A 91,426-nucleotide genomic window follows, 5' to 3' on the forward strand; every position below is an offset into this window, starting at 1 on the left:
CTCCTCGCCCTCGCCCGACGCCGCGTCGACGTCCTCTGGGCACTCCTGCGCGACAACCGAACCTTCACGATCGACAGCCCAACGAAGACCGCAATCGCGGCTTGACAACTTCATTGAGACTCCTTCGGAGGGGCGGCGGATGCTGTGCGCGATCAGACGCCGGCGAATCGGGTGCCGGGGACCGCGTCGAGCAGGGTGCGCGTGTACTCGTGCTGCGGTGAGCGGAAGACCTCATCGACCGTGCCGTGCTCGACGATCGCGCCGTCCTTCATGACGGTGACGTCGTCGGCGATGAGGCGCACCACGCCGAGGTCGTGGGTGACGAAGACGTAGCTGAGGCCGAGCTCGTTCTGCAGGTCGACGAGCAGTTGCAGGATCTGCGCCTGCACCGACACGTCGAGGGCGCTGACCGCCTCGTCGAGCACGAGCACTCGGGGGTTCAGCGCGAGCGCACGCGCGATGGCGATGCGTTGCCGCTGACCCCCGGAGAGCTGGGCTGGTAGACGGTTCAGGTAGCTGTCGTCGAGCGCGACGGCCCGCAGCAATTCGCTGACCCTGGCGCCGAGCTCGGCCGTGGTCGCGGTGACCCGGAACGCGCGCAGCGGTTCCGCGATGAGCTTCGCGACCGTGAAACGCGGATCGAGCGAGGTGTACGGGTTCTGGAAGACGAACTGGAGGTCCCGGCGCATCTCGCGCCTCGCCCTGCGATCGAGCGACGTGGTCTCGCGCTCGCCGATCCACACCCGGCCCGAGTCCGCGACGGCGAACCCGGCGATGATGCTCGCGAGCGTCGACTTGCCCGCGCCGGACTCCCCCACGAGCGCGTGCGTCGTCCCTTCGCGCACGGTGATGCCGACGCCGTCGAGCGCGTCGATCGCCGTGCTCTTGCCTGCGACGCGGATCGTGTACCGCTTGCGCAGGTCCTCGGCGCGGATGGCCACGGCATCCCCCGGCTCCCGGCGCTCACCCGAAGTGGGCGCCAGCCGCCCGGCGTGCCTGGCGGGGGCGGCATCGAGCAGACGCCGGGTGTAGGCGCTGGACGGATGCCGGATCAGCTGATCGACCGGTCCGTGCTCGACGATCTCCCCGCGCTGCATCACCGCGATCCGATCGGCCCGATCCAGCGCGACCCCGAGGTCGTGCGTGATCAGCAGGATGCCGATGCCGAGTTCCTCACGCAGCCGCTCGAGATGATCGAGGATGACCCGCTGCACCGTGACGTCGAGTGCGCTGGTGGGTTCGTCGGCGACGATGATCTTCGGCCTGCCGGCCAGCGCGATCGCGATCAGCACGCGCTGCTTCATGCCGCCGGAGAGCTCGTACGGATACTGGTGGAAGACCCGCTCGGCGTTCGCGAGGCCGGCCGTGCGCAGGCTGTCGAGCGCCGCGTGCACGTGTTCGGCGGCCGTCGCGGCCCGCTCCTCGTTGAACTTCACGGCCTCGATCACCTGCTGACCGATCTTCTTCACGGGGTTCAGCGACGTGCCGGGGTCCTGCGGGATGAAGCCGACGTAGTTCCCCCGCACCCGCGCCATCCGCTTGTCCGGCCATCCGGTGACGTCGACGCCCGAATAGGAGATCGACCCGCCGCTGATGCGCGCCGTGGCGGGAAGCAGTCCCAGCGCTCCCTGGATGAGCGTGGTCTTCCCCGATCCGGATTCGCCGACCAGGGCGACCGTCTCACCGGGGTGCACCTGCAGGCTCACGCCGCGGACGGCGGACGTCCACGAGCGGTTCTCACCGCGGTAATCGACGCGCAGGTCGTCGATCGCGAGCAGCGGCTCTGCGTCAGGGGCGATGTCGGCGCTCATCGGCGGCGGTCCTTCCGGAAGGAGGTGCTGATGCGGTGGGTGGCGATCACGACGAGGGCGAGCGCGATCCCCGGCAGGATCGAGATCCACGGGTAGACGGCGAGGTAGTCGCGGCCCTCCGCCACCAGCAGCCCCCACTCCGGCTCCGGGGGCGGTGCGCCGTAGCCGAGGAAGCCGAGCGACGCGACCGCGAGGATCGAGGTGCCGACCTCGAGCGCGGCGAGCGCCAGGACCGAGCTCAAGGAGTTGGGCAGGATGTGCCGCCGCACCACGGCGAACCGGCCGACGCCGAGACCGTAGGCCGCGCGCACGTAGTCGCGATTGACGATGACGATGACCTCGGAGCGCATCACCCTGGCGAACGATGCGATCGCCGACAGGCCGACGGCGATGGCGATGTTGTGAGTCGAATAGCCGAGGACCGAGACGATGACCATCGCCAGCAGCAGACTGGGCACCGACAGGAACACGTCGATGATCCGCATGAAGACCGTGTCGACACCGCGGCCGTAGTATCCGGCGGCGAGCCCGATGACGGCGCCGACCCCGAACGCGATGAGCACGGCGAGAAGCGTGGCCGTCAAGGTGGTGCCGGCGCCGTACACGGATCGGGCGAACAGGTCGCGCCCCAGACGGTCGGCTCCGAAGGGGTGGGCAAGACTCGGCGGCGCGAAGCTCAGCGCAGGGTCGCCGGCGTACGGACTGTACGGCGTGAACAGCGAGGGGAACAGCGCCCAGCCGATCACGACCAGCACGATGATCCAGGCGAGCACCAGGACCGGCTGTCTGAGGAACTCGCGCAGCCGTACTCGGATGGCCGAGGTGCGCGGTTCCGGCGGGACGACGACGGGGGCCGGCGCCTCGGCGACGCGGGTCAGTTCGATGGTCATGGTGCTCCTCAGACGGTCTGGGCGGCGAGCGACGCACGCAGGCGCGGGTCGAGCAACGGATAGATGAGGTCGACGATGAGATTGATGAGGGCGAAGCTGGCGGCGACGAACACGACGATGCCCTGCACGAGGGGGATGTCGAGCGTGTTGATCGCCCCCTGGGTGAGCCTGCCGACACCGGGTCTGGCGAAGACGGTCTCGGTGATCACGGAGCCGGCGATGAGATTGCCGAAGGTGATCGCGGCGATCGTGAGGGCCGGAAGGCTCGCATTGCGGAACACGTCGCCGATGATGACCTGACCGCGTGTCGCCCCCTTCGCGAAGCTCGTCGTGACGTACCCGGCACCCATCTCACCGGTGAAGCTGCGCACGAGCAGCTGCGCGATCGGACCCGACACCGGGATGGCGAGCGTCACCAGCGGCAGCACCAGACTCTGCCAGCCGTTGTCGCCGAAGGAGGGGAACCAGCCGAGGGTGAACGAGAAGATCTGCAGCAGCACGATGCCGAACATGAACACCGGCACCGAGACGGCGGCCGACGGCAGCGACTCGAGCAGGTTGCGCAGCCAGGGCCTGCGGGTCGACGTCGCGATCAGCGCGATCACGAAGCCGATCAGCACCGCGAGCACCAGCGCGCCCACCGACAGGATGAGGGTGCTCGGCAGCACCTCCAGTAGAGACTGCGTCACGGGCCTGCCGGACTGCACGGAGTTGCCGAAATCGCCGATCAGGGCGTGTCCGAGCCGTCCGAGGTACTGCAGAAGCATCGGCTGGTCGAAGCCGTAGGTCGCAGCGACCTGGGCGCGCACCTCTTCCGGGATGCTGTTGAGCTCGGCCGGATCGAAGAGCAGGTCGACCGGATCGGCCGGCAGCACGAACAGCAGGAGGAAGGTCACGGTGAACGCAGCCCAGACGACGAACAGTGCGCGTCCGATCTTGAGCGCGGCGTAACGGAGCACGGTGGTCCTTTTCAGTCGATACGAGTGGCAGGTCGGTGGCGGACGATCAGGATGCCGCGCGGCGCACCTCGGGGAACGGAAGGCCGAAGTTCTCCCGCAACGTGTCCCCCTGGTACTCGGTGCGGAAGGAACCCCGGCGCTGGAGGATCGGCACGACCTCGTCGAGGAACGCCGGGGCGTCGACGGCGTTGTCCGCCGACATCACGGTGAAGCCGTCTGCGGTGCCGGCGTCGAACCAGGAGTCGAGGTCATCGGCGATCTGCTCCGGTGTGCCGAGCACGAGCCGATGACCGTTCCCCGCCGCTGAGCGCAGCAGCAGCTCCCTGGTCGTGAAGGACTGCTCATCGAGAAGGGCGAGAGTGCTCGCGTTGAAGCCGTCCGATCCCTTGCCCAGCGCCTGGGCGTCGACCAGGTCGCGGGTGATGAGATCGTCGGGTCCGATGCTTCCGACGGGGATCCCCAGCTGAGCGAGGAGGCGATCTCCCGCCTGGTCACCAAGCGTGTCGAGCAGCTCGTCTCCGCGCCTCCTGGCCTCCTCCTCGGTCGATCCGATCAGCAGCACGACGCCGAGCGATGTCTGCGGGGGCGTCGCCCGGCCGACGGCGAGCGCCGCCTGGGCGAGCTCGCGGCGGAACTCGCGCGCCCGCGTCTTCGTCTGCGCAACGGTGAAGACGATGTCGGCGAAGCGCGCACCGAGTCGGATGCCGCCGGCCGATCCTCCTGCCTGCACGATCAGCGGCCTGCCCTGCGGCGACTCGGGAAGCGAGAGGTTGCCCCGCACCCTGAAGTGGCGACCCTCGAAGTCGATGGGATGGATGCGGGAGACGTCCGCGAAGACGCCGGATTCAGCATCCGCGACGATCGCGCCGTCCTCCCATGCCCCCCAGAGCGCTGTGACGATCTCGAAGAACTCCTCCGCGCGCTCGTAGCGCTCGGCCTTGGGGATCTCGCGGTCGTATCCGAACGCCGCAGCCGCCGTGGGGTTGAGCGTCGTCACGGCGTTGAAGGCCGTGCGCCCGCCGGACACGTGGTCCAGTGCCGAATAGCGCCGCGCCAGGTTGTACGGCTCGTTGTAGGTGGTGCTGCTCGTGGCGATCGCGCCGATCCGGCTCGTGCGGGCGAACAGGTTCGCGAACAGGATCGTCGGATCGATACCCGCCTCTGGCGCCCCGGCGATCGCCGGCGTCGCCCCTGGTCCGTCGCCGAGGAACACCGTGTGCAGCTTCGCCCGCTCGGCATGCTCGGTGATGCGCGCGAAGTACTCGATGTCGAGCACCGCGAGCGGGTCATGCCCCGGCAGGCGCCAGGCGGTGCGGAAGTGCCCCGGCTGCATCAGCGAGAGGTTGAGATGGTAGCGTCCTTCGGTCGTGGCCTGCGCACTCATGAGTCCTCCTGGTGATGGCCGATACCCGGCTGCGGAACCCATCCGAGCAGCGGCGCGACCTGCTGCGCCGTGGCTGCCAGCAGGCGCTTGTGCTCCTCGAGTGCCGGCGATGCGGGCGGGAAGCTGACGAGCAGCTCGGTCGCCGCGGCGACGCCGACGTCGTGCGAGAGGCCTTCGGCGATCGCAGCCGGCTCGCCGAAACGGGTGTGGTCGCGTTCGAGGTACTCCTCCGCAGACACCCTCGCCGCCTCTTCGCGCCCGAGCGCTCCGAACCAGCTCTGCCAGCGGCGGGCACCGTCGACGAGGTTCGCGAGCGCCTGTGCGCGGCTGGCATCCGGATACACCGCCCGCGAGACGAGCACCCGCGGCGGGGTGCCGACGGGGAGCGCTGCCCGGTACGCGTCGATCAGCGCGGCCTGGGCCTCGGGACTCTGATGCCGGTTCCAGTCGGTCGCCCGCGAGAGCTGCAGCCCGTCCCCCGCGGCACCGGCCGCCCTGGCCTGCGCCTCGGCCACCGCTGGCGCGCTCGACGTCGCCTGCCACAGGCGCCGGCGCACCCCCGCTCCGTCCGGATGCAGACGCTCTCCGATGCTGTTCACCGGCTCCCCGTCGAGGACTCGATGCAGTCGCGCGATGCTGGACTCCCACACCGCGGCACGATCGTCGAGGTCGCGATCGAACGCCTCCCACGCACCGGGGAACGGCCCTGATCCGACGCCCAGTTCGAGACGCCCACCAGACAGGGCGTCGAGCGTTGACGCATCCTCGGCCACTCTCAGCGGATCCTCCAGCGGCAGGACGAGCACCCCGGTACCGAGGCGGATGCGTGTGGTGTGCTGCGCGATGGCGGCGAGCAGCACGAGCGGCGCCGAGACGTGCTCGTTGCCCTGCCGGAAGTGGCGCTGGATGACCCACCCCGAGTCGTACCCGAGTGCTTCGGCGTGCTGGAAGATCTCGATCGCCTGGGCGTAGGACGACGCGGGGTCGAGATCGCCGTCGAGGTGCAGCAGGAATCCGAGTCGCTTGCCGGCGAGCACCGCGGACCCGGTCACAGCGGTGTCCTCAGCGCCGGTGAGGGTCGCCGCGCTCATGCGATCCGCAACCCGGTGCCGTGCACGCCGTGCTGGTCGATGATCGCGAGCTCCTCATCCGTGAGCGGCGCGAAGCTCGGTGCCTGCAGGTTGTGATGCAGCTGCGCGACGGAGCTCGCGCCGATGAGCGCGCTGGTGACCTCCGGGCGGCGCAGCACCCACTGCAGGGCGAGCTGGGCGAGCGACTGCCCTCGTTGCACGGCCAGGTCGTTGAGCGCTCGCGCCCGCTCCCGGTACTCGTCGGTGATGTCATCGGTCGACAGGAAGGCGCTGTCCAGAGCCCGTGCACCCTCCGGCACGCCGTTGAGGTACTTGTCGGTGAGCAGTCCCTGCGCGAGCGGCGAATAGGTGACGAGCCCCACGCCGTCCTCGGCGGACTGCCCCAGCACGTCGCCGATCTCGAGCCGGCGATCGAAGACCGAGTAACGGGACTGATGCAGCGCGAGCGGCACGCCGGCCTCCTTCAGCAGGACGGCCGCCCTGTGCGCTTCCGCGCGGTCGTAGAAGTTCGAGATGCCCACGTACAGGGCCTTGCCGGACTGCACGGCGGTGGCGAGCGCGCCGACCGTCTCCTCGAGCGGCACGGAGGCGTCGGGGTGGTGGAAGTAGAACACGTCGACGTAATCGGTGCCGAGGTCGCGCAGGCTGTGATCCAGGCTCTGCAGCAGATTCTTGCGCGATCCGCCGCGGTGATAGGGGCTCGGCCCGATGGGGTTGCCCGCCTTCGTGGTGAGCACGAGTTCTTCGCGCCATGCGGCGAGATCTTCGCGCAGGACGCGGCCGAAGTTCTTCTCCGCCGCGCGGTGCGGAGGGCCGTAGCGATTCGCGTTGTCGAAGTGCACGACGCCGGCATCGAAGGCGGCGAGCAGGATCTCGCGCTGCGTCTCGAACGGGGTGCGGTCGCCGAACTTCTGCCACAGGCCGAACGCGAACTCGGGCAGGACGAGGCCGGTGGTGCCGGCCTGACGCCAGTTCAGATTCTCGTAGCGGTCATCGGAGGGCTGGTAGCTCACAGCGGGGCCTTTCGCGGTCGTGGTCAGTGGGAGGCGCGCGGACGGCGCAGCCCGGCGGGGGTCAGTTCGTCGGGGATGCGCCCGTTGTCGCGTTCGAGGAACGTGGTCCCCGGCGCGACGATGCGGTCGATCTCATCGAGGACGGCGTCATCGAGGACGACGGATGCTGCGGCGAGGTACGCATCGAGATGCGCGCGGGTGCGGGGGCCGATGATCACGGAGGACACGGCCGGGTGCGAGAGCGCGAAACCGACGGCGAGCTCCGGCACGCTGAGCCCTGCGCTCTCCGCGAGCCGCGCCAGCCGCTCCGCTGCGTCGAGCTTGTGCGCATTGCGCGGATCCGACACGTCGAAACGTCCGGCCCACACCCGTGCGGCTCTGACGGATTCCGGCTGCGGGGCATCCGCCCGGTACGCGCCGCTCAGCCATCCGGCGGCGAGCGGCCCGAACGTGAGCACCCCGAGGCCGTGCTTGCGCGCGACCGGCAGGGTCGTGCGTTCGACCAGCCGGATCAGCGCCGAATAGGGGACCTGCTCGGTGGCCGGCGGGATGAGACCGTGCTGGCGCGCGATGAACTGCGCCTCGACGACCTCGTCGACCCCGAACACGCTGGTGCCGTAGTAGCAGATCTTGCCCTGATGGATGAGGTCGTTGAGGGCCTCGATGGTCTCCAGGAGCGGCGTGTGCGGGTCGGGCCGGTGGGCCTGGTACAGGTCGATGTGATCCGTGCCCAGCCGGCGCAGGCTCTCCTCGACGGCCCGATGGATCCAACGGCGGGAGTTCCCGGCGTGCAGCGGGTTGTCGCCGATCTGCCCGTGGAACTTCGTCGCGATGATGAGGTCATCGCGCCTCCCGGCGATCGCCGCGCCGACGATCTCCTCGCTGACGCCCTGGTTGTAGACATCCGCCGTGTCGATCACCGTGATGCCGGCGTCGATGGCCGCGTGGATGATGTCGATCGACTCCGCGCGGTCGGTCGGGCCGCCGAAGTTCATGGCACCGAGGGTCAGGCTGCTCACCGGCACCCCGGTGCGGCCGAGCCGGTTCTGCCCGATCGTGGCCTTGTCGTCGCTCACTGCGTCTCCTTGTTGTTCTCGTGGGGTCAGAAGAGGCCGTTGGCCGGGGGGATCTCGCCGGCGAGGAACCAGGCGCCGATCGCGGCCGCCTTCCAGCCGCGCGGGTTGTGGTTGGCGACCGTGCGGGCGTTGCGCCAATGCCGGTCCAGACCGAGCTCACGATCCGTGAGCGTTCCGCCGCCGACGTCGAAGAGCAGCTCGCCGGCGAGCAGCGCCTGCTCACCCGCGCCGATGTACGCCTGCGCGACCGCGACGACGGCAGCAGCGGCGGTGGCGTCATCGCCGGCAGCCCAATGACGATCCAGCGCTTCGGCCGCGGCGACCACCTGAGCACGGGCCGTGAACGCCGCGGTGGCGATCCGGCCGGTGACCTGACGCACGTAGGGGTCCTCCACCGACGTGGCAGCGGTGGAGTGCTTGATCGGCCTGGCGACCCGCTGCACGACGTGGACCGCGTCATCCGCCGCGGCCTGCGCGATCCCCGCGAGGGTCGCGGCGAGCACGAGGTGCGCGAGCGAGCCGTGCGGATGCCGCTTGGGGGCATCCGGTTCGCCGAGCTCGGCGGCATCCACCCGCACGCCCTGCAGCAGCGTGCTGCCGCTGGCGGTGAGCCGCTGACCGATCGCGTCGAAGTCGTCCAGTCGGACGACGCCTTCGCGGTCGGTCGGCACGGTGAACGCGACGGTGCGTCCCTGCTCGTCGCGGGCGACTCCGGAGAACCACTGCGCGTGCAGGCCGCCGGTGCTGTAGTACTTCGCACCGTCGATCCGAAGGCCGTGCTCATCGCGGGTGAGCGTCGTCTGCACTCCGCCCGCCGCGCCGCCGCGCTCGTTCACAGTCCCGGAGAACAGGTCGCCGCGCAGCACCCTGGCGAGGAGCGCGTCGCGCGCCGGCCCCGTCACCGCTCCGGTGACGAGCGATTCGACGACGAGCACTCCGGGGCGCAGCGCCTGCGCGACGTTCGAATCCGCGGCGGCGATGTCGACGACCAGCTCCGCGAGCTCGCGCACCGTGGCGCCTGCGCCGTCGTCCTGCACCGGTAGCCGGTAACGCAGCAGCCCGGCGTCGGCGAGCGCACGGACCTCTGCATAGGGGTGCTCTCGTTCGACATCGCGGCGCGCCGCGCGCTCCCTCAGCGCGTCGAGCGTGGGGGCGATGGCCTCGCGGATCTGCGCGGTCGTGACCGCAGCCGCCACCGACGCGCTCACAGCCCGTCCGCCGGAGTGAATCCGCCATCGGTCACCGCGGCGCGCAGCGCCGGCGGGTTCTCACCGCGGAGCACGCGGAACGCGCGGTCCAGATCGGCGATGAGGTCGTCGACATCCTCGATGCCGACCGACAGGCGGATGAGTCCGGGGTGGATGCCCGCCTTGTCGCGCTCGGCCTGCGACAGCTTGGAGTGCGTGGTCGTCGGCGGATGCAGGATCAACGAGCGCACATCGCCGATGTGCGTCATGCGGGTGAACACCTCGACGGCGTCGTAGAGGATCTTCGCGGCATCCTGCCCTCCGGCCAGGGTGAACGCGAAGACGGAGCCGGCCCCGCGTGGGTAGTACTTCCGCGCCAACTGGTGATAGGCGTTCGAGGCCAGACCGGGATAGTCGACGCTGGACACCTCCGGCTGCTGCTCGAGCCAGCTCGCGACGGCCAGAGCGTTGGAGGCGTGCTGACGCACCCGCAGCGAGAGCGTCTCGATGCCCTGCTGCACGAGGAAGGCGTTGAACGGCGAGAGGCTGGTGCCGAAGCGTCCTGCGACGACGGCGCGGGCGAAGGCGAAGTTCGCCTTCGCGCCGAACTTCTCCACCCACGTCGTCTTCTCGGCGCCGTCCTCGAAGATCGGCTGGTGCAGGTGCGGGAACTTGTCGGGGTGCGCCGCCCAGTCGAAGCGTCCTGCGTCAATCACGACACCGCCGATCGAGTTGCCGTGCCCGGCGAGGAACTTGCTCGTCGAGTGGAACACGATGTCCGCCCCGTAGTCGATCGGACGCAGCAGGTACGGCGTCGGCACCGTCGAGTCGATCGCGAACGGCACACCGTTCTCGTGCGCCGCCGTGGCGATCGCCTCGATGTCGATGAGGTCGTTCTTCGGGTTCGGGATCGCCTCGCCGAAGAACAGTCGGGTGTTCTCCCGCACGCGACGGTGCCAGTCCGCAGGATCGTTCGGGTTCTCGACGAACTCCACCTCGATGCCGAAGCGGGCGAAGTTGCCGCGAAACAGCGCCCTGGTGCCCTCGTAGATGCTCGGGGCGCTCAGGAAGTGGTCACCGGCCTTCAGCACGCTGAGCAGTGCGACGGTGGCAGCGGCCTGACCGCTGCCGACGAGGGTCGCACCGACGCCGTGCTCGAGCTCTGCCAGTGCCTTCTCGACGGCGGCGTTCGTTGGGTTGTTGATGCGCGAGTACACGTACCCGAGATCGGTCCCGGCGAAGCGCGCCCTGGCGTGCTCGAAGTCGTCGAAGATGAACCCGGCGCTGAGGTACAGGGGGGTGATGCGGGCGCCGTGACCGGCCTCGCCGAGATAGCCGGCGTGCACCTGCTCGGTGCTGAAGCCGAATTCGTGCGGCGGGGCGAGAGTGGAGATGTCAGTCATTCGAGGTGGTCTTCTCTGTGAGGATGCGGGTGATCACGCGGGGACGGCGGCGCTCTCGCGTGCCTGCCAGAGCGTCGGTCCCGCGGCGTCGGAGCGCGGCGTGGTGGTCAGAGCGGCGTCGAGCTCGACGGCGAACGCCTCGAGCGGGACGTCGATGGACAGCAGCACGCCATCGGCGTCGAGCGAGGTCCCTCTGGTCCAGATCACCGGACGGTACGTGCGGATGCCGGCGGAGGAGGGCTCCGACGAGACGAGGGCGTCGATGTCATCGCTCTCCTCATCGGCGAGCAGCACCGGACGGCGATCGGGGGCGATCGGCACGTTCAACGCACCAGCGACGCCGTACACCTCGCCCTGGTGACCGGCGGGGGTGATCCGGCTGACGTCGGCGAACAGTCCCGCCTCGCGATCGCCGATCAGCGCGGACTCGGGGAAGCTGTCCCAGAGCCGGCGCAGCACCCGCGCGTATTCTCCGACGACCCCGGTCGTCACCGCGGAGCGGGAGGATTCGGTGACGGCATCCGTCCCGGTGTCACGCAGGTAGACACCCGCTCTGCCCCCGGTGATGCGCGCGAGCGTCTGCACGCGGCGGGCGAGGTTGAAGGGCGCATGCCGTCCGGTGTGCGCCTCGATGAGGATGGGCACGTCGGCCGTGCTGCTGACGAGGCCCGCGAGCACGCTCGGATCGATGTCACCGGCATCGGCGTGCGTGATCAGCACCGCATCGACGCCGTGCGACGACGCCACCGCGAGCATCTCACGGACCGCGGCCAGGGCCGATGCGGGATCGGATGCCGCCGCGATGCGCGGCAGCCGGACGATGACGGGAACGGAGGAGGTCATGATCGGATGCCCTTCTTCACCAGGTGGCGGCGAGTGCAGCGGTGCTGCGCCGCAACGGTGCCTGCACGGGAAGACCCAGATGGTCACGGAGAGTGCTGCCGGTGTACTCGGTGCGGAACAGCCCCCGGCGCTGCAGCTCGGGGATGACCTGCTCCGCGAAGTGGTCGAACCCGCTCGGCAGCGCATCCGGCATGACGTTGAATCCGTCGGCGGCGCCTGCGCGGAACCACCGCTCGATGTCGTCAGCGATCTGCTCGGGGGTGCCGACCACGATGCGGTGCCCTGCGCCGCCGCCGAGAGTGCGCAGCAGGCGGCGATAGGTCGGACGCTCCCGCTCGATGATGCCGAGCACCAGTCGGTAGAAGGTCTGCGAACCCCCGGCGGACTCCGGCGCCGGAAGAGCGTCCAGCGGCACGGTCTCGTCGAGATCGACGCCGCTCAGATCGAGCCCGAGCTGGGCGCTGAGGCGGTTCACCGCGTACGGCTCCGGCACCAGCTCGGCCAGCAGCTCTCGCCGCTCCTGCGCCTCGGCCTCGGTGCTGCCGACCACCGTCGACAGGCCGGGGAGGATCGCGACGTGCTCCGGCCTGCGGCCGAAGCCGATCGCATGCTCATCGACGGCACGGCGGAACGCGAGCGCCTCGTCGAGCGTCTGCGCGGCGGTGAAGATCACTTCGGCGTGCTCGCCGGCGAGTCTCGTACCGTCCTTCGATGCCCCTGCCTGCACGAGCACCGGGCGTCCCTGCGGCGAGGGCGCGACCGCCGGCGCGCCCTCCTGGCCCGCCCACGCCGCGATCACCCGGGCGGTGACGTCGCTCGCCCTCGTGTACCGCGCGGTGTGGTCCGGTTCGCCGTCGCGTCCGAAGTTGGCTGCGGCAGCAGATCCGGCCGTGGTGACGACGTTCCATCCGAATCGGCCGCCCGAGAGCGCATCGATCGAGGCGAGGCGAGCGGCGAGCTCGTCGGCATCGTTGTAGCTGGAGGAGAACGTGCCGATCAGCCCGATACGGTCGGTCTCGGCCGCGATCCGTCCGAGAAGGACACTCGGTTCGAAGCTGTTCCCCGACCGGTGGGCGAGATCGGGTTCGAGCCCCGGACCGTCCGCGAGGAAGATGGCGTCGAGCTTCGCCGCCTCCGCCTTCTTCGCGATCTCCACATAGTGCTCGAGCTGATACGCCGAGAGCGGATCGTTCTCCGGCACCCGCCATGATCCGCCGAAGACACCGGCGTTGAGGATGTTGACGTTGATGTGCAGCTCGCGCCGCGTCGACGGGCTCATCCCTTGCTCTTCCACGTGTCGACGAAGTGGTTGCGTGCCTGCGCATCGAAGATGATGCCGTGCACGGAGGGCGACTGCGCGATGACCTGCGACGGGTTGTAGATCGGGCTGGTGAGCGCGTACTCCTCGAGGATCAGGTCCTGCGCGTCCGCCGCGTACTCCGCACGCTGCTGCGGATCGAGGGTGAGTTCGAGCCGCCCGAGGCGCTCGATGATGTCGTCGCGTCCCGCGAAGTCGTCGTCGATGTAGGCGCCGTTCCCGATCAGCGGGCTGTACTGCAGGTTGAGCACGGCCGGGTCGTTGCGCGACCGGTTGGCTGCGACGACGTTCCAGTCGGTCTTCGCTGAGGCCACTGCCGCAGCGTAGTCGGCGAGCGGAAGCACGTTCAGCTGAAGATCGATGCCGATCGCGGCCAGGTCCTGCTGCACCGACTCGTAGGCGGGCTTGTTGGCGACGAGGTTGCTGATGCCGAGCAGCTTCACCTCGAGACGCTGCCCGTCCTTCTCGCGGATGCCATCCGCACCCTCCGTCCAGCCGGCATCCTCCAGCACCTGCTCCGCGGCATCCGGGTCGTACTTCAACACCGTGTCGCTGTGGTCGACGTACCCTGTGACCGAGTCGGCGAGCACGGAGGTGGCGACCGAGTAGTTGTCGGTGAGCACCGTCTTCTCAACGGCATCCCTGTTCCATCCGAGCTGGATCGCCTTCCGAACGGCGATGTCGTTCGTCGGGAACAGCGAGGTGTTGAAGTTGAAGAAGATCGCGGTTCCGGAGACCTGACGCGAGATGATCTCGAACCCGGCCGCCTCCAGCGGAGCCTCGTCGGTGGTCCCCACATCGAGCGTGGCGTCGATCTCGCCGGACTGCAGCGAGCCGGTGCGCACACTGGCCTCGGGGATCACGTTGAAGACGATCTTGTCGAGGTACGCCTCGCCTTCGTGCTCGATCGCCGGCGGTGACCAGTTGTAACCATCGCGCTTGACGAGAACGGTGCGCACCTGTTCGGTCCACTCCTCGTACACGAAGGGACCGGTGCCGATGATCTTGGTGGGGTCGGTGCGCTCCTCGGCGCTGAGCGCCAACGTGGACAGCGACAGGAATCCAGGGCCGGCGTTCGCGGTGAACGAGGACGCCTGCAGGAAGCTGGCGCTCGGCTTCGAGAACGTCACCGTCACGGTGAACTCGTCGTCGACGACGGTGTCCAGGTAGTTCGGGAACAGCACCGCGCCGTTGGGGCTGATGCCCAGGGCCTGATCACCGTGCACGTACTGGTCGAAGTTCGCCTTGACCGCCTCGGCGTTGAACGGCGTGCCGTCCGAGAAGGTGACGTCGTCACGCAGGTGGAAGGTGAAAGCGGTGAGATCGTCGTTGACCTCCCATGAGGTCGCCAGCCATGGCGTGATCTCGCCGGTGTCCGGGTCCTGCCAGGTGAGCTTGTCGGTGATGTTGTCGGCGATGATCGACTCGGCGTAGTTCGTTCCCCAGTGCGGGTCGGGGCTGCGCTGATAGTCGATCAGCGCGAACTCGAGGGTGCCGCCGGAAACCGGAGTGCCGTCATCCGCGCTCTCCCCCTCCGCAGCCGATGAACCGCCGCCGTTGAGCGCGGAGACGACGATCGCGACGACGGCGGCCGCGGCGACGAGCGCGCCGGCGCCCGCGACCCACGGCCACTTCTTGCGGGTCGGTTTGCCACTCTCGATGGAGGTGCGCAGATCTGACATCTCGGTGTTCCCTCTGGTCTCTTCGTGTCCGACGTGGTGGCGGAGAACGGGTGGAAAGTGTGCCCGGATGCCCGCCTGATGGCGCGCCGAACACCGCGCTCTCGTCGTCGCGGGGACGGTGCTTCGGCGAGAGCGAGCGGTGTTTCGCGGGGCTTTCCAGGAGCATAGAGAGGGCGCGCGGGCGCACGTGACTCACGTGACTCACGGTGACAGCGTGTGACGCCGCTTCTCCTCAATGCACGTCATATGTCACGCAGCTCACTGTGCATCACGGGAAGCTGCCCGCATCCGCGATCCGAAGTCGGGCCCGGGACGGGAAAGGACGGGGAGGCGTGAGCACGCCGCCGGCCTGACGTCAGTGGAAGTCCCCACCCACCGCCATGTCGGCGAAGCGCGAGTAGTGCCCCTGGAACGCCACAGTGATCGTCGCGGTGGGGCCGTTTCGGTGCTTGGCGACGATGAGGTCGGCCTCGCCGGGGCGCACGTCCTTGTCGTAGACGGAGTCGCGGTGCAGGAGGATCACCATGTCGGCGTCCTGCTCGATCGAGCCCGACTCGCGCAGGTCGCTGATGGCGGGCTTCTTGTCCTGCCGCTGCTCGGGACCGCGGTTCAGCTGCGAGAGCGCGATGACGGGCACCTGGAGCTCCTTGGCGAGCAGCTTCAGCGCCCGCGAGAACTCCGAGACCTCCTGCTGACGCGACTCGACGCGCTTGCCGCTCGTCATCAGTTGCAGGTAGTCGATGATGACCATCTTCAGCCCAGCCCGCTGCTTGAGCCGGCGGCACTTGGCCCGGATCTCCACGAGCGTCATGTTCGGGCTGTCGTCGATGTAGAGCGGGGCGTCGTTGATGCGGCCGCGGGTCGCGGCCACCGTGGTCCAGTCGCGCGGATCGAGGGTGCCCTTGCGCATGTGCTGCAGCGGGATGGCCCCCTCAGCGCTGAGCAGACGCATCGCGATCTCGCTCTTGCCCATCTCCAGCGAGAAGAAGATCGACGGCTCGTTGTGCCCGATCGACGCCGCGCGGGCGAAGTCGAGGGCGAGGGTCGACTTGCCCATCGCCGGCCGCGCCGCGACGACGATCATCTGACCGCCGTGCAGGCCGTTGGTGAGCTCGTCGAGCTCTCGGAAGCCGGTCGGGATGCCGGTCATCGAGCCGTCGCGGCCGTTGGCGAGCTCGATCTCCTCGACGGCCGCGTCAACGGCGACGGTGAGTGGGACGTAGTCCTCGGCGGTCTCGGATCCGGTAACCGAGTAGATCTCGGCCTGCGCGTTGTTGACGATGTCGGTCGCGTCGCCCTCGCCCGCGTAGCCGAGTTGGACGATGCGGGTGCCTGCGTCGACGAGCCGGCGCAGGATCGCGCGCTCCGACACGATGCTGGCGTAGTAGCCCGCGTTGGCGGCGGTCGGCACGATCGAGGTGAGCGTGTGCAGGTAGTCGGCCCCGCCCGCCCTGCCCAGTTCTCCGGTCTTGATGAGCTCATCGGTGACGGCGACGACGTCGGTCGGCTCGCCGTGCGAGTACAGCGAGAGGATGGCCTCGAAGATCAGCTCGTGCTTGGGGATGTAGAAGTCGGCGCCCTTGAGCGATTCGATCACATCGGCGACGGCGTCCTTCGACAGCAGCATGCCGCCCAGCGTGCTCTGCTCGGCGAGCAGATCGTGCGGGGGCGTGCGCTCCGGCTGGCGCTGCCCTCCGAGGCGCTCCTCCGAGATGTCGGCGATAGACAACAGGGTTCCCTTCGACGCGACGAGTGTGTGCTTTCGTGACCGCTCCTGGTCAGGTGGACAGCACATCATGGACCCCTGACATCCGGGCGCTCGACCACGCTATTCACGCCATTGGCACCCCGCAACACCACCTGTGGATAACTATGTGGAGAAGATGCGGAGAAACGCGGCGAGTCTGTGGGGAACCTATGTGGATAACCCCGTGGACTACCCACCGGGAAGACTTTTATATCTCGCTTGAACAGGGCTTTTCGGTTTCCCCACCCTGTGTACAACAATCGACCTAAACCGCGGATTGAAGGTTGCCCTCACCGCGTGCGAATGTGTAGAACCTTGGGGAAAAGTCAAGCCCGAATGCACTCGGGCGCGTCACGCGGAGACGCATTCCAGAACATCCGGGCATCACGGCCGCAGCATCCTGCGCACGCCATCGACAGGCGCCCGTCGAGGGCGCCGAAGACGCAGAGAACCCCCCGCCCTGAGGCGAGGGGTTCTCGTGTGCAGATGCCTACTTGGCGGCGACGACCTGCAGCGTGATCACGGCGGTCACGTCGTCGTGCAGACGAACGGTGGCCTCGTGCTCGCCGGTCGACTTGATCGCCGAGGTGATGTGCACCTTGCGCTTGTCGATCGATCCGAGACCGGCTGCCGCGACGGCGTCAGCGACATCGGCGGTCTTGACCGAACCGAACAGGCGGCCGGCGGAGCCCGCCTTGACGGCGAGGCGCACCTTGGTGGCCTCGAGGGCGTTCTTCAGGGCCACGGCCTCGTCGCGGTCGTGGATCGCGCGCGCCTGACGAGCAGCCTGGATCGAAGCGACCTGCTTTTCGCCACCGCGGGTCCACGCCGTAGCGAAGCCCTGGGGGATGAGGTAGTTGCGGGCGTACCCGTTCTTGACCTCGACCACGTCACCGGCGCTTCCGAGCCCGGCGACCTCGTTCGTGAGAATCAGCTTTGCCATGTCGGTACCCCTCAGCGGCCAGCGCCGGCGTAGGGCAGGAGAGCCATCTCGCGAGCGTTCTTGATCGCCTTGGCGATCAGACGCTGCTCCTGCACGGAGACACCGGTGATACGACGGGCGCGGATCTTCCCGCGCTCCGAGATGAACTTGCGCAGCGTCGCGACATCCTTGTAGTCGATGACGCCAACGCGGATGGACTTCGCGGGGGCGGCGTTCTTCGCGCCCTTCCGCGGCTTGCGGCGATCGCCGCTCGACTTTCCAGCCATTTTCTTCCTTAGTGATGAGTCGGATGCCGAGCCCTTCGACGGGCTCAGGAACCGGATGCAGTTGAAATCAGAACGGGGTGTCGTCGCCGAAGCTGCCCGGCGTGCTCCACGCGTCAGCGCTCGTCGACGAACCGGGCGTGGACCACGGCTCCTCCGACACCTGCTGCGCGGAGCGCGACGGACCGCCACCCTGGAAACCGCCGCCGTTCGACGCCGCACGGGTGACCTGCGCGGTCGCGTAGCGGAGCGAGGGGCCGATCTCGTCGACCTCCAGCTCGATCGCGGTGCGCTGGTTGCCGTCGCGGTCCTGGTAGGAGCGCTGACGCAGGCGTCCCTGCGCGATGACGCGCATGCCCTTGGTCAGCGAACCCGCCACGTGCTCGGCGAACTCGCGCCAGACCGACGCGCGAAGGAACAGCGCATCGCCGTCCTTCCACTCGTTGGCGGCGCGGTCGAAGTTGCGAGGCGTCGAGGCGATGGTGAAGTTCGCCACCGGCAGTCCGTTCTGCGTGTACCGCAGCTCGGGGTCGGCCGTGAGGTTTCCCACCACGGTGATGACTGTTTCGCCGGCCATGAGGCTTAGGCCTTCGCGACCTTGGCGGACTTGCGAGCGGCCTTCTCCTCCGAGCGCTTGGCCTCGGCGGCGACCATGGCCTGTGCCTCTTCGGCACGCAGCACCTTGGTGCGCATGATCGACTCGTTCAGCTTGAGCTGACGGTCGAGCTCCTGCGTGGCCTCGCTGGTCGCGGTGAAGTTGACGACGGCGTAGATGCCCTCGCTCTTCTTCTGGATCTCGTAAGCAAGACGGCGCTTGCCCCAGATGTCGACCTTGTCGATCGAGCCACCATCGTTGGTGATGACCTTCAGGAACTTGTCGAGCGTGGGGGCTACCGTGCGCTCATCGATCTCAGGGGTCAGAATGACCATGAGTTCGTACTGGTGCGTCACTTACCCACCTCCTTCGGACTAGAACGGCTCCCGGGGCTTTCCCGGAAGCAGGAGGGTGTGCAGCAGTCGCCCGCCCTGGCCTCCGAATGGATGCCGGAAGGCAGACAACCTGCACAGTCTACCTGAGAACCGCGCGCCGTGCGAACGGCCCCGAAACAGAAGCTGAGGGTCGGTGGTCGGTTTGTCGGGTGCGGATGCCGGTGCTGCGGCGTGTCGGGCCGGATCCGCCCGACATTCGGCAATCGGCCCGACAAAGTGCCCGCCACCTGCCTCACCCCGGCCGCGATCGGGCATGGAGCCGCCGCGGCTTCGTGAGTAGCGTTGAGCCGTGAACTTCGATGCGCAGCCGCTCACCGGGCCCGTCGACCGCCACGAGGTCGCCGCCTTCGCCCGCGAGCTGCGCGCCCGCGGCTCCCTGCGCCCGTCCGGCTGGTCGGCCTTCGCCGTCGTGATCGCCGTGATCGTCGGCGCCGTGGTCGTGCCGCTGACGCTGATCGGCACACTGATGACGCTGTTCACCGACCCGGCGGATCTCGGCAGAGCGCTGCTGCCAGCTGCCGTCTTCGTCGTCATCGGGGTCGTCGCGCTCGTCGTGACCGTGAGCGGATGGCGGCGCAGCCGCGTCACCCGCTACCGCCTGAGCCGCTTCGCCGCCGCGAACGGCATGACCTACGAGCCCCGCATCGTGGACCCGCCGCTGCCCGGCATGATCTTCGGCCTCGGGCACTCCCGCACGGCGACCGACCTCGTGCGGGGCACGTACCCGCGGTTCGTCGAGTTCGGCAACCACCAGTACACCGTGCGGCACGGAAAGAACTCCACCACCCATCGCTGGGGGTACGTGGCCGTGAAGCTCGACGTGCCGCTGCCGAACATCGTCCTGGACGCCAAGGGCAACAACGGCTTCGGCACCAATCTGCCCGCCTCCTTCCACAAGGCCCAGCGCCTCTCGCTCGAGGGCGACTTCGACAGGTATTTCGACCTCTACTGCCCCGCCGGCTATGAGCGCGACGCCCTGTACCTGTTCACGCCCGACATCATGGCGCGCTTCATCGACAACGCCGCAGAGCTCGACGTCGAGATCGTCGACGACTGGCTGTTCCTCTACACGCGGCGGAAGGCGTCGAGCCTCGATCCCGCGACATGGGCATGGCTGTTCGGCGCCGTCGGCGCCCTCCTGGCCAAGCTCGACCAGTGGGCGCGATGGCGGGACGAGCGGATGCCGGTGGCCACCGCATCCGCTCCGGCTCCGGCCGACGGCGCGCTCCCGTTCGCCGCACCCGTTGGGATGCTCACGCCGCCGCCCGGGGTCGCACACGAGGGACGTCGGCTGAAGCGCAGCGCGAGCTGGGTGACGATCGTCGCGGCCATCGCCATCGGCGCCGTCTACATCGCGATGCGGATCGCCGATCTTGCGCACTGAACCCGCGGCCATCGAGAAGGGTATTGGGGGCGGGTGCTGAGTTCAGAATCAGCTGCCCGCCCCATCCCCCCTCGGGATCAGAAGGAACTGGGGACCCCTTCTGCAATGGCGGCCGAGCCGCCTGCGACGCGATCAGCTGGGGACTGATGAACCTGCATCGCTTCTGAGAGAGACGATATACCGCCCCCCGTTGCAACGGGTTGCACCGTCGCATGCAGCTCAGGTGCGGGCGGCGGCCCAGGCCGCGCGCCGCGCCGCCTGCTCGACGGGATCCGGTACGGGCAGCGAGGCGATGAGCCGCCTGGTGTAGTCGTCCTTCGGGTTTCCGAGCACGTCGGCGGTGCGGCCCGACTCGGCGATCTCGCCGTGATGGAGCACGACCACCTGATGCGCGAGCATGTCCACGACCGCCAGGTCGTGCGTGATGAACAGCGTCGCGAAGCCGAAGCGCTCCTGCACCTCGCCGAAGAGCTCGAGCACCCGCGCCTGCACCGACACGTCGAGCGCGCTCGTGGGCTCGTCGGCGATGAGCAGCTTCGGGTCGAGCGCGAGGGCGCGGGCGAGCGAGGCCCGCTGGCGCTGACCACCGGAGAGCTCGTGCGGGAAGCGGTCGCCGAAGGCTGCGGGCAGCTGCACCGCCTCGAGCAGCTCGTCGACCCGCGGGCGCGCATCGGACTGGTTCTTCGCGACCCCGTGCACGATGAGCGGCTCCGCCACGTTGTGTGCGATCGTCAGCAACGGGTTGAAGCTCGTCGCCGGATCCTGGAACACGAAGCCCAGATCCTTGCGCAGCGGACGGAACCGCCGCTCCTTCACCCCCCGCATCTGCATCCCGAGCACCTCGAGCGAGCCGTCGGAGACGGGGGTGAGCCCGGCGATCGCCCGGCCGATCGTGCTCTTGCCCGATCCGCTCTCGCCGACGAGCCCGACGACCTCGCCGGGCGACAGCGTGAAGCTCACGCCGTTCACCGCGCGGAAGGCGCTGCGGCCGAGCCGGCCCTGGTATTCGATGACGAGGTCCTTCGCGACGACCACGGGGGCGGCATCCGTCGTCGGCGGCTCCCGGTCGGCGACCTGCAGGCGGGGCACCGCCGCGAGCAGCCGACGCGTGTAATCGTTCTTCGGGGTCGCGAACAGCTCCTGGACGGGGGCCGTCTCGACGAGCTCTCCGTTCAGCATCACCGCGACGCGATCGGCGAGATCGGCGACGACGCCCATGTTGTGCGTGATGAGCACGATGGCCGTGCCCTCGTCGTCGCGCAGGCTCCGCAGGAGCTCGAGGATCTCGGCCTGCACCGTGACGTCGAGCGCCGTTGTCGGCTCGTCGGCGATGATGACCTTCGGCTTCAACGCGAGCGCCATGGCGATGACGATGCGCTGCTTCTGCCCGCCGGAGAACTGGTGCGGGTAGTCGTCGACGCGCCGGTCGGGATCGGGGATGCCGACCCTGCGCAGCATGTCGATGGCGACCTTGCGCGCCTCGCCACGGCTCACGCCGCCGTGGGCGCGCAGCCCCTCGGCGAGCTGCCACCCGACCGTGAACACCGGGTTCAGGGCGCTCGATGGCTCCTGGAAGACCATCGCCGCACCGGGGCCGCGCACCGACCGCAGGGCCGCAGCGTCCATCGTCGTCACGTCGGCGCCGTCGAGGATGACGGCGCCGCGCGTGATCGCCGTCTCCGGCAGCAGGCCGAGGATCGACCGCGCGGTCACGGTCTTGCCGCTGCCCGACTCGCCGACGATGGCGAGCACCTCGCCCGGCTGCACGTCGAGCGAGACGCCGCGCACCGCTTGCACGTCGCCGCCGTCCGTGGCGAAGGTGATGTTCAGATCGCGGATCTCCACTGCGCTCGTCATCACTGCACCTCTCCCAGGTCTTCACGGGTCACCGGCTGGGTCGCCGCCACGGCGTCGGCCGGCGTCTTGCTGCGTCCCGCACGGCGGCGAGCGCGCAGGCGCGGGTCGGCGAGGTCGTTGAGTCCCTCGCCGATCAGCGTGATGCCCAGCACCACCGCGACGATCGCGAGCCCCGGCGGGATCGCCGTCCACCAGATGCCGGCGGCGACGTCGCTGATCGACTTGTTGAGGTCGAAGCCCCATTCGGCCGCCGCGGTCGGCTCGATGCCGAACCCGAGGAAGCCGAGGGCGGCGAGCGTGGAGATCGCCTCGGCCGCGTTCAGCGTCACGATGAGCGGCAGTGTGCGCGTGGAGTTGCGCAGCACATGCCGGAACATGATGCGGGTGGTCGGCGCGCCGATCACCCTGGCCGACTCGACGAACGCCTCGGCCTTCACACGCAGCACCTCGGAGCGCACGACGCGGAAGTACTGCGGCACGAAGACCACTGTGATCGAGATCGCCGCGGCCAGCACGCCGGGCCAGAGCCCCGACTGACCGCCGCTGATCGCGATGGCGGCGACGATGGCGAGCAGCAGCGTCGGGAACGCGTAGATCGCGTCGGCGGCGACGACGAGCACGCGATCCACCCAGCCGCCGAGGTAGCCCGAGACGAGGCCGAGCAGCACGCCGATCACGACCGACAGGGCCACCGCGACGACGATCGTGAGCAGAGCCGTGCGCGAACCCCAGATCACCCGGGAGAGCACGTCGTATCCGCCGACCGTGGTACCCAGCAGGTGCTCGGCGCTCGGAGCCTGCTGCGCGCCGAAGTTGCCGTCAGGTCCCTTGAGCTGGTCGTAGCCGTACGGTGCGAGCAGCGGTGCGAACAGCGCCGACAGCAGGAACACGCCAGTGAGCACGAGACCGGCCACCAGCATCCCGCGCTGGAGTCCGACGCTCTGACGCAGCTGGTGGATCACCGGCAGGCGGCTCAGGAGAGAGGTCTTCGCCATGTCAGTACCTCACCCTCGGGTCGACGAACGCGGCGATGATGTCGACCGCGAAGTTCGTCACGGCGACGATCACGGCGATCATCGCGACGATGCCCTGCACCGCCACGAAGTCGCGGGCGCCGAGGTAGGCGGCGAGCTGGAACCCGAGGCCCTTCCACTCGAAGGTCGTCTCGGTGAGCACCGCGCCGCCGAGCATCATCGCGATCTGCAGGCCGATCACGGTGATGATCGGGATGAGGGCCGGTCGGTACGCGTGCGTGCGCACCAGGCGCCCCTCGCCGACGCCCCGGGAGCGCGCCGCGTCGATGTAGGGCATGTTGTACGTGCCGATGAGGTTCGTGCGCACGAGACGCAGGAAGATGCCGGCCGTCAGCAGACCCAGGGTCGCCGCGGGGAGGATCGCGTGCAGCAGGACATCCTGCACATAGGCGCCGTTGCCCGAGGCGATCGCGTCGATCAGGTAGATGCCGGTGCCGTCCTTGCTCAGCGCGATCTCGGTGCGCACGTTCGCACGGCCCGAGACCGGCAGCCAGCCCAGCCACACCGAGAAGATGAGCTTGGCAACGAGTCCCGAGAAGAACACCGGAGTGGCGTAGAAGAGGATCGCCGAGACCCGCAGCGTCGCGTCGGGCCAGCGGTCGCGCTTGGCCGCGGCGACCATGCCGAGGGGGATGCCGACGATGAACGCGACGATGAGAGCGTAGATCACGAGCTCGAGGGTCGCGCTGCCGTACGTGGCGAGCACCTCGGTGACCGGCATCCGGTTGCCCGTGAGCGTGGTGCCGAAGTCGAGCGTGAGGATCTGGCCGAGGTACTCGAAGTACTGCACGAGCACCGGCCGGTCGTAGCCTGCGGCGTGGATGCGCTCGGCGAGCTGGTCGGGTGTGAGCTGACCGCCCAGCGCCGTGGTGATCGGGTCTCCGGTGAGCCGGATGAGGAAGAAGACGACCGTGACCAGGATGAGGACGGTCGGGATCATCAGCAGGAAGCGGATGAGGATGTAGCGCCCGAGGGAGCCGCCGCCGGATCGGCGCCGGGCGGAGCGGGCGGGCGGGGCGTCGCCGTCCGGGGGTGTCCCGGCGGACGACGAAGCGACGGTGCTCGTCATGTGGTGGGTCCTTCGCGCAGATCGACGACCCCGCCCGCTGCGACTCGGCGAGGCGGAGCGGACGGGGTCGTGATCGTGATGCTACTTGGTGATCGAGGCGAAGCGCAGCTTGAACGACGCGTCGAGGATCACGCCGTCGACGTCGGTTCCGGCCACGGCCACCTGGGCGCCCTGGAGCAGCGGCACCGTGGAGAGGTCCTGAGCGACGAGCTCCTGGATCTTCTCGATGTCGGCGGTGCGGGCGTCAACATCCGGCTCGACCGCCTGCTGCAGGATCAGGTCGTTGACCTCGGCGTTCTCGTAGTGGTTGCCGAGGAAGTTCTCCGTGAGGAAGAACGGCGTCAGGTAGTTGTCGGCGTCGGAGTAGTCCGGGAACCAGCCGAGCTGGTACGCCGGGTACACGTCGGCCGTGCGGTCCTTGGAGTACTGCACCCACTCGGTCGACTTCAGGTCGACCTCGAACAGACCGGACTCCTCGAGCTGCGACTTCACCAGCGCGTACTCGTCACCCGACGAAGGGCCGTAGTGGTCGGGGCTGTACTGCAGGCTCAGCGACACCGGGGTGGTGACTCCAGCGGCCTCGAGGGTCGCCTTCGCCTTGTCGGCGTCAGGGCCGCCGTTCCCGTCGCCGTAGAGGCCCTTGAGCGCCTCGGTCGCGCCGGCGAAGCCCTCGGGGACGTAGGAGTACAGCGGGGTGTAGGTGCCCTTGTAGACCTGCTCCGAGATCGCGTCGCGGTCGATGAGGTCGGCCACGGCCTGACGCACGGCGAGCGCCTTGGCCGGGTCGGCGTCGGCGGTCATCGCGCCGTACGGCTGCGTGTTGAAGTTGAAGACGATGTAGCGGATCTCGCCGCCGGGGCCGTCGATGACCTGCACCTTGTCGTTGCCGCCGAGGTCTTCGACGTCGGTGGCCGAGAGGCTGCGGTACGCGACGTCGACATCGCCCTGCTGCACGGCGAGCTTCAGGTTCGAGGACTCGGCGAAGTAGCTGAGGATGACGCTGCTGTTCGCCGGAGCATCGATGAGGCCCTGGTAGTTCTCGTTGGGCGTGAACTCGATGGACTTGTTGAAGTCGTACGAGGTGATCACGTACGGACCGCCGAAGGCGTTCGCGGCGACGATGTCGTCGTCTGGAGTCACGGCGTCCGCCGAGAACACCTCGTCATCGACGATGGCGCCGGGGAAGCTGGTGAGGATGAACGGGAAGACCTGGTCGTTCTCGGTCTTCAGGTGGAAGACCACCGTGGTGTCGTCGGGGGTCTCGACGCTGTCGAGGTTGTAGAGCAGGCTCGAGGCGCCGTTCGGGTCGGCGATCGCGAGGTTGCGGTCGAACGAGAACTTCACGTCGGCGGAGGTGAGGTCGTTGCCGTTGGCCCACTTGAGTCCATCGGGGAGCGTCACCGTGTACTCGGTGGGCGAGGTGAACTCGGCCGACTCGGCGAGGTCGGGGACGACCTCGGTGCTGTTGTAGTCGGTGTTGACCAGGTAAGGGAAGACCTGGGTCTGCACCGCGAGCGAGCCGTTGTCGTAGGAGCCGGCGGGGTCGAGGGTGGTGACCTGGTCGGTGGTGCCGACGATGATGTCGCCGCCACCGGCGTCGCCGCTGTCGGTGCCGTCGTCGCCGTTGCCGCCTGATGCGCAGCCGGCGAGGACCAGGGATGCGACGCCGAGGGCGCCGACGGCGAGGCCGAGGCGGCCGCGCGTGTTCTTACGCAGAGACATGAATCTCCCCATCTGTGAAGGTGCAGCCTCGTCTGGTGGACGGGCTCAAGGCACCATCATGCACAGGCATGCACCCGTCCGCCGAGCATCCGCCCCAAACCGTAACGAGACTGCAACTCCCCAGACGCGTGACGCAGTCTCATCACCGCGCGATCCGCTGGGAGCCGGGCCTCAGCGATCGGCCTCCAGTCGTTCGATACGGGCGACGAGGCCGGCCCGCTTCGGCGAGCGCGGCGGCAGCATCTCCAGCGCCAGCCACAGCACTTCGACATCGTCCCTCGCCTCGGGGGTCTCCGCATAGGCGAGGAGCACCTCGAGCCCGGCACCCGAGATCATCGCCTCGCGCAGCGACGTGCGCACCACCTCACGGAACTCCTCGACGCCGGGCGATGCGGACTCCGGGAGAACCGGACCCCGATAGGCGCTGAGCGCCACCCGGTACGCGCCGCGGTCGAGGAGGGAGAGCACGTCGTGCGCATCCGTCTCCAGCGGCATCGGCAACCGATAGGGGCGGGATTCGGGGGTCAGCCCGCACGCCGTGCGCTCCAGCACCTTGCGCAGACGCACCATCTCGGGGCGCAGCGTGTCGGGAGAAGCGTCCTCGCCGTAGACGAGCTCGGCGAGGCGCTCCGCCGAGAGGCCGTGCGGGTGCACGGCGAGCATGAGCATGATCGCCGCGTGCCTGGCGCTCAGCTCGATCACCCGCTCCCCGTGCTCGGTGCCGGTTTCGAGGAGGGCCCTGTCGCGTCCGAGGACATGCAGGATGCCGCGCACGGTGCCCGTTTCCGCGCGCGTCGGCGGCGAGACCACGGCAGAGGTGCGCTCGCGCAGCCGCGCGACGAGCAGCTCGGACTCGACCGCGCGGGCTGTGGCGTCGACGAGCATCTGCGCCTGACGGCTGGCCGCGATGTCGCCGCCGCTGATGTCGATGACCCCGAGCACGTGGTGCGTCTCCGGGTCGCGCACCGGCGCCGCGGTGCACGACCATGGATGCACGAGGCTGTTGTAGTGCTCGGCGAGGCGCACCTGCACGGATTCGCCGACCTCGAGCGCGATGCCCGGCGCGGTCGTGCCGACCGCGCGCTCCGACCAGTCCGCACCGGCGACGAACCCGATCTCGCCGAACTGCAGGCGCATCGCCAGGTCGCCCTCGACCCACAGCAGGCGGCCGGCCTGATCCCCCACGGCGACGATGACCTCGGATTCGGCGCTCTCGCCTGGTAGGAGCAATGCCCGGATCATGTCCATCACGGAGGCGAGCGGATGCGCCAAACGGTACCGCTCGAGCTCCTCGGCGGCGAGGGCGAATGCCGGCAGGCCCTCGTGGCAGACGCCGTTGCGGATCGAGCGCTCCCATGACTCGCGCACGAGCGGACGCACCTGCTGCAGGCGCTGGTCGTCGAGGTTTCCGGAGATGAGCTCCTCGTGGGCACGCTCGACGAACAGACGCGACGCCTCCGTATGGGCATCCCGTGACGCGTTCCACGACGCGGCCACTGTGTTCTCCGATCATCGACGGTGGAACGCTTCAGTCTACGAGCCGCGCACCCGCGGGAACAGCCCCCCTGTGACGCGCGGTGTGGCGTCTTGCGCACTACTGTGCACTGCGTGGTAGTGTGCAGTGCATCGAAGGAGGTCGGATGGACACCACGCAGTTGCTCAAAGGGGTGCTCGATGTCGCCGTGCTCGCGGTGCTGCGCACCGAGGACGGTTACGGATACGACATCGTGCGGCGGTTGAGGGATGCCGGGCTCGGCGACGTCGGCGACGCATCCGTGTACGGGACGCTGCGCCGGCTCTACGCCGCGGGCAGCCTCTCCAGTTACGTCGTGCCGTCGGACGGCGGGCCGCACCGCAAGTACTACGCGATCAATCCGCAGGGACGCACGGCCCTCGACGCACAGACCACCACCTGGCTGGACTTCGCCGGCGCGATGTCCGCCCTGCTCGTCCACGAACGCGCCGGGGCATCCACGAACGGAGAGAACTGATGAACGGCACCGACGTCTCCCTCGACGAGCGGATCCGCTCGTTCGCGGCATCCGTGCGCCAGCACCTCGACGACCTGCCCGATGACGAGCTCGACGAGATCCTCTCCGGCCTTACCGCCGACCTCGCCGACCAGGCGGCGGACAACGATGGCGTGATCGAGCTCGGCGACCCGGCCGCCTACGCCGAGGAGCTGCGCACGGCCGCGGGTCTCCCCCCGCGGTCGGCGAAGCCCGCGCGCCCGCCCCTCGGCGAGCGGCTCTCGGCCTGGCGCTCCCGTGTGGCCGCCGACATCCGGGGCAGCGCCTTCGGCGCCTGGGTCCTCGACTTCCTGTCCGCGATGCGACCGCTGTGGTGGGTGCTGCGCGGCTTCGGGCTCTACGCGCTCGTGCTGCTTCCGACCGGATGGCCCTACCCTGATCAGTTCGGCCGCACCGTCGTCCCGAACTCTCCCATCGAAGCGGTTCTCCTGCTCGCGTCGGTGATCGTGAGCGTGCAGTGGGGTCGCGGGCTCTGGCTGCCGAAGGCGTGGCTGCGGCGCGTGCGCACGGTCGTCAGCGTGCTGGCGGTGCTCGTCCTGCCGTTCGCGCTGTACTCGCTCGTGACGCCCCGGGTGGAGTACATCGACGACGGCGCCTACATGCCGCAGGGGCTGCTCCTCGACGGGGTGCAGGTCGGCAACATCTTCGCCTTCGATGAGAACGGCGACCCGATCGAGCACGTGCAGCTCTACACGGGCAAGGGCACTCCGCTCAACCTCTACGGAGCCGACGGAACCGGTGTCGATTACGGGTGGCAGGACGACGGCGAGAGCGTGGTGTTGCCCTTCCGCGACTATCGGGACCAGCCGATCTGGAACGTCTTCCCGCTCGACGAGGCCACATTCGATCCGAAAACGGGAGAGCCGAAGAAGTCGACCATCCACCAGCCCGGCCCGCCATTCCGGCGCGCACCGAGTATCACCGGGGCGGAACCGAGCCCCACGCCCACCCCCACGCCCACGGATGCCGCCGCGGAGCCGTCGACCGACCCCACCCCGGCACCCTGAGGTCGGATCATGGTCGAGCGCATCATCTCCATCGACATCTCCCACCTCGTGCGCGCCGCACTCGACCGGGCGGTACTCGACCGGGCCGCCGACGACGCGACCGGCGCAGGAATGACCGAGGACGACCGGAACGAGTGAATCTCTGCATCCGGGGGCGGTGCGCTCAGGCGCGGGCGGCCCACCATTCGCGCAGGCGCTGCTCGGCGGCATCCGCTCCGATCACGCCCTCGTCGAGGCGCAGCTCGAGCAGGAACCGGTAGGCCTCGCCGACCTCGCGGCCGGGGCGGATGCCGAGGATCTGCTGGATCTGATTGCCGTCGAGCTCGGGGCGGATGCTGTCGAGCTCCTCCTGTTCGCGCAGCGTCGTGATGCGCGATTCGATGTCGTCGTAGGCGGCGGCCAGTCGCGCGGCCTTGCGCTTGTTGCGGGTGGTGACGTCGGCGCGGGTGAGGATGTGCAGGCGCTCGAGCACGTCACCGGCGTCGCGCACGTACCGGCGGACCGCGGAGTCGGTCCACGCCCCCTCTGAGTAACCGAAGAAGCGCAGGTGCAGCTCGATGAGGGTGGCCACGGCATCCGTCGTCGCGGTGTCGAACCGCAGCGCCTGCAGGCGCTTGCGCGCCATGCGCGCGCCGACGATGTCGTGGTGGTGGAAGCTCACCGCGCCGCCGGCTTCGAGCTTGCGGGTGCGGGGCTTGCCGATGTCGTGCAGAAGAGCCGCGATGCGCAGCGGCACGTCGGGCTCGGCGCCGGGGTGCCGGCTCTGCTCGAGGGCGATGGCCTGACGCAGCACCGTCAGCGAGTGCTCATACACGTCCTTGTGGTGGTGGTGCTCGTCGATCTCGAGGCGCAGGGCGCTGACCTCGGGCAGGAACTCCTCGATCAGCCCGGTGTCGACAAGAGAGCGGATGCCGCGCACCGGGTCGTCGGTCTGCATGAGGCGCACGAGCTCGCCCTGCACGCGCTCGGGGCTGACGATCTTCAGCGTCTCGCGCAGTTCGGCGATCGCGTCGGCCGTCGCCTGATCGATCGCGAATCCGAGCTGGGCGCTGAAGCGGGCGGCGCGGAGCATGCGCAGCGGGTCGTCACCGAAGGAGACGTGCGGGTCGATGGGGGTGCGCAGGGTGCCTGCGACGAGGTCCTCCACGCCGCCGGTCGGGTCGATGAGCTTCACGGCTGGCACCTGCAGCGCCATCGCGTTCACGGTGAAGTCGCGGCGCACGAGGTCGCCGTCGATCGTGTCGCCGAACTCGACCGTCGGCTTGCGGGTGACGCCGTCGTAGCTGTCGGCGCGGTAGGTCGTGATCTCGACCTGCTCGCCCTGCACGCGGGCGCCGATGGTGCCGAACGCGCGGCCGATGTCCCACTGGGCGGTGGAGACGAGGGTGACGATGCGGAGGATGTCGTCGGGGTGCGCGTTCGTCGTGAAGTCGAGGTCGTGGGTCGCGCGGCCCAGCAGCGCGTCGCGCACCGGGCCGCCGACGACGGCGAGCTCGAACCCCGCGGCGTCGAACGCGTCGGCGAGGGTGCGGACGACCGGATGCTCGGCGAGCGCGCCGAGCCGGGTGAGGCCGTCAGCCATGTTGAGCATGGGTTCCAGCGTACCCGGCGGGTCGCGGGCTCCCTTGTTGTGGGAAAACCCAGACCGATCGGACGCCGCACGGCGTGTCGCGGGCGAGACACGCCGTGCGGGGCCGGAGTGATCCGGGGTTTCCGAGGTCAGCCCCGGTTCTCGGCGCTCAGCCCCAGGAGCTAGTCGCGCAGCACGGAGATCCACTGCTCGAACGCGTCGAGGTGCGCATCGTGGCTCGCCCCCGCGATGTCGACGCGCTGCGCGCGGGGGTTGGTCGCCAGCAGCTCGGCCTTCTGCTGTTCGCTGAACATGCCGCTCTCAGCGAACACGGCCAGGATGGATGCTTCGAGGGATCTCCACTCCGACCACCGCGGCTCGTGCACCGCCGCGAGGGTGTGCTGCATGAAGTCCGCGTCGAATCGAGGCACGAACCCGCCATCTGCACGCTCCATGTCGACGATCCAGGCGTCGGTGAGCACCGATTCGCCGAGGAAGGCGCGCGCGGCCTGTTCGTCGGCGAACGGCGTCGGCCAGGACCGGAAGAAGGCACCCAGCCCCTCGGCATCCGCTTTCGACTCGCTGCCACCGGCGTGCCCTTCGAGCATGACGACGGCGCGCACGATCCCGGGGTGCGCGGCCGCGGTGAGGAACGCGGTGTGCGCACCCATCGACTGGCCGACGAGGACCACCCGCTCACCGTCGGCGAAGCGCCGCACCACGCGCACCACGTCGTCCACGTAGGACTCGCGCGAGGCCGACGCCGGTCTCCGCGTGCTGGCGCCGTGGCCGCGCTGATCGATCAGCAGCACGCGGAACGAGTCCGACAGTGCTTCAGCGGTGGGCATGAGCTCGCGGGAGCTGCCGGCGAGCCCATGCAGCAGCACGACCGTGGGGCCGTCGCCGCCGAGATCGGTCACCGCGATCGTCGCGCCGTCGGACTCCACCTGCGTGACCGTCATGGGTCAAGCCGACGCTACGCGGACTTCTTGCAGCGTTTCATGGGCTCCATTCTTGTGGGAAATCCCAGACCGATCGGATGCCGCACGGCGCGTCGCGGGCGGGACACGCCGTGCGGGGCCGGAGTGATCCGGGGTTTCCGGGATCAGCCCCGGTTCACGGCGCGGCGGCGGCCGATCTGCGTCCATCGGCGCGCAACCAGCCAGACCAGCAACCCGGCCACGACCATCGGCACGAAGGTCGCGATCGGCGGAACCATCGGGTCGATCGGATTGTCGCCGACCTTCATGGGCACTCCGGCCGTCAACGCGACACCGAACACCGCGAGGTTCAGCGCCGAAGCGATGAGGGCGAGGAGGAGCAGCCTGCCGAGGCCGAACGGCCGGGACGAGACAGGTGAGGGATCGATCGCTCGAGCAGTCATGACGAACTCCTGATCACCATATGATTGAGTCATCGACACTTTATACGTCAATGATTGTTTCTTCAGTTATATTCGTGACGTGAAGGAATCCCCTCTCGAAGACGGCCCGTCTCCCGACGAGTCGCGCACGCTCGCGCGCCTGATCGTCCAGGTCGCTGATCGTGCCCGGGATCGCTTCACCACAGCGATCGAGCCGCTCGGCTTGCCGGTCCCGATCGCCCGCACGGTGCTGCTCCTCACGCATCCGATGCCGCTGCGCGAGATCGCCGATCAGCTCGGGTGCGACCCGTCGTATGTGACGACGCTCGCCGACCGGCTTGAGGACCGCGGTCTCGCCCGCAGGGTCACCGGTGAGGACCGTCGCGTGAAGCTGCTCGAACCCACACCCGCGGGACTCGAGCTGCAGAAGCGGATCGCGGCAGCGGTCGGCGGGTCAGCGGCCTTCGCGCGCCAGCTCCCGGCGGCTGATCGTCAGGTGCTGAGCGCGCTTCTCGAGCGCCTCCTCGAAGACTGACGACCTTCGCCGATCACGGAGAACCGCACGAATCCCGGATGCTTGAGCTCGCAGCATCCGCCATCGATGCACGCGTCCGCAGAACGTGAAGCGGGCATCGCAGCTCGAACTTGCCCATTTCCCGCTCCGGTCGCGATCCGTGCCGCTCTGAACGAGACGAAGCGGCACTGAGTGCGACCGGAACAACCCGGGCAACGGAAGGACGACAGAGAACACGGTCAGCGGCGACTGGTCGGCGTGGAGCCTTCTTGTGTGCGGGTGGCCTCCGAGTGGGGGAGTTGTGTGCGGCCTGGATGGATTGATGCGGCGTATCAATCCATAGACAATCGTTACGATGCGGCGTATCGTTGCATCCATGACGATCGAAGCTCCCACCCTCTTCGACTTCGAGGAGCGTGTGCGAGCCGCGCTCTCCCGACGCAACCTGCCCATCGACGCCAACGAGTTCATCGCCGTACTCGCGGAATTGGGCGACACTTCGGCCCCCACCACGGCGCCCGACCTGGACTTCCTCACCGCCCACGCTGGCGTCACCGCCGAGGACCTCACCGATGACGCGCTCCGCGCTGTCGATGCGACGATCGCCGCCAACCGTGCGCGCGCGAACGTGGTGGTCGCGGCGGAATCGTTGACGACGGATCGCGTCGCCAAGATGCTCGGCATGGCGCCTGCGAACGTGCGCCGTGCAGTCGTCGAGGGTGCCCTGTACTCCGTCAAGCCGACGCCTGGCAGCCGCCACCGCTTCCCGAGCTGGCAGTTCGTTCACGGCCGCCCTCTCCCTGGAATGAAGCAAGTGATCAGCGCGCTTCCGCATGACTATCACCCGCTCGAGGTGAAGGAGTTCATGACGGAGTCGGCAGAATCGCTTCGCGGCATGAGCCCGGTGCAGTGGCTCTCCGAGGGCGGGGCTGTCAGCGAGGTCGTCGCTCTCGCTGACGGGCGGAGCTGGGAGTGACCGCGAAGAACCCCCGCACTCCACCCCACCCCCTGTCATCGACCAGCGACGACGTTCGGACCCTCGCCGTCGATCAGGTTTTGTTCCGCATTCACACCGTCGACGGTCGGCACCCCGTGCCGTGGAACGGCCTCCGGGAGTTCGGTCCCCTGCCTCAGTCGCGATGGGAACCACAGCCGACGCCGCCGCGCCACCACGCGGGCAACGGAGTCGCATACACGGCCACGGACCCGACCACCGCCTTCGCCGAAGTGTTCCAGAACCGCCGCCGCATCCGTGTGTCCTCAGACAAAGCACTCAGCGCATGGTCGCCGACGCGCCCGTTGCGACTGCTGAACCTCACCGGCACATGGCCGATCCGCAACGGAGCCTCCTCCTCCCTGCACGCAGCTCCGAAATCGACCACCCGCAACTGGGCGCACCAGATCCACGTCCAGCTCGCTGCGCCGTTGGATCTCGATGGCCTGTACGTTCCGTCGACAATGACCTTCGCCCCCATGGTCGTCCTGTTTCACAACGCCCACAGCGCGTTCCCGGCAGCGCCCGCGTTCTCCCAGCTTCTCAATCAACGCGACGCTCGAATCCTCGCGTCAAAGGCTGCTCACGCGCTGAACTGGCCGCTGCTGTGACAACCGCACCAAGTGCGACCGGAAGGACAGGCCCGGCTTCGCTCGGCAGACAGCGCGCTCAGTCCTGGGGAAAGCTCGCTGCCTCGCCGGCTCAGGGCGGATAGCCCTGCGCGGGACCTTCGGTATTCGGCTCCCACACCAGGGCCGGCGCGACATGCGTCGCGAACGCCTCCAACACGGGCAGGTTGTACTCGGAGCCCAACTGCGACGGCGTCGATCTTCTCGATGACGTACGGCACCACAGGCGAGAATGTCCTATGCGGCTCTACATGGTCATCGAACACTACGTCCACGGCGCGAGCGTCGTGTACGAACGATTCGCCGAACAGGGGCGGATGCTGCCCGACGGCGTGGACTTCATCGACAGCTGGATCGTCGACGAACCGGAGGTGCGCACCTGCTACCAGTTGATGCGCGCCATGGACGACGCGGCGCTCGAACGCTGGATGTCTCGCTGGTCCGACCTCATCGACTTCGACTACTTCCCCGTCATCGACTCCCGGGCCGCGCAGTCGCGCTGACAGCCGCCGCCAACTCCGTTCCGGTCGCGATCTGTGCCGCTCTGACGGCCTGTTCCCCGCTCCGGTCGCGATCTGTGCCGCTTGCGCCGCGGAATAGCGGTACGAAGCGCGACCGGAACGACGGACCCGGCATCCGAAGCGGCACAAATCGCGACCGGAACGACAACCCCGGCCCCACTCGGCTGGCAGCGGGCTCGGTCCTGAGGAAAGCTCGCTGCCTCCCCGACTCAGAGCGGATACCCCTGCACGGGACCTTCTGTATTCGGCTTCCAGCCGAGGGCCGGCGCGACATACTTCGCGAACGCCTCCAGCACGTGCAGGTTGTACTCGGGTCCCAGCTGGTTGGGGATCGTCAGCATGAGGGTGTCGGCGGACATCACGGCCTCGTCGGCGACGAGCTGCTGGATCAGCACATCGGGTTCGGCGGCGTAGGTCTTGCCGAAGGTGGAGCGGAACCCATCGATCACACCGACCTGGTCGACGCTCTCCTCGCTGCGGAGCCCGAAGTACGCGCGGTCCCTGTCGGACACCAGGGGGAACACGCTGCGGCTCACCGACACTCGCGGCGACCCCGTGTGCCCGGCCTCCTTGTACGCCGCGCGGAACAGGTCGATCTGCTCGCGCTGCAGCTCGTGGAACGGCTGCCCCGTCGCCTCGGTGAGCAGCGTCGAGCTCATGAGATTCAGCCCCTTGCGCCCGGTCTGCTCCGCGGTCGCCCGCGAACCGGCGCCCCACCAGATCCGCTCGCGCAGCGTCGGCGAGTGCGGCTCGACGGCGAGGTGGTGACCCGCACCCACCATGCGGGGGTCTCCGGGCGCCACGCGCGCGCCGTCGATCGCCTCGAGGAAGAGGTCGAACTTCTCGCGCGCCATCACGCTGCCGCGCTCCGGATCCTCCTCGTCGACGAACCCGAACGTCTCGTAGCCGCGCAGCGCGGTCTCGGGTGACCCGCGGCTCACGCCCAGTGCCACCCGCCCGTCGGCGATGAGGTCGAGCGCCGCCGCCTCCTCGGCGAACTGGTACGGGTTCTCGTAGCGCATGTCGATCACGCCGGTGCCGACCTCGATGCGCGTCGTGCGTGCGGCCATCGCGCTCAGCAACGGCATCGGCGACGCGGCCTGGCGAGCCCAGTGGTGCACTCGCACGTACGCACCGTTGACGCCGAGCTCGTCGGCGCCCTCGGCGATCTCGATCGTCTGCGTGAGCATGTCGCCAGCGGTACGGGTCGACGATCCGGGCACATCGGCGTAATGGCCGAACGAGAGGAATCCGAAAGCCTTCATAGTTCTATTCAACAGAATGGATGCTGGGGCATTCCCCGCGGCGACGGATCGATCGGCGCCCGGTGCGGCCCTCCGCTCCCGGACCACTCATCCCGGAAGCAGCACCCCGTCGAGCACGAGCCGCCGGATGCGCGGCTCGATGTCCGCCCAGAGATCGGCGAGCGGCACCTCGAAGAGATCCGCGAGCGCCGCGACGATCTGCGCGACCGTGAGCTCGCCGTCGCACGCACCGACGAAGGCGGCGAGCGCCGGGTCGACGTCGATCGTGCGCAGGAAGCCGCCGCCTTGGCGCAGCTCGATCACGCTGGGGTCGTCGTCTCCCGGCATGAGGTGGCGGGCCTCGGTGACATCGGATGCCGCCACCAGGGTCGCCGGCATGCCATCGGCGAGCAGGTCGTGCGCGGCGAGCCCGCGAGCCAGTGCCGCCCCGACGTTGCTGATGGCGCCCGGCATCCGCTCGATCCTCCGCAACGGCTCGCGAGACGTCGCAAACGGCGGGTGCGCGCCCGGAGAACCCGCCGTTTGCGACGGTTCGGCGGCGGGGGATCGTCGCAGCAGGATGTAGCCGAAGCCGACCGCGGTGACGCCGCGGGCGGCGAAGTCGTCGAGCCAGGCGGTGAGCAGGCGCGGAAAGGCCGCGTCGCGCGGGGTGATGCCGCCGTCGCGGATCCACAGCTCGGCGTACGCGAGCGGCGAGAGCCGTTCGCGCTCGATGACCCAGAGGTCGACGACGGGCCCCTCGACGGGCCCGGGGACCCAGGAGGCCAGCCGGTCGAGGCCGTCCTCGCCGCGCGACTCCCAGTTGCCGAGCAGCTGCGCGACGCCCCCGGCGGTGAGGTAGGCGGGGACCATGCGCACGAACTGCTCGACGAGCGCGTCGCCGACGAGGCCTCCGTCGCGGTACTCGTACTCGGGCACGCCTTCGGCGCGCGGCGTGATGACGAACGGCGGGTTCGACACGACGAGGTCGAAGGCGAGCCCCTCGACCGGCTCGAACATGCTCCCCCGGCGGAACTCGATGTTGTGCACCCCGTTGATCTGCGCGTTGAGCTCGGCATACGCGAGCGCCCGCGCGGAGATGTCGGTGGCAATGACCGATGCCGCACGGCGCGAGACCAGCAGCGCCTGGATGCCGCATCCGGTGCCGAGATCGAGGGCGCGGTCGACCTCGATCGGCAGGACGATCTCGGCGAGCGTGCGCGAGGCCCCGCCGACGCCGAGCACGTGATCGGCCGGGAGCGGACCGTCGAGCGCCACCTCGTCGAGGTCGCTCGCGATCCACCACTCGCCGATGCCGTCGACGTCGACGAACGACTGGGGTCTGAGAAGCGCCGCAGGCCGCACCTCGTCGATGTCGACCGAGGCGAGGCCCAGCCGAACGAGCCCGTCGACGCCGAGCCGCGGGAGGGCGGCCAGAACGGATGCCGTCGGCTGCGGCATCCCGAGCAGGAACAGGCGTCCGAGGGTGGCGAGCACCCCTTCGTCCCCGTCGATCGCGCGGAGGATCGGTGTGCGCATCCCGCGGGCGAGGGCGTCGTCGGCCTCCTCCCCCCACAGTCGCCGCAGCGGTTCGGAACGGAAGTCGGCGGCATCGAGGTCGGCGGCGAGAGCCGCCGCGAGCACGGAATCGGGCGCGGGAACTGCGGTGACGGACACGGCCGTCACTCTACGCGTCTTCAGAGAACTCCCCTGCGCCGCGCCCTAGAATCACAAGGTCAGCACACGAGCGGCGCCTCTCGGACGCTCGGGAAAGCCCCCCATCACCGTGACCTCCTCCGCGCATCTCGTCCCGCTCCGCCCGCACCGCAGCCGAGGCCTCCGCGTGCGCGTCGCCGGTGCCGCCGCGGTGCTCGCGATGACGCTGGGAGCGACGGCGGTCGCCTCGTCGGCGTACGGCGAGACCGACGAGGCGTCGGCCCCAGTGCTGCACCTCACGGCGGGGGCGAACGGCGTGGTCTCGGGTGGTCTGCCGACGACGGCATCCGTCACGGTGCACAACGACGCCGAGACCGCTCTGGCGCCCGGCGACGTGCTCATCGAACTCAACCGCACCCCGCTCATCGACGACGACGACGTCGCCGCCTGGCTCGCCGACGGCGAGGCCGAAGGGTCGTTCGACGCCATCGGCAGCGACAGCATGACAGCGGTGGATGCCGGCGCGCGCGCGACGGCGAGCATCATCGTCCCGCAGGATCTGCTCGCCGACCTCGCCCCCGGGGTGTACCCGCTGCGCGCAGAACTGACCGCCGCCGCCGACTCCGCCGAGGCCACCAGCGTGCTCGTGATCGCGACGGACGCGCGCCCCCAGGTCACGGTGTTCGTGCCGATCACGGCGACCCCCGCGGACTCCGCCGCCCTGCTCAGCGCCGACGAGCTCACCGAGCTGACCGCCGCGGACGGCGACCTCACCGCCCAGCTCGACGGCGTCTCCGGAACCTCGGCGGTGCTCGGAGTGGACCCCGCCATCGTCGCCGCGATCCGCGTGCTCGGCACCGCCGCACCCAGCACCGCCATCGATTGGCTCGACCGGCTCGAGAACCTGTCCAACCAGCGCTTCGCGCTGCAGCTCGGCGACGCCGACCCGACCACGCAGGCCCAGGCGGACCTTCCCTCTGCGCTGGCTCCAACGACGCTTCGAACCTTCCTCGACCCGGCGCACTTCGCCGCCAACGGGTCGGCGACCATCGCCCCGACGCCCTCCCCCGCTCCCGCAGACGACCCGGTGCTGCCCGACGACGTCGCGCTGACCGCGATCAGCGGCGCCGAGGAGGATCTGCTGTGGCCGCGGCCCGATGTCACGGCCGAAGACCTCGCGGAGATGCGGAGTTACACCCCCGGCGGCGCCGAGGTGATCCTCTCGACGAGCGCCTTCGAGGGCGACGCCCCCAGCCACGCCGTCGTCGCCGACGGGCAGGTGCTCGTGACGGACGCGGAGGCATCCGACGCGCTCTCCGACGCCGCCGCCGAGCCCGATGCCGACGCCCGCACGCGCTCTCTCGCCGCAGCCAATGCCTACCTCTTCCTGGAGGCGCAGGTCTCGGGCACTCCCCTCGCCGTCGGCCTCGATCGCGATGAGACGCGCACCGCGGCCGCGCTGCGCGCCGCCGTCGCCACCGCCGATACCCCCGGCGTCGACCTGACCTCGCTGCGCGCCGTGCCCGCGAGCGCCGCCACGCTCAAGGCCGAATCGTCCGACGACCGGAGCCCTGCGCTGCACGCGCTGCTCGACGACGAGCGGGCTCTCAGCCAGTTCGCGACGGTGCTCGATGACCCGCAGATGCTGCTCGCCTCCGAACGCATCCGCATCATGCGCACCATCCGCGTCGGGCTGGGGAGCACGAAGGCCGAGGACGCGCTCATCGCCCACCGCGAGGCCACGCGGACAACGCTCGATGCCGTCGGCATCCAGGAATCCAGTGCGATCCAGCTGCTCACGGCGAATGCTGACCTGCCCTTCGCGGTGCGCAACGACCTCCCATGGCCGGTGAACGTCGTGCTCTCGGCGGCCCCGAACGACCCGCGGCTCGAAGTGCAGCGCGTGACGACCGCGACGATCCCGGCGGGGACCACCACCCGGGTCAAGGTCCCGGTGTCGGCGCGCGTCGGCAGCGGCGAGCTCGATCTGCGGCTCTCGCTCGCGAGCCCCACCGGTGTGCCGCTCGGCGACCAGCAGTCGGTGCGCGTCGCGGTGCGCGCCGAGTGGGAGGGCATCGGCCTCGCCGTCTTCGGCGGGCTCATCGTCGTGCTCCTCGTACTCGGCGTCGTGCGCACGATCCTGCGCCGCCGAGGAGCGGATGCCGGTGAGAACCCGGATGCCGGAGCGGAAGAGGCCGGCACGGCATCCGATCCCTCGACGAGCGAGGAATCGACGTGAGCGGTCTCGGCCGAGCCAGCGCCCTCCTCGGCGCCGGCACCCTCGTCTCGCGCATCACGGGGCTCGTGCGCACGATCGTGCTGCTCGCCGCGATCGGCAGCTTCGGCGAGGCCAGCGACGCGTTCAGCATCGCCAACCAGCTGCCCAACAACGTCTTCACGATCATCCAGACCGGGGTCCTCACGGCCGTCATCATCCCGCAGATCATCCGCGCTGGCGCCCACCCCGACGGGGGCAGGGCGTACATCTCGAAGCTCTTCACGCTGGGGACGCTGGTCTTCCTCTCCGCCACCGCCGTCGCGATGATCGCTGCTCCCCTGCTCATCGCGCTCTACACTTCCGGCTGGGATCACGACCAGGTCGCCCTCGCCACGGCGTTCGCCTACTGGTGCCTGCCGCAGATCTTCTTCTACGGCCTGTACGCGCTCATCGGCGAGACGCTGAACGCCAAGAAGGTGTTCGGGCCGTACACGTGGTCGCCCGTCGCCAACAACATCGTCTCTATCGTCGGCTTCCTGGTCTTCATCGCGCTGTTCGGCGAGAACCGCAACCGGGTGCACATGTGGGATCCGACGATGATCGCCGTCATGGGCGCGACGGCGACGCTCGGCATCGCCGTGCAGGCGGGATTGCTGCTGTTCGCCTGGCGGCGCACTGGCCTGTCGCTGCGTCCGGACTTCCAGTGGCGCGGCGTTGGTCTGCGGGGCGTCGGGACGCTCGCCGGGTGGACCTTCCTCATGGTGATCGCCGGACAGCTCGCGGGGTGGGTGCAGACCCGTGTCGTCTCCGAGGCGACCGGCCACGCCTCGTCGACCGTGATGATGGCCGCGTGGCTCGTGTTCATGCTGCCGTACTCGATCTTCGCGATCTCCATCGGCACCCCCTACTTCACCCAGATCGCCGAGCACGCGGCTGAGAAACGCGACACCGAGGTCCGCGGAGACGTCGCCCGCTGCATCCGGGTGATCTCGCTGTTCATCGTCGGCTCCGGCGTCGCCCTGGCCGTCGCCGCCGTACCGGCCTCGCGCATCTTCACCGGGTCTGTGCAGGAGGCGGTGCTCGCCGCCCCCGTGCTCGTCTGCTACCTCGTCGGGCTCCTGCCGCTGGCGCTGCTTTTCATCGTGCAGCGCACGTTCTACGCGTACGGCGACACCCGCACGCCCTTCTTCTTCACCCTGGCCCAGGTCGCCCTCATCGTCGTCTTCTCGCTGATCGCGGGCGCCGTCGCCCCGGTCGAGCAGCTCGCGGCATCGATCGCCCTCGGCCAATCCGTCGCGGGGATCGTGCAGACGGTCATCGCCATCTGGATCCTGCGCAACCGCCTCGGCGGCCTCGAACTGCCGCAGACGCTGCTGTCACTGGGGCGCTTCGCCCTGGCCGCGGTTCCCGCCGGCTTCGCCGGCTGGGGCGTGTACCTCGCGCTCGGAGCCGTCGGCGGATGGAGCGCCGGCGACACCGGGGCGAACTTCCTCGACCGGCTGCTCGGGGCCGTCGGCACCGGTGTCATCGGCCTCGTCGTCGTGATCGTCTATGTGATCGTGCTGATGATGCTGCGCGCGCCGGAGTTGTCGGCGGGCACCCGGATGCTGCGCCGCTTCCTGCCGGGGCGCTGAGGGCGGGTCACGGGGTGACGGCCTCACGGATGTCGATGGTGAGGTTCGGCACCCGAGCGTACTTGCGGTCGAGCGTGAGCAACGGGCAGTCGAGCACCTCGGCGAGCGCGACGTACGCGGCGTCGTACGGCGTCATGTTGTGCGCGAGTTCATGTATGCGCGGCAGGAGGGCGACATCGGGCCGGGTCTCGATCTCCAGCGCCGAGAGCACGGCCAGGTCGCTCCGGAAGATCTCGTAGGAGCTGATTCCACCCAGCCACATTCCGCGCAGCGCACTGGCCGCGTCGATGATGACGTGCTCGGGCCCGACCACGTCATCCGCCTCGAGGAGGTGGTCGCGCACGACGGCGTGGAGCCCGTGATCATCCGTGATCAGTTCCACGATCGCAGAGGCATCGACGACGATCACGACGGAGAACCCGGTGCTGGCGGCTCGCGCCTGTCTGAGCCGAGGATCCTCTCCGCACGCGCCTCGTGCTGCTCGTCGAGGTATGCGGGGACATCGAAGGGCTCTGCCCGGGAGTTCCGTTCCGGCGGGTTGTACGTCCGCAGGAACTCGCGGTTGCGAGCCCTGCGCGCTTCGCGCTCGAGCATCTCACGCAGCAGCGCCTGCAGCGAGAGCCCCCTGGCCCTCGCCTCGCGCGCCAGATCGTCTCGGATGCTCTCCGGAACGTCGCGCACCTGGATGGCGACCATGTCGCCGACGATAGCATGCACTTCTGCATGCATGGAAGATGTCAGGCTCATAGGGCGACGGTAGCCGGATGCGGGGACACCCGGCCCGAGTTGTCCACAGACAGCCGAGCGCGGCGATGGACTGGCCAGCCCGGATCGAGAGCACGGAATGCGACGCGGCTACCATGGGTTGAAGCATCCGTAGCCCCGTTCGGGGACTGTTCGGGGAAGAGAGAGAGCACATGCGCCAGGTCATCATCATCGGCTCCGGCCCCGCTGGGTTCACCGCCGCCATCTATGCGGCTCGCGCGAACCTCAAGCCGCTGCTCATCGCGAGCTCGGTCGAGGTCGGCGGCGAGCTGATGAACACGACCGAGGTCGAGAACTACCCCGGCTTCCCTGAGGGCATCCAGGGGCCAGAGCTCATGGCCAAACTGCAGGAGCAGGCCGAGAAGTTCGGCACCGAGGTGCTCTACGACGATGTCACCTCGCTCGACCTGAACGGCCCGGTGAAGACCGTCACCCTCGGCTCGGGCGCCGTGCACGAGACCCGCGCGCTCATCTACGCAACCGGATCCGCCTATCGCAAGCTCGGCGTCGAGGGCGAGGAGCGCCTCTCCGGATACGGGGTCTCATGGTGCGCCACCTGCGACGGCTTCTTCTTCCGCGAGAAGACGATCGCCGTCGTCGGCGGCGGCGACTCGGCGATGGAGGAGGCGACCTTCCTCACCCGCTTCGCCGAGAAGGTTTACGTCATCCACCGCAAGGACACGCTGCGCGCCTCGAAGATCATGCAGGAGCGCGCCTTCGCGAACGAGAAGATCGAGTTCGTCTGGAACAGCGAAGTCGCCGCGATCCTCGGCGGCGACACCGTCACCGGCGTGCAGCTGCGCAGTACGGTCGACGGCGCCCTCAGCGACCTGCCCCTCGACGGCGTCTTCATCGCGATCGGCAACGACCCGCGCACGCACCTCGTGCACGACAAGCTCGAGCTCACCGCCGAGGGCACCATCCGTGTCGACGGCCGCTCGTCGAAGACCTCGGTCCCCGGCGTCTTCGCGGCGGGCGATGTCATCGACCCGACCTACCGCCAGGCGATCACCGCGGCCGGCTCAGGCACCGTCGCGGCGCTGGACGCGGAGCACTTCCTCGCGGATTTCGATGATGCCTCTGCGGACGTCCCTACCGCAGAGGCTGCGGAGATCATCACGGCCTGAGGCCGCGGGAACACAACCACCCCGCCCGCTGTTGCAACGGGCAAAGCGAACGATCAAGGAGAGACTCTGATGAGCGCAAAGGCGACGAGCGAGGCCACCTGGGTGCAGGACGTCCTCGCAGCCGAAGGACCGGTGCTGGTGGACTTCTGGGCCGAATGGTGCGGCCCGTGCCGCATGGTCGCGCCCGTCCTCGATGAGATCCAGTCGGAGAACGCCGAGAAGATCACCATCCTCAAGCTCAACGTCGACGAGAACCCGCAGCTGGCGATGCAGTACCAGATCACCTCGATCCCCGCGATGAAGGTGTTCGTCGGTGGCGAAGTCAAGCAGAGCATCATCGGCGCCAAGCCGAAGTTCGCCCTCGAGCAGGACCTCGCCGCGTTCATCGGCTGAGCATCCGCTTCTTCGGGGCCGTCGTCTCTTCCGAGGCGGCGGCCCTTTCGCGTGGTGTCAGGAAGCGACCGTCGGATCCCAGCGGCGGTACCGGTTCCGCTCCCCCAGCAGTCCCCAGACGGCCGGGGTCAGCTCGGGGTACTCGATCGCGATCTGACGCAGCACCCGGTAGTGACGCGTCTCGTTCGGTCGCACACCGTCGTTCGCCGCGATGTTGTCGGCGCGCAGCAGGTAGACCACGAGCTCGTCGACGCTTGGCAGGTCCTCCATGAACTCCCAGGGGTCCTCCCCCGCGCGCAGCCGCTCCTGGATCAGCACCGCGAGCTCGTCCGACGCCTCGGCGCGCAGCACCTCGAGGCTGGCGCGGCGGGGAACGTGCTCTGTCATGCTTCCAGCCTACGTCTGCTCCGCGCGCCTGCTCTGCGACTCTCCTCGTCGTTGCGGATGAGGTGAGTCCAGATCTGTGCGCACGTCAGCGGCGGATCATCCGCGTCCGAAACCCTCTTCGCCGAGCTCGTCGAGGATGCGGTTCAGATCCTGGATCGAAGAGAATTCGATGGTGACCTGGCCTTTCCTCGCCCCGAGCGCGATCTTCACGCGGGTGTTGAGGCGGTCGCCCAGCTTGCCGGCGATCTCATCGAGGTAGGCTCGCCGGGCGCCCGGCGTCGGCTTGGTGCCGCGCGTCGACGATGTCGGCGCGGCCTTCGCCGCGACCTCGGTGGCACGAACCGACAGGTCTTCGTTGACGACCTTGTCGGCGAGACGCTGCATCGCCTCAGGGTCGTCGAGGCTGAGGATCGCACGGGCGTGACCTGCGCTGAGCACGCCAGCCGCCACCCGCTGCTGCACGGGGACGGGCAGCTTCAGCAGGCGGATCGTATTGCTGATGCGGGGGCGCGAGCGTCCGATCCGCGTCGCGAGCTCCTCCTGCGTGATGCCGAAATCCTCCAACAGCTGCTGGTACGCCGAGGCCTCTTCGAGCGGGTTGAGCTCCGAACGGTGCAGGTTCTCGAGCAGGGCATCGCGCAGCAGGTTCTCGTCCGCGGTATCGCGCACGACCGCGGGGATCGATGTGAGGCCGGCCTCGCGGGCAGCACGGGTGCGGCGCTCACCCATGATGAGCTCGTACTCGCCCGCGGAGTTCTTGCGCACGACGACGGGCTGCATGACCCCGAACTCGCGCACGCTGTGCACCAGCTCGGCGAGGTCCTCGGGGTCGAAGTTCGTGCGCGGCTGGCGCGGGTTCGGGACGATCTCGTTCGGGTCGACGTCGATGAGCTGGATGCCGGGGATCGCCGCGAGCTCGGCCTCGGCATCCGTCGTCTCCTGCGAGGTCTCCTCGATCCTCTGGATCGAAGCCCCGGGGAAGAACACGTCCACGGGACGCTCGGACTGATCGGCCGTGGGGATGAGAGCGCTGATACCCCGACCCAATCCAGTGCGCTTCGCCATCATCTCTCCTTGCTCTGCGTCTTGCGAGACGCGATCTCGACAGCGGCTTCGCGGTACGCGACGGCGCCGGCGGACTGCCCATCGTAGGCGATCACGGTCTGACCGAAGCTCGGCGCCTCCGAGACCCGCACGTTGCGTGGGATCACCGTCTCGAGGACCTGCGTCGGAAAGTGCGTGCGCACCTCCTCGGCCACCTGGTGCGCGAGACGGGTGCGCCCGTCGAACATCGTCAGCAGGATGGTGGAGAGGTGCAGGCTGGGGTTCAGGTGCTTCTGGATCATCTGGATGCTGCCGAGAAGCTGGCTGAGGCCCTCGAGTGCGTAGTACTCGCACTGGATGGGGATGAAGACCTCGGATGCCGCCGTGAAGGCGTTGATGGTGAGCAGCCCGAGCGAGGGCGGGCAGTCGATGATGACGAAGTCCACGGGCGACGACTCGAGATAGTCGTCCAGTGCGCGGCGAAGCCGGTGTTCGCGGGCCACTTGCGCGACGAGCTCGATCTCGGCGCCCGCGAGGTGGATGGTGCTCGGCGCGCAGAGGAGATTCTCGTTCTCCGGGCTCTGCTGCACGATGTCCCTCAGTGGGAGATCGTTGATCAGCACGTCGTAGATGCTCGAGATGTCAGTTGTGTGGATGATGCCGAGTGCCGTGGAGGCGTTGCCCTGCGGGTCGAGATCGATCACGATGACTTTGGCACCCAGTCCTGCGAGAGCGGAGGCGATGTTCACGGCGGTCGTGGTCTTGCCGACGCCGCCCTTCTGGTTCGAGACCGTCAGCACACGGGACTCGCCACCGAACTCGACGGTCACGCTCTCGAGGTGCTTGCGGCGGGCCGTGAGGTCGGCGAGTTCCCGCGCGAGCGGGGTATCCATCCCGAAGGTGTTCGGCGATTGCGTTTCGGACTGTTTCACGTGAAACATCCACTCCTTTCGGGCCGGGTTCCACTCTAACCGCAACGACTGACGTTGCCTGACGGAGGCTCGGTTGTTGAGCGAGGGAGCGCAGCGACCGAGGGTTGATGTTTCACGTGAAACACGCCGTAGTTGTGACCTCCGGTCATTGAGCGAGGGAGCGCAGCAACCCGGAACATACGGATGTTTCACGTGAAACATCAGCGAACGGTGGCGCGGAGAACCCTCGTCGTCTCGTCCAGCACGCCTTCTCCGAGCACTTCGACGCGCACGTCCGAAAGACGGAACTTCTTGATCACCTTCCGCGCGGCGTCGATCTCGTTCGCCACGTTCAAGCCTTTGAGGAAGGCGAGCTCTCCCCCATTGCGCACCAGCGGAGCAGTGATCGGAATCAGCGTCTTCAGAGCGCTCACCGCCCGTGCGGTGACCACGTCGAACCCTTCGGGCCGACGCACCTCCTCGGCGCGCGCGCGCAGCACCTCGACATTATCGAGCCCCAGAGCGGCCACCTGCTCGTTCAGCCAGGTGACCCGACGCTCCATCGGCTCCACGAGGGTCCACTCCACGTCCGGACGCGCGATAGCCAGTACCAACCCTGGAAGCCCCGCCCCGGACCCGATATCAGCCACACGACCGGCGAACAGTGGCGCGGCGATCGCGCTGTTCAGAATGTGCCGGGTCCACAGACGCGGCAATTCCAGCGGACCGATGAGACCGCGCTCCTCGCCCTCACGGGCGAGCTCCTCAGTGAACCGGCGGGCGAGATCGATCCGCGCACCGAACAGCTCCTGAGCGACAGCGGGCTCTGCCTCGAGCTGAGCAGCATCCTCCGTCATCGGAGATCAGCGCCGACGCAGAACGGTGTGCCGGTCAGCACCTTCGCCGTACGACTCCGACACGAGACCGCGCTCGGCCGCGATATCGTGCACGAGCTTACGCTCGTAGCTCGACATCGCCGGCAGCGACGCCTGCGTGGATCCCTCGTCGAGCCTGGCGCCCGCAGCGTCGACCAGCTTCTCGAGCTGACGACGACGCGCGTCACGCGAACCACCGACGTCGAGGATCAGGCGCGAGAACGCACCGGTCTTGTTCTGCACCGCGAGCCGCGTCAGCTCCTGCAGAGCCTGCACGGTGTCGGGCGCTGAGAGCAGGGCGAGACTGCCGTCTTCGGACTCGACCGAGACATAGGCACGTCCCTGCCTCACATCGAGGTTCAGATCTCCATCGATGTCGGCGATGTCGAGGAGCTCTTCGAGGTAGTCCGCCGCGACGTCTCCCTCGTTCTCGAGGTCGGCCTGCGTCGGATCTGCCGTCCGGTCGGTCGTGTTCTCGCTCATGCGCCTGGCCCCTTCTTCTTCGCTCGCTTCTTGCTCACCGGCTGCTGCCGCTTCGGGGCTTCGGCCTTGGCCTTCTCCGCAGCCTCGAGCAGACGCTGCTGCTCCGCCTCGTAGACGGAGATCGGCACGACCTTGCCGTCGGAGTTGATGGCCTTGCCCTTGCGGGCAAGACGCTCTTCACGGGCCTTGGCCGCTTCGGAACCGGGCGTCGGCATCTCACGGATGACGAGGAACTGCTGGCCCATCGTCCACAGGTTCGAGATGAACCAGTAGATGACGACGCCGAGGGGGAAGAACACACCCGAGAAGATGAAGCCCAGCGGCAGCACGTAGAGCATGATCTTCTGCATCTGGTACGCCTGGCCGGTCTTGGCTTCAGGCGACAGGTTCTTCGAGATGATCTGCAGCTGCGTGAAGAACTGGGAGGCAATCATCAGCACCACGAGGGTGACGAGGATGATGATGGCGGTCGTGTTCTGCGCGTCGACCGCGTTGCCGAGAGTCTCGTGCAGCGAGGCCACACCGAAGAGCTTGGCGTTGTAGAACTCCTGCGTGAGCTCGGGGCTGAGTAGGCCCACCCCGCCGATGCCGCTCTTGGCGTGCTTGGTCACGTCGTTGAGCACGCTGTACAGCGAGAAGAAGATCGGCATCTGCACGAGCAGCGGAAGGCAGCTCGACATCGGCGTCGTGCCGTGCTTCTTGTACAGCGCCATGGTCTCGCGGCTCATCGCCTCACGGCTGAGCTGATCCTTCTTACCGCGGTACTTCTCCTGGACTTTTCGCAGTTCAGGAGCAATTTCCATCATCTTTCGCTGGCTCTTGATCTGCTTCACGAACAGCGGGATGAGAGCCGCGCGCACGACGATGACGAGACCGACGATCGACAGCACCCAGGTCAGTCCGCTGTCGGCAGCGAGGCCGACGACCGTCAGCAGCCAGTGCCACGCGACGAGCACGAGCTCGACCAGCCACTTCAGCGGCCAGAGCAGAGTGCCAATGAGGTCGAAGCCGCCGGATGCGTCGGTCGTCGGCGACGGCGTGGCCGCAGCGATCAGGAGGTCAAGACCCACTGGTCAGTCCTTTCGGGCAGGGATGACGAAACCGCGGGCGGTCAGGTCGTATCGGAAGTGTTCGTGCGGACGGACGTCGTCGACGCCTCCGCGCGTCCAGGGATTGCAGCGGAGGATCCGCCAGACCGACATCGCGGTTCCGCGGGCGGCGCCGTGCTGCTGCACCGCACCTACAGCGTAAGCCGAGCACGACGGGTAGTACGCGCACACGTCTCCGTACAGCGGCGAGATGACCGCGCGGTAGGCGGTGAGGAAGCCGAGCACCAGATTGCGGGGGAGAAGCGGGATGCTGCGCACGACGTCTCGTGCCTGCATCCGCCCCGTCCCGATCGACGTGGCAGGCAACGCGCTCATGTCGGCATCCGCTCGAGCCGGGCGAGGCACCGGCTCACATCGGCGCTGAGCTCAGCGAAGGACGCGGTGGCGGATGCGGGAAGGGCACGGATGACGACATCCGTGCCCTCGGGGACACGCGGGAGCGCCCCCGCGCAGACGGCTTTGAGTCGCCGACGCACGGTGTTGCGCACCACAGCGGTGCCCACCTGCTTGCTGATGATGAACCCGAACCGCGGGGCTCTGCTCTCGCCCGTCGACAGCATCGAGGTCACGACGCGCGCGCCACCGCAACGAGAACCGCGGCGAACGACCAGTCGATAGTCGCTGCCGCGAGTCAGCCGATACGGGCGGGCGAGCACAGCGTCTTAAGCGGAGAGCTCGACGCGGCCCTTCGCGCGGCGAGCCGAGAGGATCGCGCGGCCGGCGCGGGTGCGCATGCGGGCACGGAAACCGTGCTTCTTGGCACGACGGCGGTTGTTGGGCTGGAAGGTGCGCTTGCTCATGGGATCACTCCGGGGTGGCTGTCACCGGATTCGCTGCGACCGGAGACAATATATGGAACTGCCAAAATGGCATAAGTCAACCGATTAAGACTACGTCACCTCGTCTGCGGGGGCAAATCGATCCCGATCCGGACCGCCCATCAGTACCCACCGGCTGGCGCCCTGTCGACCTCGGGGTAAGCCGCCTGGATCAGCGAACAACCACAACCCGGGTAGGCCGAACCGACATTGTGCGGATGGCGAGCAGACACTCAGGGGGCGGCATGACGGATGACGGATGACCGGAGAACACGCACTGCGCCGGGGTTCTGGTGGATCCTCGGCGCACACGCCTTATCCACAACCGGCACGCCGATGGAGGAGGCGAGTTCCCGCCTGATTTCCCGCGGCGGGTTGCCGATCGAAGCGGGGATGACTACCGTGGCATCCGAAGTTATCCACAGGGGACGCGGCATCACGGCATCCCTCATCGAGCCCGCCCTGGAGCGTCATGTCCACACCCGCCCAGCCCGACGTCCCGATCTGGAGCGCCGTGCAGGAGCTCCTCGAATCCGACGAACGGGTCACGCCGCAGCTGCAGGGCTTCCTGAGCCTCGCCGTGCCGGCGGGCGTGATGGCGGCCACGCTCTACCTCGAAGTGCCCAACGATCTCACCGCCGCGCAGATCAACAAGCGCCTGCGTCCGTCGATCATGGAAGCCCTCGCGCACATCGGCGACGAGGTCACGTCCTACCGCGTCGTGGTCAACCACGAGCTCGCCGAGCAGCCCACCGCGCCGATCGCTGTTCCGGACTATGCCCGCCAGGAGCCGCAGCGGTCGGACTCCACCAACGAGCAGCCCACGCCGATCCGTCACGAGTCGCGTCTGAACCCGAAGTACACCTTCGACAACTTCGTCATCGGCCAGTCCAACCGCTTCGCCCACGCCGCAGCCGTCGCGGTCGCCGAAGCACCGGCCAAGGCATACAACCCGCTCTTCATCTACGGCGACTCCGGGCTCGGCAAGACCCACCTCCTGCACGCCATCGGCGACTACGCGCAGTCCCTCTACACAGGGGTGAAGGTGCGCTACGTCTCCAGCGAGGAGTTCACGAACGACTTCATCAACTCGATCGCGAACAACCGCGGTGCCGCGTTCCAGGCGCGCTACCGCGAGGTCGACATCCTTCTCATCGACGACATCCAGTTCCTCCAGGGTCGCGCCGAGACGCAAGAGGCCTTCTTCCACACCTTCAACACGCTGCACGACCACAACAAGCAGGTGGTCATCACCAGCGATGTCGCGCCGAAGCTGCTCACCGGCTTCGAGGACCGCATGCGCAGTCGATTCGAGTGGGGCCTCATCACCGACGTGCAGGCGCCCGACCTCGAGACCCGCATCGCGATCCTCCGCAAGAAGGCGCAGAGCGAGTCGCTGCACATCCCCGACGACGTGCTCGAATACATCGCCACCGTGGTCTCCTCGAACATCCGCGAGCTGGAGGGCGCACTGATCCGCGTCTCCGCCTACGCGAGCCTGAACCGCTCGGCGCTGGACATCTCCCTCGCCCAGACCGTGCTGCGCGACATCGTCGACACCGCCGAGGACAACATCATCTCGCCGACCGACATCATCATGGCGACCGCGCAGTACTTCAAGCTCACCGTCGACGACCTGCACGGATCGAGCCGTTCGCAGCAGATCGCCATCGCCCGTCAGATCGCGATGTACCTGTGCCGCGAGCGCACGAACCTCTCCCTGCCCAAGATCGGTCAGCTCTTCGGCAACCGCGATCACACCACGGTCATGTACGCGTACAAGAAGATCAGCGATCTCATGAAGGAGCGCCGCTCGATCTACAACCAGGTGACGGAGATCACCACGCAGCTCGGCCGGCGCTGAGCGCCACGGCATCCGCTCCGCCCTCGAAAAAACGCATCCGAGCAGCGTTTTCACACATGTGGATAACTTGTGGATGAATGTGAATCGAGTCGGGAGGAACCGGGGGAAGACGCGACGAGCTGTGGATAACTCCGGTGCCCTCCCCCGGCCGTCGGATGCTGCGAACCCGCGGTTTCCTCAGGGATTCCACAACTGACAAGCGTGTAGTTCCCTACTCGCATCTGCTTTCCACCGGCTTATCCACAGTTTCCACAGCTGTTAACACCGTTAAGAAGTCATTCTGTTGTAAGCGCGATCCGATCACCAGACGCTGTGGATCGCTCATCGGAAACCGGGTAGCGGTGCACTTGCGTCATGCGACTAGCATGGGATCGCCTGACGCGAGCGTCTGGCGATCGCATCGTGTCATTCCGACGTCGATGCGACGATGAGTGAACGACGAGGAGCACCCGTGAGGTTTCAGGTCAACCGCGATGTCTTCAGCGAAGCGGTCTCCTTCGTGGTCAAGCTGCTCCCGCAGCGCAATCCTCAGCCGATTCTCGCCGGCGTGCTGATCGAAGCGGATGCCGCGGGCCTCACGCTCTCGGCGTTCGACTACGAGGCCTCTGCGCGCACCACGATCGAGGCGACCGTCGACACCCCCGGCACGATCCTCGTGCACGGCCGACTGCTCTCCGACATCGCCAGCCGCCTGCCGAACGCCCCGATCGAGATCGCGGCCGAGGACGACGGCAGCATCGCCGTGACCTGCGGATCCGCGCGCTTCACCCTCGCCGCCATGCCGGTCGAGGAGTATCCGTCGATCCCCGAGGTCACCGGCACGAGCGGCGTGGTCCCGGCCGACGAGTTCGGCACCGCGATCTCCCAGGTCGGCTTCGCCGCGTCCCGCGACGACGTCACCCCCGTGCTCACCGGTGTGCAGCTCGAAGTCGCGGGCCAGAACCTCAGCCTCGTTGCCACCGACCGCTATCGCGTGTCGCTGCGCGACGTGCCGTGGGACGGCGAGGCGGTCGAGTCCAGCGCTCTGGTCCCTGCCCGCACCCTCGTCGAGGTCGGCAAGACCTTCGGGCACGCCGGCACGATCCAGATCGCCTTCTCCGGTGCGGGCGATCGCGAGATCATCGCGTTCACCGCGGGCAACAAGACGGTGACGTCGCTGCTGATCAAGGGCAACTTCCCGCCGGTGCGGCGGCTCTTCCCCGAGCAGACCGACCACTACGCGGTCGTGAACACCGCCGACCTCATCGAGGCCGTGCGCCGTGTGTCGCTCGTGCTCGATCGCGCAGCCCCGCTGCGGTTCACGTTCTCGGCCGAGAGCGTGACGATGGACGCGTCTGGCAGCGACCACGCTCGCGCCTCGGAGTCGGTCGATGCGATCCTGCGCGGCGGTGACGAGGTGACGCTCGGACTGAACCCGCAGTACCTCACCGAGGCGCTCGGTGCGGTCAAGAGCGAGTTCGTGCGCGTGACGTTCACCTCGAGCGACAACGCCAACAAGCTCAGCCCCGTCCTCATCACGAGCCAGACCTCGGTCGATCAGGCGGGTCTCGACTCGTTCAAGTACCTGCTGCAGCCCAACCTCCTCCTGCGCTGACCTGGGTCCTGCGTTTCGCGCGGAAGCCCGGCAGGTACACGGAAACCAGAGAGTGTCCGAGTCCGCGGGTAGGCTGACTCCGTGATTGTGGAGCACCTGAGTCTGGTCGACTTCCGCAATTATGCGACCGCCGAACTCGCGCTCCACCGCGGCCCGAACGTGCTCGTCGGCCGAAACGGACAGGGCAAGACGAACCTCGCCGAAGCCGTCGTGTTCCTCGCGACGCTGGGTTCCCATCGGGTCTCCGCCGATGCCCCGATGGTGCGCGATGCCCAGGAGTTCGCGATCATCCGTGCCCGGCTCTCACACGGCGAGCGCAAGGTCCTCGTCGAGGTGCAGCTCAATCGTCAGGGCTCGAACAAGGCCCGCATCAACGGATCCCCGTCGAAGACGAGCGAGTTGCCCCGCTACGCGCACGTCGTGCTGTTCGCCCCGGAGGATCTGCAGATCGTGCGCGGCGACCCGTCTTCGCGCCGGCGCTTCGCCGATCAGCTGCTGATCCAGCGCACCCCGCGCCTGTCAGCGGTGCTCGCCGACTACGACCGCGTGCTCAAGCAGCGTACGGCTCTGTTGAAATCGGCTCGCGCCCGCGGCATCCGCGGTGAAGCCCTCAGCACCCTCGACGTGTGGGACGACAAGCTCGTCGCCCTCGGCAGCGAGATCATCGCGGCCAGACAGCGGCTCGCCGCCGATCTGCAGCAGCCGGTCGCCGATGCCTACGCGGCCATCGCCGGCGAAGACCACCGACCGCAGCTCGAGTGGGCGCTGTCTGTGCGCGGCGGCGACCCCGAGGAGGGGACGGATACCGCGGAGCACGGTTCCACCGGCGATATATCGGATTTGTTCCGCGCCGCACTGGCGGCGAAGCGCGCCCAGGAGCTCGAACGGGGCCTCACGCTCACCGGACCTCACCGGGACGACCTGATCCTCCGCGTGCGCGGTCTTCCGGTGAAGGGCTATGCCTCGCACGGCGAATCCTGGTCGGTCGCGCTGGCACTGCGGCTGGCATCGGCGGAGCTGTTGCGCGCCGAGTCTCCGGCGGGCGATCCGGTGCTCATCCTCGACGACGTGTTCGCCGAGCTCGACGCCGATCGGCGGCGGCGGCTGGCGACGCTGACCGCCGGATACGAGCAGGTGGTGGTGACCGCTGCCGTGGAGGAGGATATCCCCGACGTGCTGCACCGCCACGTGGTGCGGATCACGGCGGGCACCATCAGCGATGAGCGCCTTTCGGCAGGCTCAGCGGCCCAGGTCGACGCACTCGCAAAGGAGGAAGCGGATGAGTGAGCCCGCGGCATCCGATGCTCCGGAGACGGTCGCGACATATCTGCGGCTGCGGGGTCTGCAGCCGAGCTCGAAGAACTGGAAGCGCAAGCGTCGCGTCGCCGTCGACGACGACAATGCTCCCTTCACGCCGGGGCGCGATCCGGGATCGCTCGGCGCGGTGCTCGACAAGCTCACCCGCGATTCGGGCTGGGAGGCGACGCTCGCCCGCGAGGATCTCGTGCTCCAGTGGGCGGACCTGGCCGGCGCCGACACCGCCCAGCACTCCGAGCCGGTCTCGCTGGAGCACGGCCTGCTCACCGTGAAGTGCGATTCGACCGCGTGGGCGAAGAACCTGCAGTACATGCGCGCGACCATCCTCACCGAGATCGGCCGGCGCTATCCCGAGGCCGGGGTGCAGAACCTCCGCTTCATCGGACCGGACGTCCCCTCGTGGAAATGGGGCCCCAGAGTCGTTCCAGGGCGGGGTCCACGCGATACCTACGGGTAGGTGACCATCCAAGGGGTTCAATGCCCTCAGAAGGCCATACACGGCGTTCTAGCACGCATTTCCCTCCCGAACCCCGCTAGAATGGAGGTTCGTGATACCGATGTGGAGAATGCCCTCTGATGACGTCTGACGCTTCGACAAACTCGGGGACCGGGTCCCCGGATCAGACCCCTTCCACCGGCTCAGCATCCCTCGCCGCGACGCCCGCGCAGCAGCCTGGCGAGTACGGGGCCGACTCGATCCAGATCCTCGAGGGTCTCGAGGCGGTGCGCAAGCGCCCCGGTATGTACATCGGCTCAACCGGGCCGCGGGGTCTGCACCACCTCGTCCAGGAGATCGTCGACAACTCCGTCGATGAGGCGATGGCCGGCTACGCCGACACGATCCTCGTGACGCTACTCGACGACGGCGGCGTGCGCGTGACCGATAACGGCCGCGGCATCCCCGTCGACCCGCACTCCTCCGACCCGACGAAGTCCACCGTCGAGGTGGTGCTCACGATCCTCCACGCCGGCGGCAAGTTCGGCGGCGGCGCCTACGCCGTCTCCGGTGGTCTGCACGGCGTCGGCTCCTCGGTGGTGAACGCGCTCTCGACACGATTCGAGGTCGAGGTCAAGCAGAAGGGCTTCGTCTGGCGGCACAGCTTCGCAGATGGCGGCGTCCCCCAGCAGCAGCTGGAGAAGGGCGAGCCGACCGACGAGACCGGCACGACCATCACCTTCTGGCCGGACGCCGAGATCTTCAAGGAGACCGTCGAGTTCGACTACGACACGCTGCGCACGCGGTTCCAGCAGATGGCGTTCCTCAACAAGGGGCTGCGCATCCGTCTCTTCGACGAGCGCGTCGCGACCATGTACGAGGCCGAGGAGGACGGCGCGACGGTGCTCAAGCACCGCACCGATGACTTCTTCTACGAGCGCGGTCTCGTCGATTACGTCGAATACCTCAACAAGGTGCGCCACGCCGACGTCGTCAACGACGAGATCATCGACTTCTCCTCCGAGGACACCTCCCGCAAGATGTCGGTCGAGGTCGCCATGCAGTGGACGAACCTCTACACCGAGAACGTCTTCACCTACGCGAACGTCATCAACACGCACGAGGGCGGCACGCACGAGGAGGGCTTCCGGGCGGCGCTGACCACGCTCGTGAACCGGTACGCCCGCGCGAACAACCTGCTCAAGGAGAAGGACGACAACCTCTCCGGCGACGACGTGCGCGAAGGGCTCACGGCTGTGATCTCGGTGAAGCTGTCCGAGCCCCAGTTCGAGGGCCAGACCAAGACCAAGCTCGGCAACACTGAGGCGAAGGCGTTCGTGCAGAAGGTCGTCGGCGACCAGCTCGGCGACTGGTTCGACCGCAACCCCGCGCAGGCGAAGAACATCATCCGCAAGGCCATCGATGCCGCGACTGCTCGACTGGCCGCGCGCAAGGCGCGCGAGACCGCCCGCCGCAAAAGCGTCTTCGAGTCGGCGGCGATGCCAGACAAGCTCAAGGACTGCACGAGCAAGGACCCCTCGATCAGCGAGATCTTCCTCGTCGAGGGCGACTCGGCCGGCGGCTCCGCCGTGCAGGGGCGCGACCCGCACACGCAGGCGATCCTGGCGCTGCGCGGCAAGATCCTCAACGTCGAGCGCGCCCGGATCGACAAGGCCCTCGGCAACAAAGAGGTCCAGGCGATGATCCAGGCCTTCGGTACGGGTATCGGCGAGGACTTCGATATCGAGAAGGCCCGCTATCACAAGATCGTCCTGATGGCGGATGCCGACGTCGACGGTCAGCACATCACGACGCTGCTGCTGACGCTGCTGTTCCGCTACATGCGCGGACTCATCGAAGCCGGCTTCGTCTACCTCGCGATGCCGCCGCTGTACCGGCTCAAGTGGACGAACTCCCCCCACGAGTACGTGTACTCCGACGTCGAGCGCGATGCCCTGCTCGAGCACGGCCTCGCCAACGGCAAGCGCATCCCCAAGGAGGGCATCCAGCGCTACAAGGGTCTCGGCGAGATGAACGCCAAGGAGCTGTGGGAGACCACGATGGATCACTCGACCCGTACGCTGCGCCAGATCACGATCGACGACGCCGCGGCCGCGGATGAGATCTTCAGCGTGCTCATGGGCGAAGACGTCGAGTCGCGACGCAGCTTCATCCAGCGCAACGCCAAGGACGTCCGCTTCCTCGATATCTGACATGCGTGTCGTCCCGCTCGCGACCAGGTCGCCCCGCGAGCGAAGCGAGACGAAACGCCGCGAGACGTTGAGAACGTAAGAAGAAACGAAAGCACATGACTGACGAAGAACGCCCCGACATCAACGAGGGCCACGACCACGGGCGCATCGACCAGGTCGACCTGCAGGAGGAGATGCAGCGGTCGTACCTCGACTACGCGATGGCCGTGATCGTCGGCCGTGCGCTGCCCGATGTGCGCGACGGCCTCAAGCCCGTGCACCGCCGCGTCATCTACGGCATGTACGACGGCGGCTTCCGCCCTGACAAGTCGTTCTCGAAGTGCGCCCGCGTCGTCGGCGAGGTCATGGGCCAGTACCACCCGCACGGCGACTCGGCGATCTACGACACCCTCGTGCGCCTCGTGCAGCCGTGGGCGCTGCGCTACCCGCTCGCTCTCGGCCAGGGCAACTTCGGATCCCCCGGCAACATGGGCGCCGCCGCCCCCCGGTACACCGAGACGAAGATGGCCCCGCTCGCGCTGGAGATGGTGCGCGACATCGAAGAGGACACCGTCGACTTCTCGCCGAACTACGACGGTCAGACCCAGGAGCCCGACGTCCTGCCTGCACGGTTCCCGAACCTGCTCGTCAACGGATCGATCGGCATCGCGGTCGGCATGGCCACGAACATCCCGCCGCACAACCTGCGCGAGGTGTCGGAGGCCGCCCTGTGGGCGCTCGACAACCCTGGGCTGCCTCGCGAGGAACTGCTCGACGGGCTCATCCAGCGCATCCCAGGACCGGACTTCCCCACCGGAGCGCAGATCCTCGGCACCAAGGGCATCCACGAGGCGTACCGCACCGGCCGCGGCTCGATCACGATGCGCGCGGTCGTGAATGTCGAGGAGATCCAGGGACGCACCTGCCTCGTCATCACCGAGCTGCCGTACCAGGTCAACCCCGACAACGTCGCCGTGAAGATCGGCGACCTGGCCCGTGAGGGCAAGATCACCGGCATCGCCGACATCCGCGATGAGTCCTCCGACCGCACCGGACAGCGTCTCGTCGTCGTCCTCAAGCGGGATGCCGTCGCCAAGGTCGTGCTGAACAATCTCTACAAGCACACCCAGTTGCAGGAGAACTTCGGCGCGAACATGCTCGCGATCGTCGACGGCGTGCCGCGTACGCTCGCGATCGACGGCTTCGTGACGAACTGGATCGCCCACCAGCTCGAGGTGATCGTCCGCCGCACGCGCTTCCGTCTGGCGAAGGCCGAGAAGCGCATGCACACCCTCGAGGGCTACCTCAAGGCGCTCGACGCGCTGGACGAGGTCATCGCGCTCATCCGGCGCTCCCCCACCGTCGACGACGCGCGCGAAGGTCTCATCGCGCTCCTCGACGTCGACGCCGAGCAGGCCGACGAGATCCTCGCCCTGCAGCTGCGCCGACTTGCAGCGCTCGAGCGGCAGAAGATCCTCGATGAGGCCGAGGAGCTGCGGGTGAAGATCGAGGAGTTCAAGGCGATCATCGCCGACGAGTCACTGCAGCGCGACATCATCCGCGAGGAGCTCACCGGCATCGTCGACCGCTTCGGCGACGAGCGCCGTACGCAGATCCTGCACGGCTTCGACGGCGACGTGTCGATGGAGGACCTCATCGCCGAAGAGGAGATGGTCGTCACCGTCACGCGCGAGGGGTACATCAAGCGCACGCGCAGCGACAACTACCGCTCGCAGCATCGCGGCGGCAAGGGCATCAAGGGCGCGCAGCTGCGGGCGGATGACATCGTCGAGCACTTCTTCGTCACGACGACCCATCACTGGCTGCTGTTCTTCACCGACAAGGGCCGGGTCTACCGCACCAAGACGTACGAGGTCCCGGAGGCCGGCCGCGATGCCAAGGGCCAGCACGTGGCGAACCTCCTCGCCCTGCAGCCCGACGAGAGGATCGCGCAGATCCTGGACATCCGCGACTACGCGGTCGCCGACTACCTGGTGCTCGCGACCCGCGACGGCCTGGTGAAGAAGACGGCCCTGTCGAGCTACGACACCAACCGTCAGGGCGGCGTGATCGCGATCCGTCTCAACGACGAGGATAAGCTCGTCTCGGCGCTCATGGTGAACGCCTCCGATGACATCCTGCTGATCAGTCGTCGGGGCATGTCGGTGCGCTTCAGCGCGACCGATGAGGCGCTGCGCCCGATGGGCCGGGCGACCGCGGGCGTGAAGGGCATGAAGTTCCGCGACGGAGACAGTCTGCTGTCGGCATCCGTCGCCGCCCCCGGCCAGTTCGTATTCGTCGTCACCGATGGCGGCTACGCCAAGCGCACCGCGATCGACGAGTACCGCGTGCAGGGACGCGGCGGATACGGCATCAAGGTCGCCAAGCTCAACGACGATCGGGGCACTCTGGCGGGCGGTCTGATGGTCGCGGAGGACGACGAGGTCTTGGTGGTTCTGTCCAGCGGCAAGGTGGTACGCTCTGCCGTGGCCGAGGTGCCTGCGAAGGGCCGTGACACCATGGGTGTCGTGTTCGCTCGGACCACAGACGCAGACCGCATCCTCGCAATCGCCCGCAACGGCGAGCGAGGTCTCGGAGAAGACGAGGCGGAAGCGGATGCTGAATCCCCCGCCCCCGAGACGACCGAAACTCCTGAGGAATCCGCATGAGCACTGTAGCCGACAAGCTGGCGAAGAAGTCGACGCACAAGACCAGCGGCAAGCAGGTGCGCCTGCGTCTGGTCTACGTCGACTTCTGGTCGGCGGTGAAGCTGTCGTTCCTCGGCGCCGTGGCGCTCGCGATCGTGACGATGGTGTCGTTCTTCCTCATCTTCATGGTGCTGCAGGCGACGGGCATCCTCGCCGATGTCGACAGCTTCGTCGCGGGCTTCACCGACAACAGCATCCGGATCTCCGAGGTGGCGGGGCTGCCGCAGGTGATGGCCTTCGCGGCCGTCGTATCGATCCTCAATCTCATCGTCTTCACGGTGCTCGGCGCCGTGGTCGCCGGCATCTACAACCTCGCGGTCAAGGTCACCGGCGGCCTGCTCGTCGGCTTCATGTCGAACTGACCCTTCGTCGGGCTGTCCACACTCGTGTGTTGTCATGCTCACAGGGAACCAGAGAACTTCCATCACACGAGATGGTGAAAGTCAGGGAAAACAATTAGGGCAGATTTCGAAGCATTGGCAAGCGAGGCGAACCGACTTGATGCGGTCGCAGACCGTCTGGAAGACCGTGTGGAGGCGGCACGAGTGCGGGCCGAAGACCTTCTTGCGAGCGGGTGGACCGGTGAGAGCAGCTCATCGTTCCGCACCGCCCACGAGCAGTGGGAGGCTTACGCGCGTGAGAACATCTCGACCCTGCGGCATCTCGTTGACGGCCTACGGGGCGCAACTGCCGACATGCTCGCACACGAGCAAGCCATCATGAATGACACGCGCTCTCTGGGCGCTGTGCTGCCCATCATCGACGTGGCTGCAGAGGTGGGAGACCGCTGATGGCTCATTCCGTGAGAACCGACCACATCGAGCAGGTCGTAGACGATTTGGAGCGCATTACGACCGCGCTCACCGATGCTTTGCAAGATGCAGAAGCCGCGTCGAAGCGACTGCACGGCGTATGGGCTGGCGAGGCGTCCCAGGCGCACGATGGTGCTCACGCAGAGTGGAGTGATGAAGCGCAGGTGATGATCCAATCCCTCGTCGAGATGCGCTCGGTCCTGCGCGGTGCTCACGCGAACTACAGTTGGGCCGCGGCCGCGAACTCGAAAATGTGGGGCTGAGGCCGTGTATATCTGTGTGGACCCGAGCGCCTACTCCGCGGCGTCACAGATTTTCGGTGAGTACCTCGCTGACGAGGTGCAGAGCATCAGCACGGCCTTACAGGTTGCCCTTGCCGATTCAGCCCGCATGGCGGGGCACGACCCCGCGGGTGCGCAATGGGCTGCGGATTACGACCGTGCGGCCGGGGAAGCAGCACAGACCATCGCTGACCTTCACGGGGCGACGCTCACGGTAGGTGCGCTCCTTCAAGCGTCCGGGTTTAACCACGCGCGTGCGGAGGGCTACTCAAATCTGACCGGTGGAGAACTTCCCCCGGAGACTTTCTCGTACAGTGCGGGATTCGCTTCGCCGTGCATTTACGTGCCCAGCGCGGCCGGAGGAGGCATCCCTGACCCGCCTCAAGGATGGGAACTGGTTGCGACCGTTGGCGGTCTGATGTGGCCTGACGGCGACCCTGGCAAACTGCGCCGCATCTCGACTGCATGGAGCGACGCAGCCGACGGGTTGGAGCGATGCTGGCCCTTGGTGAGCCAGGGTATCGCTGCACTCGATGCGCAGGAATCTCCGGAAATAGAGCAAGCCCGCGGGGTGTGCCGCTCCCTCGGTGAAGCCGCCACCCAGATTGCGGAGCAATGCCGGGCCATCAGCGCGTCCGCAGCGGAGCAAGCGGGCCATATCGACAAAGCTCACGATGAAATCCGTGGCGAGATTGCTGCTTTCCTTGCGCTGACCGTCGCCATCGAAGCAACCGCTATTGCAGCCGGCGTATTCACCGCCGGTATCGGGACGGCGGGGATGCAGGTGGTGGAGGCCGCGGAGGCCGCGAACGCCAACTATCGCCGAAGCGACTCCCGTCGCGGGCGCGCTGAAAGCGATGGACTTACTCGCCAGCAAACTCGCCGATAGCCCCTGGCTTTATCCACCGTCACCGCGGGGCTTCGCAATTGAAACCAGACTGGGTGGAAACCTCCCGCCGAGCTTCCCGACCATTGACAAGTGGGACTTCGTCACTGGCACGGCCACGTCCATCAAGAGCGTGGACCTGACCGCATCTTCATATCAGAGCACGAGTCGGCTCACCTCTCTGATGCAGAAGTACATCGACAAAGCGGCTGAGTTCGACGGAGCGAACTGGGGCGGTGTAAAGATAGACCCTGTGGAAATCGTCACGCGACAGCTCGTAGTCAGCATCCCCCGCGGAGCAACAGCAGTCCAGGAAACCGTCCTATTGGAGATGGTGGAGTACGCTCGGTCGCGCGGAGTGGAACTCATCGTGGGAGTGACCCGGTGACGCGCGCGTCGGTGTCCGTGCACGTGCAGCCGGACGGTCGAGTGTTCGTCACTGTGTACTCACGCAACGCCGACGGATTCTGGCTGATGAACGGCCTGCCGCGGGTGCTCCACACAGCGGACGAGACAGAATCGCTCGGTTCGGCCGTACTGGCCGCCCTTGAATCCTCCCCTCGGATGATCCTCCCGTCGCGTGACTTCCGAAACGACCCACCGGACCGCGAGTTCCTGGCCTGGCTCGGGGTGCCTACATACGCGAAGTATGCGAAGGGTGTGCGTAGCGTCGGCGTCTACTCGTTCATCGACGAGGGCGATGACCGTATTCTGGTCACACCCGAGGCAAACGGTGGCGCGAGGTCCGGATTCACGCCCATCACCGACCAACGCGTCACGCTCACCGACTTCGACCCGGTTACGGTCGGCGGTGCCGTGCAGCATGCGCTCACCCTTGCGACCACGTGAGTCGAACTCACGCTGACATCCGCATCTCCGAGGTGGCGGGGCTGCCGCAGGTGATGGCCTTCGCGGCCGTGGTATCGATCCTCAATCTCATCGTCTTCACGGTGCTCGGCGCCGTGGTCGCCGGCATCTACAACCTCGCGGTCAAGGTCACCGGCGGCCTGCTCGTCGGTTTCATGTCGAACTGACCCTTCGTCTTTTTGCTTTCTAGCTTTCATCTCCCAAAGCTGCGAGTCTCGATGGCAGGTCGGACACGGGGATCCAGCTGATCGGATGCTTGGCCGCACCTCGTGTGAGCAGGTCGAACGATTCGAGGTAGGAGAGGTCGTTCCTCGCGGTCTGTGTGGATACCCGGAAGCGATTGGCGATCTCCATCGAGGTCACGCCGGCGGGGTTCTCCCTGGTCAGCCACTCGAGAATCTGTATCTGACGCAGGTTGAAGTCTCTTGCCGCGCTCCGAAGCGCGAACTGCACTCGACGCGACTCTCTCTGCTTGGTCTCGATGTACCTGTCGAGCTCATCGAGCGAACGCTTGATCACCCTCAACTGATGAAGGATGAAGTACGTGAGGTCGCCGTCGTCGTCCTCCGTGTACTGATAGCTGTCGCCGTACTTACCGGGAGCCGCGCGCAGGATCTTCGAGATCGTCAGGTACTCGGCGAGCCAGTATCCGTTGTGCAGCATCGACCAGTAGAACGCCGTGCGTGCGATCCGACCATTTCCGTCGGCGAAGTAGTGGTCGTAGCCGAACATGAAGTGCGTGATGATCGCTCGGACGATCGGCGGGATGAAAGGAGAGTCGGCAGCGCTCCCGTTGGCGAAGGCGCTCAGCTCGTGAAGGCGAGCAGGGAGTTCTTCGGCAGGGGGCGGTACGTGTACATGGATCTCACCGGCCCACACGCTCACGCGCTCATGGTCGGGTGTCTCCAGCCTTCCGGCATCCGACGGGTCATCCAATGTTCCCTCGGTGAGCACCGAATGAAGCTCGAGTATCCAGGCAGGAGTCAGTGGATCCGAGGAGGACTCCGTCACCAGGCGCATCGCGCGGTAGTTGTTGAGGATCATCCTCTCGGACTTGGTACGCGGATCGCGACCGGTGCTGAGAAGCTCGACCGCGACCCGTCGGCTTGTCGACGCGCCCTCCAGCTGACTGGAGGTGATGGCTTCTTCGACGAGTGAGCGCACGATGAACCGATCACGCCCGTGAGGTGTCAGCGCTCCTCCCTCCCCGGCGACGCTTCCCCCGGCCCGTCGGCCGATCTCCTCGGTCAGCTGAAGGAGCTCGTCGGTCATGCTGAAGGTGAAGGCGGAACCGTGCTTCGCGCGGAGCGCGACGGTTCGCGACTGAGACGAGCGCTGAAGCTTGAGTCGGAACCACCATTCCTCATGGGTGAGTCCCTCCGGAGGATCCCGGCGCAGCAGCTGCGACCAGTGATAATAGTGCGAGTCGTCGAGCGGAGGCGAGAAGAGGACGCGATCGAGTCGATCCGCATCTTGGAGCAACCCTCGACGCAGGTCGTCGAGGTCGGGAGCGGGCTGACGCAGCGGCATTCGTCTTCTCCAAAGAAAACAAAATCAAAATAGTGTTTTGTTTACGTATCAAGATGGTACACGCGTGCCGGACCGGGGGTAGGGAAAACCCGAAGCGAGGTGTCCGGATGCCTCCGTGTCCCTCTCGCACCGCCGACCGTACCTTGGGACTATGACCACTGAGACTGCGACCCCAGGGCAGACGAGCGCCGCGAGGCCGCCGCTGCGCATCCTGCTGACGATCCTCCATCTCGCGGCCCTCGGCGTGCTCGGCGGGGTGACCATCGGCCTGCTGAGCGGACTCTTCGGCGCCGGCTTCGGCCTTCTCCTCCTCTTCGGTATCGGCGTCTTCCTGCTCATCGCCTTCGTCTACGCGCTGTACGGGCTCGGCTGGTTCGAGTTCGCGCGTGTCGCCTCGCTGTACCGCGTGCGTGTCGCACCGCTCACGCTGCGCACCAGCCCGCATCCGGGATTCGGGGGGTGGCTCCGCTCGATCGGGCGACAGGCGATCGACGGCCGCATGTGGCGGGGGATCGCGAACTTCGCGATCGCCGCGGCGCTCGGCGCCGTGGTGCTTCGTCTGGCATGGGGCGCCGTCTGGTCGGCGATCATCGCCTTCGCCCCGTCGGCGGGGCTGGACACGATCGCGGGTCCCTTCGGCAGCGAGGTGGATGCCGCCTGGGCGCCGCTGATCGGCATCGCGGGCTTCCTCGCCGCAGTCGCCGGCCTCATCGGCCTCGCGCTGCTGCACCGCGTGATCTCCCTGGCCCTCGTGGCGCAGAGCCGCGAGGCCGAGCTCACCGAGAAGGTCCGCACGACCACGGCGCAGCGCGAGGGCGCTGTGCGCGCCGCCGATGTCGAGCGCACCCGCATCGAACGCGATCTGCACGACGGCGTCCAGCCGCGGCTGGTCTCGGTCGGCATGACCCTTGGGCTCGCGCACCAGAAGATCGACGACGACCCCGCCGCCGCGAAGGAGCTCATCGCCGAAGCGCACACATCGACGAAGGCGGCCATCACCGAGCTGCGCCAGCTCGCCCGCGGCATCCACGCCTCCGTCCTCGACGACCGCGGACTCGACGCCGCGCTGTCCGCGCTCGCCGGCCGCTCGCACATCCCGGTGAGCCTCGATGTGCGCCTCGACGGGCGGTGCAGTCGTGAGGCCGAGGCGGCCGTGTACTTCGCGATCGCCGAGTCGCTCACGAACGCCGCCAAGCACTCGCGGGCCGGCGAAGCGCGGGTCACCGTGCGGGTGCGCGACGTCGACACCCTGTGGGCGCGGGTCGAGGACAACGGCGTCGGCGGAGCGCAGGTGCAGCCAGGCGGGGGCCTCGACGGCATCTCGAACCGCGTGCTCGCGGCCGGCGGCACCGTGCGCCTGGACAGCCCGCTGGGCGGGCCGACCGCTCTGGAGGTGAGCGTGCCATGCGCATCCTGATCTGCGAGGACTCGGTTCTCCTGCGCGAGGGCCTCGTGCGGCTCCTCGAAGACGCCGGCCACACCGTCGTCGCGGCCCTCGCCGACACCGAGGCGCTCATGCGCCGCGTCGCCGACACGGCCCCAGAGCTCTGCATCCTCGATGTGCGGCTGCCGCCGACGTTCACCGACGAGGGCATCCGCGCCGCTCTCGCGATCCGCGCCGAGCGTCCGCAGTTGCCGCTGCTCGTGCTCTCGCAGTACGTCGAGGAGCGCTACGCCTCGGATCTCATCGCAGCCCAGGGCGGGCCGCTCGGCTACCTGCTCAAGGACAGGGTCGCCGATGTCGCGGAGTTCCTGCACTCGGTGACGCGCATCTCGGAGGGGGCGACGGTGCTCGACCCCGAGGTCGTGGCCCAGTTGCTGTCTCGACGCAATAGGGACGATCGGATGCTGCGCCTCACCGAACGCGAACGCACCGTGCTCGCGCTGATCGCGGAGGGCAAGTCGAATCAGGCGATCGCCGCGCTGCTGTTCCTCTCCGAGGCCAGTGTCGAGAAGCACATCACCTCCATCTTCCAGAAACTGGGCCTCGAGCCCGACGAGTCCGGCAACCGCCGCGTGCTCGCCGCCCTCGCCCACATCGAGAACCTCGGCGGCGCGACGCCGCCGGCAGGCCAGACAGGAGCAGCACGATGAGCAGCACCACTCCCCCGCCCGCGAACCATTCGTGGATCACCATCACGCTCGCGGTCTTCGGCGGCCTGGCGCTGGTCGGAGTCGGCGGCACGGCCGCGGTCGCGGCATCCGGTGATCTGTCGCGCACCGACAGCGTGCAGCGCGTCGACGTCGACGGCGTCACCGCTATCGAGTTCGACGGCAGCGCGAGCGACGTGCGCGTGCAGTTCGGTGATGTCGACGAGGCCGAGCTTACGGTGCGCGGCGGCCGCGGCGGCGCCTGGACCTTCGAACGCGACGACGACGAGCTCATCGTCCGCAGCCCCGCCGTGTTCTGGGGGTGGTGGCTCGGACGCTGGTTCGACGACGACCGAACGGTCGTGCTGACCCTGCCCGAGCGCCTCGAGGGCATCGACGCCTCGTTCATCCTCAGCGCCGGAGGCCTCGATGTCGATGGCGCGTTCGGCGAGCTCGACATCGAGGTGTCGGCGGGAGAACTCACGGTCGAAGGGAGCTCGAGCGAGCTCGACGTCGACCTCAGCGCCGGCGGCGCCGACCTTCTGCTCGACGGCGTCTCCGAGGCCGAGCTGTCGGTCTCTGCGGGGGATCTCACCGTCGAGCTGACCGGCACGGCGCCGCGCGCCATCGCGATCGATGTCAGCGCAGGCGGTGCCGACGTGACGCTGCCCGATGCCGAGTACGCGATCGTGCAGGACGTCAGCGCCGGCACCTTCGACAACCGGATGGGCAACGCCGCAGGGTCCGACCGCATCATCGATGTGACGCTGTCGGCGGGCACGGTCACCCTGCGTTCCGGGCGGTAGCCCGGGACGCCTGCTGGAGCGGATGCCGGGGCGAAACGCCCGGCATCCGCTCTCCCGCCGCCTCGATTCGGAAATCGCGGGATCTTCCGGTAAAGTCTTGGAGGTTGACGGGGCTATAGCTCAGGCGGTTAGAGCGCTTCACTGATAATGAAGAGGTCCCAGGTTCAAGTCCTGGTAGCCCCACCACTCAATTCAAGAAATCCCCTACGGGGCCTTAGCTCAGTTGGTAGAGCGCCTGCTTTGCAAGCAGGATGTCAGGAGTTCGAATCTCCTAGGCTCCACAGACGTATGACGAAGGGCTCCGAGCGAATGCACGGGGCCCTTCGTCATGCGTGTATCCGGCTGAGCGATTCGGGGAGGAGTCGGAGCGAAGCACCGACGACGGAGTCTTCTAGGCTCCATAGAGATGCGAAGAGGGCCCGAGCGAATGCACGGGCCCTCTTCGCATGCGTCCATCAGGAGGAGCGATCCGCGGCCGGGTCGGAGCGGATGAGCGCGAGGGCCTGCGCGGCGACGTCGGCGTCGCGCTCGGCGAGGGAGTCGATGACCTCCTGCATCCGGGCCACGCGCGTGCGCCATTCCGGGCCGCGCTGCCGGCGACGGGGCAGCTCCTCCAGCTCCTGCACCTCGCGCCACGCGGTCAGCAGCAGCGTCTCGTAGAGATGCTGGTCGGTCTCGGCGGCCCTGCCGCCATGGCCGTCGACGGCGCCGAGGACGGCGACTGCGTCCAGGCGGGACAGATCCAGCCCCAGCGCCAGCCGGTTGAGCTTCTCGCGCATCTCGCGGAGCTGACGGCGCGACTCGCGTGTGCCGGCGTTGCGCCGCACGATCTGCGCGAGGGAGAGGCCGGCCAGCACGAGGGTCTGCATGGCGGTCCAGGCCGCGATGGCCACGGTCCAGAACAGCGCGGCCGGTTCGATGCCGGGCGCGCGCTGGTTGTTGTATTCCATCTGGCGTCCCAGATCCGACATCGTCGACGCCACCGCCGCGCCGATGGGCAGACTCCACTCCTCGCCCGGGGCGTTGTACATCGACGGTTCCGTCGCGACGAAGTCGTAGGCGCCCAGCCTGCTGTCGACGCCCGTGCTGAGCTCCCCGGTCAGCGGCAGGCCCGCACCGTAGGAGCCGTCGGCGCCCAGCCAGAGCGGGAGGATCGCGTGACCCGGGCGCACGTCGCCGGTGGCCGGGTCGATCGCCTCCGGCTGCACGGCCGCCGCCTCCCTCTTGATGCGGGGGTAGGCGTCCAGCAGGTCGAGGTAGTCGATCTCGATCCGGTTGCCGGCGCCCGCGATGGGCCGGGCGGAGACGTAGTCGTCGAGGGGGAGCAGCGCGACGATGAGCTCCACCCGCTCCGGGAGCAGCGCGTGATCGCCGTAGCGCGCGTTCCGCTCCATCTGCTCTCGAACGCTCTCCAGCGTCAGCGTCTCGGCGTTCGACGGCTCGCCATCGCGCTGAGGAGCAGCGTAGTCGGGGATCAGCGAGATGTCGCCGGCGATGTGCAGAGCGGCGAGGGGCCGGTCGCCGACGAGGGTGCGGCCGTAGCCCGTGTCGCCTCCCTCCATCGTGCTCACGGCGATCCAGCCGCTGACCAGCGCCACGATCACCGGCACGGCGACCAGAGCCGTCCCGGGGATGCTCGGCGCGACCGCGCCCGACACGTCTGCGGGACGGCGCCGGCCCCGGGAGGACGGCTCCGTGCCGCCGGCCCCGTCGAGGGACTCGACCCGCAGCAGGACGCGCTCGGCGAGCCAGGACGGCGCGCGGGAGCCGCGAGGGGAGATGCCGAGGGACGTGCGCAGATCGTCCAGCGTGTCCATCTGCCCGCCGGTGGCGACGCGCACGCGTTCGCGTTCGCGCGCGGTCACATCGTCGTCGGAGATCCGCGAGCCGCTGCCGTTCCCGAGGCGATTCCGCAGGGCGCGGTCGACCTTCGCCAGCGCGCCGGTCAGCCGCTTCTCCGTGCGCCGCCAGCGGTCGATGAGATCCGCGTGGCGGACGATGACGTCCGGTCCGCTCTCCGTTCCGAAGGACGACTCGCCCTCCTGGACGAGTGCGAGCAGGGCGCGGCGCTGCTTCGCCAGGTTCTCGGCGTCGCGGCGAGGGAGTGCGTCCCGGTGGCGAAGGATCTCCTCCACCGCCAGCGCCGGGGGGAGGGCGACCCGGCCGAGGACAGTGCCTCCGGCGGCGTGCCCGACGCGGAGCGACGAGGAGGCGGCCAGCGCATCGGCGCGTCGGCGCAGCGCATCGGCGGAGGCGGCGAACTCCGCGAGCGGCATGGGTTCGCCGGGCTTTCCCCGCTCGTGCACCGGCGCGCGCGGATCCAGCAGCTCGCGGGTTAGCACCTGCTCCGCATGGGCGAGCCGGAGGCTGTCGCGCCGGATCGCCGACCAGTCGGCCTGGAGCGCGCCCCTGACGTCCTCCGCCACGTTCCGCGCGGCCCTGCCGGTGACGCGCCCGAGCTCCGCATCCGCGATCCGGAAGTGCGCCTCCAGGAGATCGAGCTCCAGCACGACGCGGGCCAGCTGCAGCCGGGCGCGCGAGAAGGCGCGCAGGCGCGCCCGCTCCCGGGTGACGAATCGCAGCCACAACAGGGTCATCATCAGCGCGACGAGCAGGGGGAGCACCGCGATCGCGCCCCAGTACGCGGGCGAGCGGGTCCCGCCGTCGTAGACCTCGGAGGCGGCCGTCAGCGCTGCGCCCACGACGGCGCCCGGGCCGTGGCCCTGCGTGACGTTGTTGAGGAAGGTCTCGCGCACGTCGGTCGACACCCGGTACTGCGGACGCCAGTCGTCGAGCGCCGCCAGCTCGGCTACGGCGGCACGCCGCGCGTCGGGGAGCGTGAGGTCCGGATCCGCCGGGTCGAACCCGACGGAGAGCATCACGTCGGCGCCCTGCGGGATCTCCCCGTGCTCGTACTCGTCCCAGGTCAGCTCCCGTTCGACGACCAGCACGGTGAACGGCTCATAGCTAAGCGCCCGGCCCTCGGCCGCGGCCTCGACCGTCTCCTGCGTGATGCCGTGGGGCAGATCGCCTTCGACGATGAAGGAGATCGGATGCTCCGGCTGGGCGAGCACGCGCGCGTAGGCGAGCTGGCCGAGGCCGGCGGAGAGCGCGGCGAGCCCCAGTGCCAGCACGGGCACGAGCCATCGTGCGCGGCGCAGGATCGTGACGAGGCGCGACGTGTCGGGCATGCGCCCAGTCTATTCAGGGACGAAGCGGCCCCGACCCGCGGTGCACCAGCGCGCGCCTACCGGATCTGGACTGCGCGATCCACGCGGGTTCCGGCATCGAGCGCGGTCGCCATGACGTCGAGCAGCGGTCTGCCGTCGGAGGTGACGAAGTAGGTCGAGAGGTCGGTGATCGTGGGCGCGATGTCGTCGCCCCACGGCGGCGCGGCGCTCGGGTCGTCGAGGTCCCAGACGACTGCCGAGGGCGGAAGCGCGGCCAGTCCCTCGCGGACGAGGGCCAGTTCGGATGCCGCGGCGGAAAGGCGTGCGGCGCCGAGCTCCCCCTCGAGGTAGAGCTCGCCGAGCAACGGGAAGCGGCTGCCGCGGCGACCGTCTTCGAGGCGTGCCGACACGGTGTCGAAGAACGCGCCAAGGAAAGCGCCGGTGCCGACCGGGTACGCGATCGGACCCACCCGAAGACTCACACCCATGCCGCTGCCTCTCTCGTCGTCCGTGACCACCCTAGCCGGGCGGATCCGTGTGCCTTCGTGGTCGAGGTCGGGGAGGTACGGTCGGTGACATGGTCACGGATGCCGAGCGGATGCTGGCGGGCACGCGCGGTCGACGCCTGTGCCTCGAGTACGTGCGGCTGAGCGACCCCGCCCTGTCGGAGGCCGTGTTCTGGCTCGGGTACCGGGCGGCTCCGCAGAACTCGACGATCTTCGCGATCGGCGGCAGTGTCGACGACGCCCTGGCCGAGGGTCGCACGCACTCGCCCGAGCGGCTCGCCGCCGGCATCCGCTCCCTCGACCTGTCGACCGCGCGCGCCGAGCGGATCCGTGAGGCGCTGCGGACGGCGGTCGACACCGCCCGGTACTGGCAGGAGCCCGACGGCGACGACCTCGTCGCTTATCACCCCGAGGTGCGCCACGCGCTCGGGCCCGTGTCCGAAGTCGTTCTCGCGGCGCCGGCCGCGGCGGGGTGGCGTTCCTCCTGCGCTCCGAACCAGTGGGCCGTCGACTGGCGCGATCCCGACGTGCCGGCCCGGGAGCCGAGCGGCAGCGCGGCGACCCTGGCGCACTGGCGCACGGCGGTGCGCGATGAGGAGGAGCGCGCAGCGCGCGAGCGCCCCGCCGACGTCCGCGCACGCTGGAGCGGAACGTGGTGGTCGAGGCCCCTGGGTCTTCTGCAGTCCCGCGGGGCGATCCTCGATGCGCTCGAGCTCGTGGAGGACTCGTCCGGATGGGAGCGGGCGGTCGTGACGCCGGTGCGCGGCATCGGGCGCGTCTACGAGATCCACGGACCGGAGGACTGGGCGCGCCTCTGCCGGCAATACCCGGTCGAGGTCACGGCCTCACGCCGGCACGACTGGTTCCGCATCACCGGCTGGGAGGGCCGCTGGCTGATCCCCGACTGGTTGCGGATCGCCGAGGAGTGGGATGCCGTGCACCTCAGCACCTTCGGCTACCTCACGGCGGCGGCGACGCTGATCCCGATCGACGGCGAGTACGCCTCGGTGATCGGCGGCTGGGCTCCCGACTTGACCATCCGACTCCGCGACGGAGCCTTCCAGGTGCTCCCGGCAGAGGCGTCGGAGTGGACGCTCGACGACGGCGCCTGGGGGTCCGCACTCACCCGGTAGCACGCCGGGCGAAGGCCTCCCGCGTCGCGGCATCCGCGGTGTACACGACGAGCTGCACGTCGGTCTGGTCCGACGGGCGCAGCTGATGGTGCTCGAACACGAGCCTTCCGAGCGTCGGATGCTGGAACACCCGCTCGCGCGATTCGAAACCGCCGACGCCGTGCCCGTCCCACTGCGCGCGGAACTCTTCGCTCGCCTCGCGCAGCCGCCCGACGAGGTCGCGGTAGCGCTGCTCCCCCAGGCGCGGGCCCGCTTCGGCGCGGAACTCGGCGAGGAAGCGGCTGCTCGTGTCGTCCCAGTCGTCGAGCAGCGCCCGCACGGAGGGGTCGGTGAAGATGAGCCAGAGCAGGTTGCGGTCTTCGGCGGCGACCTCGGCGACCCGCGGGAACAGGGTCTCGTAGGCCGCGTTCCAGCCCGCGATCCCCCAGTCGGGGGCGAGGGCGAACGCCGGATGCTCGTCGAGCGCGTCGAGGAAGCGCTGCACGTGCGCGGGGGCGCTCTCCACCTCGGCCGGAGAGCCGGGGCGTGCGGGAGCGAAACCCGCGAGGCGCAGCGCGTAGTCGTGCTCTGCAGAGGTCAGCCGCAGCGCCGTCGCGACGGCATCCAGCACCTGCCGCGACGGGTTGATGTCGCGACCCTGCTCGAGCCAGGTGTACCAGGTGACGCTCACTCCGGAGAGGTACGAGATCTCCTCGCGGCGAAGGCCCGCAGTGCGAGCGCGGCCGGCGGGCGGCAGGCCGAAGGCGGCGCGGTCCAGGGTCGACCGCCGCGCCCGCAGGAACGCGCCGAGCTCCTTGCGCTGCTGCTCATCCGTGGTCACACCACAAACCTAGTGCTCCCACTACTAGTATCAACGCCGTCTTCCGCCCCCGGCATCCGATCGGCAGGGTGGAAGAATGCCCACCCCCCTTCGCTCCCGCACCGTCACGCACGGCCGCAACGCCGCCGGAGCCCGCGCGCTGTTCCGCGCCGCCGGCGTCAACGCGGCCGACTTCGGCAAGCCGATGATCGCCGTCGCGAACAGCTTCACCGAGTTCGTCCCCGGCCACACGCACCTGCAGCCCGTCGGCCGGATCGTCTCCGAGGCCATCACGGCCGCGGGCGGCATCCCCCGCGAGTTCAACACGATCGCCGTCGACGATGGCATCGCGATGGGCCACGGCGGCATGCTCTACTCCCTCCCCTCGCGCGACCTCATCGCCGACTCGGTGGAGTACATGGTGAACGCGCATCAGGCCGACGCGCTCGTGTGCATCTCGAACTGCGACAAGATCACCCCCGGCATGCTCATGGCGGCGCTGCGCCTGAACATCCCGACCGTGTTCGTCTCCGGCGGACCCATGGAGTCGGGGCGTGCGACGCTCGTCGACGGGGCCGTGCGCACCCTCGATCTCGTCGACGCGATCTCGGAGGCCGCGAACGACACGGTGTCGGATGCCGACATCCAGCGCATCGAGGAGAACGCCTGCCCGACCTGCGGCTCGTGCTCCGGCATGTTCACGGCGAACTCGATGAACTGCCTCGTCGAAGCGCTCGGTCTCGCCCTCCCGGGCAACGGCTCGGTGCTCGCCACGCACACGGCCCGCCGCGCGCTGTACGAGAAGGCCGGCGAGGTCGCCGTGCAGATCACGAAGGCGTACTACGACGAGGACGACGCCTCGGTGCTGCCTCGCGCCGTGGCCAACCCCGCGGCCTTCGCGAACGCCATGGCGCTCGACATCGCGATGGGCGGATCGACCAACACGATCCTGCACCTGCTCGCCGCCGCGCACGAGGCCGGCATCGACTTCGGCCTCGACGAGATCGACGCGATCTCGCGCCGAGTGCCGTGCCTCGCGAAGATCGCCCCGAACCCGGCCTACGGCCGCATGTACTACATGGAGGACGTGCACCGCGCCGGCGGCATCCCCACCATCCTCGGCGAGCTGAACCGGGCGGGTCTGCTCAACGAAGACGTGTCCTCGATCCACGCCGAATCGCTGACGTCGTGGCTGGCGGAGTGGGACATCCGCGGCGGTACGGCATCCGATCGCGCCGTCGATCTCTGGCACGCCGCCCCCGGCGGCGTGCGCTCGTCGAGCGCGTTCTCGCAGTCGGAGCGGTGGCAGGAGCTCGACACGGATGCCGAGGGCGGCTGCATCCGCGACGCCGCGCACGCGTACTCGGTCGATGGTGGCCTCGCGGTGCTGCGCGGCAACCTCGCGGTCGACGGCGCCGTCGTGAAGACGGCCGGGGTCGACCCGTCGATCCTCGTGTTCTCGGGACCCGCCGTGGTCTGCGAGTCGCAGGAGGAGGCGGTCGCGAAGATCCTCGGCAAGACGGTTCAGCCGGGCGACGTCGTCGTCATCCGCTACGAGGGCCCGAAGGGCGGACCGGGGATGCAGGAGATGCTGCACCCGACCTCCTTCCTCAAGGGCCGGGGGCTTGGAAAGGTCTGCGCCCTCATCACCGACGGACGCTTCTCGGGCGGCACCTCCGGCCTCTCGATCGGCCACGTCTCGCCCGAGGCGGCGTCGGGCGGGGTGATCGCGCTCGTCGAGGACGGCGACATCATCGACATCGATATCCCGACCCGCGGGCTCAGTCTGCGCGTCGACGAGGCGGTGCTCGAGGAGCGCCGCGCGCGGCTGCTGGATGCCGGTGGCTATCGTCCCGTCGATCGGCAGCGGCCGGTGTCCCTGGCGCTGCGGTCTTATGCGGCGATGGCGACCTCGGCCGACCGCGGGGCGGTGCGCGATGTCGAGGCGGTCGAGCGCGCGATGCGCGAGCAGGAGCTCCGCGGCGCCGCCGCCCTCGTCTGAGCGCCTGTGGTCCCGCGAGCGATGGTCGTCCCGTTTGCCCCGCGAGCGCAGCGAGACGAAACGCGCAGGCGCCCGCCTCGCCGCGGCCCCGACAGTCGACCTCCTAGACTCTGAGGTGTGCTGATCGGGTTGATGCGTCCTGTCGAAACGACCTCCGTCTCTGTGGAGGGGGCGAGTCTCGCCGAAGTCCAGGAGCGGCTCGAAGCCCACCGTCCGGCCGGGTTCGACCTCGTCTCGTCGCCCGTGGAGATGATCAAGGGCGCCGCCGTGCTCAAGGCCGTCGGCACCTTCGCACGCCGCGATCAGGTCACCGAGATCGAGGCTCCCGACATGGCCGCGCTGCGCGCGAAGGTCCCCGAGGGCTGGCAGTTGCTGAACGTCCGCTCCGCCTGACGCGCTCCGGTCTGTCCGGCTTCGGTCTGTCCGGCTCCGGTCTGTCCGGCTCCGGTCTGTCCGGCTCCCTGCATCCTGCATCCTGCATCCGGCGCCCTCCGGTTCTGCGTCCGTCGCTGTCATCCTTCGGTCACGTCCCGCTGTTGCTGCGACCGTCATCCCGCGTTCCGGTCGCGATCCGTGCCGTTACGAGCGGGTCGTCTTTCGTTCCGGTCGCGATCTGTGCCGCTTCGAGCGCGGGTGAGCGACACCAACTGCGACCGGAGCGGATAGGCCCGGCCGGTGAGCGGCACTTACTGCGACCGGAGCGGATAGGCCCAGCGGGTGAGCGGCACGAACTGCGACGGGAGCGGACAAGTCGTGCGACCCTTCAGCCCGCGTGCCGGTCGCGATCTGTGCCGTTACGAGCGGGTCGTCTTTCGTTCCGGTCGCGATCTGTGCCGCCTCGAGCCCGTGTGACCGGCACGAACTGCGACCGGAACGGATAGGCCCAGCCGGTGAGCGGCGCGAATCGCGACCGGAACGCGCGCAGGCCGCGTCAGCGCTGCCGCCGGACGCCGGCGGCGAGCTGCTCCAGGGCGACCTCGGTCGCGTCCCAGCCCATGCAGGCATCCGTCACGCTCTGACCGCGCACGAGGCGCGCAGGTCCCTCCGCGACGTCGAGCTTCTGCGCTCCGGCGACGAGGTTGCTCTCCAGCATGACGCCGGCGATCGCTCGGCCGCCGTCGGCGAGCTGGCCCGCGATCTCCGTAACCACCTCGGACTGCCGCACGTGGTCCTTGCCGCTGTTGCCGTGGCTGGCATCGACGACGAGGCGGGCCGTGAGCCCTGCGGCCGCCAGGCGCTCCGACGCGCGGCGCACATGCTCGGCGCCGTAGTTCGGGCCGTCCGCTCCCCCGCGCAGGATCACCGACGTGTCGGGGTTGCCGGTCGTCGTCACCAGGCTCGCCCGCCCGTCGGCGCCGATGCCGAGGAACGCCTGCGGAGCGGATGCCGCGGCTGCGGCATCCAGCGCCACTTGCAGGCCCCCGTCGGTGCCGTTCTTGAAGCCGATCGGCATCGACAGGCCGCTCGCCAGCTGACGATGGATCTGACTCTCGGTCGTGCGCGCCCCGATCGCGCCCCAGCTGACGAGGTCGGCGGTGTACTGCGGGCTGATCGGCTCGAGGAACTCGGTCGCGCACGGCATCCCCAGCGCGGTCACGTCGCGCAGGAACGCGCGCGCCATCCGGAGCCCCGCCGCGATGTCGTGGCTGCCGTCGAGGTGCGGGTCGTTGATGAGGCCCTTCCAGCCGACCGTCGTGCGGGGCTTCTCGAAGTACGTGCGCATGACGATCAGCAGCTCGTCGCGGTGCTTCTCGGCCTCGCGCACCAGCCGTCCGGCGTACTCCAGTCCGGCATCCGTGTCGTGGATCGAGCACGGCCCGACGACGACGAGCAGACGGTCGTCGTCGCCTGCCATGATGCGGCGCACGTCGTCGCGGGTGCGCGAGACCAGCGCTGCGCGCTCCTCCCCGACGGGCAGGGTGGCCGCGATCTCGGCGGGCGAGGGGAGCTCGGTGAAACCGACGACGTGCAGGTCGCTGGTGCTCTCGAGGGCGGTGGTGTCGTTCATGAGGGTCCTGTCCGGTGCGGGGCGGACCCGGTGCAGAGCCCGCCGAAACGGCGAAAGCCAGAGCGAATGCTCTGGCTTGTCGGCTCTGAAGGGATGCTGGTGCGCGTCAGTGTCGCGACGGCCCCTCCAGAGCCGACTCGAAATACGCATACCAGCGGGTCATGCAGACGACCCTACCCCATCCGGCCGTCGTCGACGGACGCGAGAGACGGACGCGAGAGACGGACGCGAGAGCCTGCCGCGAGAGCCTGCCGCGAGAGCCTGCCGCGAGAGCCCCACGCGTGACCCGGCCGCCGCCGCTCGCCCGTGCGGACTATGGTGTGAGCCATGGACATGCGCGTCGCGGCATATGCCGTCGTCACCGATGACGAAGATCGCATCCTGCTGGCGCGGTGGATCGAGGGCAGGCGGGCGGCCTGGACGATGCCAGGCGGGGGCCTGGAGCCCGGAGAGGCGCCGGAGGATGCGGTGCGCCGCGAGCTGCGCGAGGAGACGGGGTACGCGGTCAAGGTCGCAGAGCTGCTCGGCATCCATTCGAGCGTGATCCCCGCGCGGCGCCGTGTGCAGAAGTCGCCAGTCCCGCTGCACACGCTGCGCATCGTCTACCGGGCGGAGGTGATCGGGGGCCGGCTGCGGTACGAGACGGAGGGGTCGACCGACATGGCCCAGTGGTTCCCGCGGGCGGCCATCGCGGATCTGCAGCGCGTGAAGCTGGTCGACATCGCCCTGGGGATGGCCGGGCTCTGACCGAGCGAACCCAGACGAGGAGCTACCGCTCCTCAGGCACCGAGATGTCAGCCACCGTCGCGCCGTAGGCGGCGAGGAGGTCGTCGGCGTCGACGAAGAGGCTGTAGCCGTGCGCACCGGCGCCCATGGCGATGCGGCGGCCGACGATCGACTCATCGGCGTACACGGGCCAGTCGTTCGCGCTGCCGATCGGCACGATGGTTCCGCGTTCGTATCCGGTCGCCGCGAGGGCGAGCTCGGGTTCGGGCAGGCGCAGCTTGTTGACGCCGAGCAGGGCGCGCAACTTCGGCCACGAGATCGACCGGCCGCCCGGGACGAGCGCGAACAGGTACTCGGGGTGCGCCGCCGAACGGGTCTTCACCACGAGGGTCTTCACGATGTCCGATGGGTCCAGCCCCAGCGCCGCCGCCGCCTCGTGCAGGCTCTTCGCCTCGGGCCGCTTCCTGATCTCGATGTCGAGACCGCGGGATGCCGCAGCATCCCGAACCCGCGCGTGCGGGTCGTGCGGTCCGTCCGTCACGCGTCGGGGGCGGCGAGCGGGTCGTCGGCGACCCAGAGCTCGTCGTCGGCGCGCAGCGCCTGCCATGCGGCGTATAGCACGCCGACCGCCGCCGCCGCGCCGAGGACCAGGGCGATGACCGAGCCGAGACCCGGACCCTTCTTCTCGGGGACGACGACCCGCGAACGCGGCGCGATGCCCTGGCGCTTGGCGTTGGCGATGTCCCACGCGCTCAGCGCGGTGCCGACGACGCCGCCGACGATCGGGACGACCTTGTCGTCGACGACGTGCCGGCTGAAGCGCACGCCCTGGTCGACGACCGGTGCGACCTTGCGGTTGTAGGCGTCCTGCACGACAGGGACGACCTGCTCACGATTGAAGTTGCCGAGCTGACGGCCGGCTTCGCGGGCGACGTCGGCGGCGTGGCCGACGAGCACCTGCTGGTTCTCCCAGAGCTGGTTCGCGTCTTCCTGAAGACGACGCAGTTCCTTCTTCCGCTTGCGGCTGAGGCTCACGATGCTCTCCTGTCGATGTGGAGTACGGGTTCCCCATCTTGCCACGCCTCGCTGGATGCCGGGAGGGAATCGCCGCCGTGCGCCATCGTGCGAATCGTGCCCTGCACGGGCTGCTCATCGGCAAGCTCTGCGAGAATACAGGCATGGTTCACGCTTCTCATGTCGCAACTCTGCACACCAACCACGGTGACATCGTCATCAACCTCTTCGGCGACCACGCCCCGAAGACGGTCGCGAACTTCGTCGGCCTCGCCGACGGCACCAAGGAGTGGACGCACCCCGCCACCGGCAAGCCGGGAGAGGGCCCCCTCTACAAGGACGTCGTCTTCCACCGCATCATCCCGAACTTCATGATCCAGGGCGGCGACCCGCTCGGTCAGGGTGTCGGCGGCCCCGGCTACACCTTCAACGACGAGATCCACCCTGAGCTCGACTTCAACGAGCCCTACGTCCTGGCGATGGCCAACGCGGGCCTGCGCCGCAACGCCATCACCGGACAGGCCGAGGGCACCAACGGCTCGCAGTTCTTCATCACCACCGACCCGACGCCGTGGCTGCAGGGCAAGCACACGATCTTCGGCAAGGTCGCCGATGACGCGTCCAAGGCCGTCGTCGACGCGATCTCCGCCGTCCCGACCGCTGCCGGCGACCGGCCGATCGAGCCGGTCGTGCTGCAGTCGATCGACATCGTCGCTGCCTGAGGCCGAGTGAGCCGATCCGGATGACGAGCCCCGAGTTCACGAGCAATCGCGACAACTACTGCTATCGGCATCCGGATCGGCAGAGCTTCGCGCTGTGCCAGCGGTGCATGCGCACCATCTGCCCCGAGTGCCAGACCCAGGCCGCGGTCGGGGTGATCTGCCCCGAGTGCATGAAGGCCGATCGCAAGAACCGCACGCCAGCGCAGAAGCGGGCGGCCCGTCGCTGGGGCGGTGGACAGACTGCGACCGTCGTGCGCAGCGGGCGCCCCGTGGTCACCTACTCGCTGCTCGCCGTCACCGTGCTCATCGGTCTGCTGCAGCTGATCCCCGGCGCCGGCGATCTCATCACCGAGCAGCTGCGCTTCGCCTCCCCCTACCTGTATCCGAGCTTCTCGCCGTACCCCTTCGAGCCGTGGCGCCTGCTCACCGTGCTCTTCGTGCACGGCGGGGTCGTCCACCTCGGGCTCAACATGCTCTCGCTGTGGATGCTGGGACAGATCCTCGAGCCGATGCTCGGACGCACGCGCTTCCTCGCCCTGTACCTCATCAGCGGGCTCGGCGGTTCGGTCGTGGCCGCATGCCTGGCACCGCTGACCGCGGTCGTCGGCGCATCCGGGGCGATCTTCGGCCTGATGGCCGCCCTCCTCATCATCGGACGGCACATCGGGGCGAACGTCACCGGGATCCTCGTGATCCTCGGCATCAACTTCTTCTTCGGCGTCTTCGTCGGAGGGATCTCCTGGCAGGCGCACCTCGGCGGCGTCATCGCGGGGGCACTGGTCGCCTTCGTGTACACGCGCACCCGGCGTCGCGAACAGCGGGTCTGGCAGATCGTGTGGCTCGCCGTCATCACCATCGGGTTGACGGTGGTCGTGTTCGTCGTTCCCCCACTGATCCTTTTGGGCTGATCATCCGTTGTTAACAGGGTTGTGCGCTGATGTGAATAACACCGGTGTAATTCTCCCCAGCTGTGGAAAGACCTGTGGATAACTCGGGCCCGGATGAAAGCAAAGGCCCCCCGCCGGAGCGAGGGGCCTGAAGAAGCGGATGCCGGTCAGCGCCAGCGCGTGGTCATGAGGAAGCCGATGAGCGCGATGCCGAGGCCGATCGCCAGGTTCCAGTTGCCGAGCCCGGGGATCGGGAATGTCGTGCCGGAGATGTAGAACACGAGGATCCACACGAGCCCCAGCAGCATGAAGCCGATCATCACCGGCTTGAACCACACGGCGTTGGGCGCGGCGTCGCCTTCGGCGCGCGTCACTTCGGCTTCTTCGGTCTTGCGGTCTCGTGCCATGCCGACATCTTACCCGGACACCCCTCGGACTCAGGAACAGCGGATGCCGTGCAGCGCGGGACGCCGTACAGCAATGCCGGATAGGATCAGCGCCATGAGTGCATCCGCCGCGCTGGCGACCCGGCGTCAGCGACGCCGCCGCCCGCGTCCTCGCGCGACGTTCACCAGCGTCCTCGGCGAACTCCTGCTGACGGCGGGCGTGATCGTGCTGCTGTTCGTCGCCTGGCAGATGTGGATCGGCGACATCATCATCAACGCGCAGAAGAACGAGGAGGGCGCGGCGATCTCGCGCGAGCTCGCCTCCTCGCCGCCTCCGGCGCTCCCGCCGTCGGAGACCACCGAAGACGGCACCGTCGTCTACCAGCCGGTGGTGCCCGTCGCCCCGATCGAGGGTCAGTGGATGGCGAACATGCTCATTCCGCGCTTCGGGGCCGACTACAACAAGGGCATCTACGGCGGAACGACGCGCGCAGGCACACTCGACAAGCTCGGCATCGGGGTCTACACGAACTCGAAGATGCCAGGCGAACCGGGCAACTTCGCGATGGCGGGGCACCGCACCACCTGGGGCAAGCCCTTCAACCAGCTCGACAAGCTGCAGCTGAACGACGCGATCGTCGTCGAGACGCCCGACGGCTGGTTCACCTACCGGTTCCGCACGCTCGAGTACGTCAAGCCCAACCAGACCGACGTGCTGCTCGACGTGCCGCAGATGCCCGGCGCCGAGACCGGAGAGCAGTACATCACCCTCACCGCCTGCTCTCCGCTGTACTCGCTGGCCGAGCGCATCGTCGCCTACGGGGTGTTCGAGAGCTTCCAGCCGCGCGCCGAGGGCCCGCCCGCGGCGCTCACCGATCCCCCGCCCCCACCCGCGGCGCCGTCGCTCTAGGAGGAATGAGACCATGTACGCCGCAATCTGGCGACTGCTGCCTGGCCCGTGGTGGCTGAAGCTGTTCATCGTGCTCGTGCTCGTCGCCGCGATCCTCTACGCGCTGTTCTGGTACGTGTTCCCGTGGGTGAGCCCCATCATCGCCCCCGGCGAGGTCGACGTCGAATGACGCGCGTGCTCGTCGTGGACAACCACGACAGCTTCGTGCACACCCTCGTCGGGTACCTCCACGAACTCGGCGCCGAAACGGAGATCGTCGAAGCCGATGCGATCGACGCGACCTCCCTCGGCCCCCTGGGCCTGGTGCGGAGCCCGGATGCGATCATGATCTCCCCAGGGCCCGGCTCCCCCACGGATGCCGGAGCGTCGCTGGACATCGTGCGCCTGGCCGCCGAGCACCGCATTCCGCTCCTCGGCGTCTGCCTCGGCCACCAGTGCATCGCCGAGGCCTTCGGCGCCCCCGTCTCCGAGGCCCCCGAGCTCATGCACGGCATGGTGTCATCGGTCGAGCACGACGGATCGTGGCTCTTCGACGGCATCCCCTCGCCCTTCGACGTCGGCCGCTACCATTCGCTGGCGGTCGCGGCATCCGCTCTTCCCGCGCAGTTGCGGGTGACAGCGCGGACGGAGACGGGCACGGTGATGGCGCTCGAGCACACCGGGCTGCCGGTCGTCGGGGTGCAGTTCCACCCCGAGAGCGTGCTCACCGATGGGGGCTATCGCCTGCTCGCGAACTGGCTCGCCTCGATCGGTGGGACGGATGCCGTCGCCCGCGCGGAGCGGCTGCATCCGTGTGCGCGGAGCCGTCAGTCCGCGGATCCGGTGCAGTAGCGCAGGCCGACGGTCGAGGCCACGTCGACGTCACCGGGGGCGACGGACATCGACACCACGGTCGCCGGGTCCGTCGCCGGGCAGTCCTCGAGCGCTTCGGGCTGGGCGACGAGCCCCAGCTCCTCGAGCTTGCGCGTCGCGGCATCGAGCGTGAAGCCGGTCATGTCCTCGAGCGCGACGCGGCCGCTGGCGACGAAGAGGTTCACGACCGTGCCCGGTGCGACCTCGCTCTCGGCCTCTTCGCTCGCCTCCATGACGGTGTCGGCGGCCAGGTCCTTGTCGTTTCGCGGTGTGATCGTGCCGGTTTTGAGGCCGGCCGCCTTCAGGGCCGCCTCGGCCTCGGCGAGCGGCAGCCCGACGAGCGGCGGCACCGTCACCGTCTCCTTGCCGGAGGAGATGTAGACCGTGATCTCGTCGCCCTTGGCGACCGAGACGCCGGCGGCAGGATCAGTGCGGATGACGTTGCCCTCGGCGATGTCGGGACTCGACTCGAGCACGAGCTTTGATGTGAGCCCGAGCTCGTCGAGGGTGTGCTGGGCGCGATCGGCCGACACGTCCACGATGTTGGGGACGGTGGGAGAGCCCGAGGGGACACTGTCGATGCGGCTGATCGAGATCACCCAGAACAGCACCGACGCCAGCAGCACGGCGAGCAGCGCGACGCCCGCCCAGATCCAGGCCGCGGGCGGACCCGCCTGGGTGCGGGTCATCGTCGTGTCGGTGGAGAGCTGGCGCAGCGACCGGGCGGTCTCCTGCGCCTGGCGCGGACTCGGCCCGTACAGCTCGCTGGTGAGGGCGCCGATCTCCTTGCGGCTGGGGGCGCGGCCGTCCACCGCGGCATCGAGGGCGGAACGGAAGCTCGCCGCATCCGGGAAGCGCTGGTACGGATCCTTCGCGAGCGCGCGCAGCACGACAGGGTCGAGAGCGGCGGGCGAGTCCTCGTTGACCTCGCTGGGTGCGAGCGGCGTCTCGCTCACGTGCTGATAGGCGACAGCCACCGGCGAGTCGCCGCGGAAGGGCTGGCGTCCGGTGAGCAGCTCGTACAGGACCACGCCCGTCGAGTAGATGTCGGTGCGCGCGTCGACGGGCTCGCCCTTGGCCTGCTCTGGTGAGAAGTACGCGGCGGTGCCGATGATCTGCGTGGTCTCGGCGACCGTCGACGAGGAGTCGGACACGGCGCGGGCGATGCCGAAGTCCATGACCTTGACCTGGCCCTTGTCGGTCACCATGACGTTGCCGGGCTTGATGTCGCGGTGCACGACGCCGGCGCGATGCGAGTAGTCGAGCGCTTCGAGGATGCCGTCGACGTATCTCACCGCGTCGGCCTCTGGCACGGGGCCGGTCGCGATGATGTCTTTGAGCAGGGTGCCGTGGATGAGCTCCATGACGATGTAGGGGGTGACGGTGTCGTGTGCGCCGGAGCCCGTCGAAGAACCCGAGTTCGTCGACAGGTCGTCGCCCGCGTCGAACACCCGCACGATCGACGGGTGCGACATGCGCGATGCGGCCTGGGCCTCCAGGCGGAAGCGGGTGCGGAAGGCGGTGTCGCGCGCGAGCTCCGGATCGAGGATCTTGATGGCGACGTCGCGCCCGAGGGTCAGGTCGTACCCGTGGTGCACCTTGGCCATGCCGCCGTGACCGATGAGCTCGTCGACGCGGTATCGACCCGCGAGAACACGTGGCTCAGTGGACACAGCTTCACAACCCCCTCGGATGACAGACGATCACGGTTCGATCAGCCTATGACGCCTTCGCGTCATTCGCCGCTTCCGCTGCTGTCGGCGTCTGCGTCTGTCGAGCCGCTGTCGGCGGCCTTGATCGCGGTGGACTGTCCCTGCGGGGACGCTCCGGACGCACGCTCGCCGCAGAAGGCCTGGTAGGTCGCGGTGACGACCTGGCCGACGGTGCCCTTCTTGACGGTGAACGTGCTGGTGCGCGTGTCGGCGTCGAAGTTGCGCACGGTGCTGCCGTCGGAGAACGTGCCGTTGGTGAGCGTGACCTCGTAGGCGACGAGGGTGTCTGCACCGTTCGGGCAGTTGTAGTTCGTCCAGTTGAGCGTCGCCTCCTCGCCTTCGACGATGTCGCCGGCGAAGGTGGGCGCGTTCTCAGGAGCGGGGATCGTGACCTGGCTGGTGAACAGGATCAGCGTGAGCGAGTCGCCCTTCTGGAGCGAACCGCGCTGGTCGAGCTTCTCGACCGTGCCGACCTGCTCCTCCGTCGACGCCGGGGTCGTGCCTTCCTTGCAGGAGGGCACGAGTCCGGCATTCGTCGCGATCTGCAGCGCCTCGTCGCACGACAGGCCGATGAGACCGAGCGCGTCGACGTTGATCGGCGTCGGCTCCGGCGTCGGGGTGTCGGACGCGGTCGGCGCGGGGGACTGGCTCGTCGAGGGCGGCGGGGTCGTCTTCTCGGCGTCGCCGGCGCTGCTCGGAGCGAGCAGCGCCCACAGCGTTCCGCCCAGCACGATCACCAGCAGCGTGATGAGAGCGACGAGCGGCCACGTCCACGGACTGTGCTTCTTCTTCTCGGCGGGCTCCTCGACGACGTCGCGCTCGGTGGGCAGCGTCGCCGTGGTGGCGAGGATGCGGGTGGCGCCCTCATCGCCGGATGCCGACAGCATGCGGGTCGCATCGTCGGCGCCGACGCCTGCGGCGATGGCGGGGACGGCGATCGCCGCGGAGTTCAGGTCGCCGCGCCGCAGCGCCTGGGCGGCACGCGCGACGGTCGCCGATGACGACGGACGGTCGCCTGGCTTCTTCGCGATCATCGCCATGACGAGGTTCTGCACCGGCACAGGGACGGTCGGCGGCAGCGGCGGCGGCTGCTCGTTGATCTGCGCCATCGCGATCGCGACCTGCGACCCGCCCGTGAACGGGCGCTTGCCGGCGAGGCATTCGTAGGCGACGATGCCGAGCGAGTACGTGTCGGTCGCGGGGGACGCCGGGTGACCGGACGCCTGCTCGGGCGAGAGGTACTGCACGGTGCCCATGACCTGACCGGTCGCGGTGAGCGGCACCTGGTCGGCGATGCGCGCGATGCCGAAGTCGGTGATCTTCACCCGGCCGTCGGGGGTGATGAGCAGGTTCCCCGGCTTGATGTCGCGGTGCACGAGGCCCGCGGCGTGCGCGGCCTGCAGCGCGGAGGCCGTCTGGGCGACGATGTCGAGTGTCTTGTCAGCGCTCAGCGCGCCGTCGCGTTCGAGGATCGTCGACAGCGCCTCGCCCGGCACGAGCTCCATGACGAGGTAGGCGGAGCCGTTCTCCTCGCCGTAGTCGAACACGCTGGCGATGCCCTCGTGGTTGACGAGCGCGGCATGGCGCGCCTCGGCGCGGAAGCGCTCGAGGAACCCCGGATCGCCCATGTACTCGTCTTTGAGGATCTTGATCGCGACGGTGCGTCCGATGACGTGATCCGTCGCCTCCCACACCTCGCCCATGCCGCCGATCGCAATACGCGACAGCAGCTCGTAGCGACCACCGAACGACACACCCTGCGTCGGTCTCATCTGCCCAGCACCGCCTCTATGACCTTCTTCGCAATCGGAGCGGCGATGGTGTCACCGCTCCCGGATCGCCCTTTACCGCCGCCGTTTTCGACGACGACTGCTACCGCCACGGCCGGATCGTCCGCCGGCGCGAAGCCGGTGAACCACAGCGTGTACGGATCTGTTCCGTTCTCCGCGGTGCCGGTCTTGCCGGCCACGTCGACCCCGTCTATTCTTGCACCCTGCGCCGCGCCCGTAGCCACGCTCGCGACCATCGCGGCGGTGACCTCGTCGGCGACGTCCTCATCGGTCGCCGTGGCGAACTCGGTGTTCTCGTAGGAGCGCACCACCGACAGGTCGTTGCCGATCACGGCGTCGACCATGCGGGGGTTCATCACCACGCCGTCGTTGGCCAGGCCCGCCGCGACCATCGCGATCTGCAGCGGGGTCGCTGTGACCGTGCCCTGGCCGAAGCCCGTCAGCGCGGTCTGCGCGTCGTCGAGGCCGCGGGGATAGCTGGACGGCGTCGACACGAGGGGCATCTCGAAGCTCTGGTTGAAGCCGAACTTCTCGGCCATCTCGCGGATCTTCTCGTCGCCGAGCTCGACGGCGAGCTCGGCCATCGGGATGTTGCAGCTGAGCCGGAGAGCCTCGGCGATCGTCACGGTGTCGCCGTCGCCGCAGGTGCCGCCCCAGGCGTTGGACACGGTGTCGTCCGACTGCGGCAGCTGGTAGCGGGCGGGGTTCGGCAGGGTCGACTCGCCGGTCCAGTCGCCGCTGGCGAAGGCGGCGGCGGCGACGAGGATCTTGAAGGTGGATCCAGGAGCGTTGAGGTCGCCGGCGATGGCCCGGTTGTACAGCGGCTTCACCGGGTCGTCCACCAGCTGGTCGTACACGCTGTTCGCGGCATCCGCATCGTGCGTCGCCAGCAGGTTCGCGTCGAAGCCGGGCGTGGACACCATGGCGAGGATGCGGCCCGTCTTCGGCTCGATCGCGACGACGGCGCCCTCGAGGCCCTGCAGCGCTTCGTAGGCGGCGCGCTGTGCGGCCGTGTTCAGGGTGAGCTCGACGCTGTAGCCGTGTTGCGGCTGGCCGGACACGATGCGCTCGACCTCGGCGAAGAAGGCGTTGGTCCCGGTGCCGGCGAGCTCCGTGTTCAGGGCCTGCTCGATACCGGTTGACGACTGCAGCGCGGCATTGAAGTAGCCGGTGACCGGCTCCCACATCGCGCCGTCCGCGTACACGCGCTGGAACTGGTACTTGTCGCCGCTCGGGGTCGACGACGCGATCGCCACGTTGTCGACGATGATCGCGCCGCGCTGGATCTCGTAGCTGTCGAGCTGGGTGCGCTTGTTGTTCGGATGCTGTCCGAGAGCGTCGGCGTCGATCACCTGGATCCAGCTCGTCGCGGCGAAGAGCGAGAGGAACATGAACAGCATGACGATGCTGATCCGTCGCAGTTCTCGGGTCATCCGATCACCATCCTCGGCTGGGAGCGCACGGCATCCGAGATCCGCAGCATCAGGGCGACGATCAGCCAGTTCGCGACCAGCGACGACCCGCCCGCCGCGAGGAACGGCGTGGTCAGACCCGTCAGCGGGATGACCCGGGTGACGCCGCCGACCATGATGAACACCTGCAGCGCGATCGTGAACGACAGGCCGGTCGCGAGCAGCTTGCCGAAGTCGTCGTGACCAGCGAGCCCGATGCGCAGGCCCCGGCTGACGAACACCATGTACAGGCAGAGCACCGCGAACAGGCCGATGAGGCCGATCTCCTCGCCGAGGCTGGTGATGATGTAGTCGCTCTGCGCGAGCGGCGTCACCTCGGGGCGGCCCTGGCCCCAGCCCGTGCCGACGAGACCGCCGTGCGCGAGGCCGAACAGACCCTGCATGGGCTGGAACCCTGCGCCGTCGGGGTCGACCTGATCCGGGTCGAAGAGGAACAGCCAGTTGATGAAGCGGCCGTGCACGTAGCTGAGCACCTGGGTGGCGACGGCGGCGCCGGCGAGCACGAGGCTCAGGCCGATGAGCACCCAGCTCGTCTTGCCGGTGGCGACATAGAGCATCGCCACGAACATGCCGAAGATGAGGGTTCCGGTGCCGAGGTCGCGCTGGAACACGATGATGCCGAGCGAGATCACCCAGACCACGAGCACCGGCCCGAGCTCGCGCATGCGCGGCCAGGTGATGCCGAGGAACTTCGTTCCCACCGACGCCAGGCTCTCGCGCGTTCGGACGAGGTAGCCGGCGAAGAAGACGGCGAGGCAGAGCTTGGCGATCTCGCCGGGCTGGAACGAGATGAACCCGCCCAGCGACACCCACACCGCCGCGTTCGCCTCGTCGACGCGCAGACCGGGCACGAGCGGCAGCAGCAGCAGCACGATGCCGGAGAGGCCGAAGATGTACGTGTAGCGGAACAGCACCCGGTAGTTGCGCAGCAGGATCACCACGGCGATCGCGCCGGCGAGCGAGATCGCCGTCCACGCGAGCTGCTTCGTCGAATACGCGGCCCAGCCGGTGTAGGCCTTGGCGATGTCGATGCGGTAGATCATCGCGATGCCGAGGCCCGTGAGCAGCGTCGCGATGGGCACCACGAACGGGTCGGCGTCGCGGGCGACGATGCGCAGCACGACGTGCAGGGCGAAGGCGAGCACGGCCAGTCCCCCGCCGATGGCGAGGATCATCGGGTCGATCGTGCCCAGCGCCCCCAGCTGCACGAGGGTCAGGGCGCCGCCGCTGATCGCCGTGGCGAACAGCAGCAGCCAGAACTCCCGGTTGCGCTGCGTCTGCGGCATCCGGAGCTTGCGCAGCGCCTTGATGACGCTGGTGTCGGCGGCGACGTCGGTGCTCATCCGGCATCCTCCGCCGGCGTCGGCTCGGTGGTCGGCGTGGCCGTGGGCAGTGATGTGGGCACGGCGTTCGCGTCGGCGACGGCCTGCAGGCGGGCGACGATCGCCTCGGCATCCGACAGCGAGCGGGCGGTGATCGTGCGCTCGACCGAGAGGCGCTGGTACTCGGGCAGGTCGGCGAGGAGGATGTCGGTGTCGAGCAGGGGCGTCGACAGAGTGATCGGACCGATGTTCTGCTGCACGCCCTGGTAGATCGTCACACTGTCTTCGTCGGCACCGACGAAGTAGCGGGTCTGCGTCCAGCTGTAGGCGGCGAAGGCCGCGAAGCCGAGCATGAGGAGCACCACGAGCATCCCGGCGATCCAACCGAGGCGGCGGCGCTTCGCGCGCCGACGGTCCTCCTCGATGAGCTCTTCGAGGTACTCGGCCGCCGGTTCGAAATGGGTGGGCTCGTTCGCCGCCTGACGCACCGGGTGCAGCCAGTTGCTCAGCGAGGTGCGGGCGGCGGGGACGACCACGTTCGTCGGGTTCGACGCCGATCCCACGATCGTCGGGGTGCCGGACGAGATCGCGTGCGCCCCGCCGACGTCGACGATAACGATGGTGACGTTGTCGGGGGCGCCGCCGTCGAGAGCCTGCTTGAGGAGGCTGTCGGCGGTTCGTCCGGGGGCCGCGCCCAGGCGCATCGCCTTGAGGATGTGCGCCTCGTCGACGACACCGGAGAGCCCGTCGGAGCACAGCAGCCAGCGGTCGCCGGGCTGCGTGTGCATGACGAACATGTCGAGCTCGGGGTCGGCATCCATGTCGCTGAGCACGCGCATGAGCACCGAGCGGCGCGGATGGTAGCGGGCCTCTTCGGGGGTGATGCGGCCGGAGTCGACGAGGCGCTGCACGAAGGTGTGGTCGGTGGTGATCTGGGTGAGCGCGTCGTCGCGGTAGAGATAGATGCGCGAGTCGCCGATGTGGCCGATGACGGCGTAGTCGTCGACCATGATGATGGCGCTGAGGGTGGTGCCGAGGCCCGCGAGCTCCGGGCGCTCCTTGGCGGCGCGGATGAGGTCGCCGGCCGCGGTGGTCGTCGCCGCCTGCAGCGACGCCTGGGCGTCGTCGGTCGACCGGTAGGGGCGATCGAGGGGCTGCAGCCGCTGGATCGCGAGGCTCGAGGCGACATCTCCGCCGGCGTGGCCGCCCATGCCGTCGGCGACGACGAAAAGGTTCGCGCCGGAGTATCCGGAGTCCTGGTTGTTGGAGCGGACCTTCCCGGTGTGGGAGATCGCGGCGCTCGAGCCCTCGAAGACCATGCGCGCCTTATGCCCGCAGCTCGAAGGTCGTGGCGCCCACCTTGATGGGGCTGCCGAGCGTGAGGGAGACGGCGGCGCCCGAGACGCGCTTGCCGTCGACGAACGTGCCGTTGGTCGAGTCGAGATCCTGGATCGTCCAGGTGTCGCCGCGCACCTGCAGGCGGGCGTGGTGGCTCGAGGTGTAGTCGTCGCGGATCACCAGCGCCGACTCGCTCGAGCGGCCGATCGAGAGGCTGTCGCCGGTGAGGGCGAGTTCGAGCCCCGCCTTCGGACCCGAGGTGATCACCAGGCGCTTGGCGTTCGCGGTGGTCGCCGGCCCCGTCGATGGCTTCGCCGACGCCGGGGCGGGGGCCGCCGGCCTCGGCGGTACGGGTGCGGCCGCGCTCGCCGCGGGGGGAGCGGATGCCGCGCCTGCGGCCTGCTCGGCGGGGAGCTTTCGCACCTTCACGCCGAAGAGGTCGGCGCGCAGCGAGTACACGACGGCGAACACGAAGAACCACAGCAGCAGGAGGAACCCGATGCGCAGCAGGAGGAGGGGCAGTTCGGGCATCAGTGCTTCTCCCCTCGCGCGAGAGAGGTTGCGGCCGGTTCCTGAGCGCCCTTCGTCTCGTCGCTGCGCTCCTCGCTCAGGAACCGCGCAGCGAGACCTCCCGGTTCCTGAGCGAGCGCAGCGAGACGAAGAGCGGGCATCAGATCACCCCGAACACGCGGGTCGCGTCGTCGTCGCGGTGAGGCCTCGCCGCGGTCGGCACGATCGTGAAGACGAGGTCGGTGCGGCCGATCGTGATGGTCGTGCCGCTGGGCAGCGGCGCCTCGCTCACCTTGCGACCGGCGACCTTGGTGCCGTTGGTCGATCCGAGGTCGCGGAGCATGGCGCGCTCGCCGTCCCAGAGGATCTCGACGTGCTTGCGGCTCGATCCGGCGTCGGCGATCGTGATGTCGGCATCCGATCCCCGTCCGATGATCGTGCGGGCCTTCGCAATCGGGTGGCGGCGGCCGCCGACGTCGATGACGGCCCGCCAGCTGACACGGCCTTCGACCGTGCCAGAGTCGACGTGCACGGTGCCGGTGGCGACCTTGTCATCGGCTTCGAGGGCGATGGAGAGGGGGCCGGCGAAGCTGTAACCCTGCGATTTCGCGTGCTTCGTGAGCAGCGCGTGGAGCTCGTCGGTGAGGGCGCCGCCGAGTCCCCGCATCCGCTCCGCGTCGTCGGGGCTGAGGCGCGCGACGTAGCTGTTGGGGGTGAGGATGCGCTCGCGGCTGACGACCGACGCCTTGGTGTCGGCCTCGCGGCGAAGCGCCGATGCGATCTCGACGGGCTGGATGCCGCTGCGGAAGGTCTTCGCGAACGCGCCGTTCACGGCGCGTTCGAGACCCTTCTCAAAGCTGTCAAGTAGTCCCACTGGGCTCCTCTGGGCATGCGGCTGGTAGGGACATCGTAGCCAGACCACCTGGATGAACGCCCTTCTGCGTCGGATTCGAATGGTTTGCGGGGTGGTCGGTGGTCGGTTTGTCGGGTGCGGATGCCGGTGCCTCGGCGTGTCGGGCCGGATCGGCCCGACATTCGGCAATCGGCCCGACAAAGTGCCCGCCACCTGCGCGCCCGCAGCTGGCTGCGCCCGTCCGGCTGGTCGCTCTTCGCCGGCGTGATCGCCGCGATCGTCGGCGCCGGGGTCGTCGCGCTGGTCGTGACCGTGAGCGGATGGCGGTGCAGCCGCATCGCCCGCTGCCGAACATCGTCCTGGACGCCAAGGGCAACAACAGCTTCGGCACCAATCTGCCCGCCTCGTTCCACAAGACCCAGCGTCTCTCGCTCGAAGGCGACTTCGACATAGCAGCCGTAGGGCGAGATCCCGGTACGGCGTATGCGCGGCGCTCTCATCCGATGGCCGCCCGCCCCCGCACGGCTCGCGAGAGACCGTCGAGGGGGCGCGACCGATCACGCGTGTCGCGCTCCCGCCTCCCCTCCGCGGACCGCCGCCATCAAGTCGGGAGCGTTGCACTTCAGTTCAGAACCCGGCGCGTGCGCATGGCTTTCTCGAAGTCTGGTGAGGTGGCGGGCGTGTTCGGGGTTGTGCATGGCGTGGCGGGTGGCTTTGGTGATGCTGGTCGCGCCGTTGAGGCGGTGGATGGTGATGGCGAGGTTCCGGATCGTGGCCATCACTCGGGGTCCTGGGCCGGTGCGGATCTGGGAGCGGTCTTCGTCGTAGGTGACGTCTCGGACCCAGTGCAGCCGGTTCTCGATGCCCTAGTGCCCGCGGATGAGCGCTGCGAGCGTCGCCGACGTGGTGTCAGCGGCGGTCAGGGAGGTGATCGCGAACACGTGCTCACGTGTCGGATCGCCGCCCGTGGTC

90 protein-coding genes, 2 tRNA genes and 1 pseudogene are annotated in these 91,426 nt (G+C 68.5%); 39 read left to right on the forward strand and 54 right to left on the reverse strand.

Annotated elements, in window-relative coordinates; all coding sequences use genetic code 11:
* Nucleotides 1-152: 152 nt before the first annotated feature.
* The 17 genes from QM568_RS10235 to rpsF all read right to left on the reverse strand — a co-directional run bounded on the left by QM568_RS10235 (nucleotide 153) and on the right by rpsF (nucleotide 18,561).
* Nucleotides 153-1,811 (reverse strand): dipeptide ABC transporter ATP-binding protein, encoded by a 1,659-nt coding sequence (locus QM568_RS10235; RefSeq protein ID WP_415138457.1) that lies wholly within the window; start codon nucleotides 1,809-1,811, stop codon nucleotides 153-155.
* Entirely contained in the window at nucleotides 1,808-2,701 is an 894-nt protein-coding gene (locus tag QM568_RS10240; RefSeq protein WP_415138459.1) for an ABC transporter permease, read from the reverse strand. Before QM568_RS10240 ends, QM568_RS10235 begins: the two co-directional genes overlap by 4 nt.
* An 8-nt stretch (nucleotides 2,702-2,709) precedes the next feature.
* Nucleotides 2,710-3,660, reverse strand: coding sequence for an ABC transporter permease (locus tag QM568_RS10245; RefSeq protein WP_415138461.1), 951 nt, complete (start codon nucleotides 3,658-3,660; stop codon nucleotides 2,710-2,712).
* A 46-nt stretch (nucleotides 3,661-3,706) separates the two neighbouring features.
* Complete coding sequence (locus QM568_RS10250; protein ID WP_415138463.1) at nucleotides 3,707-5,044, reverse strand: NtaA/DmoA family FMN-dependent monooxygenase; 1,338 nt, start codon at nucleotides 5,042-5,044, stop codon at nucleotides 3,707-3,709.
* Nucleotides 5,041-6,135, reverse strand: a complete 1,095-nt coding sequence (locus QM568_RS10255; RefSeq protein ID WP_415138465.1) for an LLM class flavin-dependent oxidoreductase — start codon at nucleotides 6,133-6,135, stop codon at nucleotides 5,041-5,043. The genes QM568_RS10250 and QM568_RS10255 overlap by 4 nt, the downstream gene beginning before the upstream one ends.
* On the reverse strand, nucleotides 6,132-7,148 hold the full coding sequence (locus tag QM568_RS10260; RefSeq protein WP_415138467.1) for an aldo/keto reductase: 1,017 nt from the start codon (nucleotides 7,146-7,148) through the stop codon (nucleotides 6,132-6,134). The genes QM568_RS10255 and QM568_RS10260 overlap by 4 nt, the downstream gene beginning before the upstream one ends.
* A gap of 23 nt (nucleotides 7,149-7,171) precedes the next feature.
* A complete protein-coding gene (locus QM568_RS10265; RefSeq protein ID WP_415138469.1) occupies nucleotides 7,172-8,224 on the reverse strand; it encodes an aldo/keto reductase in 1,053 nt (350 codons plus the stop codon).
* 26 nt (nucleotides 8,225-8,250) lie between these two features.
* Nucleotides 8,251-9,432, reverse strand: coding sequence for an acyl-CoA dehydrogenase (locus QM568_RS10270; protein WP_415138471.1), 1,182 nt, complete (start codon nucleotides 9,430-9,432; stop codon nucleotides 8,251-8,253).
* Nucleotides 9,429-10,814, reverse strand: a complete 1,386-nt coding sequence (locus QM568_RS10275; protein WP_415138473.1) for an O-acetylhomoserine aminocarboxypropyltransferase/cysteine synthase family protein — start codon at nucleotides 10,812-10,814, stop codon at nucleotides 9,429-9,431. Before QM568_RS10275 ends, QM568_RS10270 begins: the two co-directional genes overlap by 4 nt.
* Nucleotides 10,815-10,847: 33 nt before the next feature.
* On the reverse strand, nucleotides 10,848-11,657 hold the full coding sequence (locus QM568_RS10280) for an LLM class flavin-dependent oxidoreductase (RefSeq protein ID WP_415138475.1): 810 nt from the start codon (nucleotides 11,655-11,657) through the stop codon (nucleotides 10,848-10,850).
* Nucleotides 11,658-11,673: 16 nt separating this feature from the next.
* Nucleotides 11,674-12,936, reverse strand: coding sequence for an LLM class flavin-dependent oxidoreductase (locus tag QM568_RS10285; protein WP_415138477.1), 1,263 nt, complete (start codon nucleotides 12,934-12,936; stop codon nucleotides 11,674-11,676).
* Nucleotides 12,933-14,657 (reverse strand): ABC transporter substrate-binding protein, encoded by a 1,725-nt coding sequence (locus tag QM568_RS10290; protein ID WP_415138479.1) that lies wholly within the window; start codon nucleotides 14,655-14,657, stop codon nucleotides 12,933-12,935. The genes QM568_RS10285 and QM568_RS10290 overlap by 4 nt, the downstream gene beginning before the upstream one ends.
* Before the next feature lie 355 nt (nucleotides 14,658-15,012).
* Nucleotides 15,013-16,386 (reverse strand): replicative DNA helicase, encoded by a 1,374-nt coding sequence (dnaB, locus tag QM568_RS10295; protein WP_415138481.1) that lies wholly within the window; start codon nucleotides 16,384-16,386, stop codon nucleotides 15,013-15,015.
* Between the two features lie 508 nt (nucleotides 16,387-16,894).
* Nucleotides 16,895-17,347, reverse strand: a complete 453-nt coding sequence (gene rplI, locus QM568_RS10300; protein ID WP_415138483.1) for a 50S ribosomal protein L9 — start codon at nucleotides 17,345-17,347, stop codon at nucleotides 16,895-16,897.
* A gap of 11 nt (nucleotides 17,348-17,358) precedes the next feature.
* Entirely contained in the window at nucleotides 17,359-17,613 is a 255-nt protein-coding gene (gene rpsR / locus QM568_RS10305; protein WP_040168021.1) for a 30S ribosomal protein S18, read from the reverse strand.
* 67 nt (nucleotides 17,614-17,680) lie between these two features.
* Complete coding sequence (locus tag QM568_RS10310) at nucleotides 17,681-18,187, reverse strand: single-stranded DNA-binding protein (protein WP_415138486.1); 507 nt, start codon at nucleotides 18,185-18,187, stop codon at nucleotides 17,681-17,683.
* A 5-nt stretch (nucleotides 18,188-18,192) separates the two neighbouring features.
* A complete protein-coding gene (gene rpsF, locus QM568_RS10315) occupies nucleotides 18,193-18,561 on the reverse strand; it encodes a 30S ribosomal protein S6 (protein ID WP_415138488.1) in 369 nt (122 codons plus the stop codon).
* Nucleotides 18,562-18,889: 328 nt separating this feature from the next.
* On the opposite strand from rpsF, the gene QM568_RS10320 reads away from it, so the two are divergent.
* On the forward strand, nucleotides 18,890-19,984 hold the full coding sequence (locus QM568_RS10320) for a hypothetical protein (RefSeq protein WP_415138490.1): 1,095 nt from the start codon (nucleotides 18,890-18,892) through the stop codon (nucleotides 19,982-19,984).
* 219 nt (nucleotides 19,985-20,203) lie between these two features.
* Here the strand turns inward: QM568_RS10320 and QM568_RS10325 are convergent, their stop codons facing one another.
* The 5 genes from QM568_RS10325 to QM568_RS10345 form a co-directional block, all read right to left on the reverse strand.
* Entirely contained in the window at nucleotides 20,204-21,841 is a 1,638-nt protein-coding gene (locus QM568_RS10325; protein ID WP_415138492.1) for an ABC transporter ATP-binding protein, read from the reverse strand.
* Complete coding sequence (locus QM568_RS10330; RefSeq protein ID WP_415138494.1) at nucleotides 21,841-22,836, reverse strand: ABC transporter permease; 996 nt, start codon at nucleotides 22,834-22,836, stop codon at nucleotides 21,841-21,843. Before QM568_RS10330 ends, QM568_RS10325 begins: the two co-directional genes overlap by 1 nt.
* A 1-nt stretch (nucleotide 22,837) precedes the next feature.
* Nucleotides 22,838-23,944 carry an ABC transporter permease gene (locus QM568_RS10335; RefSeq protein WP_415138496.1) on the reverse strand — a complete coding sequence of 369 codons (1,107 nt, stop codon included), beginning with the start codon at nucleotides 23,942-23,944 and terminating at the stop codon, nucleotides 22,838-22,840.
* An 81-nt stretch (nucleotides 23,945-24,025) separates the two neighbouring features.
* Complete coding sequence (locus QM568_RS10340; RefSeq protein ID WP_415138498.1) at nucleotides 24,026-25,666, reverse strand: ABC transporter substrate-binding protein; 1,641 nt, start codon at nucleotides 25,664-25,666, stop codon at nucleotides 24,026-24,028.
* 171 nt (nucleotides 25,667-25,837) lie between these two features.
* Nucleotides 25,838-27,163, reverse strand: coding sequence for a transcriptional regulator (locus tag QM568_RS10345; protein ID WP_415138500.1), 1,326 nt, complete (start codon nucleotides 27,161-27,163; stop codon nucleotides 25,838-25,840).
* A gap of 143 nt (nucleotides 27,164-27,306) precedes the next feature.
* On the opposite strand from QM568_RS10345, the gene QM568_RS10350 reads away from it, so the two are divergent.
* From QM568_RS10350 to QM568_RS10360, 3 genes are read left to right on the forward strand one after another with little or no spacing between them, the layout of a single operon-like run.
* Nucleotides 27,307-27,657, forward strand: a complete 351-nt coding sequence (locus tag QM568_RS10350; RefSeq protein ID WP_415138502.1) for a PadR family transcriptional regulator — start codon at nucleotides 27,307-27,309, stop codon at nucleotides 27,655-27,657.
* The gene (locus tag QM568_RS10355; protein WP_415138504.1) at nucleotides 27,657-28,703 is read left to right on the forward strand and encodes a hypothetical protein; all 1,047 of its coding nucleotides are present in this window, start codon (nucleotides 27,657-27,659) and stop codon (nucleotides 28,701-28,703) included. Before QM568_RS10350 ends, QM568_RS10355 begins: the two co-directional genes overlap by 1 nt.
* 9 nt (nucleotides 28,704-28,712) lie before the next feature.
* Nucleotides 28,713-28,841 carry a hypothetical protein gene (locus QM568_RS10360; protein WP_415138506.1) on the forward strand — a complete coding sequence of 43 codons (129 nt, stop codon included), beginning with the start codon at nucleotides 28,713-28,715 and terminating at the stop codon, nucleotides 28,839-28,841.
* A 25-nt stretch (nucleotides 28,842-28,866) separates the two neighbouring features.
* Here QM568_RS10360 and QM568_RS10365 read toward each other — a convergent pair whose 3' ends face one another.
* From QM568_RS10365 to QM568_RS10375, 3 genes are all read right to left on the reverse strand, one after another.
* The gene (locus tag QM568_RS10365) at nucleotides 28,867-30,294 is read right to left on the reverse strand and encodes a CCA tRNA nucleotidyltransferase (RefSeq protein WP_415138508.1); all 1,428 of its coding nucleotides are present in this window, start codon (nucleotides 30,292-30,294) and stop codon (nucleotides 28,867-28,869) included.
* A 161-nt stretch (nucleotides 30,295-30,455) separates the two neighbouring features.
* Nucleotides 30,456-31,235, reverse strand: coding sequence for an alpha/beta fold hydrolase (locus tag QM568_RS10370; protein WP_415138510.1), 780 nt, complete (start codon nucleotides 31,233-31,235; stop codon nucleotides 30,456-30,458).
* 143 nt (nucleotides 31,236-31,378) lie between these two features.
* The gene (locus QM568_RS10375) at nucleotides 31,379-31,657 is read right to left on the reverse strand and encodes a DUF6069 family protein (RefSeq protein ID WP_415138512.1); all 279 of its coding nucleotides are present in this window, start codon (nucleotides 31,655-31,657) and stop codon (nucleotides 31,379-31,381) included.
* A gap of 79 nt (nucleotides 31,658-31,736) precedes the next feature.
* Here QM568_RS10375 and QM568_RS10380 point away from each other — a divergent pair, with 79 nt between their 5' ends.
* The 4 genes from QM568_RS10380 to QM568_RS10395 all read left to right on the forward strand — a co-directional run bounded on the left by QM568_RS10380 (nucleotide 31,737) and on the right by QM568_RS10395 (nucleotide 34,276).
* On the forward strand, nucleotides 31,737-32,171 hold the full coding sequence (locus QM568_RS10380; protein ID WP_415138514.1) for a MarR family winged helix-turn-helix transcriptional regulator: 435 nt from the start codon (nucleotides 31,737-31,739) through the stop codon (nucleotides 32,169-32,171).
* Nucleotides 32,172-32,526: 355 nt separating this feature from the next.
* Nucleotides 32,527-33,126 (forward strand): hypothetical protein, encoded by a 600-nt coding sequence (locus tag QM568_RS10385; protein WP_415138516.1) that lies wholly within the window; start codon nucleotides 32,527-32,529, stop codon nucleotides 33,124-33,126.
* On the forward strand, nucleotides 33,123-33,755 hold the full coding sequence (locus tag QM568_RS10390) for an RES family NAD+ phosphorylase (RefSeq protein WP_415138518.1): 633 nt from the start codon (nucleotides 33,123-33,125) through the stop codon (nucleotides 33,753-33,755). Before QM568_RS10385 ends, QM568_RS10390 begins: the two co-directional genes overlap by 4 nt.
* Nucleotides 33,756-34,024: 269 nt before the next feature.
* Nucleotides 34,025-34,276, forward strand: a complete 252-nt coding sequence (locus QM568_RS10395; RefSeq protein WP_415138520.1) for a DUF3303 domain-containing protein — start codon at nucleotides 34,025-34,027, stop codon at nucleotides 34,274-34,276.
* 227 nt (nucleotides 34,277-34,503) lie between these two features.
* Here the strand turns inward: QM568_RS10395 and QM568_RS10400 are convergent, their stop codons facing one another.
* Both QM568_RS10400 and QM568_RS10405 read right to left on the reverse strand, forming a co-directional pair.
* Nucleotides 34,504-35,559 carry an LLM class flavin-dependent oxidoreductase gene (locus QM568_RS10400; protein WP_415138522.1) on the reverse strand — a complete coding sequence of 352 codons (1,056 nt, stop codon included), beginning with the start codon at nucleotides 35,557-35,559 and terminating at the stop codon, nucleotides 34,504-34,506.
* 87 nt (nucleotides 35,560-35,646) lie between these two features.
* Nucleotides 35,647-37,224, reverse strand: coding sequence for a methyltransferase (locus QM568_RS10405; RefSeq protein ID WP_415138524.1), 1,578 nt, complete (start codon nucleotides 37,222-37,224; stop codon nucleotides 35,647-35,649).
* Between the two features lie 100 nt (nucleotides 37,225-37,324).
* Here QM568_RS10405 and QM568_RS10410 point away from each other — a divergent pair, with 100 nt between their 5' ends.
* Nucleotides 37,325-39,433, forward strand: coding sequence for a DUF6049 family protein (locus QM568_RS10410; protein ID WP_415138526.1), 2,109 nt, complete (start codon nucleotides 37,325-37,327; stop codon nucleotides 39,431-39,433).
* A complete protein-coding gene (gene murJ, locus QM568_RS10415; RefSeq protein ID WP_415138528.1) occupies nucleotides 39,430-41,046 on the forward strand; it encodes a murein biosynthesis integral membrane protein MurJ in 1,617 nt (538 codons plus the stop codon). The genes QM568_RS10410 and murJ overlap by 4 nt, the downstream gene beginning before the upstream one ends.
* A 7-nt stretch (nucleotides 41,047-41,053) precedes the next feature.
* On the opposite strand, the gene QM568_RS10420 is transcribed toward murJ, so the two are convergent.
* Together QM568_RS10420 and QM568_RS10425 are read right to left on the reverse strand one after the other, a co-directional pair.
* Complete coding sequence (locus tag QM568_RS10420; RefSeq protein WP_415138530.1) at nucleotides 41,054-41,455, reverse strand: type II toxin-antitoxin system VapC family toxin; 402 nt, start codon at nucleotides 41,453-41,455, stop codon at nucleotides 41,054-41,056.
* Nucleotides 41,452-41,793: a hypothetical protein gene (locus QM568_RS10425; protein ID WP_415138532.1), complete on the reverse strand. Its 342-nt coding sequence runs from the start codon at nucleotides 41,791-41,793 to the stop codon at nucleotides 41,452-41,454. Before QM568_RS10425 ends, QM568_RS10420 begins: the two co-directional genes overlap by 4 nt.
* Nucleotides 41,794-41,963: 170 nt before the next feature.
* Here QM568_RS10425 and trxB point away from each other — a divergent pair, with 170 nt between their 5' ends.
* Entirely contained in the window at nucleotides 41,964-42,938 is a 975-nt protein-coding gene (trxB, locus tag QM568_RS10430) for a thioredoxin-disulfide reductase (RefSeq protein ID WP_415138534.1), read from the forward strand.
* Between the two features lie 69 nt (nucleotides 42,939-43,007).
* Nucleotides 43,008-43,331 (forward strand): thioredoxin, encoded by a 324-nt coding sequence (trxA, locus tag QM568_RS10435; protein ID WP_415138536.1) that lies wholly within the window; start codon nucleotides 43,008-43,010, stop codon nucleotides 43,329-43,331.
* A 57-nt stretch (nucleotides 43,332-43,388) separates the two neighbouring features.
* Here the strand turns inward: trxA and QM568_RS10440 are convergent, their stop codons facing one another.
* The 9 genes from QM568_RS10440 to rpmH all read right to left on the reverse strand — a co-directional run bounded on the left by QM568_RS10440 (nucleotide 43,389) and on the right by rpmH (nucleotide 48,940).
* Nucleotides 43,389-43,718 carry a tryptophan synthase subunit alpha gene (locus QM568_RS10440; protein WP_415138538.1) on the reverse strand — a complete coding sequence of 110 codons (330 nt, stop codon included), beginning with the start codon at nucleotides 43,716-43,718 and terminating at the stop codon, nucleotides 43,389-43,391.
* Between the two features lie 96 nt (nucleotides 43,719-43,814).
* The gene (locus tag QM568_RS10445) at nucleotides 43,815-44,783 is read right to left on the reverse strand and encodes a ParB/RepB/Spo0J family partition protein (protein ID WP_415138540.1); all 969 of its coding nucleotides are present in this window, start codon (nucleotides 44,781-44,783) and stop codon (nucleotides 43,815-43,817) included.
* Nucleotides 44,783-45,703, reverse strand: a complete 921-nt coding sequence (locus QM568_RS10450; RefSeq protein ID WP_415138542.1) for a ParA family protein — start codon at nucleotides 45,701-45,703, stop codon at nucleotides 44,783-44,785. Before QM568_RS10450 ends, QM568_RS10445 begins: the two co-directional genes overlap by 1 nt.
* A gap of 191 nt (nucleotides 45,704-45,894) precedes the next feature.
* The gene (rsmG, locus tag QM568_RS10455) at nucleotides 45,895-46,530 is read right to left on the reverse strand and encodes a 16S rRNA (guanine(527)-N(7))-methyltransferase RsmG (protein WP_415138544.1); all 636 of its coding nucleotides are present in this window, start codon (nucleotides 46,528-46,530) and stop codon (nucleotides 45,895-45,897) included.
* Nucleotides 46,531-46,536: 6 nt separating this feature from the next.
* Complete coding sequence (locus QM568_RS10460; RefSeq protein ID WP_415138546.1) at nucleotides 46,537-47,031, reverse strand: protein jag; 495 nt, start codon at nucleotides 47,029-47,031, stop codon at nucleotides 46,537-46,539.
* On the reverse strand, nucleotides 47,028-48,101 hold the full coding sequence (gene yidC, locus QM568_RS10465) for a membrane protein insertase YidC (protein WP_415138548.1): 1,074 nt from the start codon (nucleotides 48,099-48,101) through the stop codon (nucleotides 47,028-47,030). Before yidC ends, QM568_RS10460 begins: the two co-directional genes overlap by 4 nt.
* 3 nt (nucleotides 48,102-48,104) lie before the next feature.
* Entirely contained in the window at nucleotides 48,105-48,455 is a 351-nt protein-coding gene (gene yidD, locus QM568_RS10470) for a membrane protein insertion efficiency factor YidD (RefSeq protein ID WP_415138550.1), read from the reverse strand.
* A complete protein-coding gene (gene rnpA / locus QM568_RS10475; RefSeq protein WP_415138552.1) occupies nucleotides 48,452-48,796 on the reverse strand; it encodes a ribonuclease P protein component in 345 nt (114 codons plus the stop codon). The genes yidD and rnpA overlap by 4 nt, the downstream gene beginning before the upstream one ends.
* A 6-nt stretch (nucleotides 48,797-48,802) precedes the next feature.
* Nucleotides 48,803-48,940, reverse strand: a complete 138-nt coding sequence (rpmH, locus tag QM568_RS10480; protein WP_067196091.1) for a 50S ribosomal protein L34 — start codon at nucleotides 48,938-48,940, stop codon at nucleotides 48,803-48,805.
* Nucleotides 48,941-49,430: 490 nt separating this feature from the next.
* On the opposite strand from rpmH, the gene dnaA reads away from it, so the two are divergent.
* The 13 genes and pseudogenes from dnaA to QM568_RS10545 all read left to right on the forward strand — a co-directional run.
* Nucleotides 49,431-50,822 carry a chromosomal replication initiator protein DnaA gene (gene dnaA, locus QM568_RS10485; protein WP_415138554.1) on the forward strand — a complete coding sequence of 464 codons (1,392 nt, stop codon included), beginning with the start codon at nucleotides 49,431-49,433 and terminating at the stop codon, nucleotides 50,820-50,822.
* A gap of 451 nt (nucleotides 50,823-51,273) precedes the next feature.
* Nucleotides 51,274-52,416 carry a DNA polymerase III subunit beta gene (dnaN, locus tag QM568_RS10490; RefSeq protein ID WP_415138556.1) on the forward strand — a complete coding sequence of 381 codons (1,143 nt, stop codon included), beginning with the start codon at nucleotides 51,274-51,276 and terminating at the stop codon, nucleotides 52,414-52,416.
* 81 nt (nucleotides 52,417-52,497) lie between these two features.
* The gene (recF, locus tag QM568_RS10495) at nucleotides 52,498-53,703 is read left to right on the forward strand and encodes a DNA replication/repair protein RecF (protein ID WP_415138558.1); all 1,206 of its coding nucleotides are present in this window, start codon (nucleotides 52,498-52,500) and stop codon (nucleotides 53,701-53,703) included.
* On the forward strand, nucleotides 53,696-54,190 hold the full coding sequence (locus QM568_RS10500) for a DUF721 domain-containing protein (RefSeq protein WP_415138560.1): 495 nt from the start codon (nucleotides 53,696-53,698) through the stop codon (nucleotides 54,188-54,190). Before recF ends, QM568_RS10500 begins: the two co-directional genes overlap by 8 nt.
* Nucleotides 54,191-54,309: 119 nt before the next feature.
* The gene (gene gyrB, locus QM568_RS10505) at nucleotides 54,310-56,382 is read left to right on the forward strand and encodes a DNA topoisomerase (ATP-hydrolyzing) subunit B (RefSeq protein WP_415138562.1); all 2,073 of its coding nucleotides are present in this window, start codon (nucleotides 54,310-54,312) and stop codon (nucleotides 56,380-56,382) included.
* Nucleotides 56,383-56,477: 95 nt separating this feature from the next.
* Nucleotides 56,478-59,030: a DNA gyrase subunit A gene (gyrA, locus tag QM568_RS10510; protein ID WP_415138564.1), complete on the forward strand. Its 2,553-nt coding sequence runs from the start codon at nucleotides 56,478-56,480 to the stop codon at nucleotides 59,028-59,030.
* On the forward strand, nucleotides 59,027-59,431 hold the full coding sequence (locus QM568_RS10515) for a DUF3566 domain-containing protein (RefSeq protein WP_415138566.1): 405 nt from the start codon (nucleotides 59,027-59,029) through the stop codon (nucleotides 59,429-59,431). The genes gyrA and QM568_RS10515 overlap by 4 nt, the downstream gene beginning before the upstream one ends.
* Before the next feature lie 93 nt (nucleotides 59,432-59,524).
* Nucleotides 59,525-59,860, forward strand: a complete 336-nt coding sequence (locus tag QM568_RS10520) for a WXG100 family type VII secretion target (RefSeq protein WP_415138628.1) — start codon at nucleotides 59,525-59,527, stop codon at nucleotides 59,858-59,860.
* Complete coding sequence (locus QM568_RS10525) at nucleotides 59,860-60,144, forward strand: WXG100 family type VII secretion target (RefSeq protein WP_415138568.1); 285 nt, start codon at nucleotides 59,860-59,862, stop codon at nucleotides 60,142-60,144. Before QM568_RS10520 ends, QM568_RS10525 begins: the two co-directional genes overlap by 1 nt.
* A 4-nt stretch (nucleotides 60,145-60,148) precedes the next feature.
* On the forward strand, nucleotides 60,149-61,051 hold the full coding sequence (locus tag QM568_RS10530; protein WP_415138570.1) for a hypothetical protein: 903 nt from the start codon (nucleotides 60,149-60,151) through the stop codon (nucleotides 61,049-61,051).
* Nucleotides 61,020-61,436 (forward strand): hypothetical protein, encoded by a 417-nt coding sequence (locus QM568_RS10535; RefSeq protein WP_415138572.1) that lies wholly within the window; start codon nucleotides 61,020-61,022, stop codon nucleotides 61,434-61,436. Before QM568_RS10530 ends, QM568_RS10535 begins: the two co-directional genes overlap by 32 nt.
* A gap of 86 nt (nucleotides 61,437-61,522) precedes the next feature.
* On the forward strand, nucleotides 61,523-61,897 hold the full coding sequence (locus QM568_RS10540) for a hypothetical protein (protein ID WP_415138574.1): 375 nt from the start codon (nucleotides 61,523-61,525) through the stop codon (nucleotides 61,895-61,897).
* 23 nt (nucleotides 61,898-61,920) lie between these two features.
* Nucleotides 61,921-62,082 (forward strand): annotated as a pseudogene (locus QM568_RS10545) (DUF3566 domain-containing protein); the annotation flags it as partial.
* A gap of 19 nt (nucleotides 62,083-62,101) precedes the next feature.
* On the opposite strand, the gene QM568_RS10550 reads toward QM568_RS10545, so the two are convergent.
* Complete coding sequence (locus QM568_RS10550) at nucleotides 62,102-63,445, reverse strand: Fic family protein (protein ID WP_415138576.1); 1,344 nt, start codon at nucleotides 63,443-63,445, stop codon at nucleotides 62,102-62,104.
* Between the two features lie 151 nt (nucleotides 63,446-63,596).
* Here QM568_RS10550 and QM568_RS10555 point away from each other — a divergent pair, with 151 nt between their 5' ends.
* The 5 genes from QM568_RS10555 to QM568_RS10575 all read left to right on the forward strand — a co-directional run bounded on the left by QM568_RS10555 (nucleotide 63,597) and on the right by QM568_RS10575 (nucleotide 66,623).
* The gene (locus QM568_RS10555; protein WP_415138578.1) at nucleotides 63,597-64,862 is read left to right on the forward strand and encodes a histidine kinase; all 1,266 of its coding nucleotides are present in this window, start codon (nucleotides 63,597-63,599) and stop codon (nucleotides 64,860-64,862) included.
* On the forward strand, nucleotides 64,850-65,539 hold the full coding sequence (locus QM568_RS10560; protein ID WP_415138580.1) for a LuxR C-terminal-related transcriptional regulator: 690 nt from the start codon (nucleotides 64,850-64,852) through the stop codon (nucleotides 65,537-65,539). Before QM568_RS10555 ends, QM568_RS10560 begins: the two co-directional genes overlap by 13 nt.
* Nucleotides 65,536-66,342: a DUF4097 family beta strand repeat-containing protein gene (locus QM568_RS10565; RefSeq protein WP_415138582.1), complete on the forward strand. Its 807-nt coding sequence runs from the start codon at nucleotides 65,536-65,538 to the stop codon at nucleotides 66,340-66,342. Before QM568_RS10560 ends, QM568_RS10565 begins: the two co-directional genes overlap by 4 nt.
* 109 nt (nucleotides 66,343-66,451) lie before the next feature.
* Nucleotides 66,452-66,528 (forward strand) — tRNA-Ile (locus tag QM568_RS10570).
* Between the two features lie 22 nt (nucleotides 66,529-66,550).
* Nucleotides 66,551-66,623: transfer RNA gene (locus QM568_RS10575), tRNA-Ala, on the forward strand.
* Between the two features lie 174 nt (nucleotides 66,624-66,797).
* On the opposite strand, the gene QM568_RS10580 is transcribed toward QM568_RS10575, so the two are convergent.
* Nucleotides 66,798-69,533 carry a hypothetical protein gene (locus QM568_RS10580; protein WP_415138584.1) on the reverse strand — a complete coding sequence of 912 codons (2,736 nt, stop codon included), beginning with the start codon at nucleotides 69,531-69,533 and terminating at the stop codon, nucleotides 66,798-66,800.
* A 56-nt stretch (nucleotides 69,534-69,589) separates the two neighbouring features.
* Nucleotides 69,590-70,000, reverse strand: a complete 411-nt coding sequence (locus QM568_RS10585; RefSeq protein WP_415138586.1) for an Imm70 family immunity protein — start codon at nucleotides 69,998-70,000, stop codon at nucleotides 69,590-69,592.
* Nucleotides 70,001-70,089: 89 nt separating this feature from the next.
* Here QM568_RS10585 and QM568_RS10590 point away from each other — a divergent pair, with 89 nt between their 5' ends.
* Entirely contained in the window at nucleotides 70,090-71,151 is a 1,062-nt protein-coding gene (locus QM568_RS10590; RefSeq protein ID WP_415138588.1) for a hypothetical protein, read from the forward strand.
* Here the strand turns inward: QM568_RS10590 and QM568_RS10595 are convergent.
* Nucleotides 71,141-71,971, reverse strand: a complete 831-nt coding sequence (locus QM568_RS10595) for a helix-turn-helix transcriptional regulator (protein WP_415138590.1) — start codon at nucleotides 71,969-71,971, stop codon at nucleotides 71,141-71,143. The genes QM568_RS10590 and QM568_RS10595 overlap by 11 nt on opposite strands.
* A gap of 76 nt (nucleotides 71,972-72,047) precedes the next feature.
* On the opposite strand from QM568_RS10595, the gene ilvD reads away from it, so the two are divergent.
* Nucleotides 72,048-73,952 (forward strand): dihydroxy-acid dehydratase, encoded by a 1,905-nt coding sequence (gene ilvD / locus QM568_RS10600; RefSeq protein WP_415138592.1) that lies wholly within the window; start codon nucleotides 72,048-72,050, stop codon nucleotides 73,950-73,952.
* A gap of 117 nt (nucleotides 73,953-74,069) precedes the next feature.
* A complete protein-coding gene (locus QM568_RS10605; RefSeq protein ID WP_415138594.1) occupies nucleotides 74,070-74,345 on the forward strand; it encodes a hypothetical protein in 276 nt (91 codons plus the stop codon).
* 538 nt (nucleotides 74,346-74,883) lie between these two features.
* On the opposite strand, the gene QM568_RS10610 is transcribed toward QM568_RS10605, so the two are convergent.
* The gene (locus tag QM568_RS10610) at nucleotides 74,884-75,960 is read right to left on the reverse strand and encodes a 3-deoxy-7-phosphoheptulonate synthase (protein ID WP_415138596.1); all 1,077 of its coding nucleotides are present in this window, start codon (nucleotides 75,958-75,960) and stop codon (nucleotides 74,884-74,886) included.
* A 327-nt stretch (nucleotides 75,961-76,287) separates the two neighbouring features.
* On the opposite strand from QM568_RS10610, the gene QM568_RS10615 reads away from it, so the two are divergent.
* A complete protein-coding gene (locus QM568_RS10615; protein ID WP_415138598.1) occupies nucleotides 76,288-76,707 on the forward strand; it encodes an NUDIX hydrolase in 420 nt (139 codons plus the stop codon).
* A gap of 22 nt (nucleotides 76,708-76,729) precedes the next feature.
* Here the strand turns inward: QM568_RS10615 and QM568_RS10620 are convergent, their stop codons facing one another.
* Nucleotides 76,730-77,161, reverse strand: a complete 432-nt coding sequence (locus QM568_RS10620) for an aminoacyl-tRNA deacylase (protein ID WP_415138630.1) — start codon at nucleotides 77,159-77,161, stop codon at nucleotides 76,730-76,732.
* A 62-nt stretch (nucleotides 77,162-77,223) separates the two neighbouring features.
* Complete coding sequence (locus tag QM568_RS10625; RefSeq protein ID WP_415138600.1) at nucleotides 77,224-77,721, reverse strand: DNA helicase; 498 nt, start codon at nucleotides 77,719-77,721, stop codon at nucleotides 77,224-77,226.
* A gap of 143 nt (nucleotides 77,722-77,864) precedes the next feature.
* Between QM568_RS10625 and QM568_RS10630 the strand changes: the two genes are divergently transcribed.
* A complete protein-coding gene (locus QM568_RS10630) occupies nucleotides 77,865-78,422 on the forward strand; it encodes a peptidylprolyl isomerase (protein ID WP_415138602.1) in 558 nt (185 codons plus the stop codon).
* Nucleotides 78,423-78,442: 20 nt separating this feature from the next.
* Nucleotides 78,443-79,330 (forward strand): rhomboid family intramembrane serine protease, encoded by an 888-nt coding sequence (locus QM568_RS10635; protein WP_415138604.1) that lies wholly within the window; start codon nucleotides 78,443-78,445, stop codon nucleotides 79,328-79,330.
* Between the two features lie 146 nt (nucleotides 79,331-79,476).
* Here the strand turns inward: QM568_RS10635 and QM568_RS10640 are convergent, their stop codons facing one another.
* Complete coding sequence (locus tag QM568_RS10640; protein ID WP_415138606.1) at nucleotides 79,477-79,716, reverse strand: cell division protein CrgA; 240 nt, start codon at nucleotides 79,714-79,716, stop codon at nucleotides 79,477-79,479.
* Nucleotides 79,717-79,810: 94 nt separating this feature from the next.
* On the opposite strand from QM568_RS10640, the gene QM568_RS10645 reads away from it, so the two are divergent.
* Genes QM568_RS10645 through QM568_RS10655 form a run of 3 tightly spaced genes read left to right on the forward strand, consistent with a single transcriptional unit; the run spans nucleotide 79,811 to nucleotide 81,436 of the window.
* On the forward strand, nucleotides 79,811-80,605 hold the full coding sequence (locus tag QM568_RS10645; protein ID WP_415138608.1) for a class E sortase: 795 nt from the start codon (nucleotides 79,811-79,813) through the stop codon (nucleotides 80,603-80,605).
* Nucleotides 80,606-80,618: 13 nt separating this feature from the next.
* Nucleotides 80,619-80,774 (forward strand): hypothetical protein, encoded by a 156-nt coding sequence (locus QM568_RS10650; RefSeq protein ID WP_415138610.1) that lies wholly within the window; start codon nucleotides 80,619-80,621, stop codon nucleotides 80,772-80,774.
* Nucleotides 80,771-81,436, forward strand: a complete 666-nt coding sequence (locus QM568_RS10655; protein WP_415138612.1) for an anthranilate synthase component II — start codon at nucleotides 80,771-80,773, stop codon at nucleotides 81,434-81,436. The genes QM568_RS10650 and QM568_RS10655 overlap by 4 nt, the downstream gene beginning before the upstream one ends.
* On the opposite strand, the gene pknB is transcribed toward QM568_RS10655, so the two are convergent.
* The 8 genes from pknB to QM568_RS10695 all read right to left on the reverse strand — a co-directional run bounded on the left by pknB (nucleotide 81,412) and on the right by QM568_RS10695 (nucleotide 91,233).
* Nucleotides 81,412-83,130 carry a Stk1 family PASTA domain-containing Ser/Thr kinase gene (gene pknB, locus QM568_RS10660; RefSeq protein ID WP_415138614.1) on the reverse strand — a complete coding sequence of 573 codons (1,719 nt, stop codon included), beginning with the start codon at nucleotides 83,128-83,130 and terminating at the stop codon, nucleotides 81,412-81,414. The two genes, QM568_RS10655 and pknB, sit on opposite strands and share 25 nt — an antisense overlap.
* Before the next feature lie 62 nt (nucleotides 83,131-83,192).
* On the reverse strand, nucleotides 83,193-84,941 hold the full coding sequence (locus tag QM568_RS10665) for a protein kinase domain-containing protein (protein ID WP_415138616.1): 1,749 nt from the start codon (nucleotides 84,939-84,941) through the stop codon (nucleotides 83,193-83,195).
* Complete coding sequence (locus QM568_RS10670; RefSeq protein ID WP_415138618.1) at nucleotides 84,938-86,392, reverse strand: penicillin-binding transpeptidase domain-containing protein; 1,455 nt, start codon at nucleotides 86,390-86,392, stop codon at nucleotides 84,938-84,940. The genes QM568_RS10665 and QM568_RS10670 overlap by 4 nt, the downstream gene beginning before the upstream one ends.
* Nucleotides 86,389-87,774 (reverse strand): FtsW/RodA/SpoVE family cell cycle protein, encoded by a 1,386-nt coding sequence (locus QM568_RS10675; RefSeq protein WP_415138620.1) that lies wholly within the window; start codon nucleotides 87,772-87,774, stop codon nucleotides 86,389-86,391. The genes QM568_RS10670 and QM568_RS10675 overlap by 4 nt, the downstream gene beginning before the upstream one ends.
* Nucleotides 87,771-89,072 (reverse strand): PP2C family protein-serine/threonine phosphatase, encoded by a 1,302-nt coding sequence (locus QM568_RS10680; RefSeq protein WP_415138622.1) that lies wholly within the window; start codon nucleotides 89,070-89,072, stop codon nucleotides 87,771-87,773. The genes QM568_RS10675 and QM568_RS10680 overlap by 4 nt, the downstream gene beginning before the upstream one ends.
* 7 nt (nucleotides 89,073-89,079) lie before the next feature.
* Entirely contained in the window at nucleotides 89,080-89,622 is a 543-nt protein-coding gene (locus QM568_RS10685) for an FHA domain-containing protein (RefSeq protein ID WP_415138624.1), read from the reverse strand.
* Nucleotides 89,623-89,761: 139 nt separating this feature from the next.
* Nucleotides 89,762-90,475: an FhaA domain-containing protein gene (locus QM568_RS10690; RefSeq protein WP_415138626.1), complete on the reverse strand. Its 714-nt coding sequence runs from the start codon at nucleotides 90,473-90,475 to the stop codon at nucleotides 89,762-89,764.
* Between the two features lie 536 nt (nucleotides 90,476-91,011).
* Nucleotides 91,012-91,233 carry a hypothetical protein gene (locus QM568_RS10695; RefSeq protein ID WP_415138632.1) on the reverse strand — a complete coding sequence of 74 codons (222 nt, stop codon included), beginning with the start codon at nucleotides 91,231-91,233 and terminating at the stop codon, nucleotides 91,012-91,014.
* Nucleotides 91,234-91,426: the final 193 nt, after the last annotated feature.

The sequence above is a fragment of the Microbacterium sp. genome (genome assembly GCF_047607465.1).
GTDB lineage: Bacteria > Actinomycetota > Actinomycetes > Actinomycetales > Microbacteriaceae > Microbacterium.

Coding starts and splice junctions, on each gene's coding strand:
- QM568_RS10235 (WP_415138457.1), bottom strand. CDS start 1,811: ATGAGCGCCGACATCGCCCCTGACGCAGAGCCGCTGCTCGCGATCGAC.
- QM568_RS10240 (WP_415138459.1), bottom strand. CDS start 2,701: ATGACCATCGAACTGACCCGCGTCGCCGAGGCGCCGGCCCCCGTCGTC.
- QM568_RS10250 (WP_415138463.1), bottom strand. CDS start 5,044: ATGAGTGCGCAGGCCACGACCGAAGGACGCTACCATCTCAACCTCTCG.
- QM568_RS10255 (WP_415138465.1), bottom strand. CDS start 6,135: ATGAGCGCGGCGACCCTCACCGGCGCTGAGGACACCGCTGTGACCGGG.
- QM568_RS10275 (WP_415138473.1), bottom strand. CDS start 10,814: ATGACTGACATCTCCACTCTCGCCCCGCCGCACGAATTCGGCTTCAGC.
- QM568_RS10280 (WP_415138475.1), bottom strand. CDS start 11,657: ATGACCTCCTCCGTTCCCGTCATCGTCCGGCTGCCGCGCATCGCGGCG.
- QM568_RS10285 (WP_415138477.1), bottom strand. CDS start 12,936: ATGAGCCCGTCGACGCGGCGCGAGCTGCACATCAACGTCAACATCCTC.
- QM568_RS10290 (WP_415138479.1), bottom strand. CDS start 14,657: ATGTCAGATCTGCGCACCTCCATCGAGAGTGGCAAACCGACCCGCAAG.
- rplI (WP_415138483.1), bottom strand. CDS start 17,347: ATGGCAAAGCTGATTCTCACGAACGAGGTCGCCGGGCTCGGAAGCGCC.
- rpsR (WP_040168021.1), bottom strand. CDS start 17,613: ATGGCTGGAAAGTCGAGCGGCGATCGCCGCAAGCCGCGGAAGGGCGCG.
- QM568_RS10310 (WP_415138486.1), bottom strand. CDS start 18,187: ATGGCCGGCGAAACAGTCATCACCGTGGTGGGAAACCTCACGGCCGAC.
- QM568_RS10325 (WP_415138492.1), bottom strand. CDS start 21,841: ATGACGAGCGCAGTGGAGATCCGCGATCTGAACATCACCTTCGCCACG.
- QM568_RS10330 (WP_415138494.1), bottom strand. CDS start 22,836: ATGGCGAAGACCTCTCTCCTGAGCCGCCTGCCGGTGATCCACCAGCTG.
- QM568_RS10335 (WP_415138496.1), bottom strand. CDS start 23,944: ATGACGAGCACCGTCGCTTCGTCGTCCGCCGGGACACCCCCGGACGGC.
- QM568_RS10340 (WP_415138498.1), bottom strand. CDS start 25,666: ATGTCTCTGCGTAAGAACACGCGCGGCCGCCTCGGCCTCGCCGTCGGC.
- QM568_RS10350 (WP_415138502.1), top strand. CDS start 27,307: ATGGACACCACGCAGTTGCTCAAAGGGGTGCTCGATGTCGCCGTGCTC.
- QM568_RS10355 (WP_415138504.1), top strand. CDS start 27,657: ATGAACGGCACCGACGTCTCCCTCGACGAGCGGATCCGCTCGTTCGCG.
- QM568_RS10360 (WP_415138506.1), top strand. CDS start 28,713: ATGGTCGAGCGCATCATCTCCATCGACATCTCCCACCTCGTGCGCGCC.
- QM568_RS10365 (WP_415138508.1), bottom strand. CDS start 30,294: ATGCTCAACATGGCTGACGGCCTCACCCGGCTCGGCGCGCTCGCCGAG.
- QM568_RS10370 (WP_415138510.1), bottom strand. CDS start 31,235: ATGACGGTCACGCAGGTGGAGTCCGACGGCGCGACGATCGCGGTGACC.
- QM568_RS10375 (WP_415138512.1), bottom strand. CDS start 31,657: ATGACTGCTCGAGCGATCGATCCCTCACCTGTCTCGTCCCGGCCGTTC.
- QM568_RS10385 (WP_415138516.1), top strand. CDS start 32,527: ATGACGATCGAAGCTCCCACCCTCTTCGACTTCGAGGAGCGTGTGCGA.
- QM568_RS10395 (WP_415138520.1), top strand. CDS start 34,025: ATGGTCATCGAACACTACGTCCACGGCGCGAGCGTCGTGTACGAACGA.
- QM568_RS10400 (WP_415138522.1), bottom strand. CDS start 35,559: ATGAAGGCTTTCGGATTCCTCTCGTTCGGCCATTACGCCGATGTGCCC.
- QM568_RS10425 (WP_415138532.1), bottom strand. CDS start 41,793: ATGAGCCTGACATCTTCCATGCATGCAGAAGTGCATGCTATCGTCGGC.
- trxB (WP_415138534.1), top strand. CDS start 41,964: ATGCGCCAGGTCATCATCATCGGCTCCGGCCCCGCTGGGTTCACCGCC.
- trxA (WP_415138536.1), top strand. CDS start 43,008: ATGAGCGCAAAGGCGACGAGCGAGGCCACCTGGGTGCAGGACGTCCTC.
- QM568_RS10440 (WP_415138538.1), bottom strand. CDS start 43,718: ATGACAGAGCACGTTCCCCGCCGCGCCAGCCTCGAGGTGCTGCGCGCC.
- QM568_RS10445 (WP_415138540.1), bottom strand. CDS start 44,783: ATGGCGAAGCGCACTGGATTGGGTCGGGGTATCAGCGCTCTCATCCCC.
- QM568_RS10450 (WP_415138542.1), bottom strand. CDS start 45,703: ATGTTTCACGTGAAACAGTCCGAAACGCAATCGCCGAACACCTTCGGG.
- rsmG (WP_415138544.1), bottom strand. CDS start 46,530: ATGACGGAGGATGCTGCTCAGCTCGAGGCAGAGCCCGCTGTCGCTCAG.
- QM568_RS10460 (WP_415138546.1), bottom strand. CDS start 47,031: ATGAGCGAGAACACGACCGACCGGACGGCAGATCCGACGCAGGCCGAC.
- yidD (WP_415138550.1), bottom strand. CDS start 48,455: ATGAGCGCGTTGCCTGCCACGTCGATCGGGACGGGGCGGATGCAGGCA.
- rpmH (WP_067196091.1), bottom strand. CDS start 48,940: ATGAGCAAGCGCACCTTCCAGCCCAACAACCGCCGTCGTGCCAAGAAG.
- dnaA (WP_415138554.1), top strand. CDS start 49,431: ATGTCCACACCCGCCCAGCCCGACGTCCCGATCTGGAGCGCCGTGCAG.
- QM568_RS10500 (WP_415138560.1), top strand. CDS start 53,696: ATGAGTGAGCCCGCGGCATCCGATGCTCCGGAGACGGTCGCGACATAT.
- gyrB (WP_415138562.1), top strand. CDS start 54,310: ATGACGTCTGACGCTTCGACAAACTCGGGGACCGGGTCCCCGGATCAG.
- gyrA (WP_415138564.1), top strand. CDS start 56,478: ATGACTGACGAAGAACGCCCCGACATCAACGAGGGCCACGACCACGGG.
- QM568_RS10515 (WP_415138566.1), top strand. CDS start 59,027: ATGAGCACTGTAGCCGACAAGCTGGCGAAGAAGTCGACGCACAAGACC.
- QM568_RS10525 (WP_415138568.1), top strand. CDS start 59,860: ATGGCTCATTCCGTGAGAACCGACCACATCGAGCAGGTCGTAGACGAT.
- QM568_RS10535 (WP_415138572.1), top strand. CDS start 61,020: ATGGACTTACTCGCCAGCAAACTCGCCGATAGCCCCTGGCTTTATCCA.
- QM568_RS10540 (WP_415138574.1), top strand. CDS start 61,523: ATGAACGGCCTGCCGCGGGTGCTCCACACAGCGGACGAGACAGAATCG.
- QM568_RS10550 (WP_415138576.1), bottom strand. CDS start 63,445: ATGCCGCTGCGTCAGCCCGCTCCCGACCTCGACGACCTGCGTCGAGGG.
- QM568_RS10555 (WP_415138578.1), top strand. CDS start 63,597: ATGACCACTGAGACTGCGACCCCAGGGCAGACGAGCGCCGCGAGGCCG.
- QM568_RS10560 (WP_415138580.1), top strand. CDS start 64,850: ATGCGCATCCTGATCTGCGAGGACTCGGTTCTCCTGCGCGAGGGCCTC.
- QM568_RS10565 (WP_415138582.1), top strand. CDS start 65,536: ATGAGCAGCACCACTCCCCCGCCCGCGAACCATTCGTGGATCACCATC.
- QM568_RS10580 (WP_415138584.1), bottom strand. CDS start 69,533: ATGCCCGACACGTCGCGCCTCGTCACGATCCTGCGCCGCGCACGATGG.
- QM568_RS10585 (WP_415138586.1), bottom strand. CDS start 70,000: ATGGGTGTGAGTCTTCGGGTGGGTCCGATCGCGTACCCGGTCGGCACC.
- QM568_RS10590 (WP_415138588.1), top strand. CDS start 70,090: ATGGTCACGGATGCCGAGCGGATGCTGGCGGGCACGCGCGGTCGACGC.
- ilvD (WP_415138592.1), top strand. CDS start 72,048: ATGCCCACCCCCCTTCGCTCCCGCACCGTCACGCACGGCCGCAACGCC.
- QM568_RS10610 (WP_415138596.1), bottom strand. CDS start 75,960: ATGAACGACACCACCGCCCTCGAGAGCACCAGCGACCTGCACGTCGTC.
- QM568_RS10615 (WP_415138598.1), top strand. CDS start 76,288: ATGGACATGCGCGTCGCGGCATATGCCGTCGTCACCGATGACGAAGAT.
- QM568_RS10630 (WP_415138602.1), top strand. CDS start 77,865: ATGGTTCACGCTTCTCATGTCGCAACTCTGCACACCAACCACGGTGAC.
- QM568_RS10635 (WP_415138604.1), top strand. CDS start 78,443: ATGACGAGCCCCGAGTTCACGAGCAATCGCGACAACTACTGCTATCGG.
- QM568_RS10640 (WP_415138606.1), bottom strand. CDS start 79,716: ATGGCACGAGACCGCAAGACCGAAGAAGCCGAAGTGACGCGCGCCGAA.
- QM568_RS10645 (WP_415138608.1), top strand. CDS start 79,811: ATGAGTGCATCCGCCGCGCTGGCGACCCGGCGTCAGCGACGCCGCCGC.
- QM568_RS10650 (WP_415138610.1), top strand. CDS start 80,619: ATGTACGCCGCAATCTGGCGACTGCTGCCTGGCCCGTGGTGGCTGAAG.
- QM568_RS10655 (WP_415138612.1), top strand. CDS start 80,771: ATGACGCGCGTGCTCGTCGTGGACAACCACGACAGCTTCGTGCACACC.
- QM568_RS10665 (WP_415138616.1), bottom strand. CDS start 84,941: ATGAGACCGACGCAGGGTGTGTCGTTCGGTGGTCGCTACGAGCTGCTG.
- QM568_RS10670 (WP_415138618.1), bottom strand. CDS start 86,392: ATGACCCGAGAACTGCGACGGATCAGCATCGTCATGCTGTTCATGTTC.
- QM568_RS10675 (WP_415138620.1), bottom strand. CDS start 87,774: ATGAGCACCGACGTCGCCGCCGACACCAGCGTCATCAAGGCGCTGCGC.
- QM568_RS10680 (WP_415138622.1), bottom strand. CDS start 89,072: ATGGTCTTCGAGGGCTCGAGCGCCGCGATCTCCCACACCGGGAAGGTC.
- QM568_RS10685 (WP_415138624.1), bottom strand. CDS start 89,622: ATGCCCGAACTGCCCCTCCTCCTGCTGCGCATCGGGTTCCTCCTGCTG.
- QM568_RS10695 (WP_415138632.1), bottom strand. CDS start 91,233: ATGGCCACGATCCGGAACCTCGCCATCACCATCCACCGCCTCAACGGC.